Here is a 114,997-nt window from a genome sequence, read left to right as displayed (position 1 = left end):
CGTAGACAGCCGGAGCGCCGAGCGGTTCGGGCCGGTACACGGGCGCCTGCTGCTGTGGGAGGGCGGGGAGTTGGTTGTCGAACTGGTAGCGGCGCGGCGTGGACACGGCCGGGCCTCCTTTCAGCGGCGGTACCACGGCACGTGCTTTTCGGTCTCGATCACGGCCGCGTTCAGCTCGCGGTAGGTGTCGGTCTCCTCGCGGATGCCGGCCGCCCTCTCCGCGCGCTGGTTGTCGTGCAGGGCCTGCTTGGCGGCCTTGTGGGCGGTGACGGCGTCGTTGTTGCTGTTCTTGCGTCCGAACATCAAGTCCTCCATGGATGGGTGGGCCGGGACTGTCCCCGCTCGTTGCGAGGCGAGTCGTCAGGCGGCGCGTTGTTCGTCGTCGGGGTAGGCGCAGGGGATGCACATGCCGAGGGAGCGCGGGATGCAGTACCCGGCATCGGTGCGGCACTTGGGGCAGGTGCGGCGAGCGGCCATGGCCTTGTCGAGGGCGGCCCGGCGGCCGGGCGTCATCGGCCGGACCGGCTTTGCCTGGTCGATGCGGTAGAGGTAGGCGACCAGCGGTTCCCGGCGGCGGCGCGGCCGTTCGAGCTGAGCGGCCACGCCCTGACCACCGGGTCGTAAGCCGCGTGCCCGGAGCTGGCGGCGGGTGGCGTAGCCGTCCGGGGCGAGGCGCCACCGGTAGACCGGTAGCGCCGCCATCACGCGGCTTCAGCCGTGGCGGCGCGTTCGGCGAGGATCGTGTCCCGCAGCGACCGGGCGTTCGCCGGCGACGTGTGGATGGCGCGGCGGATGCCCTCGCCGGTTACCTTTGCGTCCGGCCAGTCGGCCGTCGCCTTGCGTGCTTCGGCGAGCAACTGTTCCGGCGTGCGCTTCGGTCGGGTCGACTTCGCCACCGCCGGGACGCGGCCGGTGGCGCGGCGCGGTCGGGTCGACTCTGCCGCGACTGCGCGCCGCTCGGTCGAGGCGACGGGAGCTGAGTCGACCGGGGGGAGTGGCTTGAGCGGCATCGACTTGCCCAGGTCGACCGCGACCGGATCGGGCAGAGTCAGCCGGGTCAGCGTCACCACCGGTTCCGGGGTCGATTCGGGCAGGTCAGCCGTAGACCGTTTCCTCTCGGTCTCGGTGGATTCCTCCGCATTTGCGGCCGGTGCGGGATCGAGGGCGGTCCCGCCGAACATGGCAGCGAGCGCGGCGTCCGCACCGGCGGTGACGCGGTCGCGCTGCACATCCAGCAGCCTCGATCCCAGCGCCACGTCCCCCACCCCGACCTTGCGGGCCAGTCGCCACGATGCCCGGTCCGAACGCTTCCGCACCCAACCGGTCGGGTGATGCGCGGCGCGGGCGCGGTGGTAGGCGAGTGCCTGCACCAGATCGGCGGTGTGACGCTCGTTCTCCGCGTCGCGGCCGTCGGTGTGCACCACGATCCGCCGGGCCAAAAACGCCATGCCCTCGGCCGAGACGGACATGCCCATCGGGGTCAGGGCGTAGATCACAGTGCGGCCCGGATCCGGGGCGGCCATCGCTCCCATAACGGCGGCAGCTGCCGGCAGCGCCCACAGCCCGAGCCGGACGATGCGCGGGGAGGACTGCCCCAGCATGGTCAGCCCCAGCAGGACCAGGGCAAGCACGGCGGTCGCGCCCTCGCCGGCGGCGAGGGCCCCGAGTGCGGTGCCCTTGCCGTAGGCGTGGCCGATGTTGCTGTAGGTGCCGATCCCGCCGAACACGCCCGTGGCCAGCATCGGCACGAACGCAGCAGTCAGAACGCCGATCTGTACCCGGGTCAGTTTGGCTCCGGTCATCGGGCACCCCCGGCGGCGGTCAGCGCGGTGTCCTGGAAGCTCACGACGGCACTGAAGCCGATCAGGCACACACGGACACCATCGACATCGACCGCCGCGCGCAGCACCCGCGTCCGCCCCGCCGTCTGCTCCCGGTACGTCACCGACTCGGGCCGGATCCCCAGCGCCTCACGCCACGCCTCGAACGCCCCGAAGTCGCCGTAGCTGGCCAACTCCAGCTCGTTCGGAAAGATCGGGGACACCTGCACGTCCATGGCGGGCAGACCAGGGAAATCCCAGGCCAGCAGCCGCAGCACATGCAACGGCATGGCAAGATCGCTCATGGTCACAGCGCTCACGCCCCCACCTCCGGCACGAACGCCGCGGCGGACAGGTTCGTCACCGCGCGACGCGCGGCGAGCACCTTGCCCAGCGCCCGACGGATGCGCCGGGCGTCCAGCTCGGAGACAGGCCGGTCGAGGATCATGATCTGCGCGTCGAGGAGTTCGACCTGCGCGGAGATGAGCGGCATCTCGGCGTCGATCGCGTCCAGCTCCGCGGCCGTCGGCTCACGGTCATACTCGGGGGCGGTAACACCGCCCTGAACAGGAACGATGATGTTCATGGGTCGTGTCCTTCCAAGGTGGACGGCCCAAGCGGCCCCGGGATTGCGCCCCGGGGCCGCACGCCGTTTGGATGAGGCCGCACACAATGTGTGCGGCGGGCCGCGTGGCGGCCGCTGCCCCGGGCCGGATTCGACCGGCGCCCTTCACGGCTGGATGCCGGGGCGGTGTGCGTCAGAAGGAACGGGAGATGGTGCCGTAGCTGTCGCCCTCAACGACCGTCATCCCGTCACCAGAGAAGGTCCGGTTGCCGGTGTCCTCGCCGTCGTGCACGTCGCCAACGTGGATGTCGCCGTTGAGGGCGACCGGACCGGAAGCGCCGGAGATGACCGTTCCGCCGATGTCGCCGTTGTGGTCGCCGGTGATGATGATCCTGGCCATGTCTGCTCCTTTGATGAGAGCGGCCGGGTGGCCGCAGTGCCCCGGGCCGGATTCGATCCGGCGTCGTCGCGGCTCCCGCGTGGCGGGCCGGGGCTGAAGAGCAGTGCGCGGCCTACAGCTCGCCGCGCCGCTCCAGCTCGCGGGCGATGTCGTTCTGGTCCGCTACGGGATTCGGGGAGGTCCCGCCGCCGGCCCGCTCCCGGTTGATCAGTGCGTACTCGCGCCGCAGGTCATCGCTGGAACGGTTCTGGTTGTCCTCGGACGCCGGGGAAGGGCTCTTTCGGAACATGGTCGTTTTCTCCGTTTTCCGTCAAGAGTGAGTGGGTCGTGCGTGCCCCGGCCGGGAGTCGAACTCGGCCTACGACCATCAGGGCGAACATGCAGGTGAGGGGCTTCAGCGCTGGACGACGGGGCGGTGCAGGTCCCGGTGCGTGACCGTGACCTGGTGGCCCGCCAGCCGCAGCAGGTCGGCCAGCACGAGAGCGAAGGTCGGGGCGCGGTGTCGCCCGCCGGCGCATCCGTCGGCGACGGTCACGACTCCGGCACTCGGGCCGGCGGCGAACGCGGCGACCGCCCTCGCGGTGGCCGCGGCCAGGTCCGTGATGCCGGCGGTGCCCAGTACTGCGGCGCGTACCGGCTCGTCCTCGGCGGTCATGTACCGCAGCTCCGGCGACACGTGCGGGTCTCGGAAGTGGTGCCGCAGGTCGATGGTCAGGTGGGCGGTGGGCGGCGCGTCGTGCAGGTAGCCGAACGACACGATCTCTACAGCAGCGCTCATGAGGACTCCTCGGAAGCGAAGGGGTGTTCCGGCTCCCCTCGGCCCCGCCCGTACGAGCAGCCCCTCGAAGAGGCGCCCGGACGGGCGGAGGAGGCAACCGGCCGCGGCTATCCCGCGGTAGCTCCGGATGAATCACGCGCGGGGCCCGAACTGCTTCGGGTCCGCCGCGGTTGGACGCGATAGGCGTTGCTGCCTGCACCGGTCCAGCACAGGCGGCACCTAGGTACTTCGACGCGTCATGGCGGGCCTCCTTCTGTTGCTTGGGCATGGGTTGTGCACTGCAAGGGGGACCGAGTCCCCACTCTCCGGCCGTTGCTCGCGGTCACCGGGCCACCTCGCCAGTACGGGCCGAAACCCTGTTCCACCTGGCCTTTAGCGGGATTGCAGCGTCCCCGCCCTGTGCATTCGTGCAGGTCAAGCACTTACAACTCGCCGTTGGTGAAGCCCCTCCGGGTTTCGCGTTCCGGCGTGATTTCAGATTGACCCATGTCAATCTGCCTGTCAAGAAGGTACGCCGAAGGACCTGAGATTGACCTAGGTCCGGTTACCCTCAGAGTCATGGATCTGAGCCCCGAAGCGCCCAAGCGAACAGCCAAGGAGATCGCTGCTGAGTACCGCGCGAAGATTGCGGACCCGGACAACGAGGACTACTCGCCGGGGAAGCGACTGCCGGCCGCTCGCCAGCTCGCCAAGAAGCTCGGCGTGCAGCTCATGACCGTGCAGAGCGCGTACGGCCAACTCCGTGATGAGGGCTTGGTTCTCACCCAGCAGGGGCGCGGGACGTTCGTGCGCGACCCATCGGCACCGCTCGGCACCGAGCCGGGCAGTAGCCCCGCCTACGCCGCCCTGGCGGGAGAGCTCAGCTCGATCCATGACGCTCTCCGGCTTCTCGGTGAGCGTCTGGATAGGCTTGAGGAGATCGTGAGTAGCGAGACGCCACGTTCGCGGTGAGTGCGTCGGCGCGCCTCAGCAGCCCTTCGGCCGTGGCGCGCGCCTCGTCCAAACTCGCTTTGATCAGCGCGAATTCAGCGGGAGTGAGGCCCGCTAGCTCATTCTTTCGCTCATTGATCCCTGGCATGTAGATGAGCATGGGTCCGCGGACGGCAGAGGACCCGGACAGACTGTCCGGGTCCTCTTTCCTTGCAGGTCAGGGGTATTGACGATTTGTCATCGGGTTACTTCATCCACGGCATCCAGTACCGCAGCCCATGGAAGCTCCCGTCCGGGCGGCGCGTCACGGGGCTCGTACAACGGCCATACGTCCGGCCCGTAGACCAGCCGGACACCGGCTTCCCGCAGCGCTTCGATGTGGCGCTGCCACGCCGGGTGACGAGCGTGCGCCGCGTTCACACGAGGGAAGACGACGACTGGCAAGCCGATAGTCCCGATGGCTTCGCCCACCTGCGTCAAAGCCTGGTTGTCCATGAGGCCGCTCGCGAGCTTTGCGACCATGTTGGCCGACGCTGGAGCCACGACGTAGCAGTCAACGGCTGGGTGCGGTCGGGCCTCGCCGGGGAGGCGCGGTGCGTCACGGACGGGTAGGCCGGTCAACTTCTCCAACCGTTCGGTCTCGCCGTTCATCCGAAGCCAGATTCCCGCCGTCGGCGTCAGCGTCACGGCCGTCTGCCACCCACGTTTCACCGCGGGCTCAACAAGGCCAGTACGGATCGACTCCACGCCGCCGGCCGCCGAACCGACGACTCCCAGTACCCCGCGCTTGCTCGAACTCACTGCACCGCCCTGCACCGTTGGGCCATCACGAACACCTCGGACGAGCGAGAGCCACCGCTCACGGGCGACTGTTTGATCAGGTCCCTCAGCGTCTCGCGCACTCTGGGATTGTTGCGCACGAGCTGCGGCGCCGTACGTTCGGCGGTACGCAGCTCGGTAAACGCCTCATCGCCGCGCCCAGCGAGGGAGAGCGCGCGGCTGTAGTCGATGCGGTGCGAGACACTGCGCTCCTGCGGCATGTGATCGACGTCGATCCGGCCGTTCTCGACCACGTACGACACGTTGTCCAGGTCAAGCTCGATAGACAGCCGGTGGAGGATCACGTTCGTGGGGCCGAAGCCGGTTTGCCAGTAGTTCTCGTCTGAACCGAGATCGTCAGCGAGTTCCTCGGCACGGTCCAACAGTCGGGTTGCAGTCAGGCGGTCCTGGTGCCGCGCCGCCGCGACAGCGGCCCTTAGGTGGATCATCCCGAGCAAGCTCAGCGCAGACGGATCGCTCTCCGCTACCTGGGAGGCCAACCACGTCGCCGTGGTGTTGCCCAGCTCCATCGCAGCTTCGTACCGACCGTTGGCGAGCAGCGCGTGCGTGCCAGACCGGGCGGCTGAGGCGAGGACCAGAGGATCGTCGGACTCGTCCGCCGCACGCATCGCCCGCTCAGCGGCCAACCACGAGACGTCGGACTCGCCGACCTTCGCAAGCGTCGTGGCCGCGAGGTGATGCGTGCGGGCAGAGACCGCCCAGCAGTCGCGGCGATCCTCGCCCCGGCGTCCCGCACGGTCCTCTAGCTCTTGCGCCGTCTGGAGAAGCGCCGGAAGGGCCGCGATCACGCTGCCGAATCGCCCGCCCTGGTAGTCGTTCCAAGCATGCTCCACACGCAACGCCACAGGGGCAGGAGTGGGGAGCTGAACGTCCACCTCCGGTCCGAAGAGCAGACGCGAGAGCCGCCGGGGGCTCATGAGCGCATCACGTACGGCCGGCACGTCGTCCTGGTGCTTCTCGTCCTCCACTAGAAGGGTCTGGCCGAGTAGGTCGCCAAGCGGCACGCGCAGGATGCGCGCCAGTTCCGCGAGCATGTCGATTCGCGGCGGCTTTCTGCGGCCGGTCTCTGCCTTCGCGAGCCAGTCGGTGCTGCGGCCGACCAGTCCGGCCAGCACCTCTTGCGTGTAGCCGCGACGCTTCCGGTAGAACGCGATGCGCTCGCCGATGCTGAGGTGATCTCCAAGACCACGCATAGGGTGCTGCCTCCTGCTGCTGGTAGGGGCGTATTTCACGGTACAGAGCCGGTCAGGCGGCGGGTAGACGCTCTCGGCGCCCCGCCGCCGCAATACGAGCTTGACGGGCCCAAGCGGCGAGACCCGGACGGATTGTCCGGGTCTCTTTTCGCAGGTCAGCGGCGGGAGTGCCGGGCCGTCTGTGGGCCGCCGGAGGAGGACCGGCAACGACCGACAACGACGACTCCGCCGCAGGTCAGAAGCCGTGGCTCGGGCATCACTTCAGGCCCCCATGCCCGTACGTGAGTTGAGTAGGAAGTGGCATTCCCCCCCATCTACGTCGACTGAGCAGGCTCCGCACGGGGACTGTCCGGGGCGGGGCCCTGGACGGCTGGAGGTTCGGGTGCGGTGCCTGCTCGGCCGATACCCTCTTGCATTGACGCCAGCATCCGCCGCGCTGACGGCCGCAGGTCTTTGCCACCCCACAGCATCGCCGGGCCGAAGAGGAAGACCAGCGCCCCGGGTACGGCCGCCGCGAGCGGGACGCCGAAAGCGGCGGCTGCGGCCAGGCCTCCCGCAGCCAGGACCGAACCCCCGAGGGCGACGAGCCGGTCCTGGCCGGTCTCCGCCGGCTCGGTCCGGGACTCGTCCCCTTCGGCCACCGGGTCGCCCGGCGCCTCGATGTCGAGCAGTGCCAGCCAGCGGCCCGCGGCCAGGCGGTCGAGCAGGGTGAGAAGGGTGCCGATCACGGCGGGAAGTGCGGCCTGCCCGTCGCGGAGCAATCCGTCGGCTTCGGCGATCAGAGCTCGGCGTACCTGAGCGGCGTGGGTGCGGACCGCGCTGCGCTGAGCCTCGGAGGGGAAGACAACGCTCTGCGCCGCGTACTCCTCCAACACCCGGCCGAGGCTTTCCATCCCGATGTTGACCGCCCGGATGGCGTCCGCCCGGCCCTGTGTGGCGAGCCTGGCGTCGTGCAGGACCACCAGGCACCAGTCCACGGCACGATGGTCACCGCCCAGCCGGGTCCACGACCGTCGCGCGGGCTGCCACGCGAGCAGCGCCCCCAGCGGACAGGTCAGACACATCACGAACGCGTAGATGAAGAAAATCGTGAACGGTGAGGCGCGGATCCAGTCGCTGCACAGATAGAGGGCCAGCGGCCCGGCGTACGGAACGCCCGCCAGCACCAGGCTGCCGACTCTACGGACCCGCCGCACCAGCTTCCGGGCCCGCGCCGCCTGAGCCAGCCGGAGCGCCACCTCCGTCACGCCCGATTCCATGGGCTTGCCGAGGTAACGGGCCAGGGCGACCAGGAACACCGCGCCGCGTCGGTACGCCGCCGGGTCGGCCCGCGAGGCGCCCCAATCCCAGTACAGACCGTGCCCCGCGGCTCGGCACAGCGCACGTGTCATGCTCCACGCGAGAGCCCCCGACCCCAGTGCCACACAGGACAGGGGTAAGGCCCCCCACAGCTCGATCTCCATCGTCCCCCCACCTTCGCGGGGCCTCGGCCCCGGACGAGTCGTCAGCCTAGCGACGCGCACGCCGGAGCCGGAGGAAGTCGGCGACAACGATCGTGGGCAACAGCACCGACAGATCACTCTCTGGACGAGATGTGGAGGGGGAAGCGTTGGATTCTCGGATGCAGATGCATCGTCGCAGGTCACCGACAATGAAGGGGTGCGAACCTGTGGGGACTGTAAAGCTGCTACCTATTGTCGTCCCCACACTTCTGGGGGTGAGCCATCGCCCCCAGAAGCGGGCGAGCAATCGCTCTCTAGCTCTTGTCTGCCAGACCTGCTGCCACCGCTTCTGGCGATCCGGCCCACCCCTCCTCTGTCGGCCAGACAGACGCGATGCCTTGATGACGGAGCAAGCGCACGTACACGTCTCCGATCGCTTCGGTGAATAGGGCCATGCGCAGCGGCTGTGTAGTCGCTGGGTAGAGCAGGAACGAGTACGTCGCGAGCTGGCCGATGGCTTCTCGTACCGCGTGGGTGACGTTGCCGCGTCGAACCACCTTTGCCTCGATGAGCCAGTCGTTCCCATCCCGCCTAGCGACGATGTCGCGCGGGTGGACGTTGGTCCCGGCAGCGAACCCGGCCTCCGCTAGGAACGCTCCATAGCGTCGCACCAAGGTCTCGTGCTTGCGACTCTTTTTGAGCACGCGAGAGGCGATCTTCTGGACGTACTCTGAGTCGCTCTTAGGTGCGAAATGAAGTAGGGGGTCCGGGGCAACCTCTTGCTTTTGCTTGATCGTTGTGATGACGCCCCGGGTGGTGCTGCGCAGCTCTTCCCGCAGGGCGAGTGCATCCTGGTAGAGCTTGATCATGCGTTGAAGATCCTGCTTCAGGATGTCTTCACTCGGGAGTGACTCAATCTCATAGATGCGAGCCAAGATGTTGCCTGCCTCGTAGGCGCGAGGCAGGCCCGGCCGGCCACCGAGGTCAATGGCCTCTTCGAGGCCAGTCGCGTCGCTATCGGGGATAGCACCACGGATAGCTGCTGCCTCCCCGCGCAGACGTTCCTCGGCCTTGGTTGTCCCAAATGCCTCCCGAAGCTCCGTGACGCCTTGGTTCAGACTGAGAGAGACCGTCTTCATGTCCTCCGCGAACAGGTAGACGAGGTACATCCCGCGTGTAGCTGTCGTGGTCTCATCGGGGTCGAAGAAGGCAACCCAGGGGCAGAACGCCCCAGCCCCGTTGCCTGCGCTTCCCTTGATGACGTAACCGCCTGGCACGTGCGGCTCGAAAAACGAGGGTGCCGACCTCAGCAGGCGCGCAGCCGGCGAGCTTGTGCCGGCGGCCCGTTCGTACGTCGATCCGACCTCAGACAAGAATCCTTGTAGCGTCATAGCCAGGATCGTAGGAGACACCACTGACAACGAGGTTCGCCCGGAAGTACAGGAGCACCCCCAGGGCTGACCGTTGGTGGGCCGCGGGTGTCTGGCGAGCCGCCCATCACTGCGAGAGCCCGCAATCGAGGTGGGGCAGAGGACAAGTCAGCTACTGATTAAGAGGGTTGGAGACAGCGATCAGTAGATATGACGCGCAACTACCGCGATCATGTGAGGCATGGATCAGGGGGTAGCGGCTGTCTTGGCGGCCGGCGTAGCTGCAACGGTGACCCTTGGGGGCGCCGTGATTGCGTATCAGGCTGGCCGGCGACAAGTCAGGGATCAAGGTTCCATCGAACACGCGCACTGGATGCGGGGTCAGCGTGAGCAGGCCTATCTGACCTTTCTGGCAAGTTGTGAGAGAGCCACTGCGGCCGGTCGCTTGCGCCGCGATCTATGGGAGCGAATCGAGGTCGAGCCCCCTGAAGGTGAGGCCTTGCAGGAGCTCCGCGACGAGGCTCAGAGAGTGGGCCGAGGCTTCTCTGAGGCTGTAGACCAGATCCTTGAGCCTCTGGAGCGGATCAGGATGCTCGGCCCCGATGTGGTCATCAATGAGGCTGAGTACACCTTGGAGTCGGTTCGACAGTTCGAGGACTCCATGGTCCCTATGCGCTCTGGCGGCGATCCCTTCAACGCGGAGGGGAATCTGCGAGTGCAGCGCGCAACGTTTGCCGCTGTTGCGCGTCAAGTGCTCACACATCCACAGGAAAACATCACTGTTGTCGTCGCTGAGGAGTGACGTTGGCTGGGGCGTCACCCCAGGTGCAGCGAGGCATTCGCACCGCGTCCGTGGTCTCAGATCTGGTCTCGTTTGCCGGTCGGTCCGAGTAAGTCCATCGACATCCAGTGGCGCATGCCTAGGGCCCTCACCAGCAGCTCAGCGCTGCTCCTGGACCTGAGCGGACGGCCTCGGAACAAGATCCGACAACTCGTAATGCGTAGGTCTCAGGTTCGAACACCCGGCCAGAGACAGGGGGCCGACTTGGGGTCACCGACATGACCACTGTGACTTAAGCTCTGAGATCGTCCTGACGGCAGACTCTGACGGCAACGTCTACAGGCCAAAGCGGCCTTGAGCACTTCTCGGAGCACTCGCCAGGCTCTGCGATGGGCTTGGCGCCCAAGCCGATCAATCGGTTGAACGACCTTGTAAGGCGGTGGTCGCCGCCCTCATCTCGCGTTATGGCCGGAACGAGCGCCTCCGGTGAATGCGCGGTGACGCGGTCGACTCGATCCCCCCGACCGTCGCTTAGCCGCAGGTCAGAGTGGGAACCATACGGAAACGAGTGAGCCCCTTCTAAGCACTTGGCCGCAGGTTCGAGTCCTGCCGGGGGCGCAACCGAGCATTGCGCGAAAACCTGACCCTCCTTCCGGGTTCCGCACGGGCTCATCCAGGTTCCGCGCGGGCTCGGGGAGCCGGAAGACCGACTTGATGCGTGTACGGCTTTCCACCGCCCGGGCTGCACCAGTGCAGCCCGGGCAGCTGGCGCCTGGCCGGAGCGCGGTCGCTTAGCAGCGGCTAGCGGGCTCGTTTGGGTTCGTAGGGACTCCAGCCCTCCAAGTAGGGACGGAGATCGCTGGGACTGATATCCGGGTCTTCTGGTATGCCGGGCCATCGAGGTACTGGATCGATGTGAGCGGCGTAGTCGCGTGCCCAGGAGAGCCAGTCTCGTACTGCCTCGGCTCTGGCCTCTCCGTCGGTCGGGGCCTGCTGGAGATGCTGTTCGAGAGCGTCGCAGTAGGCACGGATGCGTGAGGCCTCGTTCCACGCCTCGACCTGATCGTGCAAGGCTTTCTGCCGGTGCGCATGGATGAAGGCTGTTCGGGCTCGGTCCATCGCTTCGTGCCAGCGTCGCTCGGTTTCCTCGGCTTTGCGCTGTTGTGCGAGCTGTCGTTCCTCGTCAATCTGGGAGCGTCGGTCGACTTCGCGCAGGAGGTCGGGGAGCTTGTCCTCCAGCCGCCAGCGCCTCCGGTCCCCCCAACGGTAGCGGCGGCCTCGGTGCGCCCAGTCGTAGGCGAGACCGATCTCCAGTTCGTGGGAGGGGCGGATGGCGCGCGCGGTCACGCGTTGCCACGCGTACTGCACACCTTCTGGATCGTGGACCTCGATGCTCCCCTCCGTCAGGACGACAGGGAACGCGCTACTGCGGGCACCGATAGACAAGACGGCGCGGGATTCAGGTGCTGCGTTGCTGATCGCGAAGCCCTTTCGTTCCGCCGCCGAGCAGACCGCCTGCAGGATTCGTCGGGCACGTTCCCGGCAGTCCCCGCAGACGGGCACAGCGGCTTGGCGGACAACGGAGTGGAGCTGTTCCGGCAGCAGGGCTTTCTCGATGGTCACGGGCTCAGTTGGCGTCGGAGCGCGCCTGGGATGTTCGCCGGCGACCAGTCTGATGACGAGGTCGCCCTTGTCGCGCCCGCTGTATTCAAGATGGTGGCTACCTGGGATCTGGTATGTGGCCTTGGCAGCATGGAGGACGCGACGCATTCTGGCACGTTCTTCCGGCGCCGGATCACGGATACGAAGCGAGCCTCCCGAGCGCTCGATGTCGGCGATCAGCCGAGCTGCCGCCTCTGGCGTCACCTCCGGTGTCGGCGGTTCCGAAACGACACCGGCCGCCGTCTCTTCTGAGCTCGGATCCGACGCCGTCACCGTGCCGTCTGCCTCGGCCAGAGTCCGCCGGCCAGCCTCGGTGGGGGCTGCCGTCCATCGGCCGTCGGCCCAAGCAGTGGTGACAAGTCCCCGCCTCCGCAGCGCGTACACGGTGGCAGCCAGGGCCGACTCCGCCGAGGTGACTGGCGTGCTGTCTTCGCAGATGCGGCGAAGCACGGTGAGCTGGCGGTCATTGAGAGTGGCCCGACGCCCCATGGCTTCAGCTCCCCTCATGCGCGGTCAGCGGATGCCTACGAATGTGCATCGCCGCCGGGAACATGACGTAGCACTTCCAGCGGAACGCCGAGCTGCCGCTCGAACTTGTCCGCCACCCGTGGCTGGCCGGCCTCTCGCAACGAGCGGATCGCTTCTTCCATGAGCTTGCCAATACGCACCACTTCGGCACGCAGTGCTTTGAGCTCAGCAAGATTGTCGACTGCTTCGCTCCCGCACCACTGCCGGACCAGGTCCCTGCCGGGCTTGTGGATACGGTCTACCTCCGCGCAGATCTCCGGGCTGATGTGCGTGCCCGGGTTCTTTCCGCGCCCGCGGTAATACTCGCCGTAGACGGCTCGACGCCTTGTCCGTTCCTCCTCCTCGGCGAGGACGGCGGCCAGCGACTCGGCCCGGGACCTGGCGAGCAGACGAGCCACAGCAAGCGTAGTGGGCCACGGCGCTGTTGCGGCGCCTGCGTCGTCGACGATGGCACGCGGATCAGCGACGAAGAAGTCCTCTGGCACATCCAGCATGGCCGCCAAGGCGGGAACGTCGTCGACATAGAGGACTCCGCGCTCGCGATAGTTCCACCCCATCGAGACCACATCCTCCACCGAGCACTCGTCGAAGACCAGGCTCGCCGCAAGGAACTCGGCATCCTCATCGCCCGGTCCATCACGGGTCAGCTCGTCCCACCGAAGCTGTCTCTCCAGCCACTCATCTCTCTGCTGCCACGGCACCCTGAGCCGGACCGGAGGCACCCACTCCTCGCGGCCTTCCTCATCGTCCGCGACAAACCGCACCTTCACCCGGAGCGGGCGCTGCGTGCCGACTTTGAGCACCTCAACCTCGCTGACCGCGCCGTGGTAAGGCGCGGCGCGATACGCCCAACTCTCGCCCGGCTCCATGGTCCACTCCCTTCCCGCGCCACAGCCCCATCCCCATGCTGCGCAACCTGCTAACGCCACAGCCCGCGTTCATCGCAGGAAGGCCACGCCCGCCGCCTTCGCCGCCATATCGATCACCACCCCCGCGCACCTGATCTACCTCAGCGGGCAGCACGTCCACCGCCGTGGTCAGGAGTGGGCACAGGACAATCGTTCGCTCGCCAATGCTCGGGTGGCCGGAGTCCTGTCTTCCCGAGGGGACGCCTTGGCGGCATTGCGAAGCCTGGAGAACGCCGAGAAAGCGTACGAGCATGCGGACCCCCAGGACGGACGGCCAGCATGGGCGTCCTTCTATGACCGCGCCGAACTGGACGGTCTGTCCGCACTCGTCATGTCCGACCTGGGCCGGCACGATGAGGCTGAGGCCCACCTCCACCGCGCCCTGTCGCGGCTCAGGCCGGACTACCGGCGCAACCGGATCTACTACAGCGTCCACCTGGCACTTGCTCAGCTCGCTCAAGGAGAGGCGGAGCAGGCCGTCGCCACCGCACTTCCTCTTCTTCCGGGACCGGGCGAGGAACCCCTGGGAGGGCGTACCAGCGACCTTCTGCGACAGTTCGACCGCATGCTGAAACAGGTGGCTCCCGGAACCCGTTCCGCAGTCAAGTGGGCGGACTGCTACGCCGAACGAAAGAAGGAACTGTGACGGTTGACGTCAAGCACTACGTTGCCGCGGACCTCCCCGAGATCCGACAGCAGATCCTCGATATTCACGTCGAGGTCAGACATCGCGACTTCGGGCTCATGGGGCCGTTCTACGAAGTCGGGCGCTTCGACGAGCGGCTGTCCGCCTACTCTTCTCGGCCCGGCTGGACTGCGGTGGTCGGATTCGAGGAAGGACGGCCCGTCGGCTTCTGCTTCGGGACGAGCCTCGGGGCGAACACCCAGTGGTGGGACGACATGACGTCGCCACTTCCCAAGGAGATGACCACGGAGGACAGCACCCGCACGGTCACCTTGAACGAGATTGTGGTCCGAAAGCCCTGGCGCGGTCGGAGCATCGCGTGGCAGCTGCATGAGGCATGGCTGGCTCATCGGTCGGAGGAGCGGGTGACGCTGCTGGTGAATCCGGCCAACGGTGACGGCGTCGTACAGGCCGTGTACGAGGCATGGGGCTACCGGGGAGTCGGACAACAGAGGCCGTTCCCCGACTCCCCGGTATACGCCGTCATGCTGCGGGCCGTGAAGCAGGCGTAGAGCTAAGGACACGCGCATCAGGCTGCACCGCCCACAGGGCAGGGGCCCACCGCGGCGACGTGCGCACGCCCCTGATGCAACAAGCCCTCACCTCAACCTCAGTCGCCGCCCCGGCACCAGCAACCACGCCCCTGCCCGCCCACGTCGACATCTTGCGGGCCCAGCACCAACCTGATATGCACCGGCGCTCCGCACCCGCGTCACAGAAGCGCCTGGGCTCTGGTTCGGGATTCGAACCCGAGACCTACGCATTACGAGGGCCTGCAAGATCATCCCAGCAGGTCTCGGACGATGCCGCCAAATCCCATTTACCCTGATCAGAGGCGCCCGGCCATGATCGCCACAACGCCCGATCCGCCCTGGTGTCACCCAGTCCGCTCACGCAGCGCTCACGTAAGGTGAGGCGTCATGACCCGTGTCAGGCTCACCCCTTGGGCCGGACCAGCACGAGGGCTTCAGCCCGCTGGAAGCAGTTCACCACATGCTCTTTTCCGAACTGCGCGTCCAACAGCACTCGGCACGCATCGAAGAAGCTGTACGCCCGCCGTGCGGCCATGGCAGCTTCGTGCTTCGCATCCGGGCCATCCTCATGAGCCCCCGTCGGCCCGATGAGCCGACGGCAATGGCCGTCAGACCGATACCCCCGGCGACGCGCCAGCGGCCGGAGAGGGCGGGAATTCGGCGGCCCGCCACTTCGGCCCGGGACCAGCAGGCGTGCGGTGAAGCGGCCGTCGGGGAGGAGGGTGATGTCGGCTTCGTCGAAGTCCAGCCACTTTCGGGTCAGCGGGAACCACACCTTGTAGACCGACTCCTTGGCGCTGACCAGGAGCCGGTCCCAGTGGGTCGAGGGGTGGGTGCGCGCGAGGCGGGCGAGGCGTTCCCGTTCGGCGGGCAGCGCCACGTACTCCAGTACTCCCTGCCGCAGCGGCTTGTGCGGCTCGGCGTCGATGCCCAGCCCCATCAGGGCGGTGGCTGGTGCAGCCACCGCCCCGCGGTAGCCGGCGCAATGCGTCATGCTGCCGACGAGTCCGGCCGGCCACAGCGGCTCGCCCTTCGGCCCCGGAAGGACCGGTGTGGCAGGCCTGCCGAGTTTCACCATGGCCAACCGGGCGCAGTGCCGCACCGTGTGGAAGGAGTCGCGGCGCCCGGCCGCCGACCGGGCCACCACCGCCTCTTCCTCCGGATACGGAGTGACCGGCTCGAGGTCGTCGAACCGCTCGGCGCAGGCGACCGAGACCGGCAGGATCTCGGCGAGCATGTCTCCTCCTCGGGGGTCACTGACAGGAGGCCGCCTCCGGCCGGACGACCAGGCGGACCCGGGTGCGGACGTCCGGCGGCAGCTGCCCGCCGAGCTCCCGGCCGTACCGGGCGGCCAGGCGCTGGAAGAACTCTCCCTCGGCGTCCGGCACGACCCGGTCCACGCGGCCCCGGACCTCCAGGTAGCGGTACGGCTGTTCCGGGTCGTTGATCGACATGGAGACCCGGGCGTCCCGCTGGATGTTGGCGTACTTGACCCGGGCTGTGGACGTGGTGAACGACAGCTCGCCGTCCTCCCACAGCACCCACATGGGGTTGACCTGCGGGGAGCCGTCCGCCCTGAGGGTACCGACATGGCAGAAGAGCGGTCGGGTCAGCAGATCCTCATGGCTGCTCGGCACCATCTGCCGGGCCATCAGGCACCACTGCCGGCAAGAGCGGTAACGCCGTCCAGGTCGTCCGCCGCGCGCAGTGCCACGGCGCGCATCCACGGGCGGGCCCGCTCGACGAGCTTCGTCAGCGGGCCTGCGGGCGCCAGTTCGACGTGCAGCGTCTCCGTCGAGGAGCACTCGGCGATCGACTGCGCGCACAGGTCCCATCTGACCGCCGACGTGAGCTGCGTGACCAGCCGCTGCCGGAGGTCGTCCGGCCCGGCCACGAGCGCGCCGTCCCCGTTGCCCAGCATCGCCGAGTGCGGTGTCTGCCACGACACCTGAGCCACGGCCTGGGCGAACGACTCCTGGGCTGGGGCCATCGCCTCGGTGTGGAAGGCCCCGGCTACCTCCAGCCGGACCACGCGCATGCCACGGGGCGGGGTCGTGGCGAAGTCCTCGGCGGCGGCGAGGGGACCGGCCGCCACGAACTGGTGGCTGCCGTTCCAGTTGGCCACGGCCAGTCCCCCGGCGTGGATCGCGTCGATGATCGACTCGTCCGGTGCGCCTTCCCTCTTGGACGGCATACACGCCACCATGCCTGTCGGGGCCGTCGCACACGCCGCCGACATGGCCTTCCCCCGTGCCCGGGCCAGGACGATCGCCGCCGCCGGAGAGAGGTAGCCGGCACCGGCGGACGCGGCCAGCTCACCGACGGAGTGCCCGGCGTACAGCACCCGGCCGGGAGCCAGGTCCGTCCGGGCCCGCAACCGCTCCAGCGACAGCAGCGCCGCCGCGGTGATCAGCGGCTGCGCAACGGCCGTGTCGCTCATCGCGACAGCGTCCCGGCCGGCCGCGAGCAGGTCGAGCCCGGCGGCCTCGGACCACTCGGCGAGCAGATCCGGTGCGTGTGGTGCCTCCGTCAGCCAGGAATCGAGCATCCCCGGTCGGTGCGACCCCTGTCCCGGCACCGTGATCACGTAGTCGTACATGGTGTCTCGCTTTCGTTGAAAGGCAGGTCAGTCGTCGCTGTTCGCCGCGGCGAGGGACTCCGAGGGCCGGCTCAGAGTGATCGCGCGCTCCACAGTGAGCACGGTCTCTCCGTCGCCGGTTCGGGAAACACCGGAGAACACCGCGGTGTCCTCGTGGGTGTCGAGCAGTTCCACCGAGTGCACGAGGAGTTCGCCCGCCCGCACCGACCCTTCGAAGCGCAGGTTGCGCGCCGACCCGAATACGAGCAGCCGTCCGCTCCCCTCGTCCCCGGCGTCGAGCGCGCCCAGCAGCCCGCACGCCTGGAGGAAGGACTCGAGCACCAGGGTCGAGGGGAGACGGGCGGGCCGCGCCGATCCGAGGTGGCTGCCGAGTTCGTGCTGGGACACGGCCTTCACCGCGGTCAGCGTGCCGGGCCGATGGGCCAGGATCCGGTCGATGTGCAGCGCCGGATGACCGTACGGCAGCAGATCGGCCGGGTCCGGATACTCGGTCATGACGCGCACCTCCAGGTCGCGGCGATCCGGGCGCACCGCCGGCCGTCGACGGTGCAGGTCGTCGCGGTCGTCAGCAGGGGGCGCTCGCCGGTGACACGCGTGTCGAACAGCACCTCGTCCCCGGCCAGTACGGGCCGGCTGAACCGGGCCGACTCGATGGAGACCAGTTCGATCCCTCCGAGTACGCCGTCCAGATGGAGTTCGAGCATCTGCTGCACGCCCTCGATCAGGAACACCCCGGGGTAGACGGTCAGCGAGGGGAAGTGGCCGGACAGGTAGGGGTCTTCGGCGCTCACCTTCTTGCGCCCGACGAATCCGCCGTCCTTCGCCTCGATCCCGTCCACCGCGGTGAGGGGCAGCTGCCTGGCGGCGGTCATCGTCGGCTGTCCTGTCGGCGGAGCAGCACCAGCACGGTCACCACCGACACCGCGGCGAGCACCACCGAGATCCACATGACCTGGTGGAACGCCGAGGCGTGGGCTGACGCCAGGGTGTGGGCCTGGTCCGGGTACTGCGCGAAGAGCTGCTTGACGTCACCCGCGGCGAGTTCGTCGGCCGCGGTGGCGGCGTTCAGGCCCGCGGGCAGGGACGCCGCCGAGAGCTGCGTATGGACGAAGGACGCGACCAGGGCGACGACGACCACCGAGGCGAGGGATTCCGCGGCGAGGCGGATGGTGTTGAACATCCCCGCCGCCATCCCCGCCGAGGTGTTCGGCACGGAGCCGACAGCGGCGCCGTCCATCACTCCGTTGAGGACACCGACACCGGCTCCGGTGACGACCAGCGGTACGGCCAGCACCCACAGGGCGCTGTCACCCTCGGCGAAGGTCAGACCGAACGCGCCGACGCCGATCAGGGCGAGGCCGCCAGCCAGGATCAGCCGCAGCGGCACACCCGCGGCACTCAGCCTGCCGGACACCATCGGCACCAGGAAGATCGGCACGGTCAGCAGCAGGATCCGCAGGCCAGCCGCCCCGTTGCCCAGTCCGCCCACGCTGAACAGGAAGGCGGGGAGCAGCAGGAGCAGACCGATGAAGCCGAACGCGAACTCGATGTTGACGAGGTTCACCGTCAGGAACTGCCGGTCGGCGAAGAGGCTCAGTTCGAACATCGGATTGCTCGTACGCCGCTCGTGGACGACGAACAGGACGAAGGCCAACACCGCGCCCGCGAACAGGGCGATCGTGCGCACGTCCGCCCACCCGGACTGCGGGCCCTCGATCGTGCCGATCGTCAGCAGCAGCAGCGCGACGGTGAACAGGCCCGCCCCCAGGAAGTCGAACCGGCTGCCACCCCGGTTGCGGGACTCGGGCAGCAGGAGGGAGCCGAGCAGCCCCAACGCCACGATCACCGCGTGGAAGCCGAACACCGCACGCCAGTCCAGGAGTTGGGCAATCGCGCCGCTGATGGTGGGCCCGAGTGCGAGCCCGGCGCCGATCACCACACCGACGAGACCGAAGGCCTTGGCCCGGGCCGGGCCGTCGAACGCGTTGGCCACGATGGCCGTCATCGACGTCACGATGGCACCGGCACCGATGCCGGCGGCGGCCCTGGCCACGTCGATCACCAGGGTGTCCTGGGCCAGGATGGTGGCCAGCAGGGAGACCAGGTACAGCCCGGCACCGAGGCGGAAGACCCGGCGCCTGCCGTACTGGTCGGCGAGTACGCCGGTGGCGAGCATCGTGCTCGCCGCCGCCACGTTGTACGCGTTGACCACCCATTGGAGCGGGGCGAGGCCACCGCCGAGATCGGTGCCGATTCCGGGCAGCAGCAGCGGCGTGCCGCTGACGCCGAGGGGGACGATGACGACCGCCACCGAGGCCACCGCGAGCACCAGCCATGTCGGTCTGCGGTGCGCGGGGCTTTCGTCGGCGCCCGTGCGGTGGACGGACTCCGTGCTGGTCACTGTGGGACCCCTGTCTGTGAGTTTTGGCTTACGCGGCGAGCGAGCCCGCGAACGAGGCGAGGGCGCGGACGAGCGAGTTGGCGGGCAAGTCGGCGAAGAGGACGTCGTGGTGGCTCAGCGCCTTGTCCTCGACGAGGTCGAGGCGGCTGATGGCCGACAGCTGGGCGAGTTCCTTGGCGGCGTCGAGGGAGGAGCCGTTGGTGAACGCGGAGGCGTAGGCCAGTACCGGCACGTCGATCTCCGCGGCGTGCAGACCGCGCAGGCCGAGCAGCTCAGTGATCTCGTTCTGCCGCAGCGAGTCGACGGCGATGAGGTCGAGCAGGGTGCGGTTCAGGGTGCGCCACTGGAACGCACCGGCGCCGAGCGAGTGGGCGTGCGCGACGACACCGAGCCGGGTCGGCCCCTCCTGCACCCAGTTCCCGCCCTCGAAGCGGCCGGCCGTCACGCCGTAGCCCGGCTTGGCATTGCCCAGGTTGACCAGGGCGGCGAAGACCTCGTGGTTGGTGGCCGAGTCCGGCACGGGGTACCGCGCGGGCAGGTGGGCGGCCAGCGGCGAGACGGCGGTCGGCTGCTCCAGGAGCGCCCTGGCCGCGAGCTTGTAGATCAGCGCGGCGGTCTCCGGGGGCCCGTCGAAGCCGAGGGTGGCCGAGGTCGAGGTCTCCGTCTCAAAGACACCGCCCGCGCGGATGCCGCCCAGCCAGCCGCGTGCCGTGTCGAGGTCGATGCCGAACTCCATGCCCGCACCGCGGAAGGCGTTCAGCGCACCGCCGTCGACCAGGACCAGACCGTCGATGCTCCGGTGGCCGGCGACTCCGCCGAAGTCCCAGGACGCGTAGTGCACGACCTCGGCGGCGCCCACGGAGTGCCCGCCGAGCAGGACCTTGCGCCCGCCCTCGGCGGCCGCCGCAACCGCCACCCGGAGGTCGTCGACCAGGACCTGGAGGCCCCACTCGGCGTACTCGGCGAAGTTCTCCGGGTCGGGGCTCTGGTAGCGGCCTTCGAGGTAGTAGCCGAGGGCCTCGTCGAGCGGCGCGTCGGCCTGGGAGGTGTCGGTGAGGAACACCTCGCGCCGGTCCATCGCCCAGAACTGCACGCCGGGCGCGACCGCGGCGACGGTCCGGCCGAGGGCGGTGAAGCCGGCGGCCGCGCCCTCCTTGCCGCCGAGGAACAGCACGACGGTCTTGGCGTTCGGGTCGCCGATCTTCAGCAGACCGATCGACGCGTCCGTGCCGTTCCCACTCGGGACTGGCAGCGTCACGTACTCCTCACGCCAGGGATAGAACGAGGTCGTCCGGGCTGCGTTCATGGTGTGTCGTGCCTTTCGCTGAGTTCGGACTTCTGTGGTTACCGGGGGCGAGGCGGGCAGGCGGGTCACAGGCCCATCCCGATGCCGCCGCCGATTGGTATCGAGGCCCCGGTGATGAACGCGGCCTCGTCGGAGACCAGGAAGCCGACGAGAGCTGCCACCTCCTCGGGCGTACCGGTCCGGCGCAGCGGCGTCTGGGAGACGACCTGGTCGCGCCTGCGGTCCGAGAGGCCGGCGATCATCTCGGTCTCGATGAGGCCGGGCAGGACGGCGTTAGCGGTGACGCGCGCCCGGCCCAGTTCCCAGGCGAGCGAGCGGGTCAGGCCGGTCAGCCCGCTCTTGGACGCGGCGTAGCTGGTCTGCCCCGGCGAGCCCCACGCGCCCATCACCGAGGAGACGAACACGATCCGGCCCCACTTGTTCGCCACCATGTCGGTGACGGCCTCGCGCACCAGGTTGAAGGCGCCCGTGAGGTTGGTGTCCAGCACGCCGGCCACGTCGTCGGGGGCCTGGGACATCAGCAGCCCGTCCTGGGTGACGCCCGCGCTGCTGACGATGACGTCAATCTCGCCGAGCGTCTCCCGCGCCTCGCGCACGGCCGAGGCCACCGACTCGGGGTCGCGGACGTCGCAGTGGACGAACGAGACGCCGTCCACCTCGGGGCGGTTGCTGCGGTACGTGCCCACGACGCGGTATCCGCGCTTGGCCAGGTCCCTAGCGATGGCCTCACCGATACCGCGGTTGGCCCCGGTGACAAATGCCGATCGCGAGCTCATCGCGATACTCCTTCACTCATCGCCGCGTCGCCGCTCACCATCGAGTCGATGAGTGCGATCGCGGATTTCGTCGCGTCTCCGCCGGAGAGCACGCCGGCCCAACCGGCCTGGCGGGCGCCTGCGACGTTCTCGGGCAGGTCGTCGGCCAGGACGTGGAACCGGGGGGCCAGGCCCGAGCGGGCCTCGGCGAGACGGAATATCTCGGATTCGGGTTTGCGGGTTCCGACGTCGCACGACAGCAGCACGTCGTCGAAGGTGTCCGCGACGGCGGGGAAGGAGGCCAGGGGCGTCCTCCACTCGGCCGGCAGGTTGGACAGGAGTCCGACGAAGGCGCCCGCCGCCCGCCACTCCCTCAGGGCTGCCACCCAGGCGTCGTCGAGCCGCTGGTCGCTCCACCAGCGAGTGGCGAAGTCGGACAGGTCGGCGGTGATGCCGAAGCAGTCGAGCAGATCCCGCTCGATCTCCCCGGTCCAGCGGCGCTCGTCGAGGACGCCCGAGTCGAGCACCGCCATGCCGTCCGGGCAGCCGTGGCGCTCGGCGATCGACCGCAGCGACCGGCGGATCTGCGCGGGCGTGAAGTTCCTGCCCTCGCAGAACCGCCGCACCCCTTCTGCCAGGGGCGGGGTGAGGACGCCGCGGAAGTCGCTCCAGATCGCGAGTCTCGTCACGACTGGCCCACCACCGACGTCAGCTCGAACCGCATGTGGGTGACGTCGACGTCGTTCTGCCGGCAGACGACCTCGACATGGTTGCGGTCCTGACGGGCGATGACGACGGTCTGGGTGTCGAGCTCGGCAAATCCCGGGAACTCGGCATGGCAGCCGCTGATGATCCAGTCCACCGCGCGCTCCGTGCAGGCCAGGGCGAGCTGTCGGCCGGCCTCGATGAGCACCATCGCCGGGTAGTGGTCGTAGTCGTGGTCGAACAGGCTTGCGTTGGCCAGATCCGCGTCGAGGATCGCGGTGGCGCCGTCCTCGGTCCGCCGCAGTCCGGCGAGAACGACGTTGGCCGTCTGCGTCCGGCCGACCCGCTCGGGCTCGGCCATGTCCTGGTGGCGCCGGAAGGTGGCGCGCATCGACGCGGTGGTCGGTGCCGCGGAACCGTTGCGCTGGTAGGCGCGTAGGTCCGGATACCGCCCCTCGGCCACTCCCTGGACCGCCATCCGCGCGCTCAGCACCGGCTTGTCCGAGCCGATGACGACGGCCTCCTGCGAGTAGACGATCTGCTTCGGCGATCCGTCGCCGCGCAGCTTCATCTCCTCCATGGAGGTGGTGATCATCAGCTCGTTGCTGGAGTTCGCCAGCATGTCGACGTTGCTCAGCCGGACGTCGATGGAGTTGAAGAACGCCGCGACACCGAGCGGCAGACCTTCGTACCGGTGAGCCGCACTGATCGCGGCCTGCCGGCAGGCCTCGGTCATCAGCACGAGGTCGAGCCGGTGCCGGCCGTGGTGGTCCAGGTAGTAGGGGCTGATGTCGGTGGTGACCGTCGTGGCGTGGTACCGGTGTTCGGCGCCCCAGTTCGGCGGGGAGACCAGGATCTCCCTCGCGTTGGCGCGGTGAACCAACTTCTGCGATATGCGCTTCACTGCTGTGGTCATGGTGTGCCGTCCCCCTTGCCGGCAGCGGTGGCCGGAGCTATCTCGGCCACGATCCCGTCCGGACGCACCACGCAGGTGACGCGCCGGCTGATGCCCAGTGCGGACCGAAGGGCCGGACCGGAGAGCGATACGACGTCGAGCCCCGATCCCTGGGCAGCCGCACGCCGGACCTTCGTGTGGTGCCCCGGAGTGCCCGCGGGGTCGAACTCGAGGGCGATCGGCTCGGTCGGCGACAGGAAGTCGTGTAGGCGCGTCCCACCGGATGCACCGGGAATCTCGAGGTTCGGCAGCCGGGCATGGCTGCGCAGAACCCCGGCAGCCTTCGAACGCCCCTGCCCCGGGCCCGGGCTGTACCGCTGGACGATCTGGGTCTGGCGGGGAATGACAACGCGATCGAGCAGCCCGGTGCGCTCGGCCCCGTACAGCACCGCGTCCCGCAGGCGCCGGCGGAATCCGCGTACGCCCCACAGCCGGGTCTGGAGATCCGTGTCACGCAAGACGTTCGCGACGACCTGGTGGCGCTCGTCCGACCACTGCGTGAAGACCTGCTCGGAGTCCGCGGTGGGCACCGACCCCCGGCAGATCCCGCCGAGGCGCCACGCCAGACTGGTCGCGTCCTCCACGCCGGTGTTGATGCCCTGCGCGCCCGCCGGGCTGTGGGCGTGCGCGGCGTCCCCGACGAGGAAGACCCTGCCCTGCCATACGCGTTCCGCGGTCTTGCGGTGGATACGGAACCGGCCTGCCGCGTGACCGTCGAGAAACCGCACCGGAACCGGCGACCGCTGGCTCACCACGCGCGCCACCGTGTCGACGAGCGGTTCGCCCTCCGGGATCTCGCGGGGTGCGCTGATGAAGGCGCGCCACTGCTGGTCCGGGAGCGGCACCATGACGAGCACACCGGTGTCGGTCATGAAGTAGTGCGCGGAGTCGGTGGCGAGCCTGGTGTCGCAGGGGCCGTCCGACAGCAGGAAGGTCTGCTCGTACGTCTGGCCCTCGAAGCCGATACCGGTGGCGGAGCGGACGGAGCTGTGGACGCCGTCCGCCCCGATGACCCAGTCGTACGTCTCTTCCCTCGTGGTACCGGTGTCCAGGTCGGCCAGCGTCGTCGTCACCGTGTCCGCGCCCTGCCGCAGCGCGGTCAGTTCCGTGTGGGCGCGGATCGAACCGTCGAGCTCGGAGAGCTGCTCCCGCAGGACGCGCTCCGTGGTGTGCTGCGGGATGGCCAGCGCGTACCGGTACTTGGTGTGCCGGAGCCTGCGGAAGGTCAGGCTGGCGACGCGGGTCCCGTTGGAGTGGTAGTGCTGGCCGGTGAGGGGGTGGCCCGCGGCCTCCAGCCGGTCGGCGACACCGAGACGGTCGAAGATCTCCAGCGCGCGCGGCCACAGGACGACGGCCTTCGGGTGGGTGTGCGGGGTGACGGCCTTGTCGACCACCGTGACCGGCACTCCCTGGAGCCGTAAGGAGACGGCCGCGGCCAGGCCAACCGGGCCGGCGCCCACGATCAGGATGCGAGGGCTCATGTCCCCGCCCCGATCCGCAGGACGGCCGCACCGACGGCACCTGAGATGTCGATCCCCGTGATCAGCGCGGTGCTGCCGGGCCGTCCGACCGCCAGTGCCGCCGCGACCTGCAGGGCTCCCGTGGCGCTGCCGCACTCGCCGAGCGCCTTGCGCACGTCCACTCGCTCGGCGGTGAACCCGGCCAGCGCGGCCTGCTCGGCCTCTGCCAGCACGGTCCCCTCCGAACCGGGCAGTACGAGATCGACGGCGGTGGCGTCCACCTCGGCCTGCCGGAGCACTCCGACGACGACCCGGCGCAGGGCGTCCGCGAAGCCGGCGTTCGTACGCTCGGGAGCGAAGCCCACCGCGCAGGCCGGTACCGTCGCTAGCGCGGGCGCCTGGCTGAGCCCCTCGGGTTCGAGCGCGAACACGGCGGCGGCCTCGCTGACGGGCACGGTGTCGTGCACGATCTTCTTCGACCGGATGCCCCAGGCCGTGTGCGGGGACAGCTCCTCCACCCCGCCCACGCACATCCGTTGGCCATGGCCGCGGTGGATCAGCCGGGCCGCGTACTGCAGGGCCGAGACGGCGCTGAGGTTGCCGTTGGCGAGCGTCGAGTTCGGGCCGCGGAAGCAGTGCCAGATCGCGACCTGGCTGGCGCAGCAGTTCATCGTGGTGTTGGGGAACCGGGCCGGGTTGACCAGGTCGATACCGGCCCCCTCGATCACGCTGGAGTCCAGTTCGACGCTGCTGCGGAGGCTGCCGACCATGCTGCCCATCGCGACACCGGTGGACTGCCAGGAGTCGTCGGTGATGCCGGCGTGCTCGGTCAGCGTCTGCTTGAGCCGGGCGCTGGCCGCTAGCCCGAGCGCGGTGGTGCGGTCGATGTTCTTCGTGCCCTTCTTGGGCACGAAATCGGTGATGTCGAAGGAGGGTACGGCGGAGATCTCGCCGGGAATGCCGGCATAGTCCCCGGCATCGGCCTGCGGCGGCGGGTTCAGCGGAAGCTCTTCGGCGGCGGGCGCGTTCAGGCGCTCCCGCAAGGCCTCCATGCCGACGCCAGCGACGGACAGGACAGAAATATCAGTGATCCGAGGTGCACTGGCCTGGGACATCACACCGACTCCCCTGCTACGGCGGGCACGGGCTGATCCGCGACGGCGCCGAAGATCGTGATCGCGTTGTTCCCGCCGAACGCGAAGCCGTGGTTCTGGGCGACCTTCACCTGTGCGCTGCGCGCTTCCCCGGCGACGAAGTCGATGCCGGGCCCGAGCTCCGGATCGACCTCTTCGAGGTTGATCGTGGGCGGCAGGAAGGACTCTTCGATGGCCTTGCAGCAGGCGATCGCGCCGAATCCGCTGGCCGCTCCCATGGTGTGACCCAGCATCGATTTGATGGAGCTCATCGGCGGGTGCGCGTCACCGAACACGCTGCGGGTGGCGGTGACTTCGGTGACGTCGTTGGTCGGCGTGCCCGTGCCGTGGGCGGAGATGTAGTCGACGCTGCTGGTGTCGATCCCCGAATGGGCGTGGGCCCGCCGGATGCAGTTCGCGATGCTGTCCGCGTCCGGGTGCACGATGTGGTGCGCGTCGCAGGAAAGCCCGTAGCCGAGCAGTTCGGCGTAGATGTGGGCGCCGCGGCGGACGGCGTGCTCCAGTTCCTCCAGCATGAGCACCGCACCGCCCTCGGCCGTGACGATGCCCGTCCGGTTCCGGTCGAAGGGCCGTCCCACCCCGTCGGCGATGGCGCCGAGGCTGAGGAATCCGGCGTGGGTGAAGCGGTTCACGCTGTCGGATCCGCCGGCGAACATGACGTCCGCCTCGCCCGAAGCGATCTTGTCACCGGCGCTGCCGATGGCGTAGTTGGCGGCTGAACAGGCCGTCGGAATCGTCATCGTCTCGCCGTAGAGGCCGAGTTCGACCGATACGGCGGCAGCTATGTTGCCCGCGGGCAACAGGCTGACCAGGGCGGCGTCCATGAGGCCGGGACCGCGGTCCAGCCACTGGCCGGTCAGAGTGTCGACCGTGGGGGCCTCCCCGTTGGTCGTCCCGATGATGGCCCCGGTCGTCAGCCGGAGGTCTTCGGACAGGTCGATGTCGGAGTCCTGTAATGCCAGCCGGGCCGCTGCGGCCGCGATCTGCGCGGTCCGGCCCCAGTCGTCGGGGTCGATCGTGTGGACGATCGTCTCAGGCGCGAAGTCGTGCACTTCGCCACCCAGATGGCTGGTGAAGTCGCTGCTGTCGAACGAGCGGATCTCCGAGATGCCGCTCTGGCCGCGCTTGATGCCCTCGGTGAAATCCTCGACACCGGTTCCGATGCTGCTGACGCAGCCGATTCCGGTGACGACCACGCGGCGGGTACTAGCCAGCATTGACGGCCTCCTCGCCGGCGCGGAGCTCGATGATCCGCCGGACCATCTGGTCCACGGTGCGCAGGTCGCCGACCTCTTCACGCGGCAGGCGGATCGCCAGTTCCTTGTTCACCCTGGCAAGAATCTGGATCAGTCCGAGCGAGTCGGCCTCGTACTCGTCTATCAGGTTCGCGGTCAGGTCGACCTCGTCGGGCTCGACGTCGAGCTCCAGTTCGTCGACGACGATCTCCACGGTGACCTGCTTGATCGTTTCGTCGCTGAGCTTCGCTTCCATTTAATCCCCCATTGATGTTTTTAGGCAGCCGAAATCATCGGCCGTACCGCCCAAGGGTGCGATACGGCTTCAACTGACCTTGAAGACGGTTTTCACCCATCCATTCGGCCTGGGTTTCAGCGTCACCGTCGACGCAAAAGCAGATTTCTCCTGGACGAGGATTTCGGGAGTCAGAATGTCCCCGTCGTCGACCCGTCGGGCCAGCCACTCGACATCGTCGGCGAGTGTGCGCCGCGGGTCATCCTGCAGCAGGTACATCGTTTCGATGACACGGCCGTGCCGGCCGTCATCCCCCTCGAAGTCCCCCAACTGAAACTTCTCGCACTCGCGTGCAGTATGGCCGACCGCAATAAGTCGGCCGTTGGCGCTCAGTTGCCGAAACGCCTGAACGAGGACTTCGCCTCCGACGGTATCAATAACCGCTCCGACCGGCTCACGATTTTCGGCCGGCGTACTGATTACGTCTTCGGCACCCAATTCACAGTGCCGGGAATGCCGTTCCCTCTTGCGGTCCACCGCGACGACACACGCACCGGCCATGGCCAGCAGCTGGACGGCGAAGACACCCACGGCGGAGGCCGCGCCGGTGACCATGACCCGCACCCCCAGCGTCGACCCCAATCGGCGGATCGCCCGGATCGCGGTGCCGCCGGCGACTCCGATGACCGCCATCGACGTCGGCGAGCTGCCCGAGGGCAGACGGAAGGCGAGCCGCTCGTCCACCGCCCGGTACTCGGCCCAGCCGCCCATCTGTCCGAGCGTGCCGACCAGGTCACCGGGCTGGAACCGCGAGGTGGCCGGGCCGGCCTCCAGGACCGTGCCGACGGCTTCCCAGCCGGGGACGTACCCCCGCGGAGCGCCCGGCAGGACGTCGGTGATCTCGCCGAAGTTCGCCGAGGAGGCCTGTACGGAGACGAAGATCTGACCCGCCTCGATGCCGGGACGCTCGACTTCGGCAGGCGCGATGCCGCCCGCGCCATCGGCCACTAACGCCCACATGCGGTTGTCGCCCACCGCCGCTCAACTCCCTCTCCGAAGGATGAACTCGCTCCCACCTGGGAGCGTGTCCCACAAGGGTTATACACCCACTCAGGTCCCACTGCCTAGTGGGAGTCGATTCCAGTTACTTTCTGTTAACGTCGACCTCATGGCGAATACCCCCCCTCAGAAGCCCCCAGCAGAGAGCCTCCGTGACATCAAGAAAGCCGAGGTCAAGCAGCAGATAGTGCGCTCCGCCCGCGAACTCGGGGCGTTGTCCGGTTACGACGCGACCACCGTGGCTCAGATCTGCCGGCACGCCCGCGTGGGCACGAGCACGTTCTTCCGGTACTTCCCGGAGAAGCAGTCGGTGTTCCTCGCCCCCGAAGTCGAGCTGTGGCACCGCTACCTCGAGGAGCTGCCCCCCGAGGCGTCCACCATGGCGGACCTCAACGGCCCCTTGGACCATGTGCTGTCCACTGCTGGGGAGCAGTGGGCCGACGACTTCGCCGCGTCCCTCGACCTCGCGTCCGGCAGCATGACCCTGGCCAAGCACAGCTTCGACCACTGCGTCGAGATGGAGGGCACCATCCTTGGCAGGGTCATCGCGAACGGCACGCCTGACAGCCTGATCACCCATATGCGGGTGGGCGTCTTCCTGGCGTCGTGGCGCATCGCGCAGAGCCGTTGGCGCGAAACGAACGACCGCACCATCAGCTCACTCGTCGCGATCCGACGAGAGGCGTTCGGCCTTGTCAGCCACCTCGGGTCCGACCCGAACATGGCCTGATCCGACTCCGACGTCGCCGGTCCGGCTCTGACGGCGATCACGGGGGACACGGGGGACTTCGCCCGCCGCATCCCGGCCGGGTGACTCATGAAGCATGCTGAGCGCGAAGCGCACGAGGGCGCGAGCTTTATCTCGCGCCCCTGACGAGGATGTGACGCCGGGGGAGATCGAAGTTCACGCACTCGTACCCTGGCGTTTGAGGTATTGGCCCTGTTCACGTGGGCTTCGGCTGCCGCGGGAGCCGGGCAGGGTGGAGCAATGCTCCAGACTTGCGGATCGGCCTCGGGTGGGGGCCTCACGCAACGCGGAGGCGCGCACCGTCCCGAGTGCTTGACATCTGGTCACCGAGTAGGCCCGCGTCGGCACGCGGGCTGGGAAGGCATGCCCGCACTCAGCGCAGTCAACGCCGACGGAACCACCGAGACGCGCCGCGGAGTTCTTCGGCAGCGGCGGTCTTGAACCCGGTGAACCCGTCCAGGGACTCGAACCTATTGGGCCAACCAGCAGCACACGAGTGCCCGTGCCACCAAGGAGGGGCGCGGGCACTGGCAAGTCACCCACTACGCCGTGCTGGTCGGCCCTGTTTCCACCCGGTACCCATCCCGGCGCACCTTCGCGTGCGCCGGGAGCAGGCTCAGTGGTGCGGCCTCGATGAGCACCTCGGTTTTCGTATTGTGGCTGGTTGGGGGCGCCGGGACAGGCCCTCCCCTGGAAGGTCTGTTTGCTGGTCAGGGCAGGTCAGCCGCACGCAGAAAGGCGCTGGCCCCCCGGTGATGGCGGGGAGAGCCCGACGCTACCCGGCTGTCCCCGCGCCTCTGCGGGTATCTGCGGTGAATACGCAGAGAAGTTTTCCCGGCACCGTCAGGCGGTCCCAGCAGCGCGGGGACTGTTGTCCTCCCACTCGGCCGCCTGCGTCGGCGGGATGTCGTCATTGGGTGCGATGGCGTGCGGCCTACGCCGGATCCTCGACTACCGGACCAAGCAACCCTGTCGGCGGGCGCTCGCTTACCGTCTCAACCAGGGCTGATGCCAGCCACTGTGCCCGATCGGGCCGGGAGCAACAGGGTCGGGCCGCCTTCTCGGGCGGCAGACTCTCAGCCTTTGACGATGCCGGCGGTACGAGCGGCGGACAGCCATTGGGGAAACTCCTGCAGCAACTGGTCATAGAGCTCCGCGTCGGAGAGTTCCTTCGGTGACTGCCCGGCGGCGAAGAACCCGGCATTGTCGACCGCACGGCGGCCGGGCACCGGCAGGTCGTCCAGCTTGTGCAGGAAGCGGAACTCGTCGTCGCCGAATCCGATGAACTGCCAGAAGATCGGCAGCTTCGCGGCCGTACACAGCACATGTTCCGCAGCGGCCTTGGACGTGGGAGAGCCATCGGTCTGGAAGACGACAAGCGCCGGATCGTCCGCTCCGCTGGATTCGTAGTGGTCAATGACGGCCTGCATGGCGACGTGGTAATTGGTGCGCCCCATGTGTCCCATGGACTTGTGGAGAGGGTTGATGCGGTCCCGGTAGGCGTCGAGGCTGATCTCAGCCGTCCCGCCGATATCCGTCGAGAAGAAGACGACCGGCACCACTCCGTCGTCATCGAGGTTGGCTGCCAGAGCGAGAGTCTGCTCCGCCAAGTGCTGCACGGAACCGTCTCGGTAGTACGGGCGCATGCTCCCGGAACGGTCCAGCACCAGGTACACGGCAGCCCGCTGCCCACCGACATCGTGCTTGATCAACGAGACCGCGGCACTTTTGTAGAGGCTGACCAGCTCGGGAGCCAGGGCCGCGACCTTCTCCAGGTTGATGACCTCGGATGTGCTCAGCGGCTTGTCGTGACCGGTGTTGGGGCGCTTTCGATAGTCGATGGCCATGCGCCGTGATTATCCTCCAACCAACTGGCCTGCGTGAGCACTTGGCCTTATTGGACCAGTGCGGAACGAGTACGGGGCGGTCCCGGCCCCTGAAGGCGCGGTCCCGGAAACCGCTCACCGCTGGAGAGCCTGGGTCCCATCCGTCCCTTCAGTACGGCCGACAGCGATGGAGACGGGGGTGCAACGCCGCCGGGCAGGACTGAGGCTGTCGGCCCTGCCCGGCGCGGGTCAGCCGGCGGGCCGGGGCAGGACTTCGCCCAACTGGTCACACAGCCAGTCCAGTTGGGCAGGTTCTATGACCAGCGGTGGGGCGAGGCGGATGGTGGAGCCGTGGGTGTCCTTGGCGAGGATGCCGCGGTCGAGGAGGCGCATGCAGGCTCGGCGGCCGGTCATCAGGGTGGGGTCGAGGTCGATGCCGGCCCAGAGGCCTCGGGATCTGACGGCGATGGCGCCGTGGCCGACGAGGTCTTCGAGACGGGTGCGCAGGCGTTCGCCGAGTTCGGCCGCGCGTGCCTGGTATTCGCCGCTGCGCAGCAGCTCGACGACGGCGTGGCCGACGGCGGCGGCCAGGGGGTTGCCGCCGAAGGTGGAGCCGTGGTTGCCGGGGCGGATGACGTCGAGGATGTCGTGGCGGGAGACCACGGCGGAGACGGGGACGATGCCGCCGCCGAGGGCCTTGCCGAGGACGTAGATGTCCGGGGTGACCCCCTCGGCGTCGCAGGCGAAGGTGGTGCCGGTACGGCCGAGGCCGGACTGGATCTCGTCCGCGATGAACAGCACGTTTTCGCGGGTGCAGACGTCCCGTACGGCCTGGAGGTAGCCCGGCGGGGGGATGAGGACGCCGGCTTCGCCCTGGATGGGTTCGAGGAGCACGGCCACGGTGTTCTCGTCGACCGCGGCTTCCAGGGCGGCGCTGTCGCCGTAGGGGACGGTGCGGAAGCCAGGGGTGAAGGGGCCGAAGCCGTCGCGGGCGACCGGGTCGCTGGAGAAGCTGACGATCGTGGTGGTGCGCCCGTGGAAGTTGCCGTCGGCGACGATGACGGTGGCGCGGTCGGGGGCGACGCCCTTGCGCTCGTAGCCCCATTTGCGGGCGACCTTGATCGCGGCTTCGACGGCCTCGGCACCGGTGTTCATCGGCAGCACGAGGTCCATGCCGGCGAGTTCGGCGAGGTCGCGGCAGAAGGGGCCGAGGCGGTCGTTGTGGAACGCCCGGCTGGTGAGGGTGAGGCGGGCCAGTTGCTCCTGGGCCGCGGCGGTCAGCCGGGGGTGGCCGTGGCCGAAGTTGAGGGCCGAGTATCCGGCCAGGCAGTCGAGGTAGCGGTGGCCGTCGACGTCGGTGACCCAGGCGCCCTGGCCGGAGGCCAGCACCACGGGCAGCGGCTGGTAGTTGTGGGCGGTGGCCGTCTCGGCCAGGGACATGTGGAGCTGGGTCGCCGAGCCGGGGTGGGGCGCGCCGTGGGTGTCGGTGGTGGTCATGGTGCGGTCCTTGGGAGGGGAGGCGAAGGGCGCGGGGCGCCGGGGGTCAGGTGTGCAGTTCCGCGGCGCCGAGGTAGCCGGCGAGCAGGGCGTGGGCGACGTCCCGGATGCGGTCGTCGGGCGGCAGGAACGTGGGCGAGTGGAGCTGTTCGGTGCCCCCGTGGGTGCCCACGAACAGCATCAGTGACGGCAGTTGCGCGCAGAAGAAGGAGAAGTCGTCCGAGCCGGCGGACCGCAGGTCGTCACCGACGCGCAGGCCGAGCGGGCCGAGCAGCGGTCGTGTGGCGGCCGTCAGCGCCGGGTCGTTGTCGAGCACGGGCTCTCCGCGGGTGATGTCCACCTGCGCGGTGCAGCCGTGGGCCTGCGCCACCAGTCCGGCGACCTCGGCCAGCCGTGCGTGCAGGGTCTCGCGCTCGCGGTTGCCCAGCGCGCGCAGGGTGCCGCGGGCCTCGGCGGTGCCGGGTATGACGTTGGCCGCGGTGCCGGCCGCGAGGGTGCTGACGCTGAGGACGACGGGGGACATGGGGTCCGTACCGCGGCTGACCAGGCTCTGCAGGGCGACGACGATATGGGCGAGGGTGACGACGGGGTCGCGGGTGAGGTGCGGGTAGGCGGCGTGGCCGCTGCGGCCGTGCACGGTGACCGTGAATTCGTCGGAGGAGGCGTTGACGCCGCCGGGGGTGCAGGCGACGGTGCCGGCCGGCAGCAGGGGCTGCACATGCGCCCCGATCACCGCCCGGCACTGTTCGCGGTCGAGGATGCCGTCCTCGACGACGTCCTGGGCGCCGGAGGGGTAGGTCTCCTCTCGGGGCTGCAGGACGGCCAGCAGGGGGGCCGGGCCGCCCTTCCGGCCGATGGCACGGGCGAGGGCGGTGAGCGCGGCCAGGTGCACGTCATGGCCGCAGGCGTGCATGAGGCCGGGGTGTTCGGACGTCCATGGCGCGCTGGTCTGCTCCTGCACGGCGAGGGCGTCGAGTTCGGCGCGGACGGCGACGGCGGGGCCCGGGCCGCCGATCCGGACGACGGCGCCGGTGTCGGCGACCTTGGTGGTGGAGCCGGCGGGCAGTGCGGCGAGCACGAGGTCGCGGGCGGGGGCCTCGGCGCCGGACAGGCAGGGGCGGGCGTGGAGGCGGTGGCGCAGTGCCGCGGCGGCCGGGAGCTCCTCGTCGAGTGCGGCGGCCAGGGCGGAGAGGTGGCGGTCGGTCATGCCCGGTCCTCCAGCCGGTAGACGCGGCGGGCGTTGTCGTGGCCGGTCATGTGCACCACCTTGAGCGCTTCGTCGAGGTCCCACTCGCCGCTGTCGATCCAGGCGGCGAGGGTCCGGGCCATGCCGCGGCGCCACAACAGGGCGCCGAGATGGTGCAGTTCCGGCGGCCCCCAGGCGTCGGAGGAGAAGAGGATCTTGGCGAAGGGGGCGAGTTCCAGGGATTCGGCGATGACGGCGTCGGAGCGCATGCCGGTGTAGTTGATGCCGAGGCCGACATCGAAGTAGACGTGCGGGAACACCTGGGCGAGGTAGCCGGCGTTGCGCTGGAAGGGGTAGCAGTGCAACAGCAGCAGGTCGGTGCCGTACGGTTCCACGTTCTTGATGAAGCGGGTGAGCAACAGCGGGTCGCAGCGGTGGAGTTCGACGTCCGGGTCGCCGTATCCGGCGTGCAACTGGATCGGCAGACCGCGGTCGACGCCGCACCACAGGGCGAAGCGCAGCAGCACCGGGTGGCGGACGCGGACGGGGCCGGTGGTTTCGCACTCGGCGAGCCAGGCGCCGGCCGCGGCGATCACCTCGTGGTCCTCGGGGCGGCCGGGGTCGAAGTCGAAGCCGTGGCGGTAGGCGACGATGCTCTTGAGGCCGACCGCGGTGGCCGTGCGGGCGGCCAGGGTCTCCCGGAACCGGTCGGGGAGTTCGGCGGCGCTGACACCGGTGCGCGCCACGTCCTCCAGTACGGTCTCCAGGCGCACCACCTCGTCGACGGGGCGCCCGGAGGCGGCCGCCATGCCCTGGGGGTCGAGGATGTCCTCGCCCTTGTAGCCGGTCTCCAGCAGATAGTGGCCGATGCCGGAGGCGTCGAGCAGTCTGCGGTTGACCTCGTCGGTGCCGAGTTCGGTGCGCCGGGCGACGTACGTCTCGGGGTCGGCGTGCGGTTCGAGGCCGAGGACCGGGGCGCACCAGCGGCGGACGGCGAAGCCGATCTGCGAGTCGAACTGGGTCATCCACGGCGGGATCGGGCGGTCGGACTCGGTGAGCATCTGCTCCAGGGCGGAGCGGTCGGCGTCGTGGCGGAGGGCGCCGTGGACGTGGTGGTCCACCAAGGGGAGCCGGTCGATCTCCGCCAGGAGTCGTTCAGTAGACACGTCGGACCTTTCGAATGCGTGCGGCGTCGTCCAGGCCGTCGAGCTGGGCGAGTTCGGAGCGTTTGACCGAGAGCTGGGTGGCGAGAAGCTGTGGGTCGAACCAGGAGCGGACGGTGTCGTCCTTCTCCAGGGCTTCCAGGGCCTCGTCGAGCGTGGTGGGCAGGGGCGGCGCCATCGCGAGCACGGACTGGTCGGTGTCCTCGGGCCACACGGTGGGCTCGTCGTAGTCCCCGGTCAGGCCGGCCAGGCCGGCGCGGATCAGGACGCCCAGGGCGAGCCAGGGGTTGGCCGTGGCGTCGGCGGCGCGGTATTCGAGGTTGAACTGGGCGGCGGGGCCGGAGCCGCCGAGCTCGGTGGTGGGGCAGATGCGCAGCAGCGCCTCGCGGTTGCGCTCGGCCAGGAACGCCCCGCCGGCGCTCCACCGGTTCGGGGTCAGGCGCAGGAAGGACACCGGGCTCGGTGCGGTCAGCGCGGTGAGGGCCGGGGCATGGGCCAGGACGCCGGCGCTGAAGCGGGCGCCGAGGGCGGAGAGCCGGCCGGGGCGATGCGGGTCGTAGAGCACGGGGCGGCCGTCGGCGTCGCGCAGACTCAGGTGGAGGTGGACGCCGTTGCCCACGCCGTCGGTGTCCAGGAGGGGGGCGAAGGTGACGGGCAGACCACGGCGGCGGGCCAGGTCGCGGACGAGTTCCTTGAGGAGGACGGCCCGGTCGGCCGCGACCGCGGCGGGGGCCGGGCGCAGGGTGACCTCGAACTGGCCGTCGCCGTACTCGGGGATCCAGGTCTCCGGTTCGAGGCCGGCGTGTTCCAGCAGGCGCACCAGGTCGGTGCCGAACGGCTCGGCGTCCCGGAAGCGCCGCAGGGAGAACGGGGCGCTCTCGGGGAGGTTGTCGAGCACGAATTCGTGCTCGAAGGCGGCGACGGCCTCCAGTCCGGTCCGTTCGCGCAGCTCGGAGAGGGCGTCGCGCAGGAAGGTGCGGGGGCAGCAGGCCCAGGGCCGGCCGTCCGGCAGCCGTTGGTCGGCGAGGTAGAGCAGCATCCCCGGGGTGGTGCCGTCGGCCGGGATGCCGGCGGCGGTGCCGGGGTCGGGGAGCAGCCGCAGGTCACCGCGGGAACCGAAGACGTTGTCGGGAGCGATCGGTCCGAACGAGGAGATCGCGAGGTTCGCGGGAACCCAGCCGGTGCCGCTGCGCAGGACCCCCTCGTGTTCGGACGGCGGCACGGCCCGTCCCCGTACCTGGCCGGCCAGGTCGCAGGTGGCGACGAAGACGGTCGCGTAGTCGTCGGTGCGGGAAGTCATGGAGTCACCTTCATGCTGTCGGCGGCGGGCGGTTCGGGGCTCTGCTCCTGGCGGTCGCCCTGCCCCCCGTTCAGCTCACTGGTGAGGCGGGCGCCGATGCGCCTGGCCAGGGAGGGGGCAAGGAGGACGACGGCGAGACCGGTCGCGCACCAGGCGGCGGCGATCCAGGGGAAGTAGGTGTAGGGCGCGCTCTGACCGGTGGACTGCTGGTAGAAGACGAAGCAGAGGTAGCCCAGACCGGCCAGCGGGATGACGAGTTCGCGGCGGGGTATGTGGCCGCGGCGGGAGAGGGTGAAGACGATCACGCCGACCCCGGCCACGGCGTAGACGACCAGGACGCACAGCACGCCGATGGTCGCGTACCAGTAGTAGGCGTCGAAGGCGCTGGTGCCCACGCCGTACATGACGGCCGTGAACACGGCGGCCACGGCGCCGCACAGCCACAGGGCCCTGGTGGGAGAGCCGGTGGCGGGATCGGTGCGGGCGAGCGCGGCCGGTCCGAAGCCGTCGCGGGCCAGGGCGGAGACCATGCGGGCAGCGGCGGCGGACGAGGAGAGGGCGGCGGCGAAGGCGGAGGCGACCGCGGTGAAGGCGACGACGAGCGAGAACCAGGTGCCGAGGTAGCTGCCGGAGAGCGTCACCAGAGCCGATTCGGACCCGGCGAACTGCCGCACGCCCGCGCCGTCGGTGCCGAACCCGATGGTCTGGACGAACATCATCAGGACATAGAGAACACCGGTGAGCAGCACGCTGCCCGCCAGGGCGCGCGGGATGTTGCGCTTGGGGTCGTCGGTCTCCTCGCCCAGTGAGGCGCACGCCTCGAAGCCGGCCCAGGACAGGAAGGCGAAGACGGTCGCGGTCATGATCGCGCCCCAGGAGGCCGCACCGGGAGTGAAGACCGCCAGGTCGAGGGTCTGGTGGCGCGGTGCCGAGCCGGTGCCGGTGCGCCCGATGACGACGACGGCGAGGACCAGCATGGCCGCGATGCCGATGCCTTCGGCGACCAGCAGGGTGCGGGCGGTGAGCCGGGTGTCCCGCGAGTTGAGCAGGGTGACGCCCAGGGCGGCGACGACCGCGACGGCCACCCACGGGCCGGTGGAGTGCACGCCCAGCGCGTGCAGAAACGCATGGGCGAAGACCCCGGTCGCGGCCAGGGTGCACACGAGGAAGGCGAGGTAGGCGCCGAGCAGCGCGAAGCCGCCGAAGAAGCCGGCGCGGGGACCGATGGTGGCGCCGGCCAGGGCGTAGACGGAGCCGGCGTGGTGGAAGTGCTGGGTCAGCCGCCAGAAGCCGTAGCCCACGAGGCCGACGCCGAGCAGGCCGAGCAGGAAGACCAGCGGCACGGCCTGGCCCACGGTGGCCGCGACGCCGGCGCCGTTGAGTCCCATGGCCAGGGTCGGGCCCATGAGGCCGACGGAGAGGGCCAGGGCTTCCCACAGGCGCAGTTTGCGTGAGGTATGAGGATGATCGGGCACGACGACTCCCGAGCAGAAGGGGGCCGCACGGTGTGGCCCGGGACACCCTCATGAAACGTTCGTTGCAAGTCGCGCGTCAAGAGCCACGTTGAAATGAATTTTTCAGGAGCTGTCGGCCTCCCCGTGCCGCGCCTCCCCGCGCCACGCCTCCTCCGCGGCCCGCATCCGCTCCTCGGCCGGCGGGCCCAGCCGGGCGTGCACGGCCGCGACCAGGGTCTCCACGAGCGCCGTGGGCGCGACGATGCTGTCGAACGGGCTCGGCGCCTCCACCCGCGCGGGGAGCACCACGTCGGCGAACTCGGCCACGGGCGACAGCCACGGGTCGGTGACCAGCACGACCTTGGCGCCGCGTTCGTGCGCGTACCGGGCGAGCTGCACGGTGTCGTCCTGGTAGCGGCGGAAGTCGAAGACCACACACACGTCCCGCCGGCTCAGGTCGACACGGAAACCCGCATCGCGCCCCGGGGCCCCGGTGTGCACGAAGGTCCCCGGGCGCAGCAGCCGGAGGTGCAGGTCGAGATACTCGGCCAGCAGCTGGGAGAACCGGCCGCCGAAGCAGGCGATCCGCTTGGCCGGGTCACAGAGCAGGCCGACCGCCCGGTCGAACTCCTGCTCCGGGAGCGCGGCGAACGTCTGGTCCAGCGTCGCACCGCTCACCTGCTGCGCCGCCTCGACCAGTTCGGACGTGGGCGAGTCCTTGCCGATCACCGGAGCCAGGGTCAGCGGCGAGGCATGCCGCGCCTGCACCTCCTCACGCAGCGACTGCTGGAAGTGCCGGTAGCCGTCGAACCCGAGCCGGGCGACGAACCGCACCACGGTGGGCGCACTGACCCCGGCCTGGGAGGCGAGCCCCGAAGCGGACTCCAGCCCGGCCGCCGGGTAATTGGCCGTCAGCGCCCGTGCGATCCGCCGCTCGGCAGGAGACAGGCCCCCCTCGGCGCGCCGCACCCGCTCGGCCACGGTGGCCCCCAACCCGGGCTCCCGGCCTGCCTGCTCCGGGTCCGTGTCAGCCTTCGCTCGGTCGCTGTGATCTGTGGCCCGGCCAGCCATTCGCGTCCCTTCTCCGCACTGCGTGACGCAACGATCGTTACACACGGCCAGGTATCCCGTCGTAACGGGAGAGGGGGGCAGGCAGCACGTATCCGGGCGACGGAGATCCGTCGCCCGGATACCTGAGCGGGTGTGCCGATGCCCGCGTGGTGTGTCCGGCCGGAGGGCAGGGTCAGGCGGCGACGGGCGCGGCGATGCGGTCGTGGTAGGCGCGCAGGGTGCGCGCGCTGTTCCAGCCGAGAGCGCCGACGACGCGGTCGCCTGCGTAGTAGAGCGCGACGAACTTGCCGTCCTGTGGGTCACCGTCGACGTAGGCGACGCGCGCGTCCATGGGACACCAGCCGTGGAACTGGATCTTGGCGGTGTACTGGTCGGTCCATCCGAACGGGACCGGCGCGTACGGGATGGCTTCGGCGGGGCCGGCCAGGAGGTTTCTGGCGGCGGTGAGCGCTTGCTGGGTGGCGTTGGTGCGCTGTTCCAGCCGGGCCCGTTCACCGGTGAGGGGGTGCGGCCAGTTGGCGACGTCGCCTGCCGCATAGACCCCGGGGGCGACCTGGCAGGTGCTGTCGCACAGCACCCCGTCACCCAGGGGGAGCCCGGAGTCGGCCAGCCAGTCGACGGCCGGTTCCGAGCCGATGGCGACCACGACCAGATCGGCGAGGAGCGAGGTGCCGTCGTCGAGTTGCACCGCGGTGACCCGGCCCGCCGTACCGGTCAGGCCGGTGACCTTGCGGTTCATGTGCAGGCTGACCCCGTGTTCCTGGTGCATGTCGGCCACCAGCCCGCCTATCTGGGGGCCGAGTTGCCTGGCCAAGGGGGTGGCCTCGACATCCACGAGGGCGACGTCCAGGCCGAGGCCGCGGGTGGTGGCGGCGATTTCGGCGCCGAGGAATCCGGCGCCGATCACCACGACGCGAGGCGCGGACAGCAACTGTGCGCGCAGCGACAGCGCTTCGTCGAGGGTGCGCAGCACGTGCACACCCGCCAGGTCGTGGCCGAAGGGCAGCCGGCGGGGGCGCAGTCCGGTGGCGATGATCAGGCCGTCGTAGTGCAGCCGGTCCCCGTCGTCCAGGGTGACGGTACGCGCCGTCGGGTCCAGGTGGGTGGCGCGGCAGCCCAACTTCAGGTCCATCCGGAGCCGTTGCAGGTCGGCGTCCTGCCGCAGGGTGGTCTTGTGCGGTTCCAGCTTGCCGGACAGGACGTGCTTCGACAGCGGTGGGCGGTCGTACGGCGGGCGCAGCTCCTCACCGACCATGGTCAGGGTGCCGGTGAAGCCTTCGAGCCGCAGGGCGTCGGCCGCGGTCAGGGCCGCGGCCGACGCGCCCACCAGGACGATGTGGTCCATGGCGGGCACTACTTCACCACCTCGATGGCCAGCGCGGGACAGAGAAGGGCGGCGTTCTCGACCCGATCGCTCAGGTCGTCCGGCGGGGAAGGGTTGAGCAGGACGACGATGCCGTCCTCGTCGCGCTGGTCGAAGACCTCGTCGGCAGCCAGCACGCACTGCCCTGCGCCAACGCATTTGTCCTCGTCAATGATGATCTTCATCGGGCGTTCCGCTCCGTATCAGTGGGACTGCGATCTGATGGCAGCCGTGACCTTCCCTCAGGCACGGCTCCGTGGCTGCTGCCGGCTACCAGGTCACGGGGAGTTCGTGGACGCCGTAGACGATCGTGTCGTGGCGCATCGGTACGTCCTCCGGCGGCACCGCGAGCCGCAGCGTGGGGAACCGGTCGAACAGCGCACCCAGAGCCGCCTTCATCTCCACCCGGGCCAGCTGCTGCCCGAGGCACTGGTGGATGCCGTGACCGAAGGCGAGGTGGGATCCGAACCCCCTCGTCACATCCAACTGCTCGGGGTCACCGGGGATCACCGCCTCGTCGCGGTTCCCCGAGGTCAGCGAGGCAACCACCCCGCTGCCGGCCTTGATCAGGTGTCCGTGGAGTTCCACGTCCTCAAGAGCGGTACGGCGCGCGCCGTACTGAACGATGGTGAGATACCGCAGCAACTCCTCGACAGCGCCGTCCATCAGCGTGGGGTCGGCGCGGAGCGCCGCCAGCTGCTCGGGGTTCTGCAGCAGGCACATGGTGCTCAGCGCGATCATGTTCGCGGTCGTTTCATGGCCGGCGACCAGCAGCAACGTTCCCACGCCGGCCAGTTCCTCGTCGGTGAGCTCGCCGGACTCCACCAGCTCGCCGAGGATGTCGTCGGTGGGCTCGACGTGCTTGGCCCGCACCAGTCGGTGGATGTGCGACCGCACCGCCTCATGGGCCTCCTGCCGCTCTTCCTGGCTTACGGTGAGGTTGAGCATCCTGGCCGAGTTCCGCTGGAACTCCTCGCGGTCGGCGTAGGGCACTCCGAGCAGCTCGCAGATCACCAGGGAGGGAACCGGCAGGGCGAATTCCTGCACGAGGTCGACCGGGGACTCGGCCCGGGCCATCGCGTCCAGCCGCTCCGCGACGAACTGCTCCACTGCTGGGGTCAGTTGCCTCATCCGGCGCACGGTGAACTGCTTGGTGAGCAGCCGGCGGAACCGGGTGTGCTCCGGCGGTTCCATGTTGATGAAGAATCCCGGGGGCGTCGTATATGTGTCGCCGTCCCGGGTGTTCCCCAGCCGGGGGCCTCCGCTGCCGAACCGCGGGTCTGCGAGTACCGCCCGGACGTCCTCGTGGCGGGTGACGATCCAGCCCGGCTGACCGTCGAGGAGGGTCATTTGGGTGATCCCCTCCTGCTCGCGCAGTGTGCGGTACTCCTCCGGCGGGTCGAAGGGGCAGGTCCGCACCCTGGGCTGGGGCTTGATGGTGGGCTGTTCTGCGGTCATGACGGAGTCCTTTCCAAGGAGCGGGTGGTGTCGGTGCTCGGGGGGCTGTAGACGCAGCGGTGCGTACCGACGCAGCGTCGGTGGACGCGCCAGCCCAGCAGCGTGCTGAGCGCCATGACGACGGGGCCGAAGGTTTCGACCGCGCCGAGGGCGACGGCCTGGCCGGAGAGGAACAGCGAGAGCTGGATGGCGAGCATCGCGTAACTTCCGGCCATCACCACCAAGTTGCCCCTGATGAATCCCCGCCGGCGCACCCGGCAGCGGCGCCATCCGGTCTTCTCACCGGTGATCAGGCCCACCGCCAGACCCAGCGGCGGCCATCCGAGGAGCAGCAGCACCGGCGTCGCCACGGCCATCACGCAGTGCATCACCAGGCTCGGGGCGAAGAAGGCGGTGGCCTGTCCGGTGCCTGCGGCCAGCGCGCCGCCGATACCGACGACGCCGACGATGCCGAGCGTGCGCCACACGGATTCTCTGCGTACCAGCCGGAAGATGCAGCCCGCGGCCCCGAGCGTCAGCGCGACCGTCAACGCGACGGCCACCTGATGGGTCAGCGACAGGCTCAGGGTGAATCCGAGGATGGGCGCCACGTCGATGATCCCGCTGCGCAGCCGTCTGCGGATCATGTCCCGGGCAGCGTCGTCACTGCCGGTTTCAGGGGGTGCTGAGCGGTCCACGGCTGCTCCTGCCTTCTCGGCGACGGTGGTCGTCGGGCTGTCCTGCCTCAAGAGAACCCACCCCGGCTGACCCGCCCCGGACGCCCACCTGACCGTTTCCTGACAGCCGGCGAATCCCGTATGCCTCCGCAGATCACGGTCCCGCGTACACCGGGCGTCGGCCGGTCCGCGGCGCAGGGAACCCGTGGGCGCGGGCGCGCGTTGTCGTCGCAGACGCGGCACCTCTGACGGGTTGTCGCGGACGTGGCCTCCCCCGATTGGTACCTGTCATGCACTCCGCCTCACCTGCCACCGGGCTGTCATTGCCCCGGGGGACCGGCCAGCGGCTGCTGGTCGTGGACGACGACCCGAGGATGCTGGAGCTGCTGGAGACGACCCTGAGCCTGGCGGGGTACCAGGTGACGACCGCGGACCGCGGTGCTGCGGCCCTGCGCGCCTACGACGCCGATCCCCCGGATCTGGTGGTGCTGGACGTGATGTTGCCCGATATGGACGGGTTCGCGGTGTGCCGGCACCTCGTCAGGAACGGGGCGCGGCTGCCGGTGCTGTTCCTGACCGCGCGCGACGCGGTGGAGGACCGGGTGGCCGGATTCGCCATGGGCGCCGACGACTACCTCACCAAGCCGTTCAGCGTCCCCGAGCTGCTGGCCAGGGTGTACGCCTTGCTGCGCCGGGCCGGCACGACCGCCGACGAGCCCAGCCCGGTCCTGGGCTTCGCGGACCTGACCGTGGACGAACGCAGCCGGCGGGTCCGCCGCCGGGACTGCCTGATCCCGCTGTCGCCGACCGAGTACAAGCTCCTGCGGTACTTGCTGGTCAACGCCGAGTACGTGGTCTCCAAGGAGCAGATCATGGACCACGTCTGGCAGCACCACTTCAGCCACGGCGTCGTCGAGAAGCTGGTCTCCCGGCTCCGGGCGAAAATCGACGCCCACACACCGCCCTTGATCCAGACCGTCCGCGGATTCGGCTACAGTCTGCGCCTCCCCGGGGACGCCTGACATGGCCGGCGCACGCCTCGGCTCCCTGCGGGCCCGTCTCATGGCGGGAGTCGTCCTGCTGGCCGCCCTGGGCATGGTGGCGGTCAACGCGACCTCCCTCATCGCCCTGCGCTCCTACCTCATCAATGCCGCCGACGCCAAGCTCGCCAACGCCCGCGACGGCATCCGGCACCGCAAGCTGGACCGCCCCACCCGTACGATCAAGGCCGGCCTCCTTTCCCAGACCCCCGGCGGGTTCTACGCCGCGCTGCTCGACGAGCACGGACGAGTGGTCGCACAGACACCGGCAAAGAACCTCAACGGCACGCCCGCACCCGTGCCCGCCCTCCCGACGCCGGTCCCGGACGGATTCGCCGAGCACCCCGTCACCCTGCCGACCCGGGAAACACCCGTACCGCGATACCGCACCCTCGCCTTCCCCGTCGGCCCGCACGCCACGGTCCAGCCACGGCCCGGCGCCCCGGCGAAGCCGTTCCGCACAGTGGTGATCGCCGAGAGCCTCGGACCCACGGACGACGTGGTGTACTGGCTGATCGGCGCCGATGCCGTGGCCACCCTGACGGCGCTCGGCGCCATCGTCCTCCTCAGCCACGGTGTGCTGCGCTTGAGCCTGCGGCCGCTGCGCGACGTGGCCACGACGGCGACCGCGATCGCCGAGGGCGACGTGGACCAGCGCATCGAAGTCACCAGCCGCCACTCCGAGATCGGTGAGGTCGCCACCGCCCTCAACCGCGCGTTCGACGAGCGGCAGCACTCCGAGGAGCGGCTGCGCCAGTTCGTGGCCGACGCCTCGCACGAACTGCGCACTCCCCTGACCACGATCCGCGGCTGGGCCCAACTGCACCTGCACGGCCTGGCCCGGGACCCCGAACTCGTCGAGCGGGCGATGCTGCGCATCGAGGACGAGGCATCCCGCATGCACGGCATGGTCGAGGAGTTGCTGCTGCTCGCCCGGCTCGACCAGGGCCGCCCGCTCGCCGCCGCACCGGTCGACCTCGGCAAGCTCGCGCAGGACGCCGTCGCCGATGCCCGCGCCGTCGACCCCGGCAGGCCGATCACCATCGAGGAGCAGGGCGAGACCTTCGCGCACGGCGACGAGGACCGGCTGCTCCAGGTACTGCGCAATCTGCTGGACAACGCACTGCGCTACACCTCACCCGGCACGCCGATATCCGTCACGGTGCATGCGCCGGACGGCCCCCACGTCGAACTGCACGTCACCGACCAGGGACCCGGCATGGACCCCGACACCGCCGCCCGGATCTTCGAGCGCTTCTACCGCGGCGACGCCTCCCGCACCCCCGGCAGCGGCGGCACGGGCCTCGGCCTGAGCATCGTCAAGTCGATCGCCGAAGCACACGGCGGCACGGTGACCGTACGCACCACACCGGACGAGGGCAGTACCTTCACCGTCACCTTGCCCGCCTGCATACCGAGCGGCCCGGCGCCTGCGTGCCAGGCGACGGGCAGCAGGCGGGAGTTCGACGACAGGGCCTAGCCGTCAGCAGGGGCAGGAGGAATGGCGCCGAGGAGGTTCGGGATGCCGCAGGCCGAGGCGAGGAGGTCCGCATAGGCGCTGAGTACCTGTCGGGTGCCGTTCAGGGCGCTACGGAGGCGGTCCGCCTCGGGCCAGGCGCGTTCGTGGTCGCGGCGGGAGCGGTCGGCGGGCCGGCGGCTTTCCCAGTCCTCCAGCGCGGGGTGCCAGCTGGCCAGCAACGGCCGTAGTCCGTAGTTGAGCATCGCGACCGCCAGGTAGCCGAAGTTGTACTGGCCGTCCCGCTTGGGCTCGGCAATCTGGGGGCCGTGCCTGCGCAGGATTTCCCGGGTGCTGCCGAACAGCGAGTACAGGCTCGTCAGTGCCTCTCGCAGCAGGCCTTCGTCCGCCCGCATCGGCACCACGGAGACACGGGTGACGAGTTCTACGTACAGCTCCCAGGCCGCACGTCGTTCCGCATCGTTCGGCTCCCAACTACCGGCGATCTCCAGCATCGGCAGCTTCAGCCGTACGTCCACGGTCTTCGGAGCCCGCCCCATCACAATCCCCTCTTCGGTGTCCATCGGCGACCTGCACATTCTCCTGCGTCGCCCACGCTATACGCGGGATGATTGCCGCAACACGACACGACCAGCACATGGTGACTCGGGGGGCCGCAATGACCGACGCCACGCAGCAGTTCTTCATCAGCTACGCGGGGCCGGACCGCCCATGGGCCGAATGGGTGGGTTGGCATCTCGAACAGGCGGGCCACCAGGTGGTCCTCGACGTGTGGGACTGGCGCGCCGGGGACAATTTCGTGCACCACATGGACCAGGCCCTCGAACGGGCTGACGCGGTCGTGGCCCTTTTCTCCAAGTCCTACTTCGCCCCCGAGCGATGGACCGATGACGAGTGGACCGCAGCAGTGGCCCGAAGGGACCGCGTCATCCCGCTCGCGCTCGAACCCATCACCACCGCTGATGTGCCCCCTCTCCTGGCCGCGAAGCTCCGCAAGGACCTCCATGGCCTGGACGAGACCACGGCCCTTGCCACCTTGCGTGAGGCGGTCAACGGCGGAGCCCGCCCCACCAGCCCGCCGCCCTTTCCCGGCACCACTCCGGCCGACGACTCGGCCGCCGTCTCACACGGCACGAAGCCTCGGCTGCCCAGTACCACCGGTCAGCCCGATGTCTGGAACGTGCGCCGCCGCAACCCCGACTTCTCCGGTCGTGAGGCCGAGATCGCGCAGCTCCGCGACGGGCTGCTCAGCGGGCAGCAGGCTGTGGTGCGCGCGCTGCACGGGATGGGCGGTGTCGGCAAGACCCAGATCGTGCTGGAGTATGCACACCGGTTCGCCGGCCAGTACGACGTGGTGTGGTGGGTCGACGCCGAACAGGACGACCAACTCCCCGTCCACTACACCGAGCTGGCCGACCGACTCGGCATCGCCAAACCCGAGGCCGGGTCCGAGCACAACGCCCGTGCCCTCCTGCAGCACCTGCGCACGGAGCAGCGCTGGCTCCTCATCCTGGACAACGCCGAGAACCGTGAGCAGATCGACCCCTGGCTCCCCGAGGGCTCCGGCCATGTCGTGATCACCTCACGCAACCCGGACTGGCGGGGTATCGCTCACCAGACCGGCTTGGACGTCTTCAGCCGCGCCGACTCCGTCTCCTACCTCAGAACCCAGATTCCCAGCATCACCTCCGAAGAGGCGGACCTCCTCGCCAGGGATGTCGGCGACCTCCCCTTGGCCCTCGCACAGGCCGTGGGCGTCATCGGCAGCGGCATGACCATCGACCGCTACCTCCAGCTCCTCACCACCAACACGGCACGGATTCTGGAAGAGGGCGACGCCCCCGGCTACCCGGCGCCGCTGGCCGCCGCGGTGGGCATCGCCACCACAGGCCTGGAGAGCGACCACCCCGAGGCCGCGGCTCTGCTCCGTCTCGGTGCCTTCTTCGGGCCCGACCCCATCCCCACGAGGTGGCTGGAGAGCGCGCGTTCACGGCTCTCCACCATCCCCGGTGACCCGGGCGATCTCATGTGGCCGCACGCCGCCCTCCAGCCGCTCAGCCGTTACGGCCTGGCCCGCCTCGACCACGAGACCTTCCAGATCCATCGCCTCACCCAGGCGGTTCTCCGCGACCACACCGGTCCCGAAGAGGCGGGAAAGATCCGGCGCGATGTCGCTACCGTCCTCAGCAGCATCGACCCGGGCAACCTGGAAGTACCGGATGCCTGGCCCGCCTGGGCCGCTCTGGCCTCTCACCTCATCGCCCATCACGCCGTCCTCGCCGATCGGCCCGAGCTACGGCCCCTTCTGCTCAAGACGGCCTTGTTCCTCATCCGGAGCGGGCAGCCACGCAGCGCACTGAGCCTCACCACGCCCCTACGCAAGGTGTGGGCAGGCGAATTGGGGGAGGATCACCCCGACACTCTCAACTGCACGCAGTACCTCGGTCACGCAACGGCCGATGTGGGAGATGTCGTCGGCGCTCTGACGTTCGTCGAGGACACCCTCGCGCGCCGCCGACGCCTTCTCGGTGACGACCATCCCGACACCCTGCAGTCCGCGAACGACCTGGCCGCCACTACATCGAGGTTGGGGAAGCACGCAGAGGCCCGCCCGATGTACGAGGACACCCTCCGACGACGACAGCACACCCTCGGCGACAACCACCCCGACACCCTGCAATCCGCCCACAACCTCGCCAGCGCCCTGCACGAGGCCGGGGACCATGTCGAAGCCCACCGCATGCACGAGGACACCCTCCGACGACGACAGCACACCCTCGGCGACGACCACCCCGACACCCTGCAATCCGCCCACAGCCGCGCCATGGCCCTGCACAAACTCGGCGAAACCGAGGAGGCCCACCGCATGCACGCGGACACCCTCCGACGACGACAGCACACCCTCGGCGACGACCACCCCGACACCCTCGAATCCGCCCACAACCTCGCCGCCACCCTGCACAAACTCGGCGAAACCGACAAGGCCCGCACGATGTCCGAGGACACCCTCCGACGACGACGGCACACCCTCGGCGACAACCACCCCGACACCCTGCAATCCGCCCACAACCTCGCCGTCGCCCTGCACGACCTCGGTGAATCCGACGAGGCCCGCACGATGTTCGAGGACGCCCTCCGACGACGACGGCACACCCTCGGCGACGACCACCCCGACACCCTGCACTCCGCCCACAACCTCGCCACCACCCTGCACAACCTCGGCGAAACCGAGAGGGCCCGCCGCATGGACGAGGACACCCTCGCGCGTCGACGCCACACCCTCGGCGACAACCACCCCGACACCCTGCAATCCGCCCACAGCCTCGCCGTCACCCTGCACAAACTCCGCCGGTATGCAGAGGCGGCCCAGCTACTTGAAGAGACGCGCGACCGCCTACGCCGCACGGTGGGCGATGACCACACCCGTACCGTGGCGGTCACCGAAAGTCTGGCCCACACCTGGACCGCCATGGGAAAGCGATTTGCCGCCCAGCGTCTCCTGACGGGTCAGCGAAAGCAGGCCAAGCGCCGACTCGACCGGAAGAAGAAGCGCCGGTAGCCCACAGGGGAAACGGCGTCCAAGACGGTTGTCTGGGCGGTGAGTTCGACGCCGTCACAGCAGCATTCCGGGGCTGTTTCCCTCATCGGAGTGGTTTCGACCCGGTCGCGGCACGGCCGCCGGTGTGCGTCGCGTTCACTCTCTGCAGGTCGCGCAGTGTGCGGGCCAGCAGGCATACGCCGAGACACGCAGGGGTGCACCATGACAGACGGGACAGTTCTGTTCGCGGTACCGGAGCTCCCGGAGAGCGGAGGTACCGGGGCCGAGCAACTGCGCAGAATCGGCAAGGAGTTGGAGGCCCGCCGTTTCGAGGTGCGCTGGGCGTCCACGGCCGAGGACGCGCAGGCGGTGCTGCGCACCGAGGCGGGCCTCGCCGCCGCCGTGGTGGACTGGGGGCTCCCGGAGGGCAGCAAGGCCACCGACGAGCCGGGCGGCGCCGACGTGCTGCGCCAGATCGGCCAGCGCTTCCAGAATCTCCCGGTCTTCCTCGTCACGGCCGGCGAGGACCTCGAACATCTGCCGCTGTGGGTGGCGGAGACCGTGATCGGCTACATCTGGCCGCTGGAGGACACCGCACGCTTCATCGCCGGACGGGTCGCCGGCGCCGCCCGCGGCTACCAGGAAGAGCTGCTGCCGCCGTTCTTCAAAGCCCTGCGCCGCTTCGACAACGCACACGAGTACTCCTGGCACACCCCCGCCCACTCCGGCGGCGTCGCCTTCCTCAAGTCCCCGGTCGGCCGGGCCTTCCACGACTACTTCGGGGAGCGGCTGCTGCGCAGCGACCTCTCCATCTCGGTCGAGGAGCTGGGCTCGCTGTTCGAGCACACCGGCCCGGTCGGCGCGGCGGAGCGCAACGCCGCCCGGGTCTTCGGCGCCGACCGCACCTACTTCGTCCTCCACGGTGACTCGACCTGCGACCGCATGGTCGGTCACTTCAGCGTCACCCGCGACGAGATCGCGCTGGTGGACCGCAACTGCCACAAGTCGGTGCTGCACGGCCTCGTCCTCTCCGGAGCCCGGCCGGTCTATCTGGTCCCCACCCGCAACGGATACGGGCTGGCGGGCCCGCTGCCGCCCGCCGAGATCGAGGCGCGGTCGATCGCGTCCCGGATCGCCCGCAACCCGCTCGCCCAGGGCGCGGTGTCCACTGAGGCCCCGTACGCCGTGCTGACCAACTCCACCTACGACGGCCTGTGTTACGACGCCCTCCAGGTCACCCGGGCCCTCGCGCCCAGCACACCGCGGCTCCACTTCGACGAAGCCTGGTTCGCCTACGCCCGGTTCCACCCCCTCTACGCCGGGCGCTACGGCATGGCGGTGGGCCCCGACACCTTCCCCGGCCCCGACCGGCCGACCGTCTTCTCCACCCAGTCGACCCACAAGCTGCTGGCCGCGCTGTCGCAGAGCGCCATGGTGCACGTCAAGCCCGCGCCCCGGGCGCCGGTGGAGCACGACCGGTTCAACGAGGCGTTCATGATGCACGGCACCACCTCGCCGCTGTATCCGATGATCGCCTCCCTGGACGTGGCCGCCGCGATGATGGACGGGCCCCAGGGCCGCTGGCTGATCGACGAGGCGGTGACCGAGGCCATCCGCTTCCGCCAGAGCGTGGTCCGCATCGGCCGGCGCATCGCGGCCGCCGATGACCGGCCGGACTGGTTCTTCGGCGTCTGGCAGCCCGAGTCCGTGGTCGACCCCGCCTCCGGGGAGCGGCTGCCGTTCGCCGACGCCCCGGCGGAGCTGCTGCGCACCGAACCCTCCTGCTGGCAGCTGGAGCCCGGTGCCGAGTGGCACGGCTTCGCCGGCCTGACCGAGGGCTACTGCCTGCTCGACCCCGTCAAGGTCACCCTCACCTGCCCCGGTATCGACGCCGGCGGGCGGATGGCCGACCTGGGCATCCCCGCGCGCGTCCTGACCGCCTATCTGGCCACCAGGAACATCGTGGTGGAGAAGACCGACAGCTACACCACGCTCATCCTGTTCTCCATGGGGATCACGAAGGGCAAGTGGGGCACCCTGATGGACGCCTTGATGGACTTCAAGACGCTCTACGACGAGGACACCCCGCTGGAGCGCCTGCTGCCCGAGCTGGTCGCCGCGCACCCTCAGCGCTACACCGGCCAGACGCTGCGCGCGCTGTGCCAGGAGATGCACGACCATCTGCGCGAGGCCCGGCTGGTCGAGCTGCTCGACACCGCCTTCCAGGAACTGCCCGAGCCCGTCACCCCGCCCCAGCACTGTTACCAGCAGCTCATCCGCGGCGGCACCGAACGGGTCCGGCTGGCCGACGCGGCCGACCGGATCGCCGCCGCCATGGTCACCGTCACCCCGCCCGGCATCCCCGTCCTGATGCCCGGCGAGAACACCGGCACCCCCGACGGGCCGCTGCTGCGCTATCTGACCGCCCTGGAATCCTTCGACCGGCGCTTCCCCGGCTTCCACAGCGAGACCCACGGCGTCACCCTCGACCCGGACACCGGCGACTACCTCATCGAATGCGTCCGCCGGATCCCGGCGCAGCAGGCCGGACGCGCCGCCGAGACCCAGGCCGTGCCGGCGTCGGCCCCGGCCGGCTCCCTCCGGTCCGCGGACTGACACCGGGGAGCGCATCAGGACCTGTGTCAGGCCGCCCGGGCGATACGCCCACGGTCTCGGTCGGCCGCCGCGTCGTACGACCGCAGGGTGAGCGAGGATCCGTCGGCCGGGCGACGTCCGGCCGACGGATCCGTACCTACAGTCGTGGGGATCGACCGGAGGGCCCGGGCTCGGGCGGCCGGACAGCGCACGCAGAGCACGGAGAGCCGAGGCTCATGACAGACCGGAACCCCCCGTCCCGCTCCTCCCGGGGCACCCTCTTCCTCATCCTGCTCGGCTTCCTCGTGGCGGCCCTGGTGGTCGGCGGAGTGCTGTGGGCGAGAAGCAACATCACGTGGATCAAGGAGCAGCGGGGCGGGAACGGCTGGTACCTCACCTATGAGGGCAGGTCCGTCCGCGGCGAGGACCGGGCCGCCACCGTGCGCTACCGGTACAGCCCCGATCAGTTCAAGACGAAGCACCGCGACGAACAGCTCGGCTCCACCAAGCTTCCGTGGAGCACCAAGGTCGTCGTCAACACCGGCGCCGAGGCCCGCGTGGAGGTGACTCCCGCCGGGGACGGGATCGCGTCCTGCCGCATCCTGCTCGACGGCGTCCGGGTGGTCGCCAAGGGGACGTCTCCAGGCCCCGGAATGCCCGCGGTCTGCGATGTGATCACCAGTAGTACGCCGGAGAAGTGGCCGCGCTGAGGCCACCGCGCCGACCGGCTCGCCCCCACGGTCGCTCCCCTCCCGACCGTGGCCGAAATCTGCACGCGTGGCGGGGAGCGCGGGGGTGGCGCTCGGGGGTGGGTGGTTGTGCGCGGTGGGGGGTGGCGTGCGGCGAGGGTTCGGCAGGAGCGCGTCGGGACGGGCCGGCGTGAGGGGCACATGACTGAAGCCCCTTCATGCCCCTTTGCTACTGCGGGCAACGCCCAGGTTGGGACTTGACTTTGGTCATCGCGATTCAGTCCTGGTTGTTGGGTAAAGACTGACCCATCCCGTTCTCTGGATATGCCAACGTGAAGCGTTGGCGGCATGTGCTTGGAGGCGAACCATGGCCGCCCGACCACTCGTCGCGCGTCAGACCAACCAACGACTGCGGTCGCTCATCCAGGAAGCCTCACTGTCCAACTCCGCGCTGGCGCGCCAGGTGAACGTCTTGGGAGAGGCCCAGGGTCTGGATCTGCGGTACGACAAGACCTCCGTGAGCCGGTGGCTCAGTGGTCAGCGGCCACGGGGCCGGGTGCCGGCCATCATCGCCGAGGCGCTGAGCGGCAAGCTCGGCCGTACGGTCTCGACGGAAGAGATCGGCATGGCCAACGGCAACAGCGTGACCTGCGGGGTCGGTCTCCACTTCGCCGCCACGGTGGACGACGCACTGGAGCAGGTGCGTGAACTATGGCATATGGACGCGGAATCCCGGGGGCTTTTGTCACGTTCGGCCATGACGGCGTCGGCCTTGGTCGAACCCAGCCGGGACTGGCTGATCAGCTCCCCGGACCCGCAGGTGGCGCGCCACCGGCAGCTGGGGCCGCGGGTGGGGATGACCGATGTGGAGCTGGTCCGGGCGACCACCCAGGCGCTGGCCGAGCTCGATCACCGGGTGGGCAGCGGCTATGTCCGGCCCGTGGTGGTGTCCTGCCTCAGCAGCGTGCTGTCCGGGCTGATGGCCGGGAGCTACGGGGAGACGACGGGACGGCAGCTGTTCGCCGCGGCCGCCCGGCTGACGGAGCTGGCCGGGTACACCGCCCTGGACATCGGGCAACCGGGCCTGGCCCAGCGGTATTACATCCAGGCACTGCGGCTCGCGCAGGCCGCGGACGACCGGTGCTACGGCGGCTATGTGCTGGCCGCCGGGCTGAGCCATCTCGCCGTCGGCGCGGGCTGCTCCCGGGAGGCGGTGCAGCTCGCCCGGGCCGCGCAGGAGGGCACCCGGGGCCGGGCGCCGCTGTCGGCCCAGGCGATGTTCTACGCGACCGAGGCCCGCGGCTACGCCATGCTCGGGGACGCCAGGATGTGCAAAATACTGGCGGACAAGGCCATGGAGGCGATGACGCAGGTCGTCCCCGGTGACGGTCCCGAGTGGATCGCGCATTTCGACCGGGCCTATCTGGCCGACGAACTGGCGCACTGCTACCGGGATCTCAAGCAGCCGCGGCCGGCCGCCCGCCGGGCCGAGGAGGCGCTCGCCCGGCACCCGCGGACCCGGGTGCGCCGCCGGGCCATCGACCTGCTGCTGCTCGCCACGGTCTTAGTGCAGGCCGGTGACGTCGAGGAGGCCTGCCGGGCGGCGATGGAGGGGGTGGCGCTGCTCGGCAGGCTGAAGTCGGCGCTCGGGGAGCGGTATCTGCAGAACTTCCAGGACGAGCTGCGGCCGTTCGGCGACACCGAGCCGGTGCGCGCCTTCGACACCCTCGTCCTGGAGAGCGGGATGCGGGTGTCGCGGTGAGGGCGGTGCGGAGGGGCCGGTCGTCCGGGTACCGACGGCCGGAGGGCTCGTCCCGGCTCGCGGGGAGGCGGTGGGGAGCCGGTGCCGGTCCGGCCGTCGGCGGGGGGAGCCCCCGAAGGGGTGCAGCGGCGGTGTACCGGTCGCCGGCTGGCGATCCGCGCGGCCGCTTGGGGTGTTCGGTCGTGGGCTGCTCACCGGCTTCCCCCTTGCGGAAGCGGGCGTGGCAGCGTGGCGGCCGCGGAAAGCGGCCTCAAGGGCGTTACGGCGCCATGCGCGGGTACACACCGGCCGCCAGCGGCACCGCCGCCCAGACGGTGCAGCTGCTGTCGGCCTCGATCCTGCGGCCCCAGCGCGAGGAGAACGTGGCGACCAGCTCCAGACCGCGGCCGTGCTCCTGTTCCCCGCCCGGGTGACGCACCCGGGGCACCGACGCCGAACCCCCGCGGTCGTGCACCTCGATGTGCAGCAGTTCCTCCGACCTCCATATCCGGCAGGTGACACGGGTGCCGGCGGAATACTGGATCGCATTGGTGCACAGTTCCGACAGGACGAGCAGCATGAGGAAACGGGTGTCGTCGTCATGGATCCGTTGTCCGTCGAGCCAGGCGCGGGCCAGGCTCCGGCACACCGGCACCGCCCGTTTCAGGGCCGGCAGCCTTAGCTCCAGACGCGGCGTGGAACTCCAGCAGTCGGCGGGAACGACCTCTTCCCTTTCCCTGGGCCAGCTCGCTATGTGCCGGACGGTCACCATGACTTCGGCCGAATGCATTGTGGTGGGTAACATGACTACCCCTTTCCTGTGTACCTCATGGACTTCGATGTCGCTTTCGCCTCATGAAGCACTGCCAGCGGCATCGTTCGGGCGATCCGAGCGGCCTTCGAAGTGCGCCGCACCGCCGGTGCGTACCGGCCCGCTTTCGGCTTTGCTTTCCCCTGTTGATTCAAGCAGTGCGGCTGTCCGCCCGGAAGGCGCACAGTGCAGCAGAGGAAGCAGCCGGGGACGGCGCGAGGTGAAATACTATGACCATAAAAAAACGGATGCGCCTTTCCGGCCAATACAATTGACGGAAAGACGCAAGGGCCGCAGCAAGGCGGCGGCGAGAATGTATCAGGAATCCCGCCGGTTTTGAATGGGCAGCGCCGAAGTTCTTCGGCGGCGGGCTGGGAGGCGGCAGGGCCGGGGCTCAACGCAGCGTCCGGCGGGCGGAGTTCGGGGCACCCCGCGGCGCCGGTGACCGTGCCGGCCACGGGCATGGCGAACGCCCGGCGGGTGGGCGTTCGCCCGCCGGGCGTGCTGCGGAACGCTGCGGCTAGGCCGCCGAGAGATCCAGGCCCAGTTGTTCCGCGATACCGGCCGCGAGGGCGGCCAGCGTCGGGTGTTCCCAGACGAAGTTTCTCGGCAGGGTGAGGGTGAAGGAACGGTCGAGGCGTACCCGCAATTCCATGGCCAACAGCGAGTCGAATCCCAGCGACTTCAGCGGCGTCTGCGGATCGAGCGAGCTTTTGCCCAGTCGGAGAACATCACGGACATGACCCGCCAGATGGTCTTCCAGAGCGGATCTGCGCGCCAGGCCGGTGGGCAGGGCGGCGAGTTGGGCGCGAATGTCGTCGGTGTTCTCGGCAGCCGTGTTCCGGTCCGCCGGCGGGGCATCGCCGGACACCGCGCTGAAGAACGGGAGATGCCGGCCCGCGGGCGGCACCCAGGTTTCCGGCGGGCCGGGAATGACTCCGGTCTGCACCCGCCGGTGGGACAGCAGCGTCTGCAGGGCCGCCAGCCCCTGCTCGGTGGGGATGGTGCGGTAGCCGCGGCGGCTGAAGTCGGTGGCGACACCGATCTCGCCCCACGGGCCCCAGTTGACCGCCACCGTGGGCATCCCCTGGGCGGAGCGCCAGGCGGCGAACCCGTCGAGCCAGGAGTTCGCCGCGGCATAGGCACCCTGGCCGGGGTTGCCCAGCAGCGAGGCCATGGAGGAGAACGCCGCGAACCAGTCGAGCGGGTGGTCCTCGGTGGCGTGGTGCAGATGCCAGGCGCCGTCCACCTTCGGCAGCCACACCCGCGCCAGCTGGTCGTCGGAGACGTTGGTGAGCACGGCGTCGTCCAGCACCATGGCGCAGTGCACCACACCGTGCAGCCGGAAGCCGTCACTCACCGCGGTGGACACCAGCCGCTGAGCGGTGGCCGGATCGGCGATGTCGCCGAGGACCACCGACACCTTGGCGGATCGGCCGACCGTGGTGGCCAGCGTCTGTGCGACGTCGGGGGCCGGGGCGGAGCGGCCGTTGAGCACGACATGGCCGGCGCCGTGGGCCGCGAGCCACTTCGCCGTGGCCAGGCCCAGGCCGCGCAGTCCGCCGGTGACGATGTACGCCCCGCCCTCCTGCACCGGCATGTCCAGATCGGGCAGCACCGCCGCGGCCTCCCCGGTGTCGGGCACCGTCAGCACCAGCTTGCCGACGTGGTCGGCGGCCGCCATGGTGCGGAAGGCCGTGGTGGCCTCGGACAGCGGATACTCCGTGCAGTGCAGGGGCTTGAGCCGGCTCTCCTCGAACGCGCCGAGCACCTCGCGCCACACCGACGCGAAGGTCTCGGGCCGGTTGCGCTGCAACTCGATCAGGTCGACGGTGCTCAGGGTGACGTTGTGCCGCAGCGGCAGCATGCCCAGCGGGGCGTCCGCCATGATGTCGCGCACCCCCAGCTCCACGAAGCGGCCGAAGGGGCGCAGCGTCTCCAGGCCCGTCCGGATGGCCGCCCCCGACAGCGAGTTGAGGACGACGTCGACGCCCTCCCCGTTGGTCGCCTCCCGGGTGCGTTCGCCGAACTCCAGGGTCCGGGAGTCCATGACGTGGCGGATGCCCATGCCCCGCAGATAGCGGCGCTTGTCCTCGCTGCCGGCCGTGGCCAGCACCTCGGCGCCCAGCAGCCGGGCCACCGCGATCGCCGCCAGACCGGTGCCGCCGGTGGCGGAGTGGATCAGCACCCGCTCCCCCGCGGTCAGCCGGGCGACCGACCGCAGGGAGTACCAGGCGGTCAGGAAGGCGATCGGCAGGCCGGCCGCGGCCACCGGTTCGATGCCGAACGGGAGGGGGGCCACCGTCTCCGCGGGCAGGGTCACGAACGAGCCGAAGGCCCCGCCGCGCAGATCGACCGCGAGCACCTCGTCGCCGACCTGCACCCGCTCCACCCCGTCGCCGACCGCGCTGACCACACCGGAGCACTCGAAGCCGATCCGGTAGCGGACGTCCAGGTCACCGGGGAGCAGGCCCATGGCGGTGAGCACATCGCGGAAGTTGAGGCCGGCGGCGGTGACCTTCACCTCGACCTCGCCGGGCCGTGGCGCGCGCCGCCCGGTGGCCGCGTACTCCAGGCTCGACAGGTCACCGAGCCGGGACGCGCGCAGCCGGAACCCGTCCACCCCGTACCGCACGGTGCACGGGGTGGCGGCACGGTCCTGTGCGCCCTCCGTCGGGGCATGCCCCAGGCGGGCCACGTACCGGCTGCCGGCCCGCAGGGCGACCTCGTCGTCGGCCGCGTCCGCGAGCAGCTCCAGGGCCACCTCCTGCGGCCCGGGGTCCTGGGCGTCGGTGTCCACCGATACCGGCCGGACCTCGGGGTGTTCCAGCGCGCCGACCCGCAGCAGACCGCGCAGCGCGCTCTGGCCGAGGTCGACCTCGTCCCCCGGCACGACGCCACGCGCCCCGCGGGTGACGACGTACAGGCGTGGCGCCCCGGTGGTGGTGGCGGCGATCGACTGCAGCGTGCCGAGCAGCCTGCGGGTGCGCCGCAGGGACTGCACCGTCGGGTCCTCGTCGTCCGGGGGCCCGCACACCAGCACCACACCGCGCGGGGCTTCCAGGGTGGCGGCCAGGCGGCCGGTGAGGGCGTCGCGGAACGAGGTGAGTGAGCTGCCGTCAAGGGCGCGGTCCCAGACCACCGTTCGGGCGGTGTGCTTGCGCAGTGCGGCGGCCAGTGCCTGGGCCGAGCCGTCCGCCTCGCCCACGATGACCCAGCTGCCCGGTGCCTGTCCGCCGTCCGGTGTCACTCGGGGGGCCTGCTGCCAGCCGATGTCCAGGAGCCAGTCGTCGACCGCCGCGGCACCGCGCGCGGCCCGCCGGGCGAACCGCAGACCGTTGACGACGAGGACCACGGCGCCGCTGTCGTCCAGGAGGCGGACGTTGGCCACTATGGCTTCCGGGGTGATCTCGCTGACGTGTGCGTGGCAGTACACGGCGCTGTCGGGGTCGCCGAGGATGCGCAGTGCCTGCATCCGCACCGGCAGCACCAGCGCCGAGTCCTCCTCGTTGATCAGCGGCGCCACGGCGAGCTGGGCGCAGAGGTCGAGCAGGACGGGGTGCAGCGGCAGCCCGGACGGCGGGGTCTGTGCCTGGGCCGGTACCCCGACCCTGGCCCAGAAGCTGTCGTTGTGGCGGCCGGTGTGCAGTTCCAGGACGCCGTTGAAGGCCGGGCCATGGTCCAGTCCGCGCCGCCGCAGGCTGTCGTAGAGCGCCGAGGGCTGAACCGGCATCGGATGGCGCACGCTCATCGCCTCGACGGACCGCGGGCGCAGCTCGGGGCGCACGGTCAGCCGGTGCAGCACCGCCTCGGCCTGCCGCTCCCAGCCGCCGGTCTCGTTGCGGGCGAGGATCTCGCACCTCGCCCGGTCCGGTGCGGTCAGGGTGACGGCGGTGGAGACCTCGGTCTGCGGGGCCAGCCGCAGCAGCTGCTCGAAGTGGACGTCGGTGACCTCCACCTCGTCGGGTGCCGCGCCGAAGACCTCGCAGGCGGCGGCGAGCGCCAGGCCGCAGTGCGCCGCTCCGGGGAAGACCGGGTTGTCGTGCACCTTGTGGTCGGCGAGCCAGGGCAGCGCGTCGGTACCGGCGTCGGCGCGCCAGCTGTGCCGCACGGGCTCGCCGGGGAACTCGGAGTGCCGGCCGGGCAGCGGGGCCCGGGGCGCCTCGGTGGCCTGCGCGGGAGCCGTCGCGGCGTCGGCCCAGTGGTGGCGGCGGTCGAATGTGACGGTGGGGGCGTCCACCAGGTTGCCGTCGTCGTACAGGTACCGCCAGTTCACCGGCACACCGGCGCAGTGCGCGGCGGCGAGCTGGGTGCGCAGCGTGGTCTGCTCGTCCTCCTCACGGCGCAGCGTGGGCAGGACGACGGGGTCGGTGACGAGTGCGGCCAGGCTCCGTTCGACGGAGTGCGTGACGACGGGGTGCGGGGAGATCTCGGTGTAGACCACGTGCCGGTCGGCCGCGGCGGCGGCCACCGCCTCGGCGAACCGCACCGGGCGGCGCAGGTTGTCGCACCAGTAGTCGGCGTCGAAGGCGGGGGTGACCCCGGCATCGACGACCGTCGAGTAGAACGGCACCTTCGGCGACCGGGGTGCCAGCCCGGCCAGGGCCGTACGCAGCGCCGGCAGGACCGGGTCGACCAGCGGGCAGTGCGAGGCGACGTCCACGGCGATCGGGAACACCGGGATCTTGCGGGCCTCCCAGGCGGCGGCCAGCCGGCTCACCTCCGTGGTCCGCCCGGCCACGACGGTCGAGTCGGGCGCGGACAGCACCGCCACCGACACCGTCTCGGCCGCGCTGTCGGCGAGTTCCTCGCGCACCGTGGCGGCATCGAGTCCGACGCTCAGCATGCTGCCGCTGCCGGCGATGTCGCTCAGCAGCCCCGAGCGCCGGCAGATCACCCGGACGCCGTCGGCCAGGGACAGCGCACCGGCCACCACCGCCGCCGCGACCTCGCCCATGGAGTGGCCGATCACCGCGGCGGGTTCGACGCCGTGCGCGCGCCAGGTCGCGGCGAGGGCGACCTGGAGGGCGAAGAGGACCGGCTGCACCGTGCCGCAGCCCTGGACGGGTCTGCCGTGCCGGATCACGTCGAGGACGGAGACCTCGCTCTGCGCCGTGATGAGCTCATGGACCTCGGTCAGCGCGTCCAGGAAGGCCGGTTCGGCCTTCAGCAGTCCGCGCCCCATACCGGGCCACTGGGAGCCCTGGCCGGAGAACACCCACACCGGCTGCCGCTCGACCGAGGCGCCCACGGCGCCGGTGACCACCGCCGGGTGCCGCTCACCCGCCGCGAACGCCCGCAGCGAGCCGATGAGTTCGCGGCGGGCGGAGGTCACCACGCCCATCCGGCCGCGGCCCGCGCAGCGCCGCAGCGCCAGGGTGTGCGCGAGGTCGTGCAGCGGGAGGTTCGCGCCGTCGCCCTCCATCCAGTCCGCGAGCCGGGTGGCCGCGGCCGGCAGCACGTCCGGGGAGCCCGCCGACACCAGGAAGACCTCGGAGGACGGCTGCGCGGGCCGTCCGGAGCTCTGGCGCCGGACGGACGGGGACTGCGGGGCCTGCTCCAGCAGGACATGGGCGTTGGTGCCCGAGAAGCCGAAGGAGGACACCGCGGCCAGCCGGGTGGGCGTCCGCAGTGGCCAGGCGCTCAGCTCGGTGGGGACGAACAGCCGGGTGCCGACGGCCGAGATGGCCGGATTCCAGCGGCGGAAGTGCAGGTTCGCGGGAATGGTGCCGCGTTGCAGACACAGCACGCTCTTGATCAGTCCGGTGACGCCGGCGGCCGGTTCCAGATGCCCCACGTTGGTCTTCACCGAGGTCAGGGCGCAGCGGCCGGGACCGTTGCCGTAGACGTCGGAGAGGCTGGCGAACTCGATGGGGTCGCCCACCGGGGTGCCGGTGCCGTGGGTCTCCACCATTCCCACGTCCCGCGGATCGACCCCGGCCTGTGCCAGGGCGTCCAGATACAGGGCCCGTTGGGCGGTCACCGATGGTGCCGCCAGCCCTTCGGAGGAGCCGTCCTGGTTCGTGGCCGAGCCGCGCAGCACCGCGAGTACCCGGTCCCCGTCCCGTACCGCGTCCGTGAGGCGCTTGAGCACCACCACACCACAGCCCTCACCCCTCACGAACCCGTCGGCGTCGGCGTCGAACGTCCGGCAGCGCCCGCCGGACGAGAGCATGCCCATCCTGGCGAACGACCGGGTGATGCGCGGCTGGAAGGTCAGCGTGACGCCGCCGGCGAGCGCCAGGTCGCACTCGCCGGCGGACAGCGCCTGGCGTGCCATGTGCACGGCCACCAGGGAGGACGAACACGCGGTGTCCAGCGCCACGCACGGACCTTGCAGCCCGAGCAGATAGGAGATCCGCCCGGCGGCCACACAGTGCCCGTTGGTCAGGATCGACCCCTCCAGTTCCTGGGGGTGTCCGGCGAGGTGATCCATGTAGTCGGTGTAACTGATGCCGGCGAAGACACCCGTGGGGGTGCCGTTCATCCGGTCCGGCGGGAGGCCGGCGTGCTCCAGGGCCTCCCAGGTGACCTCCAGCAGCAGGCGGTGCTGGGGGTCGAGGACATCGGCCTCACGGCCCGAGACACCGAAGAAGGCGGCGTCGAAGCCCGTCACATCGCGCAGGAAGCCACCCTGCCGGGGGGTCGGTTCCCCCTCCACCGGCCCCGGGAGACCCCCGGGGACCAGGCGTCGTCTTTCCTCGGGCAGGTCGCCCACCGCGTCCCGCTCCTCGACCAGCAGCCGCCACAGGGCCGCGGGCGAATCGGTGTCGCCGGGGAGCCGGCATCCCATGCCGATCACGGCGATGTTCTCTGTTGCGAGTCCGGTTTGCGTCTCGGCTGTCGAGCCGTGCGTGTCGTTGCTCATCGGGGTCTCCGTACGTGGGAGGTGATCTGCCCTTCGTCACACGGCTTCCGGGCTGCCGAGAAGGATGGCGTTCTTCACGCCGCCGACCTGGTAGTTGAAGGACAGCGCGTAGTCGAAATCGAGCGCGCGGGGGCGGATGCCGGGGACGGGGTCGAAGGGCAGCCCCTCGACGGGCTGTTCGCAGTTGGCCGTCGGGCACACCTGTCCCCGTTCGAGCATCATCAGCGTCATGGCGACCCCCAGGCAGCCGGCCGGTGCGCCGTTGTGGCCGAAGCAGCCTTCCTGGGACGTCATCAGCACCGTGCTGTCGGGCCCGTACAGCTCCTTGACGGCGTTCGACTCGAAGGTGGTGACGACGACATTGCCGTCGCTGCCGCCGTGGACGTACGGGACGTCGTCGATGTGCCACCGGTCGCCGAGGCAGCGGCGGACCGCGGTGACGAGTTCCGATCCGGTCTCTTCGCACGCCAGGGGGTTGGCCAGGCCGTCGCGGGTCAGGGCGGTGGACAGCACCTGCCCGTAGACGTGCGCACCGCGCCGGGCGGCGTGCTCCCGGCTCTCCAGGATCACGGTGGCGGAGCCCTCGCCGTGGTTGATGCAGTCCGCCCGGCGGTCGTAGGGCCGCATCAGGGAGGTGAAGGACGGCAGCAGTTCCGGCATGTCGGTGGTGCGCAGCGCGTCATAGGTCTGCTGCGCCCCGCCCAGCAGCCGCTGGATGTTCTGGATGAGGTGGACGTTGAACACGTCGACCCCGGTCACGACCGCGACCTCGACCTCGCCCTGGGCGATCATCCGCCGGGCGTTGCCGATCTGTACGGCCGACGAGGCGCAGCCGCACGAGACGGTGTAGCAGGGGCCGTTGGTGCGGGTCAGCGCCCCTTGGACCAGTGCGACGTCCGACGGCGTGATGGCTTGTTGAGCGGCCACGAACAGCTCCATGGCTTCCGGTGCGGTGGTCTTTCCGGGATCCGCTCTCAGCACCGAGAGATAGCTTTCGATGTTCGCGTCCACACCGCCGCGCCCGACCAGTATTGCGGCTTCGCTCAGCGCCCCGCCGTGAAATGTCAGCCCGGCATCCGCGGTGGCTTCCGCCATCGACACCAGACCGAAACGGTGGGCCGACGTGTAATGCCGGGAAAAGAACGGGGGGACATCCGGGAGGCGTTCGTCGAACATCTCCTGGGTGAGATCTACCGAGCCGTAGTAGACCTCGTCACGCTTGAGGCAGGTTTGGCCGTTGGAGACGACGGCCCACATGTCGTCGGCCGTGAAGACCGGCTCCGTCCGGCCGGGCAGACAGAATCCGACACCGGTGACGACCACATTCCGGCCGTCATTTCGGCTTTCGGAGTTCCCTGACGCTCGTGTCATGACCGGACTCCTTCACTCCTGAGATTCCGCATGTTCCTTCTCCTCTTCGCTTTGCTTTCTTCTGCGGACCGCACGGCGCCTACTCGGCGATTCTTGTGCGGTAGCACCAGCGGTAGACGGGGACCGGCTCTCCGCCGACGTCCACGTATTCGCCGTAGAATTCGAAACGCTCGTATCCGTTGCCGCGCAGGACCCTTATCGGGTCGTTCACGGCATCGCGTGCGTGCTGCGGCAGGGAATTTCCCTCCGGCCCGTCGACGAGGACCAGCATTGTTCTTTTCGCCATGGTGTTCTCCGGTGTTCTGTCGCAGTGGGTTTGTGGGGCGGGCGGGGGAGTTGCCGTGGGGGGGGAACCCGGGTGCAGTCACTGCGGGCTGCGGCCGAGGAGGACGGTGCGCCACCGGACCGGCCGTGTCCGGTGGAGCGACGGGGCGAGGGGCGGTTCGCCGAGGCGGTGGGGGGCGGGGCGGCCGGTCACGGCGGCGTCCCTGGGGGGCGGGACGCCGTTGCGGGTGTCCGGATCCGCGGCTGAGCGGACGGCCCGGTGGCGGCGGGGTGCAGGTCGGCGGCGCTGTGCGGCGGCCGGACACGGCGCCGGGGAGCCGCGAGCGGACCCGCGCCGGGCGCACGCCGGCCTCAGCGGACCGGCCGTGCCATGGAGGTGAAGGCGCCCTCGGCGGCGCGGTCGGAGCTCCCGTCGGCGGGGAGCACGGCGCCCACCGGGCCGGCCGTGGGGGACGGCGGCGCGGTGGGCGCGGAGGCGTCGGAGGGGGTGGACGCGGGGCCGGCGGCGGCCGGCGGGGGCCCACATGGCGCCGCGGTGGCGTCGGCGGGGCCGCTACGGGTGGGGGGAGGGGGGACCGGGGCTCCGCCACCGGTGGCCCCCTGGTGCGGGGAGAGAGGCATCGCTGTTCCTTGGCGTCGAGGTTGTGGGACCTACCTGGAGGTGCCGTGGGGGCCGGCCGGAACCGGTCGTGGCGGGGGCGGCGGAAGCCGGTCCGACGGAAGGCACCGGCGGGGACGCCGGGCGGGGGGACAGCCGTCAGTCGGTGCAGCCGGGGACAGGGCCCTGCGGGGCGCGGGTATCCGGGACGGTGTCCCGGTCCTCATGGGCCGGCAGGGCGGCCGGAGCGTGGCGGGGGCGGCGGGAGCGGCGAGGGGCGGCGGCAGGGCCGGGGCCGGCGGCGGCCTTCGGTACGAGGGGCCCGGCCGGTACGAGGCGTCCGCCGGCGCCGGGGACGGGCACCGGTCCGCCCTCCGCGCGGAAGCGGAACCGCCCGCGGGGATTCAGGCGGGCGAGGGGGCGGCGCCGTACCGCCGGGCACGCCGGGCCGGTGCGCCGGAGCCCCGCGGCACCCGAACTGCCGGTGTCGCGGGGAGCATTGAGGAGAGAGGTGCCGTAAGGCGCCGGTGTCCGGCGGCCGTTGCCGGCCGCGGGTGCCGGGCCGGCCGGGGTGGCGGACGCCGTCTTCCCGTATGGCGCCGGGGTCGTGACACTCGTGTCGTCGCCGGCGGAGCCGGGTGCCGGTGCCGCCGCGGTGAGGCTCAGGATCCCGGTGCGGACACCGTCGATCCAGCGAATGAAGGAAAGAGTTCGCATTGAAGCCCCCTGACCGAATGTGGGGGGCCGATCAGCCGGTGCCGAGGAATCGGCACCGGCTGACGGATCCAAAACCCTCTACCGGGGACGCCCATACGACATCTCGGTCTGACCGCAACCAGGCGCTGGGGCCGGGCCAACGGGTAGGCCAAGTGCCGCTCCCCGGAGAGGATGGGCGGCCCACCGGTTGGATGGAACTAGTTATCCATGCGGCTCGTCGCGCTACAACAGTCAATCGATAAGGCCACCCGTTCGGAGCAGCGCGAAAAGTGGAAACTCGTACCAACTTGCGCAATGGCCTTAGTAGATGCCTTTATTCCACACATGGCTGATGAAGCGTTTGATTGCCGACCGCGTCCGCCCGGTCACCAGCTGGAACCGCCTGGCCAGGCAAGGCGGGCGCTTGTCATTCTTGTGCGTGGAACGCATCCGGACCGACCGTCCGGCATTACGCGGCGACGTCGCACCATCACGACCATGACAACGGAAGTCATTACACCATCCCGCGTTCCCGCTCCGCAGCCACATCTCCCTTTGCACTTAGCCTAGTTGGCGCTGCGTCCACAATTCTCCCGTACCTGTGACTGATCCGCGGGAGGCCGCCGGCGCGGACCGTCCGCGCTGTAGAGCTCGGACATTTGCCGGCCTTGGGGCCGGCCCTCGTCCCCCTCCGTGGCGGACAGCACGCCAAAGTGCTCTCCGCCGGAGCTCACAGTTCACTGCACCTCCCCGGGCAAGGGGTGACCGGATTCCTCGATTCCGATTTCGCGCTCCCGAGTGAATCGCGCCATCGGTGCCGGCCGGCCGAATAACTCCCCGATCAGACAAGGGTGATTCGATAATGAACAATGACGCCGGGTATCCGTTTCCCCCCGGGGACGAGATCCATGCGATGTCACTCGCCGCCTACGGGGAACGGCGGTGGCCGGCCGCGATGTACGGCCTGGAGACGCTGACCATGTCCCCGTACCAGGCCGGGTGGCGGCTGCGGGTCGTACCCAGCATCGGCCACGTCCCCGTCCGCAAGGTCACCCGCCGGGTCGTCAATCGCGCCCTGCACTGCTGGATCGCCGACGAATGCGGCCTGTCGACGGTGAAGAACAGCCTTGCCGTGCTCGTCCGCGTCCTGGAGCAGGCCGTACGCGACGGGGTGCTCGACGCCAATCCGGCCCGGGTGGCCGGCTGGCAGCAGGAGTACCAGCGGGCGCAGAGCGAGCGCACCACGCCCAGGGCGCTGGCCCTGCCGGACGTGCAGACACTGGAGCGGCTGGCGGCCTCGCTCGTGCAGCGGTCCTCCGACGGCCACGAGGGATGGGGGGACGTCGTCCGGTTCGCCGCCTGGACCGGTACCCGCTTCAGCGAGGTGTCCGCCCTGCAGGCCCAGGACGTCGATGTGAGCACCTGGACCTGGCACGTCCAGCGCTTCACCGTCTCCGAACCGGACGGCCTCGGCGACCGGGCCTGCCGAGGTCGGCACCAGCGGGTGGTGCCACTGCGTCCCGCCGCCCGCGAACTGGCGGCCGCGCGGCTGGAATCGGCGCGCCACCTCCCGCACGCCCGGCTGTTCACCGGCCCGGACGGGAGCCGCTTCACCGCGGCCGTCCTGCGGGACACCACCCGCTGGGACGATGTGGTGGCCGAGCTCGGTCACGAGTACCTCCGGCGCCAGGACCTCCGGCACACCGGACTGACATGGATGGCGGACGCCGGGCTGCCGCTGCCCTTGCTGTGCGGCGCCGCCGGGCGCCCCCTGGAGGACGCCCGGCGGTATCTGCCCCCCGACCGGCATCCCCTCCCCGCGCAGAACCATGGGGAACCACCGGCAAGTCCGGCCCCCGCCCGTACACCGGGCGGGGGCCGAACCCTTTTCCTGCAACGGCCTCAGAGGTGACCGCACCGGGGCGCTCCGGCCAGGTCCGGTCGGGCCCGCACGCACCCGTGGACCTCAGGCCGCGGCCCGGGCTGCCGCCCCCGGGGCGAGGGCCCTCACACGTAGGTGAACGTCCCCGCGTTGGCGCTGCCGGCCGCGGTCTGCACGGTCACCTGCACCGTCGAACCGACGGTTCCGGGCGGAACGACCCCGGTCAGGGTGGTGCCGGCGACCACCACGCTCGTGGCGGGCGTGGCCCCGAACAGCACCGTCGCACCGGCCAGGTTGGTCCCGACGATGGTGAACGTCGCTCCCGCAGAGGCGGTAGCCGGCGTCACCGTACCGGTGATCGTCGGAACCGGCGCCAGGTAGGTGAACCCGCCGGGAACACTCGCGGTACCCCCCGGAGTCGTCACCACGACCGGGACATTGCCTCCGGCGGCAGGCCCGGCAGGAGTGACACCGAGCAGCGCCGTGCCGGTCGGGTCCGTGCCCACCACGGTCGCCGCATTGCCACCGATGGTGACGGTGGCATTCTGCAGATGCGACCCGGCGATGATGAACGAGGTACCGCCTGCGATCGGTCCCACGTTGGGGGTGATGGTCGCGGCGATCGGCGGGACCGGCGCGACGTAGGTGTAGCTCACCGGATTGCTGGTGCCGCTGCCGGTGGTGACGGTGACCTGTACGGTGCCCGCGGCGTGCGCCGGGGCCACGACCGTGACGGTCAGGCCCAGCGGGTCCTGCCCGACGATGGTCGCCGTCGCCCCGCCGAACAGGACGCTGGTGGCTCCCGCCAGGCCGAGCCCGATCAGCGTCACGGTGTTGTTGCCCCCGGTCGGCCCCGAGTTCGGCAGGGCGGCGAGCAACGTGGGCCCGAAGGGAGGCAGAGCCGACTGCGGTGTGGGTGTGGACATCTGGATCCTCCTGCTGTGTGAGCGCGTAGCCCGGCCCGCTCGTGACAGAGGTGAAGCACACGCCGGAACCGGGCACTGACAGCAGCCGGGCCGCACAGGAGGACGACGCAGGCGGCGCGCCACGGCCGGCTCACATCTGGCCGGTGCAAAAGGGCCGTCGCGTCACTGGCCGCCCTTCGAGCCCTGCAGCGAAGAGGGCTGGTGGGTGGGCCGACTACCGAAGCCCGAGGGGGATGGACGGCCCGCCGACCAGGCACCACCAGTAATCCAGAAGAGTGCACACCGGGCAATCACGTTGACCCCAGAGCACCCTTTCGGCTCAGCGCGCATTCCAGACGTCGCACAACACTTCCGCTACGGGGGGGCCGGGGGCGGGCTTACGCCGCGCCGACCAGCTGACGGGTCCGTGCCGGCCAGCTGACGGGGCCGTGCTGCCCAACTGCCGGGTCCGCGCTGCCCTGCCCTTCGCGCCCCTCCCTTCCCCCTCCCCCTCCTCCCCCTCCCGCCTCTCACGCCTCTCACGCCGTCCGTATCCCCCTCCCACCCAGGGACCCGGTAGGGGCGGCCGCCGCCGTTTCCACCAGTGACGGGTAGTCCGCCAACTCGATCGCTGCGGAGAGGTCTTGCCCCTCTCCCAGCATGGCGGCGAGGGCGGACGGGTCGTTCAGGAGGGCATTGCGGGCGTCCATGGCCTCCTGGGTGGGCGGGGCCAGGAATTCGCCTGCGCCGCGGCCGCCCTCCTGGCATCGGGTCACATAGGGGCGCAGCTTCTGTTCGTAGCGGGCGAAGGCCGTGGCGTGGTCGCCGTCGGCGAGGGCCAGTTCACCGGCGAGGACATAGGCGCCGACGACCGCCGAGCCGGTACCCATCCCCCCGACCGTGGCACCGTGGGCGGCGTCGCCCAGGAGGGCTATGCGGCCCGTGGACCACGTCGGCACGTCGACGCGGCTGATGGAGTCGAAGTAGAGGTCCCGGGCGCCCCGGAGGCTCCCTATCACCTCCGGCGTCCGCCAGCCGGCTCCCTCGAAGGCCGCGGTCACCGCCGCCTTCTGGGACCGGAGGTCGCGTCGGTCGTAGGAGAGTTCCTCCGCGGCGAAGACGCAGAAGGATTCGCCTGTGTAGCCCGGTTCCTGGGCGCGGCGGGGCACCCGGCCGACGGTGGCCAGCCGGCCCGGTTCGCCGTAGCCGACCTGGCGGGCGCCGAGGTCCCCCGCGTCCTCGGGCAGGTCCCAGGCGGCGACGTAGTAGCCGAGGTGGCTGACGAACTCCTCCTCGGGGCCGAAGGCGAGCCGACGCACGGTGGAGTGCTGGCCATCGGCGCCTATCACGAGGTCGAAGGTGCGCGGCGCGCCCCGTTCGAACGTCACCTGCACGCCGTCGGCGGTCTGGGTCAGGCCGGCGAGGGAGTCGCCGAAGACGTACTCGGGCGCACCGCCGGAGGCGGCACCGGGCGGCGCGGCCAGGCTGTGCTCGTAGAGGATGCGGGACAGATCCGACCGGAGTATTTCGACCTCGCCGCCGGCGACCTCGGCGGGCATGGAGGCGAGTTGGCGGCCCTGTCCGTCGATGAAGCTCAGCGGGGCGCCGCCGCCGGTGCTGTGACTCTTGATGTCCTCCAGGACGCCCATCCGCTCCAGGGCCTGGAGGTGGACCGCGCCCCGGAAGTCGACCGCGAAGCCGCCGCCCCGCAGGGCGGTGGCCACCTCGACCACCGTGACGCGGAAGCCGTAGCGGCCGAGCCAGTAGGCCAGGGCCGGGCCGGCGACGCTGGCTCCCGAGATCAGCACGGTGCGCCGCCGCGAGGGCACCGACCCCCGCTCCCCGGCCCGTTCGGACCGCTCCGTACCGCCGTGTCCCGCTGCTGCTTCGTACGCCATCGCACGCTCCCCCGTCGATCGGTCGGACTGACACAAGAAACTGTATCCGATGGACGCAGTTTTGTGTACCCCGGACGCAGTTTTAGGATGCGGGGGTGGCAGGAGATGACGAGAAGCGCAGCGTGTTCGGGGATCAGGCGGGCAGCGTCGAGTTGCTGTGGGGTGGGCGCGAGCGGCCCGGCCGGGGCCCCAAACCGGCACTGAGCCTGGAGCGGATCACGCGGACGGCGTTGGCCCTGGCCGATGCCGGCGGGCTCGGGGCGGTCTCCATGCAGCGGATCGCGGCCGAACTGGACTTCTCCAAGATGTCCTTGTACCGCTATGTGCCAGGAAAGACCGAACTGGTCGCGCTGATGATCGACATGGCGATGGGGGAACCGCCGCCGGACGCCCCGGGCCCGGCCGGCGCCGGGCAGTGGCGCGTGGTGCTGCGGGCCTGGGCACAGGCGCTGGCGGAGGTCTACGAACGGCATCCCTGGCTGCTGGGCGCGGCCGTCGGCCCCCGCGTCATGGGCCCCAACGAACTCGGCTGGACCGAACGCGCCGTCGCCGCGCTCGCGGACACCGGCCTGAGCGGCGGCGAGCAGTTCGACGCCGTGGTCGTGGTGAGCGGCCATGTCCGGGCCCTCGCCCAGGTGTCGGCCTCGATGGGGCTGGGCAGCGCGCGGGCCAAGGAGCCCGAACAGGTCATGAGCGCGGCGCTGAACGAGCTGCTCGCCGGCCGCGCCGACCGCTTTCCCGCGATCGCCGCGGCCGTCGCCGCCACCGAGACCGACGTCACCGCACGTGACCAGGCAGCGGAGTTCGGCCTGGAGCGGATTCTGGACGGCCTGGAGGCCTATATGGGCAGGGCTTAGTCCGAGGTGCCGACGGGGGCCGCGGGCAGCATGTGCAGCCAGTCGGTCAGCAGCCGGTTGACCTCCGCGGGGCGTTCCTGCTGGACCCAGTGGCCGCAGCCGTCGAGGAGGTGAGAGGCGGACAGGCCCGGGAGGGTACGGGGGAAGGCCTTGATGGCGTCGGACATCCAGCGGGTGGGGGCGTCGTTTTCCCCGCCGATGAAGAGTGCCGGCTGGGTGAGCGGGGCGCCGTTCCAGGCGGCGAGGTCCTCCCAGTCCCGGTCGACGTTGCGGTAGCGGTTGAGTCCGCCGGTCAGGCCGGTCCGCTCGAACTCCCCGGCGTAGAAGTCCAGGTCGGCTCCGGTGAGCCAGGGCAGGGGCAGCCGGATGTCCTCGGGGAAGCGGTCGGAGAGCTTCCCGCCCGGTGGGACGGAGTAGCGGGTGACGTCCCCGGGGTCCTCGGACGGCGGCACGGCATCGCCCGCGAGCGCGGCGTAGAAGCCCGCGAGCCAGCCGCGGACATCGGGCTCGATCTCCGCCTCCGCCCGCCCGGGCTCCTGGAAGTAGCTGATGTAGAACTCCCCGTCGCCGCCGAGCCGGGCGAAGGCCTCGGTGGGCCGGGTCTCGCCCCGGGGCGCGTAGGGAACGCTCAGCAGCGCCACGGCGGTGAAGACGTCGGGCCGCAGGAGTGCGCTGTGGGCGGCGATCGGTGAGCCCCAGTCATGGCCCGCGATCACCGCGGTCTCCTCGCCGAGGGCGCGCACCACCGCGACGTTGTCGGCGACATGGGCCAGCATCCGGTAGGCCGACACCTCGCGGGGCTTCGAGGAACGCCCGTAGCCGCGGACGTCGATGGCGACCGCACGGTAGCCCGCCGCGGCGAGCGCGGGGAGTTGGTGACGCCAGGAATACCAGGACTCGGGAAATCCGTGGACCATCAGGACGAGCGGGCCGGTGCCCTGCTCGACCAGGTGGATGCGGCCGCCGGGGACCTCCACCGTACGGTGCGTCGCCTCCGGTAGCGGGGCGGCAAACCGGTGTGGTCCCGGTGCCCCGCCGGCGGTGGACGTGGACGGGGCGGCCGGTGTCTTGGCGGACTGCGACATGCATCCCTCCCAGGGGAGTTCGGCGGTGGTGGTGACGTCCGGCCGGTGACGGATGGCGGACGACGGATGGGGCGAGGGATCGCGGCCTTCGTGGTCGCGTGAGGCACTTCCGTTGGGACGCCCCGACTTGACTGCCCCTCCGCCACGATCATGACACTCCCCGGGCGGAGGGGGCGGACGGGCAGTCGGCGGGGGCGACGCGATTCGGACAGGGCCGGGACGGCGTGGCGTCGTCGAGCCGGGCAGCGACCTCGGACGCCGTGTTCCCACAGCCAGCCCACCCCGAAGACTCATGACCGGGTCGGTGACGCCCCCTCTCCTTATATATCGGGAGCCAGGATATAGTTCCTGCATGACTCCCAGAGGTATGACGCAAGCTGCGTTCTTCGTCCTCACCGCACTGGTCGACCAGCCGCGGCACGGCTACGGGATCGTGCAGGTGGTCGACGAGCTGTCCGAAGGCCATGTGCAGCTGCGGATCGGCACGTTGTACGGCGTGCTGGACCGGTTGGCCGCCGACGGGCTCATCGTGCTGGACCGCGAGGAGGTGCAGCAGGGCCGGCTGCGCAGGTACTACCGGCTCACCGACGCCGGTGGGGCGGCCCTGTCCGCCGAGGCACGGCGGATGGCGGCCGGGGCCCGGGCGGCGACGGAGCGGATGGCCGCCCACCGTCCCCCGGCCGCCGGGCCGGCCCCCGCCGGCCGCTCGGTGCGCCGCCCGGGCCTCGCGGGAGGCACCGCATGACGACCATGCTCGAACAGCGCTACCGCACCGTGCTGCGCCTGCTGCCCTCCTACTATCGCGCCGCGCGGGAGGAGGAGATGGTGGAGGCCTACCTGCACGGGTTCGACGAGCGGCAGCGGGACGAACTGCGCCCGGCGTGGGGCGAGGTGGCCAGCATCGCCGCCCTCGCCGTCCGCACCCGGATGGGCGCCGCCGGCGCCCCGGCCCGCTACGCCACACTCGGCGCGGTGGTACGCCTGTTCGCGCTCCTGAGCGTGTTGCTGCAGGCGGCTTCCGGGGTGACCGGGCAGGCCCTCCTCCTGGCCTGGGTTCACGGTGCCGCTCCCCGGGACCGGGACATGGTCCTGGAGGGCTTCACCGGCCACGGTGCTGCGGCCGGGCTGTATGAGGTCGTGCGCTGGCTGATACCGCCGGCGTGGACGGTGGCGTACCTGGCGCTGCTGCGTGACCACCGGCGCACCGCCCTCGCCTTCGCGGCCCTCGCGGCCCTTCCCGGCCTGGCTTTTGTGACGCAGCATCTGGACAGCGGGCAGGACGCCCTGGCGGTCTCCTTCTCGCTCACGGCTACGGTGTTCTCCTGGCTGACGGTCGTCGCCCTGTGCTGCGCCTTCCACCGCGACGCCCCGCCCGCCCGGCTCCCGCTGGCGTCTCCCGGGCTGGCCCTCATGGGCACCTGCGTGCTCATGGGCGCGTCGACCGTGGTGTGGCAGGGGGGCGCGGACCCGGGATGGGCCGGCGGTGTGGCGTTCGTCGCCGCGGCCGCGGTGTGGCTGGTCGCCCGGTGCCGGTCGCCGCAGCCCGCGGGAGACCCCGCGCTGCCCGTCGCACTGGCCGCGCTCGGCCTCGCCATGCTCGTGGAGCGGACGCTCAGCCTCGCGTTCCTGGCCGACGCCCACGCCCCCGGCTTCCTCCTCACCGTCACCGCTGTGCAGGCAGGCGTCATCGCCGCCCTGGCGGCAGCCCTGACGGCGATCGGCTCCCGCGGCCTGACCGCGGCTCGGTGCGGTACCGGCTGAACCCTCCCGGCCCTCGACGGACGGGAGCGGCCCCCCGTGCCGCACTCGAAGCCGAGTGCGCTCCGGATGCCGTCCGGTGCAGGCCGCCCGAGGGAGAATCACGGCATGCCGACCACTGATCCCACGCCAGTTGAAGGGGCACCGCTCCACGTCGAAGTCGTCCGCGACGGTGTCCCGACCCCCCTCGATGCCGACGAGATCCGGGTAACCCTGCCGAACGGCATCGTCGTCCACTTGTCCCAGGGGCAGGACCCCGCCGGCTCCGTCGTGGCAGAGATTCCGTTCGAGGGACCGGACGCCGACGCGTTCTCCCACTTCCTGGTGCGGCCGGGTGCCGCCAACGTGCTCTTCCTCAACGCGGAACGGCATGCGCGCCGCACCGCGGAGGGGGGTGGCTGACCAGGGGTGTCACCCCACCGGTTCCGGGAGGGCGCGGCGCACCCCCGGCGACGGGCCGCCCTCCGAGCGGCCCCCGCCTCGGGTGCCCGGCCGGCCCGCCCCTACAACCGCACCGTCTTCCTGGGCTGTTGCTTGGCGCCGGTCAGCAGGCCGTGCAGGCTGGCGAATTCGTCGACGCACTTGGCGGTGCCGTTGACCACGCAGTCCAGGGGCTCGTCGGCGACCGACACGGGGACGCCCATCTCCTGGCGCAGCCGCTGGTCCAGGCCGCGGAGCAGGGCGCCGCCGCCGGTGAGGGCGATCCCGCGCTCGACGATGTCGCCGGAGAGCTCCGGGGGGCATTCGTCGAGGGTGCGGTGGACGGCCTGGACGATCGCGTCGACCGGTTCGGCCAGCGCCTCGCGGATCTCCTCCTCGGTGATCTCCTGGATCCGGGGCAGGCCGTTGACGTGGTCGCGGCCGCGGACCGTGTAGGAAGTGGGGCGGTCCGCGGTGCCGTCCTCGTCGGTCTCGACCGGGGTCCAGGCCGCCGAGCCGATCGCGATCTTGATGTCCTCGGCGGTGCGCTCGCCGATGGCCAGGGAGTGCTTCTTCTTGACGTAGGAGGTGACGGCGGCATCCAGGGCGTCCCCGGCGACCCGTACGGACTGGGCGGTGACCAGACCGCCCAGGGAGACGACGGCGACCTCGGTGGTGCCGCCGCCGATGTCCACCACCATGCAGCCCACCGGCTCGTCCACCGGGAGGCCGGCGCCGATCGCGGCGGCCATCGGCTCCTCGATGAGATGCACCTCACGGGCGCCGGCCGCCTTGGCGGAGTCGACGACCGCGCGCCGCTCCACGCCCGTGATGCCCGACGGGACGCAGATGACCACCCGCGGCCGGGAGAAGCGGCGGCTGGGCAGGGCCTTCTTCATCAGGGCGCGCAGCATCTGCTCGGCGGCGTCGAAGTCGGCGATCACGCCCTCCCTGAGGGGGCGCATCGCGGTGATCCCGGACGGCGTACGGCCGATGGTCCGCTTGGCCTCCTCCCCCACCGCGATCACCTCGCCGGCGGCATTGACCGCGACGACGGACGGCTCGTTCAGCACCACGCCCTTGCCGCGGGCGTACACCAGGGTGTTGGCGGTGCCGAGGTCGATGCCTATGTCGTACGTACCGGACGAAGTGCTGGACGCCATGGGGAGTTCGTGTGCTCTCTGGAGAGGGGACGGGAATCCTGGGGCATTGCACCGCAGACAACCCCATGGGCTACCAATGGCGTTCAATGCGGGCAATTAATAAGACTACCGGGGGCCCGGATTGGTTCCCGCCACGGCCGTCCGCCGTCTCACCCGCCGCCGTTCCCTTCTGTGTCCCGTGGCGTGTCCCCTCCCGTGTCCTCTGCCGCGCTCTCCGCTTCCCCCGGCTCCCGGGACAGCGCCTCGGCCAGGTCGTCGAGGGCGTCGACGAGCAGCTCGGCGGCGCGCAGGGCGACACCGCGGCTCTCGTCCTCCGCGTCCCATCTCTCCCATACGGCGCGCAGCGCGCTCCAGTTCACTTCGCCCCGCTCCCGGACCGCTTCGGTGGCCTCCTCCAGGGAGGTGCGCAGTTCGAAGGCGAAGGCGGTGGCGCCGGGCGAGGCGTCCGCGTCGCGTTCGGGGAGATGGACCTCCAGGATCATGGTGACCCGGCCCATGGTGGCCAGCGCGGCGCCGGCCGCCTTCGCCGAGGCCGGGGAGAGTCCGCGGTGGCGTACGGGTTCCTTCTCGGCGCGGGCCTCGGTCTCCTCCCAGGCCGCGCGGGCCGCACGGGCGTCCAGCAGGGCGTCGCGGATCTGCCGGGGGCGCCGTTCGGCGGGCGTGGCGTAGAGGTCATATACGGCCAGCGCGTAATGGCCGTTGGCGGCCAGCCATTCGGCGAGGCGGTCGCGGAGCCGGGGCGTCTCCCAGGCCGGGAACAGCGCGTACGACAGCATCGCGAGCAGCCCGCCGAGGAGGGTCAGCACGACGCGTTCCTGGACGGTCTGCTGCCAGCCCGCGCCCGCGATGCCGAGCAGGAAGACCACATAGGCGGTCACACACGCCGAGGTCACCGAGAAGCCGGTGCGCATCAGCAGATACATCAGCCCGACGCAGACCACGGCCAGCCCGGCGCTGACGTACAGGCCGGGGTGGGCCAGCGCCATCAGCCCGCCCGCGACGGCGACGCCGACCAGGGTGCCGCTGAAACGGGCGACGCCGCGGGAGTAGGTCTGGGCGAAGTCCGGGCGCATCACCATGACGGAGGCGAGCGGCGCCCAGTAGCCGTGGCCGAACGGGAGCGCGGTGCCCAGCAGATAGCCGGCGGCGGCGACCGCGGCGACCCGCAGGGCGTGCCGGAAGACATGGGAGGTCCAGCGGGTCTCGCGGTGCAGCGAGCGCAGCGCGACCGGGACCAGCTTGGGGACGCTGGGGCGCAGCAGATGGCCGCGCTCGGCCTCGGTGGTGGGGCGGGTGGCCTCGACCGGCTCATCGGTGAGTTCGACGGCGTCCGCGAGCAGCGAGATCAGGCGGTAGGCGGAGCGGCGGGCGGCGCCGTGCAGCATCGGGCCGGTGGCGGGGACTTCGAGGACGGCCATCGCCTCGGGGGGCAGCCGCACCGGTTTGGCGTGCCGTACCGCGAAGGCGACGGCATCCAGGACGGTGGCCGCGGCGCCCAGCAGATCGCGGGCGCGGTCGCGCTCGGGCCCCTCCAGCGGGGCGCCGACGACCGGGTCGGCGAGGGAGGCGAGGACCGGGCGGACGCGTTCGGCGAGGCCGCGGGGGCCGTGCAGCTGTACGGGGCGCCGCCTGGCCTGACGCGGGGTCACGGCGGAGGCGATCCGGGCGTCCATCAGGGGCGCCGGGTCGAACGGGGCGACCGGGTCCTGCCGCAGCCGCCGCGCGTAGTCCGCCTCGGCGGCCAGCGCGTCGGCGAGCGCATCGCGCTGCACGCCCCAGGGGCGGACCGGGAAGAGCACGATGAGGGCGGCCTGGACGACGCCGCCGAAGAAGATCAGGGCGGCGTGCTGCAGCGCGCCGAGGACGGACGTCGGCAGGGTGACGGTGACCAGCATGATCGCCACGGTCTGGGTACCGGCCAGCCCGGCGACCGGGCCGATCGCCCACGCCATCCCGGCCAGGAAGGTCCAGCCGGCGAGGAGCAGCACGAAGGCGAGGAGATGGGCGGCGGCCAGATAGCCGAGGAAGGTGGAGACCGCCAGGGCGCCGGCGACGGCGAGGGCGAGCACCGGGCGCGGCCGCATGCTGCGCTGGAAGGTGACGATGCCGGAGGAGAACGCGCCGAAGGCGGAGGAGACCGCGAGGGCCGGGTCACCGCGCCACAGACACAGGCCGATGACCAGGGCGACGCCGACCGAGCCGCGGAGAGCGATCAAGGGGGTGAGCTTGGTCCGCTCGATGGTCAGCCCCGAGCGGGCGGCGTCCTTGAGCGCACGCGACCAGGTCATGGCGACGAGGATACGGGCCAGGGGCGGGGGTTCCCGGAGGGCACAGGCGGGGGTTCCCGGAGGCCACGGGTAAGGTTCCCGGGGAGCGCCGGCGGGGGTTCCCGGGGGCGCAGGCAGGGGCTCCCCGAGCGCGCCGGCGGGCCGTGCGGGCGCCCACCCCGCCCCTCCGACCCGGAAAATCCCGGTAAAACACCCTCCCGTTGCGCGTAAAACATCGCAGGTCAGAAAGGGGATGCCCGGATTCCGCGCGGGCGGTGCGACCAATCCGACACCCCGGAACGGAAACCAGGCGCCGCGCCGGCCCCCTCTTGCTGTTCAGCCCGGACCATCCCCGGGTGTTCGGCAAGGAGAAGGCCCCGTGCACAAAGCCCTGTTCCGTCCGGTGATCGCGTTGATCGCCCTGACCGTTCTCGCCGCCACGGCAGGCTGCGGCACCAGCGCCTCCCAGGCGTCCCCCGTCCGCTTCGGCGGCCCCAAGACGGGCGCCTCGCTGCACCACACACCCCCGGGGAAGCACTCGCTGGTGCAGTGGCCCACCCGGCCGATCAGCTTCACCGAGGAGAGCCGGGTCGGCGGGGCCGGCCAGAACACCCCGATCGGCGTGACCACCCTGCACGGCCCCAAGTCGGGCTTCACCGGAAAGGTGTGGGTGTGGGCGCCGCCGGAGTACTACGAGAAGCGGAACGCCAACAAGGGCTTCCCGGTGATGGAGGCGCTGCCCGGCTCCTACGGCTACCCCGTCAACTACTGGATCGGCTCCGACCTCAAGCTGGAGGAGAACCTCGCCCAGTGGTCCAAGAACGGCACCAGCCTGCCGTTCATCGTCGTCATGCCGGTGCTGAACCCCAATGACAAGCAGTACTACGACGGCAGCGACATACCGGGCCAGCCGAAGATCGGCACCTGGCTCAGCAAGGACGTGCCCGACCTCGTACGGCAGAACTTCCGCACCCTCAAGACCCGCGACGCCTGGGCGATCATGGGCTCCTCGTCGGGCGGGTTCGCGGCGCTGAAGAACGTGCTGCAGAACCCGGAGACGTTCAAGGTGGCGATACCCAACGGGCCGGACATCGTGCCCGACTCGCCCCTGTGGGACGGCCACGCCAAGGAGGAGCGGGAGAACAACCCGGAGGTCCTGGCCCGCCGGCTGATCGCGCGCGGCGGACCGCCGGTCTACCTCGCCTTCCAGGACGGCTCCCGGGAGTACACGGTGCTGCCGAAGGTGCGGAAGTTCATCCGCCAGTACGGGCACGGCCCCGTGCACACCCGGCTGCAGATCGTGCCGGACGGCACCCACAGCGCGGGCACCTATGTGCAGGGCCTGGGCGAGGGCACGATGCAGTGGGTCAGCGCGCGGATGACGGGGCCGACGGCCTGACCGGCCGTGAGCGGGGCCGGCCGGCTGCCCCAGACCGGGGCCGGGGGCCGGCCGCCTGACCACCAGTGACCGGGGCCGGCCGGCTCACCGGCCCCGGGGCCGTACGGCGACCGCGCACGGCCCCCGCCGCCCCCACCCGGCACCCCGTCAGGACACCACGTCCTTACGGCCGAAGCCGCGGAACGCCAGGGCGCACAGCACCAGCGCGGCGGACACCGAGACCGCCGAGCCCTGGATCATCCCGGACCACTCCAGCCGGGGCTGCAGGGCGTCCACCCAGGAGTACTGCCAGTGGGCGGGCAGCGCGTCGCGCCAGCTGCCGAGCGCGGTGACCTGGTCGAGGACGTTGCCGACGATGGTCAGCCCGACGGCGCCGCCGACCGCGCCCAGCGGCGCGTCGGTCACCGTCGACAGCCAGAACGCCAGCGCCGCGGTGACCAGCTGGCTGACGAAGACATAGCCGGCGACCACCGCCAGCCGGCCCACCGCCTCGCCCGCGGGCAGCGCGCCGCCGGTGGGCAGTTGCAGCGGCCCCCAGCCGTACGCGGCGGTGCCGACGCCCAGCGCGACCAGCGGCAGCAGCAGCATCGCGGCGGCGCTGAACAGCAGCCCCACGGTCAGCTTGCTCAGCAGCAGCCGCGCCCGCGGGACCGGCGCGGCGAGCAGATAGCGCAGCGAGGCCCAGCTCGCCTCCGAGGCGACCGTGTCACCGCAGAACAGCGCCACCGGGACCACCAGCAGGAAGCCCGCCGAGACGAACAGGGCGGTGGCCGCGAAGTTGGCCCCGGAGGCGGTGGCGCCGTCCATCAGGGTGATCCGGCCGTTGTTGCGGCCGCTCGGGTCGCCGCCCACTGCGAACGCCACCACCAGCACGAACGGCAGCAGCGTCAGGATCGCGGCGACCACCAGGGTGCGCCGGCGGCGCAGCTGGCGGCGGGCCTCGACGCGCAGCGGGAGGGTGCGGCGCGGGCGGTAGCCGGGCGCCCGCGCCACCGGGGTCGCGGTCATCGGTCCCCTCCGATCAGGGTGAGGAAGGCGTCCTCCAGGCGGCGGTGCGGGCCGAGGCGGTCCACCGCGATCTCCAACCGGAGGAGTTCGGTGAGCAGTTGGGTGGCGCTGGCGCCGTCCAGCCGGACCAGCAGTCCGCCGTCGGCGCGCACGGCCGAGGCGACACCGGGCAGCGCGTCCACCTTCTCCAGCACGGCGTCGGAGACCTCTTCCGCGACGCCGACCAGCAGGGTGTTGCCGGAGCCGGTGATCTCGGCGACCGGCCCGGCCTGCACCAGCCGCCCGCCGTCCATGACGACCAGATGCGTACAGCTCTGCTCCACCTCGGACAGCAGATGGCTGGAGACGATGACGGTGCGTCCGGCGGCCGCGTAGCGGATCATGACGTCCCGCATCGCCCGGATCTGCGGCGGGTCCAGCCCGTTGGTCGGCTCGTCGAGGATCAGCAGCTCCGGCAGGCCCAGCATGGCCTGGGCCAGCGCGAGCCGCTGCCGCATGCCCTGGGAGTAGGTGCGCACCGCGCGGTCCAGCGCGTCGCCGAGACCGGCGATCTCCAGGGCCTCGTCGAAGTGCGCGTCGGCGGTGGGCCGGCCGGTGGCCTGCCAGTACAGATCGAGGTTGGCGCGGCCGGACAGATGCGGCAGGAAGCCCGCGCCCTCGACGAACGCCCCGACCCGCGACAGCACCGGGGCGCCCGGCCGCACGGCCTGCCCGAAGATCCTGATCTCGCCCTCGTCGGGCGTGATCAGCCCCATCAGCATCCGCAACGTGGTGGTCTTGCCGGCCCCGTTGGGCCCCAGCAGTCCGAGCACCTGCCCCTGCTCCACCCGGAAGGAGACGTCCCGTACGGCATAGCCCGCGGCCGACTTCGCATACCGCTTGCTCAACCCGCTGATCTGCAACGGGACCTCGGCGAGTGCCGGGTCGGGGGCCGGGGCCGCGATCCGGCGGCGGCCGGTGAGCAGCAGCAGCGCGGCGGCCCCGGCGGCCGCGGCGGGCAGCGCCCAGGTCCAGGCGGGCAGCGCGGCGGGCGCGGTACGCACCTCGGGCACGGTGGGCACCTCGATGCCGCCGCCCCGCAGCGAGACGGTGTAGGAGGCGGGTTCGGCCGGTGAGGCATAGGCGAGGTCGGTGGCCGACAGCACCAGCCGCAGCCGGTGGCCGGCCGCGAACTCATGGTCGACGGCCGGCAGCCGCAGCCGCACCGTCCGGCCCTCGCGGGCGCCCTCGATGCGGTACGGCGCCACGAGCTGGGACGGCAGCACCTGGCGGCGGCCGTCCGGCGCGACGTCGTAGACCTTCGCGAACAGCACCGCGTCCGGGGTGTCGGACCGTACGTGCACGGTGGCGGTGGGGCTGCCGGTCAGCCGGACGGGGGTGCGCAGCGGCGCCGAGACGAAACCGGCGTACTGGCCGGCGAAGTCCAGGGACAGACCGCCGGCACCGAGCGAGGAGAGGTTGCCGAGCGCGCCCACGCCGGGCACCGCGGAGACGGCGGGCGGCCCGGCGCCGGGCGGGTTGGCGAAGGTCTGCGGGCGGCCGGCGAGGCGGAGGTGCCGCGGAGCGTGGTCCAGACCCGGGTAGCGGTCCGCGCCCGCACCGCGCATCTGCACCGTGCCGTTGGTGGAGTCCACTCCCCCGGTGCGGCTGATCCGGAACGCGGGCCCGGTGTCCGCGTGCCGGTCGCCCTTCAGGTAGCGGTCGAACCAGGCCCTGGTCCGGCCCTCCAGCCGGGCCGTCTCCCGGCCCCCGCCGTCGTGCCCGCCGGCGATCCAGTCGACATCGACGGGCGCACCGTTGTGGCGGACCGCCCGCCGGATGGCATCGGCCTGGTCGAGCGGGAACAGCGAGTCGGTCTGGCCCTGCATCAGCAGCGTCGGCACCTTGATGCGGTCGCCGACGGCGACCGGGCTGCGGCTCTCCAGGAGCCTGCGGGCCGCGGCGTCCGGCCGGCCGCGGACCGCCACCCGCTGATACATCCGGCACAGCTCGGGCTCGAACTTCCCGCAGCCGCCGGACGTGGCGGGCGGGCGGAGCGCGGAGCCGGTGGGGGCGCCCGCCGAACCGGTGGTGAAGAAGATCCCGGCCCACAGCTTCTTGAACACCCCGTGGGGGAACAGCGCATCGGCCAGGTTCCAGTACGTGATCTGCGGGGCGATGGCGTCCACGCGCCGGTCGTAGCCGGCCGCCAGCAGCGAGATCGCCCCGCCGTAGGAGCCGCCGGCGACCCCCACCCTGGGGTCGCCGGCCTTGTCGAGCCGGACCTCCGGGCGCTCGGCCAGCCAGTCGATCAGCCGGCGCACATCGGCGACCTCGCCCCGCGGATCGTTCAGCCCGATCTTCCCGGTGGACTTCCCGAAGCCGCGCGCCGACCAGGTCAGGACGGCATATCCGTCCCGGGCCAGCTTCTCGGCCTGGGGGCGGAGGTTGGCCTTGGTGGCGCCGAAGCCGTGCGCGAGCAGCACCGCGGGGCGGCGCCCGGCGGAGTGCCCCGGCGCGGTGAAGAAGGAGGTGTCGATCCGTACGTGCCGCGCGCTGCCCGGCTTCTCCGGCATCGAAAGGACCCGGTCCTCGCGGTGTACGGCGGGCGCGGCGTCCGAGGAGGCGGCCGCCGCCCAGGTGCCGCCTCCTATGAGGACGGCCAGTGCGCCCACGCCGGCGTACAGGCGCCGTCCACGCAGTCTGAGGCCTCGGAGTTCCATGGCCTGAATCCTAGGTACGGACCCCGCCCGGCACCCGGCCCCCCGGGCGGAACCCGGTGGCCTCCCCGGGGAGTAGGGTTCGCCGGCCCCGTACAGCGGATGCGGTACGGGACCGGCCAGCCCCTTACGCCGGCGCGGGCGCCGTCAGGTGGAAGTGCACGTGCGTGTCATCGCTGCTCCAGCGCTCCAGCCCGGCCTTCTCCAGGACGCGGCCGGACGCCGGGTTCGACCGCTCGATCTTCGCGCGCACCGTGTGCACGCCCGGCGCGGTGAAGGCGAACGCCACCAGGGCGCGGGCGGCCTCGGAGGCGTAGCCGCGGCCCCGCCGGGACGGCACGATGCCGTAGCCGAACTCGACCGAGCCGTCGGCCGGCGGCCAGAACAGTCCGATGGCGCCGACCACCAGACCGCTCTCCCGCTCCAGGATCTGCCGCTGGCCGTAGGCACCGCGCGCAGCGGGCTGGCCGGCGGTGTAACCGGCGATGACCCGGTCGCCGTCCGCGGGGAAGTCCGCGGCCCAGTGCGGCTGCCGCGTCCCGTCGAGGACGGCGGCGAGGTCACCGTCGGACCAGGGCCGCAGCAGCAGCCGCTCCGTACGTAGATCCGGCGCGGCAGCGCAGTAGGGGGAGGTGCCGGAACCCTGCGGGGCCCGGGAATGCGGGGAAAGGGAAGAAGACATGCGTGACTCCTGGTCGTGGTCGACGACCGGGCCGCGCACCGGCACTCGGACTCCGGCTCAGGCAGCGGCCCGGACAAAGGCAGGCTGAAGAGGCGTCTGGCGGGCCATATTCCTCAGCTCCTTCGTCCGGCAGTGGTCGCACCCGGGGCGCGGGTGCCGCCGCACGGTATCAACCTGCTTGTGTCCAGGGACAGTTATTTTCTCCCGGCTCCGGCCCCGGTCCTCCCGGCACCCATCGCCCCGCACCCGTCCCCCGGACGGAACGGACCCCCGGCCGGCGGGAAGCCGACCGGGGGTCCATCAGGGAACCCGTCAGGGCAAACGTCGGGGAACCCCTCCGGGATCCCTCAGTGGTTGCTGGGGAAGCCCAGGTTAATGCCGCCGTCCGACGGGTCGGGCCAGCGGGTGGTGACGACCTTGCCGCGGGTGTAGAAGTGCACGCCGTCGTTGCCGTAGATGTGGTGGTCGCCGAAGAGCGAGTCCTTCCAGCCGCCGAAGGAGTGGTAGCCGACCGGCACCGGGATCGGCACGTTCACGCCGACCATCCCGGCCTCGACCTCCAGCTGGAAGCGGCGGGCCGCACCGCCGTCGCGGGTGAAGATCGCGGTGCCGTTGCCCCACGGCGAGCCGTTCATCAGGGCGATGGCCTCGTCATAGGTCGCCACCCGCACCACGGACAGCACCGGGCCGAAGATCTCGTCGCGGTAGGCGTCCATCTCCGGCGTGACGTGGTCGAGGAGCGAGATCCCCAGCCAGTGGCCGTCCTCGTAGCCCTCGACGGTGTAGCCGGTGCCGTCGATGACGACATCGGCACCCTGGGCCGCGGCGCCGGTCACGTACGAGGCGACCTTGTCGCGGTGGACCTTGGTGATCAGCGGGCCCATCTCGGAGGCCGGGTCGTCGCCGGGGCCGATGCGCAGCTTGTCGGCACGCTCCTTGATCTTGCCGATCAGCGGGTCGGCGGTCTCCCCGACGGCCACGACGACGGAGATCGCCATGCAGCGCTCGCCGGCCGAGCCGTAGGCGGCGTTGATCGCGGAGTCCGCGGCCAGGTCGAGGTCGGCGTCCGGCAGGACCAGCATGTGGTTCTTGGCGCCGCCCAGCGCCTGGACGCGCTTGCCGTTGGCGGTGCCGGTGGTGTGGATGTAGCGGGCGATGGGCGTGGAGCCGACGAAGGAGACCGCGGCGATGTCCGGGTGCTCCAGGATCGCGTCGACCGCCACCTTGTCACCGTTGACGATGTTCAGCACACCGTCCGGCAGCCCCGCCTCGGCGGCCAGCTCCGCCAGCTTGAACGCGGCGCTGGGCACCTTCTCGCTCGGCTTGAGCACGAAGGTGTTGCCGCAGGCGATGGCGAGCGGGAACATCCACATCGGCACCATCGCCGGGAAGTTGAACGGCGTGATGCCGGCCACCACACCGAGCGACTGGCGGATCGCCGCCACATCGACGCGGGTGGAGACCTGGGTGGACAGCTCGCCCTTGAGCTTCTCGGGGATACCGCAGGCCAGCTCGATGATCTCCAGGCCGCGGGCCACCTCGCCCAGCGCGTCGGAGTGCACCTTGCCGTGCTCGGCGGTGATCAGCCGGGCGATCTCCTCACGGTGCGCGTCGACCAGCTCGCGGTACTTGAACAGCACCGAGGTGCGCTTCGCCAGCGAACTGGTGCCCCAGGAAGCGAAAGCCTCCTTGGCGGCGCGGACGGCCGCATCGACCTCGTCGGCCGACGCGAAGGCGACCTGCTTCTCCTGCGCACCGGTGGCCGGGTTGTAGACCGGACCGAAGTTGCCGGAGACGCCCTCGACGGGCTTGCCGCCGATCCAGTGGTTGATGGTCTTCATGCGGGGACCTTTCCGGGGTGACGACGTCGAGCTGTGGTCAGAGGTGACGGCGGCGACCGGCGGCCTGCCGGTCGTACGCCTGGCGGGCGGCGAGGGCCGCCGGCCGTGTCGCGGTCTCGGCAACAGGTACATCCCACCAGGCCTGTGCCTCCGGCGCGCCCGGCACTGTGTCGGCCGTTTCGGTCTCGACATAGACACATGTGGGCCTCTTTGCGCCACGCGCCTCGGCGAGCGCGGCACGCAGCTCACCGACGGTGGCCGCCCGGATCACGTGCATGCCGAGCGAGGCGGCGTTGGCGGCCAGATCGACCGGCAGCGGCGCGCCCGTATACGTGCCGTCCCCGGCCCGGAAGCGGTACGCCGTCCCGAAGCGCTCACCGCCGGTCTGCTCGGAGAGGCCGCCGATGGAGGCGTAGCCGTGGTTCTGGAGGAGGACGAGGGTGAAGGCGAGACCTTCCTGGACCGCGGTGACGATCTCGGTGGGGTTCATCAGATACGTACCGTCGCCGACCAGCGCCCACACCGGCCGGTCCGGGGCGGCCAGCCGGACCCCGATCGCCGCGGGGATCTCATAGCCCATGCAGGAGTAGCCGTATTCGAGGTGGTACTGCCTGCGGGACCGGGCGCGCCAGAGTTTGTGCAGGTCACCGGGGAGGGACCCGGCGGCGTTGATCAGCACGTCGGTGTCGTCGACCAGCGCGTCCAGCAGGCCCAGGACCTGGGTCTGGGACGGCCGCGCGGAGTCGTCCCGGGCGTCGTACGCGGCATCCACCCGGCGCTCCCACTCCGCCTTCGCCGCCGCGTAGCCGGCCTCGTACTCCTTCGCGACGCGATGTCCGGCCAGCTCCTTGCCGAGCGCGTCGAGTCCGGCGCGGGCATCGGCGACCAGCGCGGTGGCACCGAGCTTGTGGGAGTCGAAGGGGGCGATGTTGAGGTTGAGGAAGCGGACGCCGGGCGCGGCGAACAGCGTCGACGAGGCGGTGGTGAAGTCGGTGTAGCGGGTGCCGACGCCGATGACCAGGTCCGCCTCACGCCCCAGCGCGTCGGCGGTGGCGGTGCCGGTGTGGCCGATTCCGCCGACGTCGGCGGGGTGGTCGTGGCGCAGCGAGCCCTTGCCGGCCTGGGTGGACGCGACCGGGATGCCGGTGGCGTCGGCGAAGGCGCGCAGCGCGTCCTCGGCCTCGGAGTGGTGGACACCGCCGCCGGCGATCAACAGCGGCCGGCGGGCAGCGCGGATGAGGCGGACCGCCTCGGCGAGGGCGTCGGCGTCGGGCGCGGGCCGGGCGACGCGCCAGACCCGGTCGGCGAAGAACTCCTCGGGCCAGTCGTACGCCTCGGCCTGCACGTCCTGCGGCAGCGCGAGCGTGACGGCACCGGTGTCGACCGGGTCGGCGAGCACCCGCATGGCCTGCAGCGCGGCCGGGATCAGCGCCTCGGGACGGGTGACCCGGTCGAAGTACCGCGAGACCGGCCGCAGCGCGTCATTGACCGACACATCGCCCGCATGCGGCACCTCCAGCTGCTGGAGCACGGGGTCGGCCGGCCGGGTCGCGAAGATGTCGCCGGGCAGCAGCAGCACCGGCAGGCGGTTGACGGTGGCGAGCGCGGCGCCGGTGACGAGGTTGGTGGCGCCCGGGCCGATGGAGGTGGTGACGGCCTGCGCGGAGAGCCGGTCGCACTGCCGGGCGTAGCCGACCGCGGCATGCACCATGGCCTGTTCGTTGCGGCCCTGGAGGTAGGGCAGCGCCTCGCCGGATTCCAGCAGGGCCTGGCCGAGACCGGCGACATTGCCGTGGCCGAAGATGCCCCAGCAGGCGTTGATCAGCCGGTGCCGGCGGCCGTCCCGCTCGGTGTACTGGTGGGCGAGGAACTCGACCAGGGCCTGCGCGACCGTCAGGCGGCGTGTCGTCGGGGCGTTCATCGGGCGTCTCCTGCGGGCGCTGCGTAGAGGGGAAGGCGGGGGTCGACGGGCTGATCGGGCCAGGTGGCGCGGATCCAGCCGTGGGCGGGGTGATCGCAGATCAGCCACTCGCGGGTCTCCCCCGGGCCGGCCATCACATTGAGGTAGTACATGGCGTGGCCGGGGGCGGCGATGGACGGGCCGTGCCAGCCGTCGGGGATCAGGACGGCGTCACCGCTGCGGACCTCGGCCAGCACATCGGTGCCGCGGCCGTGCCCCGAGGGGCTCACGCGCTGGTAGCCGACACCGTCCGTGCCGTGTGCGGACTCGATCTCGAAGTAGTAGATCTCCTCCAGCTCCGACTCCTCCCCCGGGCGGCACTCGTCGTGCTTGTGCGGCGGGTAGGAGGACCAGTTGCCGCCGGGGGTGAGCACCTCCACCGCGATCAGCCGGTCGCACTCGAAGGTGCCGGCCGCGCCGAAGTTGTTGACCTGGCGGGAGCAGGTGCCGGTGCCGCGCAGCTCCACCGGCACGCCGGAAGCCGGACCGTACCGGGCGGGCAGCCGCCGCTCGCAGCGGGCCCCGGTGAGCGCGAACCGGCCGCCGAGGCCGGTGGCGATCTGCACATGCGCGTCACGCGGCACGTACGCGAAGTCCGTGACACCGCTGAACACGCTCTCCCGCCCGTCGAGTTCGAGGACGTCGCCGTCATCGGTCAGCACCGTGCAGCCGCCGGACAGCGGCAGCACGATCCACTCGCTGTCGCCGGTGGCGAAGGAGTGGTGGCCACCGGGCGGCAGGTCGAGGATGCGCAGCGAGGAGTAGCCCCAGCCGGCCCGCCCGGGGTCGATGTCCAGCGCGTACGGCCCCTCGGCGGCGGTGGAGGCCTTCAGGTGGAATTCAGTACCCATATGTCGAGTCTCCTGCGGAATGCGCGGCGTTCACAGCAGGCCTACGGCGGTGTCCACCGCGGCGGCGACGTCCCCGTCGGCGGGGTAGAGCAGGGAACGGCCCACGACCAGCCCCTGCACCGTCGGCAGCCGCAGCGCCTTGCGCCACTTCTCGTAGGCGGCTTCCTGGTCGCGGACGGTGCTGCCGACGTCGCCGCCGAGCAGCACGGTCGGCAGCGTCGTGGTCTCGCAGACCCGGGCCATCGCCTCGGGATCGTCGGTGACCGGCAGCTTGAGCCAGGTGTAGGCCGAGGTGCCGCCGAGGCCGGAGGCGATGGCCGCGGAGCGGAGGACGGCCTCGGGGCTGAGGTCGTTGCGGACCTTTCCTTCTATCCGGGAGGACAGGAACGGCTCGACGAAGACGGGCAGTTCGCGCTCGGCCATCTCATCGATGGCACGGGCGGTGGCCTCCATCGTGGTCAGCGAGCCGGGGTCCTCGTAGTCGATGCGCAGCAGCAACTTGCCGGCATCGAACCGGAGCCGGGCCAGGTCCTGCGGCCGGTGCCCGGTGAACCGGTCGTCCATCTCGAAGGAGGCGCCCGCGAGACCGCCGCGGTTCATCGACCCCATGACGACCTTGCCGTCGAGGGCGCCGAGCAGCAGCAGGTCCTCCAGGATGTCGGCGGTCGCGAGCACCCCGTCCACGCCGGGCCGCGACAGCGCAAGCACCAGACGCTCCAGCAGGTCGAGGCGGTTGGCCATGGCGAACTGCCGGTCACCCACGGCGAGCGCGCCGCGCGCCGGATGGTCGGCAGCGACGATCATCAGCCGACCGCTGTCGCCGAGGAGCGGGCGACGGGTGCGGGCGGCGGCGGCCTCCGCGACGGCTTCGGGGTGCCGGGCCCGCAGCGTCGCGAGGTCACTGATCCGAGGAGTCAAGGCTCAACTCACCTTCTTGAGTGCACAGGTGGGGCGGGCGGACCGCACGACGCGCGGCCACGGGGGTCACCGGCTCGCGAGGAACGCGTCGACCTCGTCGGCCGTCGGCATCGCGGAGGAGCAGGCCAGCCGGCCGGCGACGAGGGCTCCGGCGGCGTTGGCGTAGCGCATCATCGGCTCCAGCTCCCAGCCGGCCAGCAGGCCGTGGCAGAGCGCGCCGCCGAACGCGTCACCGGCGCCGAGGCCGTTGACGACCTCGACCGGGGTGGGCGGGACCTCGGCGGTGCGCCCGTCGCGATGGACCGCGAGCACGCCCTTGGGCCCCTGCTTGATGACGGCGAGTTCGACGCCCTGGTCCAGCAGCGCCTGGGCACAGGCCTTGGGCTCGCGCAGTCCGGTGGCGACCTCGGCCTCGTCGACATTGCCGACCGCCACGGTGGCGTGCCGCAGCGCGGCCTCGTAATACGGGCGGGCGGCCGCCATCGCCGCGGCACCCTTCGCCCCGCCGTCCCCGGAGGCGCCGCCCTCGCCACCCCAGAACATCGGCCGCCAGTCGAGGTCGAAGACGGTGGTGCCCACCTTGGCGCGGGCCTCCAGCGCGGCGAGCGTGGCGCTGCGGCTGGGCTCCTCGCACAGCCCGGTACCGGTGATCCAGAAGATCCGGGCCGCCGCGATGGCCTCCTGATCCAGCTCCTCGGGGCGGATGACCAGGTCGGGGGCCTTGGGGCGGCGGTAGAAGTACAGCGGGAAGTCGTCCGGCGGGAAGATCTCGCAGAAGGTGACCGGCGTCGGGTAGGCGTCCACGGCGGTCACCCAGCGGTCGTCCACCCCGAAGTCACGCAACGCCTGGTGGATGTAGTCGCCGAACGGGTCGCGCCCGGTGCGGCTGATGACCGCGCCGCGGCGGCCGAGCCGGGCCGCGGCGACCGCGACATTGGTGGCGGACCCGCCGAGGAACTTCCCGAAGGTCTCGACCTGCGCCAGCGGCACACCGGTCTGCAGCGGATAGAGGTCCACTCCGATGCGGCCCATGGTGATCAGGTCGTACGGCTCGGTCATGTGCGCCCCTTCGGGTCAGCCGGCGCGGCGGGTTCGGCGAGTTCGGCTCTGAGGAAAGGTCTAACGGGGAGAGTCAGACCCTGTCAATACTTTGTCCTTACATACTGATGTCAAGGAGAGCGGTGGATGTGTGGCGAGAGGGCGCCGAGGGGAGGCGGGGGCCGGGGCCGGCGCGGTGGGGGGCGGGGTCGGCGCGGTGGGGGGCGGGGTCGGCGCGGTGGGGGGCGGGGCAGTGGGGGGCGGGGCAGTGGGGGGCGGGGCGCCGGCGCAGTGGGGGCGGGGGCAGGGGCGGCCGCTCGCGACCACGGACCTGGGGGCACCCGCGCCCGGGGGTCCGAGGCCGCCCGCACCCAGGGGCTTGGGCCGCCCGCGACCAGGACCCTGCGGCCTCCCGCATCCAGAGGTTCACCTGGGACCGCCCGCACCCGGGGGCCCGAGGCCACCCGCGCCCGACCAGCCCCCACCCCGCCCCCGAGCCCGACCACCACCCACCCCGCACACACCCCGGAACACGGCCCACCCGGCGCCCACTCCGGCACGCCCCAGGCGACAAAGTCCTTAAGTCCTTATGTCAGGACGAAGTCTTGACACTCCCCGGGGCGGCAGAGAGGCTGTGCCCCACAACCCCACCCCAGCGCCTCCCGGTCACCGCCGACCGGCGAGAGGAGAGCCGCAGCATGTCCGCTTCCCATGCCGCCCCGCCCGTCCTGGACCGCCTCCGCATCGGCTCCGCACCCGACTCGTGGGGAGTCTGGTTCCCCGACGACGAGCAGCAGGTCCCCTGGCAGCGCTTTCTGGACGAGGTCGCCGAGGCCGGCTACGAGTGGATCGAGCTGGGCCCGTACGGCTACCTGCCCACCGACCCCGCCGTCCTCCGCGACGAGATCGCCCGCCGCAGCCTGAAGGTCTCGGCCGGCACGATCTTCACCTCCATGCACCACGGCCCGGCCGCATGGGACAAGACCTGGGCGCACGTCTCCGAGGTCGCCACCCTCACCCAGGCAATGGGCGCCGGACACCTCGTCGTCATCCCCTCCTTCTGGCGGGACGACAAGACGGCCGAGGAGATCGAGCCGCGCGAGCTGACCGCCGAACAGTGGACGCATCTGACGACCGGCACGGAGCGGCTGGCCCAGCGCGTACGGGACGAGTTCGGGCTGGACATCGTGGTGCACCCGCATGCCGACACCCACATCGACACCGAGGAACACGTCGAGCGCTTCCTGCACGCCACCGACTCCGACCTGGTCAACCTCTGCCTGGACACCGGCCATTACGCCTACTGCGGCGGCGACAGCGTCAAGCTGATCCGCACCTACGGCGAGCGGATCGGCTACCTCCACCTCAAGCAGGTCGACCCGGACATCCTCGGCGACGTCGTCGCCAAGGGCACGCCTTTCGGGCCCGCCGTCAAGCAGGGCGTGATGTGCGAACCGCCGCTGGGCGTGCCCGCGCTGCCGCCCGTCCTGGAGGCCGCCCAGGAGCTGAACGTCGACCTCTTCGCCATCGTCGAGCAGGACATGTACCCCTGCCCGCCCGACCAGCCGTTCCCGATCGCCGAGCGGACCCGGCGCTTTCTGCGGTCCTGCGGCGCCTGAGCCCCTGAAGCCCCTGAGCCGCCCTTGGACCACCCAGGGACCACCCTGGATCGCCCAGGAGGGCCTCCCCGGCCCCCAATAGGCCTCTTGCGCCTGCCTCGTGACGCCTCCTCATACCCCGGCAACGATTACGGAGAGTAATTAGTTTCCAGGGTACATCACACTCTGTAGCACGTAAGGACGTGAGGACGACATGACTTCGCTCGGAACCCTCGGTGTGGCGGTCATCGGCACCGGCCGCATGGGCGCCGACCACGTACGCCGGATCGACGAGGTGATCAGCGGCGCCCGGGTGGCGGCCGTGGTCGACATCGACGCGGCCCGCGTCAAGCATCTCGCCGACCGCATCGAAGGGTGTACCGCCTACACCGACCCGGCCGCCGCCATGGACGACCCCGGGGTGGACGCCGTACTGATCGCCTCGCCCGGTCCCGCGCACGAGACGACGCTGCTCGACGCCTTCGCGCGCGATCTGCCGGTGCTGTGCGAGAAGCCGCTGACGCCGGATGCGGCCTCCGCGCTGCGCGTGCTGGAGGCCGAGCGGGCGCTGGGGCACCGCCGGGTCCAGGTGGGCTTCATGCGCCGCTACGACGCCGGCTACCGCAGCCTCAAAATCCTGCTGGACCAGGGCACTTACGGCCGTCCGCTGATGCTGCACAACAAGCACCGCAATGCCGACACCCCGCCCGGCTTCACCAACGCGATGATGATCAACGACTCGGTGGTGCACGAGATCGATGTGACCCGCTGGCTGCTGGACGACGAGATCACGGCCGTACGGGTGCTGCGCCCGTCGCCCACCGGGAACGCCCCCGAGGGCCTCAGCGACCCGCAGCTGATCCTCTTCGAGACCGCGGGCGGCCGGGTCGTGGACACCGAGCTCTTCGTCAACTGCGGCTTCGGCTACCAGGTCAGCTGTGAGGCGGTCTGCGAAGGCGGCACGGCCAGGATCGGTGACGACCACGGGGTGTTCAGCAACACCGCGGGCCACTGGGGCGGCGCCATTCCCCCCGGCTTCGTGGAGCGCTTCGAGGAGGCCTACGACCGGCAGGTGCAGCGCTGGGTGCGCGCCACCCTGCGCGGCGAGGTCGAGGGCCCCAGCTGCTGGGACGGCTATGCCGCGGCCGCGGTGTGCGAGGCGGGCGTGCTTGCGCAGGCCAGCGGCGAGCGGGTGGCCGTCGAACTGGTCGAGCGGCCGGCGCTGTATCGCTGAGGCAGGCCCCGCCGTCGAGGCGTGCCGCACCGCTGAGGCGTGCCCCACCACTGAGACACGCCGCCGGTGCCCCACCACTGAGGCACGCCGCCGAGGCACGCCCACCATCGGCCGACGCCGTCCCGCCGAGCCGCGCCACCGCCGCGACGCCGGGCCGTACCGGCGGGCCGAGCCGGCCCCCGAGCCATGCCGCCCCGCCGGCCGCCGCCGCCCCGTCAACCGCCGCCCACCAACGCCACACAGCCGGGAACGCGCCGCCACCCGCGTCCCCCGCCGCCCCACCGAAAGGCCCCCGCACCATGCACCTCCCACCTGACGCCGCCCGACGGCGCTCCATACCACTGCCCGCACCCTCCGCCCCGGTCGCCGATTCGCCCGCCCCGGTCGCCGGTTCATCCGCCCCGGTCGCCGATTCGCCCGCCCCGGCGAGCAGGAGTTGACGATGGCCGTTCCGACCAGCCAGGTGGCGCCCGCCGGGCCGTCCGCGGCCGTGCGGGCCCGCAGCGCCCGGCGGTTCCTCGTCGGCATCGCCGCCATCGCCGCCCTGGGCGGCGCCCTCTTCGGCTACGACACCGGGGTGATCTCCGGCGCGCTCCCCTTCATGGAGGACCACTTCGGCCTCACCTCCCTGGGGGAGGGCGTCATCACCAGCGCGCTGCTGATCGGCGCGGCCTTCGGTTCGCTGATCGGCGGCCGGATGTCCGACGCGCTGGGGCGGCGCAACTCCCTGCTGTGGGCGGGCGCCGTGTTCCTCGGCGGCGCCCTGGCCGTCGCGCTCTCGCCGAGCGTGGCGGCCATGACCGTGGCGCGGTTCGTGCTCGGTCTCGCGGTCGGCAGCGCCTCCGTGATCACCCCGCTCTATCTCTCCGAGATCGCGCCGCCGCACATCCGCGGCCGGCTGGTCTCCTTCAACTCACTGATGATCGTCAGTGGTCAGCTGCTCGCCTACCTGCTCAATGCCGTACTGGCGCACTGGGCGGCCTGGCGCTGGATGCTGGGCCTTGCCGCGCTGCCGGCGGTTGCGCTGTCCGTCGGGCTCCTCTTCCTGCCGGACACCCCGCGCTGGTACATCAGCAAGGGCCGCCGGGACGAGGCGGCCCGGGTGCTGGGCCGTACGCTGCCGGCCGAGGACGTCCCCGCCGAGCTGGCCCGTATCGATCACGCCCGCGCCCTGGAGGACGATGCCCGGCGCGGCGCCTGGCAGCAGCTGCGCACCCCCTGGGTGCGGCGGTTGCTGCTGGTCGGTATCGGGCTGGCGGCCGTGCAGCAGATCACCGGTGTCAACGCGGTGGTGTATTTCGCGCCCAAGATCCTGGCGTCGACGGGGCTGGGCACGGGTGCCTCGATCACGGCCACCATCGCGGTCGGCGTCATCTCGGTCGTCGCCACCGCGGTCGGGATGTCGCTGATCGACCGGGTCGGCCGCCGGCCCATGCTGCTGACCGGTCTGGCCGGGATGACCGTCTCGCTCGCCCTGCTCGGCGCCTCGTTCCACCTTCCGCACTCCCCCGCGGTCAGCGCCCTGGTGCTCGGTCTGATGGTGCTCTACATGGCCTTCATGCAGGCCACCTTGAACACCGGGGTCTGGCTGCTGCTCGCGGAGATGTTCCCGCTCCAGGTCCGCGGACTGGCCATGGGGGCCGCGGTGTTCGTGATGTGGCTGGTCAACTTCGGGGTGGCGATGGCCTTTCCGCTGCTGCTCGATGCGGTCGGCGCCGGCACCACCTTCTGGTTCTTCGGCGCGATGTGTGTGCTGTCCTGGGTGTTCTGCTGGCGGTACGCGCCGGAGACGAAGGGCCTGGCGCTGGAGGACCTGGAGCGCGAACTGCGCAAGGCAGCGGCTGTGCAAGGGAATTGACGGAACATCACCACATCGCCGGGAACCGCGGCGCGCCGCCCTGGCGTCATCCCGGGTGGAATCACATCCAACGGGGGAAACGGTGGAAAACGTGAATACCAACGCACCCAGTCGCGCCCTCACCCGTACTGCCGTCCTGGCCGCGTCGGCGGGCCTGCTCACCGCGGGGCTGCTGACCGGTCCGGCGTCCGCCACCGGCTCAGCCGGCGGACGGGTCGGCACGCTGGCGGCCTGCGCCTACTACAACGGACGCGCCCTCACCGTCTACGGTCAGCGCGGCGACCGCGTCTCGCAGGTGCAGTGCCTGCTGGCGAACCGCCGCTATCTCCACTGGGGAGACGTGACCGGGTACTTCGGTCCCAAGACCCTGGCCGCGGTGAAGAAGTTCCAGTCCCGGCACCATCTGACCGCCAACGGCAAGGTCGACAAGAAGACCTGGCACGCGCTCTACTACGCCTGACCGGCGCCCGCCAGGTCTGCAGCTCACCTGTGGCGGGCCGGTTCCCCTCCCGGGAACCGGCCCGCCACAGGGCCGTTCGCGCCCGCCACACGACCGCCGTTTCGCACCCAACTCCCGGCGTCCGCGGCGCTCCGGCACTCCGACCGCCGGGCCGGGCACCCTCCCATCGCCCCCCGTCGCGTCCCGCCCCCGTCACAGCCGTCCGCCCCGCGTCACGGCTGTCACCGTCCCGCGGGGCTTCCGTCACAGCCGTTCAACAGCCCCTCCCCGGCGGTTACTCCGTGTCGTTGTCCAGGCACAGGGTGAGTGATCACCAGGCCGTACGCGGCCCCTGCCGGCTCCCCCGGGCCGCGCCTGCGTACGGCGCTCAGGAGGTGGCAGAGATGACCGACTGCAGGCTCTGGTCGTACAAGGAGATCGCCGCGCACATCCAGGTGCAGCCGGACACGGTGCGCTCGTACCGCAAGCACGGGCTGCTGCCCGAACCGGATCTGGTGGAGAGCGGAAAACCGTACTGGTTCGCCGATACCGTCAGAGCGTGGGTGGCCCGGCGGCCCGGCCAACGAGGCCGGCGCTGAGAGCCACCGGACCGGCGCCCCGGAACGAGGGCGCGGAGGGTCAGGCGGGCCGCGGCGGTGCCGTCGACCCTCTGATCTCCAGTTCCGGGGCCACGAGTTGTTGTCCTGCGGGGGCGTGCGGGCGGTCCATCCGGTCCAGGAGGCAGCGTGCCGCGCGGCGGCCGACCTCATGGCTGGCGTTGTTCACGGAGTTCAGCCAGAGGTGGCGGATACGGGCGAGGTAGGTGTTGTCGTAGCCGACGAGGGAGAGGTCGGCGGGCACCTCCAGGCCCAGTTCCTGGGCGGCGGACAGCGCGCCGACGCAGGAGATGTCGTTGAACGCGAAGACGGCGGTGGGGCGTTCGGTGCCGGTGTTGCGGGCGGTGTGCGTGGGGCCGAGCAGGCGGACGGCGGCGCGGTAGCCGCCTTCCTCGGTTCCGTCGCCGCTCTCCACTACGGCATCCGCCGCCAGGCCGTGGGCGCGGACGGCGGCCTCGAAGCCGCGCCGGCGCAGTGCGCCGACCGGCCCCTGCCCGGCGATGTGGGCGATCCGCCGGTGGCCGAGGCCGATGAGGTGTTCGGTGGCGAGCCGGGCGCCGCGTTCGTCGTCGTTGGCGACGAGGTCGGTGTGCGGCAGCCGGGGTTCGTGGTTGCCCGCGATGACGGTCGGCAGCCGCTCGGCGACCTCGGCCAGGCCCGCGGTGTCCGGGAGGGTGCCGACGACGACGAGGCCGTCGACCCGTAGTTCCTGGAAGGTGCGGGCGAAGCCGTGGCCGGCCCGCCGGTCCAGCCGTCCGTCGGCCATCAGCATCCGCAGACCGTGCGCCTGCAGCAGGGAGTTGAGGCCGTCGAGCACCTCGACGAACCAGGGGTTGCGCATATCGTTCAGCAGCACGCCGACGGTGTGGGTACGGCGTGCGACGAGGCTGCGGGCCGCGGCGTTGGGCCGGTAGCCCAGTTCGTCGATGGCCGCCAATACGGCCTGCCGCTTGGCGTCGCTGACCCGCGGTGAGCCCTGGAGCACGAGCGAGACCAGCGATTTGGAGACGCCGGCGCGCTCGGCTACACCGCGGATCGTCGGGGCCCGGTCCGCTCCCGGCCGGGCTCCGGACCGTTCACCGGGCGACACGTCGGCGCGCTTGTTGGACCGTTCCATGAACGGAAATCCTTCCACCGGGCCGGGACAGCGTCAATGCTCCGGCGCATGGCCCCTGCAGAACGGTTGACATGCGGACATCAGGACATGCAGGGTGCCGGTGAGGCGATGGTTGGACCGTTCCAACACGTACGTCGACCGGCCCGGCCACGGGGAATCCCGTCATGCCTTCCGGCAGCCCTCGGCGGCGCTCCCCCTGCATCTCTCACCGCCGCCACCACTCCTCCCCACTCCTCCCCCTCCCGTCCCCTCTCCCTCCCCGGAAAGGATCCGAGGCATGAAGATCGGCCTGATCGGCACCGGGCGCATCGGCGCCTTCCACGCGCAGACCCTCCGCGGCGTCCCGGGCGTCACCGGCCTCGTGGTCGCGGACGTGGACACCGCACGCGCCGCCGCGCTGGCGGACACTCTCGGCGTACGCGCGGCGCCGGGCATCGCGGAGATGTACGCGGACGGCCTGGACGGCGTGGTGATCACCGCGGCGACCAGCGCCCACGCCACCCTGATCCATCAGGCCCTGGACGCCGGGGTGCCGGTGTTCTGCGAGAAGCCGGTGGCGCCGGACGTGGCGGGCACCCTCGGCGTGGTGGAACGGGCGCGGGCCTGCGGGGTGCCGGTGCAGATCGGCTTCCAGCGCCGCTTCGACGCGGGCTATCGCGCCGCCCGCGAGGCGCTGCACTCCGGCGAGCTGGGCTGGCTGCACACCCTGCGCGCGTGCACAAGCGACCGGACGCCGCCGCCGGCCGGCTATATCCCCACCTCCGGGGGGCTGTTCCGGGACTGCAGCATCCACGATTTCGACATCCTGCGCTGGCTCACCGGCCGCGAGGTGGTCTCGGTCTACGCCCAGGGCGCCAATCGCGGTGCGTCCTTCTTCGCCGACGGCGACGATGTCGACACCTGCGCGGCGCTGTTGCGCTTCGACGACGACACGTTGGCCACGGTCACGGCGACCCGCTACAACGGCGCGGGCCACGATGTCCGGCTGGAGGTGTGCGGTTCCGAGGGTGCCCGCGTCGTCGGCCTCGACGACCGGGCGCCGCTGCCGTCCACCGAGGCGCGGCTGTCCTGGCGCCGGGCGGCCGCTCCGTACGCCACGTTCATGGAGCGCTTCCATGACGCCTACGTCACCGAGCTGGGGGTCTTCACCGAGGTCGCCGCGGGCCGGGTGCCGAGTCCCTGTTCGCCGGCGGAGGCGCTGGAGGCGCTGTATGTCGCCGAGGCGTGTGAGCGCTCGCGTCGTACGGGCGCGCCGGTCGCCGTCGCGGAGGTCCGGGCCGGGGCGGGCGGGGCGGTTCAGGGCGGCTGAGCGGGCCGTCAGAGCGCGGCTGCGGAGGACGGCCGTCCGCCGCCGTGTTCCGGTCCGTCGCTCTTGTGGGGCCCGCCGCCTTCGTTTTCGCCGCTCTCCTCCGACGAGGCGCGCAGGGTGCGGCGGCGGGCGGCCCACTGGATCGCGGCGCCCACGGCGGCGACCACGCAGGAGACGCCGAAGCCGATGCCGGCGGCGTAGAGGGGGCGGCCGGCGGCGGCGCTGCCGAGATAGCCGAGGCCGACCGAGTAGGTCGCCCAGCTGGCCTCGGCGATGCCGGCGCCGAGCGCGTACTTGCGCAGCGGGTAGCGCAGCACGCCGGAGGCCAGCGCGCCGGCGATGCGCCCGCTGGGCAGGAACCGTACGGCGATCACGAAGGGCAGGCCGTAGCGCTGGATCCGGCCGGAGGTCCACTCCAGGAGTGCCCGGCGGCGGGGGTTGCGGCGCATCCAGGCGCGTACGGGCCCGCCGAATCGGCGGGCTGCCAGGTACATCAGCAGGTCCCCGAGCAGGGCGCTGCCCGCGACGATGACGAGGATCAGCGGCAGGAACGCCTGGCCCCGGGAGGCGAGTACGCCGGCGGAGACGAGCAGGGCGGAGTTGGGGACGAGTGGCGGCAGCGTGGTGAGCACCAGCAGGCCGTAGAGGGCGAGTACGTCCATCCGGCCGCCTCCTCGGATCCGCCCCGAGTCCGTACCCCCAAGGCTGACGCGTGGTGGGGCGCGCGGCAACGCGATGCCCGCGACGACGGCTGGAATTGATACCCCCTAGGGGTATAGGGTGCTTAAGGTCGGAGAGGACCGGCAGTCGCTTGAGTCGCCCCTGGGTCATTCCGGCACTCCGGCACCTGGCACCACATGGCACGCATCGGCACCACAAGGAGAGTCCCCCATGGCTGAGAACAGCTCCTGCTGCACCCCCGAAGGCGCCGGCCGCACCGGCGGCACCGACGGCCGGTCCGGCGAGGTGACCGCCACCTACAAGGTCACCGGTATGACCTGCGGCCACTGTGAGGGGGCGGTCTCGTCCGAGCTCGGCGAGCTCGCCGGGGTCAGCTCGGTGCAGGCGGTCGCCGCCACGGGCCTGGTGACCGTCACCTCGAAGGCCCCGCTGGACGAGGAAGCCGTGCGCGCGGCCGTCGACGAGGCCGGGTACGAGCTGGTGGGTCAGGCGGCCTGATTCGAGCGCCTCTCCGCATCGCACAGGCGCAGGTCGCGCTCGCCCCGGCGGGACGGCCTGCGCCGTGTGCACCGCGCGATCTTGTCGTGTCGAGCGGAGACGACCTTGTCGCGTCGAGAAGAGGCGACCTGACGATCACGGGTGTCGCCATGCCCCTCTCGTCGGCCTTCGTGGTCACCAAAGACCTGCGGCCAGGAAAATTCACCTAGCCCTTACAACTGACACAACACCCATACCCCACGGCCCCGATCTCCAAATGGAGGTCCTTGACCATATTCGCCCCTATATGGCAAGAGACCCAGATCACACTCATGGGAACGTAACCATTGAGGGGGGTCGTGAGTCTAACCGGGCAGTGCAGGCACCCCGGCGGGGCTTGCACTGCACCAGCCGTGCCGATCTTGGGGGATCGCGCCCGGCTACGCGTGGCCGGGGCGACGCGCCCGGGGAGCTTTGAGCGGCCCTCCCGAATGTGCGCGTCCCGGCAGATCGCGGTGCTACCCGAACGCCCGGACGGATCCCGTGGGGGGAATCCAACCGGGACACGGGAAGCGCCCCGCACTCCTGACCCGTGGGGGGATCCGGAGGCGGGGCGCTTCTTTCTTTCTCAGCCCTCGGTGGCCTGCCGGCACAGGGCGGCCGTCAGCGCTCCTCGACCGGCACGAAGTCGCGCTCGACGACGCCGGTGTAGATCTGCCGCGGGCGGCCGATGCGGGAACCGGGCTCCTTGATCATCTCGTGCCACTGGGCGATCCAGCCGGGGAGCCGGCCGAGCGCGAAGAGCACGGTGAACATCTCGGTCGGGAAGCCCATGGCCCGGTAGATCAGGCCGGTGTAGAAGTCGACGTTCGGGTAGAGCTTGCGCGAGACGAAGTAGTCGTCGGAGAGCGCGTGCTCCTCCAGCTTGAGGGCGATGTCCAGCAGCTCGTCGGACTTGCCGAGCGCGGAAAGAACGTCGTGCGCCGCCGCCTTGATGATCTTCGCGCGAGGGTCGAAGTTCTTGTAGACGCGGTGCCCGAAGCCCATGAGCTTCACGCCGTCTTCCTTGTTCTTCACCTTGCGGATGAAGGAGTCGACGTCGCCGCCGTCGCGCTGGATGCCTTCCAGCATCTCCAGCACGGACTGGTTGGCACCGCCGTGCAGGGGGCCCCACAGGGCGTTGATACCGGCCGAGATCGAGGCGAAGAGGTTCGCCTGCGAGGAGCCGACCAGACGCACGGTGGAGGTGGAGCAGTTCTGCTCGTGGTCGGCGTGCAGGATCAGCAGCTTGTCGAGGGCGCTGACCACGACGGGGTCGAGGTCGTAGTCCGCGGCGGGCACCGAGAAGGTCATACGGAGGAAGTTCTCGACGTACCCGAGGTCGTTGCTCGGGTAGACGACCGGGTGGCCGACCGACTTCTTGAACGCGTAGGCCGCGATCGTCGGGAGCTTGGCCAGCAGCCGGATCGTGGAGATGTGGCGCTGCTGCTCGTCGAACGGGTTGTGGCTGTCCTGGTAGAACGTCGACAGCGCGCTGACCACCGAGGACAGCATCGCCATCGGGTGGGCGTCCCGGGGGAAACCGTCGTAGAAGCGCTTGACGTCCTCGTGCAGCAGGGTGTGGTAGGTAATGTCCTGCTTGAAGTTCGCCAGCTCATCGACGGTGGGCAGCTCGCCGTTGATGAGGAGGTACGCGGTCTCGACGAACGTGCTGCGCTCTGCGAGCTGCTCGATCGGGTAGCCGCGGTAACGGAGAATGCCGTTTTCACCGTCGAGATAGGTGATCGAGGATTTATACGCCGCGGTGTTGCCGTAACCGGAATCCAGGGTCACCAGACCGGTCTGGGCGCGCAGCTTCGAGATATCGAAGCCCTTGTCGCCAACGGTGCTGTCGACGACCGGGTAGCTGTATTCGCCGTCCCCGTAACGCAGTACTACAGAGTTGTCGCTCACGTCATCCCTCACCGACGTTGTGCCTCTTCTTCGAGGTGCCCTGACTGCCTATACCTTCCCCCATTTGAGACGTGGATGTGCACTCGGGGTCGGCCATAGGGCCTCTCAGCGGCACTCAGTGCCGCCCGGGTGCCCATCCTGCCCCTCTTCGCCCTGAATGGGAAAGAGGGGTGGCCTCACATCGCGCCGGCGAGCCGGTGATCGAGTGCCGTGCACCGCCGACCGGCGGATACGGTCCGGACGGCCTGTCCGAGGGCCTTCCGGGAGCCGACCAGCACCACCAAACGCTTTGCCCGGGTCACGGCGGTATACAGCAGATTGCGCTGCAGCATCATCCAGGCACTGGTGGTGACCGGAATCACCACTGCTGGATATTCACTACCCTGCGAGCGGTGGATCGTCACGGCATAGGCGTGGGCGAGTTCGTCGAGTTCATCGAAGTCGTAGGGCACCTCCTCGTCCTCGTCGGTGCGGACGGTCAGGCGCTGCTCGTCGGAGTCCAGGGCGGTGACCACGCCGACCGTGCCGTTGAAGACACCATTGCGGCCCTTCTCATAATTGTTCCTGATCTGAGTGACCTTGTCGCCGACACGGAAGACCCGGCCGCCGAAGCGGCGCTCGGGCAGATCGGGGCGGGCGGGGGTCACGGCCTGCTGGAGCAGGCCGTTCAGGGCGCCCGCCCCGGCCGGACCGCGGTGCATCGGGGTGAGCACCTGGACGTCCCGGCGCGGGTCGAGGCCGAATTTCGCCGGGATCCGGCGGGCCGCGACATCCACCGTCAGCCGTCCGGCCTCTTCGGAGTCCTCCTCGGCGAACAGGAAGAAGTCGGCCAGGCCGGTCGTCAGGGGCGGCACGCCGGAGTTGATGCGGTGGGCGTTGGTGACCACCCCGGACTGCTGGGCCTGGCGGAAGATCCTGGTCAGCCGGACCGCAGGCACGGGGCCGGACTCGTCGAGGAGATCGCGCAGCACCTCGCCCGCGCCCACCGACGGCAGTTGGTCGACGTCCCCGACCAGCAGCAGATGGGCGCCGGGCGGCACCGCCTTGACGAGCTTGTTGGCGAGCAGCAGATCCAGCATCGAGGCCTCGTCGACGACCACCAGATCGGCGTCCAGCGGCCGGTCCGCGTCATAGGCGGCGTCCCCGCCGGGCTTCAGCTCCAGGAGGCGGTGGACCGTGGAGGCCTCCGCCCCGGTCAGCTCCGAGAGCCGCTTGGCGGCGCGGCCCGTGGGCGCCGCCAGCACCACCTTGGCCTTCTTGGCGCGGGCCAGCTCGACGACGGAACGGACCGTGAAGGATTTGCCGCAGCCGGGGCCGCCGGTGAGCACCGCGACCTTCTGCGTCAGCGCCAGCCGCACCGCCTGCTGCTGCTCGGGCGCCAGCTCGGCGCCCGTCCGCCGCGCCAGCCAGGCCAGCGCCTTGTCCCAGTCCACGTCCTGGAACGCCGGCATCCGGTCCTGGTCCGTGCGCAGCAGCCGGGTCAGCCGGCCGGCCAGGGAGATCTCGGCGCGGTGGAACGGCACCAGATAGACGGCGGTGACCGGCGCGCCCTCCTCGGCGCCCGGCACCTTCTCGCGGACCACGCCCTCCGGGTCCGCGGCCAGTTCGCCCAGGCAGTCGATGACCAGGCCGGTGTCCACGCCGAGCAACTTCACCGCATCGGCGATCAGTTGCTCCTCGGGGAGGAAGCAGTGGCCCTGGTCCGTGGACTGCGACAGCGCGTACTGCAGGCCCGCCTTGACCCGTTCCGGGCTGTCGTGCGGAATGCCCACGGACTGCGCGATGCGGTCGGCGGTCAGGAAGCCGATGCCCCAGACGTCGGCGGCCAGGCGGTAGGGCTCGTTGCGGACGACGGAGATCGAGGCGTCGCCGTACTTCTTGTAGATCCGCACGGCGATGGAGGTTGAGACGCCGACGCCCTGGAGGAAGACCATGACTTCCTTGATGGCCTTCTGCTCCTCCCACGCCGCGCCGATCAGCTTCGTCCGCTTGGGGCCGAGGCCGGGCACCTCGACCAGGCGCGCGGGTTCGGTCTCGATGACGTCGAGGGTGTCCGTGCCGAAGTGTTCGACGATGCGGTCCGCGATCCGCGGGCCGATGCCCTTGATCAGGCCGGAGCCCAGATAGCGGCGGATGCCCTGGATCGTGGCGGGCAGGACGGTGGTGTAGTTCTCGACGGTGAACTGCTTGCCGTACTGGGGGTGGGAGCCCCAGCGTCCCTCCATGCGCAGCGACTCGCCGGGCTGTGCTCCCAGCAAGGCGCCGACGACGGTCAGCAGGTCGCCCGCGCCGCGCCCGGTGTCGACCCGCGCGACCGTGTATCCGCTCTCTTCGTTGGCGTAGGTGATCCGCTCCAGGACCCCTTCGACGACGGCTGCGTTGACCATGACCCGACGGTACCGCCGGGGTCTGACAGGCCGCCGCGGGCCGGGGTGTCCGGGCCCCATCGAGGGGCCCGTCCGATGGCCGGGCCCCTCGATTCCCCCCTCCGTGCCGGCCCCGGATCCCCCCGGATCCCCCCTTGTCGGGACCAGCGTCAGCTATGACCTCTGTGAACGGTCAACGGTTGTGCTCCTTCGCGGGGATATTTCCCGCTCATCCGAGGTACGCGGGAACGCCCGGCTCATCCGACGTGGGTGCGGAAGCGGTCCACGATCTCCGCCAGCACCTCCGCGCCGTCCCGCGCCCACAGCGCCGGGTTGAAGATTTCCACCTCGATGGGCCCCCGGTAACAGCCGGCCGCCTCGACCCGTTCGCGGAACCACCGCAGATCCACCGATCCGTCACCGAGCTGCCCGCGCCCCAGCAGGACCCCCTCGGGCAGCGGGGTGACCCAGTCGGCGAGCTGGAACGCGGCGATCCGCGACGGCCCGTCGCCGGCGGCGCCCGCGCGGGCGATCTGCGCGCCGACCGCGTCGTCCCACCACAGGTGGTACGTATCGACGACCACCCCCACCTGCGCGGCGGGGAACCGCTCGGCGAGGTCCAGGGCCTGGGCGAGCGTCGAGACCACGCACCGGTCCGCCGCGTACATCGGGTGCAGCGGTTCGAGCGCCAGCCTGACCCCCCGTTCCGCCGCGTACGGCCCCAACTCGCCCAGTGCGTCCGCGATCCGCTCCCGGGCACCGACCAGGTCCCGGCTGCCGGCCGGCAGTCCGCCGGAGACCAGCACCAGAGTGTCCGTCCCGAGGGCGGCCGCCTCGTCGACGGCCGCCCGGTTGTCGTCCAGGGCGGCCGCCCGCTCGCCCGGGTCCGTCGCCGTGAAGAACCCGCCCCGGCACAGGCTGGTGACCCGCAGCCCGGCGTCCCGTACGAGCCGGGCGGCCGCCCGCACCCCGTACTCCTGCACGGGGGCGCGCCACAGGCCCACGCCCCGTACACCGGCCCGGGCGCATCCGTCGGCCAGTTCGGGCAGTGACCACTGCCGGACGGTCTCCTGGTTGAGGCTGAGGCGGGCGAGGAGGGCGGACAGGTCGTCGCTCATGCGTCCTCCGCGCCGTGGGCGGCGAGCAGGGTGCGCATCCGCCGGGCGGCGCGTTCCGGGTCCGGGAACAGGCCCAGTGCGTCGGCCAGTTCGTAGGCGCGCCGCAGGTGTCCCGGCGAGCGGGCCGACTGCAGCCCGCCCACCATGGTGAAGTGCGGCTGGTGGCCGGCCAGCCAGGCGAGCAGGACGATGCCGGTCTTGTAGTAGCGGGTGGGTGCCTGGAAGAGGTGGCGGGCCAGCGCGACGGTCGGGTCCAAGGCGGCCCGGAACGCGGCCACGCCTCCGGGGCCCGCGGCGTCGAGATGGCGTACGGCCTCGGCGGCGCGCTGGGCGAGCGGGTCGAAGATGCCCAGCAGCGCATGGCTGAAGCCGTGTTCGTCGCCCGCGATCAGCTCCGGGTAGTGGAAGTCGTCGCCGGTGTAGCAGCGGACGCCCGGCGGCAGCCGGCGGCGCAGCCGTACTTCCCGGCCGGCGTCCAGCAGCGAGATCTTCACGCCGTCCACCGTGTCCGGGTGGGCGGCGACGATCTGGAGCAGCGTCTCCGTGGCGGCGTCGTATGCGTCGCTGCCCCAGTAGCCCGCCAGCGCCGGGTCGAACATCGGGCCGAGCCAGTGCAGGATGACCGGCCGGGTGCTCTGGCGCAGGAGCTGGCCGTACAGCTCCTGGTAGTCGTCCGGGCCGGTGGCGGCCGCGGCGAGCTGGCGGGACGCCATCAGGACGGGCCGGCCGCCGGCGTCCTCGACGACGGCGAGCTGTTCCTCGTAGGCGGCCCGCACCTCGGCCAACGTCGCCCCGTGGGCGGGCAGTTGATCGGTTCCGACGCCGCAGGCGAGGAGTCCGCCGACCGCCCTGGCCTCGGCGGCGGAGCGGCGGATCAGCTCGGCGGCGGCCGCCCAGTCCAGGCCCATCCCGCGCTGAGCGGTGTCCATCGCCTCGGCCACGCCCAGGCCGTGCGCCCACAGATGGTGGCGGAAGGCGAGGGTGGCGTCCCAGTCGAGGGCGGCCGGGCCGCCCGGTGTGGTGGCGGACGGATCGGCCACCACATGGGCGGCGGCGAAGACCGTACGGGAGCGCAGCGGGGGACGCGCGGAAGGGCAGGAGGAGCAGGAGTCCGGCAGGGGCGGCGGATCCGGGAGCGGCGCGGCGGGGGAAGCGGCGCCCGGCCCGGGCGGGGAGGGGTGCGCCGGGGCGTTCACCGGCTCAGCTCCGGTACCGGCAGGCGGCGTCCCTCCGCCGAGGACTGCAGCGCGAGTTCGGCGAGCTGGACGCCCCGGGCGCCCGCCGCCAGGTCCCAGCGCCAGGGCTCGTCCCGTACGACATGCCGCAGGAACAGCTCCCATTGCGCCTTGAACCCGTTGTCGAAACCGTCGTTGTCGGGGACCTCCTGCCACTGGTCGCGGAACGGCTCACAGGCCGGGACGTCGGGGTCCCAGACCGGCCTCGGCGTGCCGGCGCGGTGCTGCACCCGGCAGTGGCGCAGCCCGGCGACGGCCGACCCCTCGGTGCCGTCCACCTGGAACTCCACGAGTTCGTCGCGGTGCACCCGGACCGCCCAGGAGGAGTTGATCTGCGCGACGATGCCACCGGCCAGCTCGAAGATGCCGTAGGCGGCGTCGTCGGCGGTGGCGGCGTACGGGGTACCCGACTCGTCCCAGCGGCGCGGGATGTGCGTGGCGACGTGCGCCTGGACGCTGCGGACCGGCCCGAACAGTTCGTGCAGGACGTACTCCCAGTGCGGGAACATGTCGGCCGCGATGCCGCCGCCGTCCTCGGCGCGGTAGTTCCAGGAGGGCCGCTGCGCCGGCTGCCAGTCCCCTTCGAAGACCCAGTAGCCGAACTCGCCCCGTACGGACAGGATGCGGCCGAAGAAGCCGCCCTCGACGAGGCGGCGGAGCTTGCGCAGGCCGGGCAGGAAGAGCTTGTCCTGGACGACGCCGTTCTTGACGCCCGCCTCCCGGGCCAGCCGGGCCAGTTCCAGCGCGCCCGCGAGGCCGATGGCGGTGGGCTTTTCGACGTACAGGTGCTTCCCGGCGGCGATCGCCTTCTTCACTGCTTCTTCGCGGGCGGCGGTGACCTGCGCGTCGAAGTAGATGCCGATGCCGTCGTCGCCCAGTACGGCGTCGAGGTCGCAGCTCCAGTGCTTCACGTCGTGGCGTGCGGCCAGGGCCCGCAGCTTGGGCGCGGAGCGGCCGACGAGCACCGGCTCCGGCCGGATCACCGTCCCGTCGGCGAGTGCGAGGCCGCCCTGGTCGCGCAGGGCCAGGAGGGAGCACACCAGATGCTGGCGGTATCCCATGCGCCCGGTCACACCGTTCATGGCGATGCGTACGGTCGTGCGTGTCACGGTCCGGCCCCTCTCGCTCACCGCAGGTAGGCATCCGGACCCAGTAAGCGCTTTCTCCGGCCGGGGCGCCAGCATGCGTGGCGGGGCGGCGAGGGCCGGCTGGGGGCGGCGGGGGCGCGGGAGAAGGCGGTGCAATCGGGGCAGAACGGGGGGCTTGCAGATCGGCCCAGGAGATTTATCCTTGACCCAGTCAAACGATGACTCAGTCAACGATGGGCTGGCCGATGACCACACCACCCGATACGGATACGACGGCCGACACCCCGCGCGACCCCTCAGCCGACCTCCATGAGCTGCGCAGATTCAACCGCTTCTGGGTCAACCTGGTCTGCTCGCTCGACTACGGCCGACATCTCCCTACACCGTTCACCGACACCGAGGCCCGGGTCATGTACGAGCTCGCCCGCCGCCAGCGGGTGGACTCCGCGGACCTCCGGGTGACTCTCTCGCTGGATGCCGGCTATCTCAGCAGGCTGCTCAGGGGGTTCGAGGACCGCCTGCTGATCACCCGCGTTCGATCCGAAGAGGATCGCCGCCGGCAGCGCATCATGCTGACCCCGCTCGGCTGGGAGGCGGCCGGGCTGCTGGAGCAGGGGTCCCAGGAAGCCGCGAGCACCCTGCTGACGGATCTCTCCGCGGCGGACCGGGCCCGCCTGTTGCACTCGATGCGGGCCATCCGCGTCCTGCTCGGCGAGGACGCGGAGGACCTGGCCGACGCCCGGGCACCCCGGATCACGCTGCGCACCGCCCGCCCCGGTGACCTGGGCTGGATGGTGGAGCGCAACGCCGCCCTCTATGCCGACGAGTACGGCTTCGATCTGAGCTATGAGGCGCTGGTGGCCCGGATCGTGGCGGAGTACGCCGAGGCCTTCGACCCGCAGTGGGACCGCACCTGGATCGCGGAGCTGGACGGGGAGCGGGCGGGCGCCGTGATGTGTGTACGGGACGGCAGGCCGGGGGTCGCCCGGCTGCGGCTGCTGCTGGTGGAGCCGAGCGCCCGCGGTCATGGCGTGGGACGTCAACTCATCGATTCCTGCGTGGAGTTCGCCCGCGAGGCCGGGTACGACGAGATGGTGCTGTGGACCAACTCCATACTCGACGCGGCCCGCGGCATCTACCAGCGGGCCGGATTCGAGCTGGTCGCCGAGTCGGCACACCACAGCTTCGGTCAGGACCTGGTCGGACAGGACTGGCGGCTGACGCTCTGACCGGGGCGGAGGCGGCCCCCGGTATCTCCGGCGGTGCCGGCCCGCGGGCCCGTCGTGCCACGCCGGGCGGCTCACCCGGCGCAATGAGGGCAGGGACATCGGGGCAGGGGGGAAGGACGGGGAGAGAACGGGAGAACATCAGCGACCAGGAGGAGCGCAGGCATGGTCAACACGGGCGACACGGACGGCTCCACCCCGGCGATGCGATTCGCCTTCTCGACCCTCGGTGTGCCGGGGATGCCGGTGGCGGAGGTGCTGCGGCTGGCGGCCGACACCGGGTATCAGGGGGTGGAACTGCGGGCCCATCCGGAGGAGCCGGTGCATCCGCTGCTCGGGACGCGGGAACGCGCCGCGGTGCGCGGCCAGTTCGCCGACGCCGGGGTCGAGATCCTGGCGGTGGCCGGATACGCCAGGGTCGCGGCCGCCCGGGATGCGGCGGGCGAGGAGGAGCTGGCGCACGAGCTGAGCGAGCTGGTACTGCTCGCGGCGGATCTGGGGGCGCCGTACGTCCGGGTCTTCCCCGGCGGCGGTGACCGCCCGGCGGCCGAGGCGGATGCGGACGCCGCCCGCCGGCTCGCCGCGGTGGCCCCGCTCGCCGCCGAACGGGGCGTCCGGGTCCTGCTGGAGACCCATGACTCCCACCGCACGGGCGCGGACGCAGCCCGCATTCTGGGCCCCGTGGGGCATCGTCAGATCGGGGCGCTCTGGGACGTGCTGCACAGTTGGCTCGGCGGCGAGGAGCCCGTCGACACCCATGCCGCACTCGCCCCGCATCTGGGCTATGTGCAGGTCAAGGATGTCGCCTCGGCCGACGAGCGCGCCCCGCTCCCGCTCGGTGCCGGCGCCCTGCCGCTGGCGGCCGTCCTGGGCACCCTCATCCGGGACCCCGAGGACGCCCACGGCCCCGTGCCGGCTCCCGAGGGCAGCTACGACCAGGGGGCGGGCGGCTGGCTCTGCTGGGAGTACGAGAAGCGCTGGTACCCCCAGGCGGCCGACCTCCCCGACCTGCTGGCCCCGGGCCGCGCACACCTTCAGCGGCTCCTGTCCGGGTCCGCCGCCCGGTCCTGACCCCCGCCCGGCCGCAGGGGGAGCGACGCTCCTCTCCAGGAGCCCGACGCCGGCTCCTAGCCCTGCCCGGCCGCAGAGGGACCGCCACCCCTCCCGCGCCCCGCGCCCCGCGCCCCGCCACAGGCGAAGCGCACCCTCCCCCGCCCCGCCGCAGGGAGCGCGCCCGCCCTCCCCCCCTGACGCCCCATCACACATCCCCGCCCGCCCCGCAATCCCTGGGCGCCACCACGGAAGGAGTCATTGACCGACAATAGTTTTCCGGCTATCCGTGTCTCCTTGGAAGTTTCCTTCACAGAGCCGAGGAAGCCCTCCGGAAGGAGCGCAGATGCACTCCAGACGTACCGTCCTGACCACCGCGGCCGCCGCAGCCGCCGCCGCTGCCGCGGGCGCCGCCCCCGCGCACGCCGCGGCGTCCCCCCATGGGCACCGGCCCCCCTCCCCCGCCACCCGGGCCCGGCTGCGCCGCCTGATCTCCCGTATGACTCCGGAGGAAAAGGTCGGCCAGCTCTTCGTCATGCGGATCTACGGGCATTCCGCCACCGACCCCGACCCGGCCGATGTCGCCGCGAACCAGAAGGAGATCGGGGTCGCCAACGCCGCGGAGCTGATCGCCAAGTACCACGTCGGCGGCATCATCTACTTCGGCTGGGCGCACAACACCCGTGAGCCGCATCAGATCGCCGACCTCTCCAACGGCATCCAGAAGGCCGCCGCCGCCCAGCGCGTGCCCGTGCCGCTGCTGATCTCCACCGACCAGGAACACGGCATAGTGGCCCGGGTCGGGGCGCCCGCCACGCTGTTCCCCGGGGCGATGGCGCTGGGCGCGGGCCGCTCCCGCGACGACGCCCGTACGGCGGGCCGGATCGCCGGCGAGGAGCTGTTCGCGATGGGCATCCGGCAGGACTACGCGCCGGATGCCGATGTGAATGTCAACCCCGCCAACCCTGTCATCGGCGTCCGCTCCTTCGGGGCGGACCCGCAGGCCGTGGCCCGTATGGTCGCCGCCGAGGTGACCGGCTATCAGGGCGCCGGGGTCGCCGCCTGCGCCAAGCACTTCCCCGGCCACGGCGACACCGACACCGACAGCCATGTCGGGCTGCCGTACATCCACCACACGGCCGAGGAGTGGGAGCGGCTGGACGCGCCGCCGTTCAAGGCCGCGATCGCCGCCGGCATCGATTCGATCATGACGGCGCACATCGTCGTGCCCGCCTTCGACCCGCGCGAGGACCCGGCCACCCTCTCCCGGCCGATCCTCACCGGCATTCTGCGCGAACGCCTCGGCTACGACGGTGTGGTCGTGACCGACTCCCTCGGCATGCAGGGCGTACGGGTGAAATACGGCGACGCCCGGGTGCCAGTGCTCGCCCTCAAGGCCGGTGTCGACCAGTTGCTGAACCCTCCGGACCTGGCCGTCGCGCACGCCGCCGTCCTCAAGGCGCTCGCGGACGGTGAGCTGGCCGAGCGGGACCTCGACGCGAAGCTGATGCGCATCCTGCTGCTCAAGGACCGGCGCGGGCTCTTCGCGAACCCCTACACCACCCACCGGGCGGTGGACCGGGCCGTCGGTATCCGCAGCCATCTCGCCACCGCGGACCGGATCGCGGACCGCACCACCACCCTGCTGCGCAACGACGCCGGGATCCTGCCGCTGTCCCGGCGCCGGGAGCGCAGGGTGCTGGTGGTGGGCTTCGACGCGGCCGCGCCGTCCGGCACCGGCGGCCCGCCCACCACGGTCCTGGCGAAGGCCTTCACCGAGCTCGGCTTCACCGCCACCGCGCTGTCCACGGGCCTGTCGCCGGGCCGGCAGCAGATCGACGAGGCGGTGGCGGCGCTCGCCGCGCGGGACGCGGTGGTGGTGGCCACCTACAACGTGACCGCGGACTCGCCCCAGCGGAAGCTGGTCGCCGCGCTGCTGGCCACGGGTAAGCCGGTGGTGCAGCTGGCGGTCCGTAATCCCTACGACATCGCCCAGTTGGCCGGGGTGCGGGCGGCGCTGGCGAGCTACTCCTGGACGGATGTGGAGCTGCGGGCGGCGGCCCGGGTGATCGCCGGCCGGCGGAACCCGGCGGGCAGACTGCCCGTCCCGATAATGCGTGCCGACACCCCGACCACGGCGCTCTACCGGATCGGCCACGGCCTGTCGTACTGAGCGAGGCCGGGACACGAGCACGGACACGGCGCGCCCTCCCCACCCGGGGAAGAGCGCGCCGTGTCAGCGATCTCGGCGGCCCTGCGGTCCAGCGGGCCGAGGCCTACGGCCCCGCTGCCCTACGGCCCCGCTGCCCTACGGCCCTACGGCCCTACGGCCGCAGCAGCGGCATCCGCCGGATCTCCTGCCTGTCCAGCTGCTTGTTGAACGGCGCCAGCGGCTTGGCCTCGCCGCCCGGGGCCGGGACGCCGGCCCAGTCGAGAAGCTCGGCGGTGGCCTTGGTGCGGTCGGCTTCCTTCAGCTTGGCGATGTTCGAGCCGTGGTTGCCGCCGGGCACGGTGAAGACGTACGAGTTCCGGGCGCCCCGGCCGAGCTCGAAGTGCTCCGAACTCCACGGGTCGTACTGCCCGTTGACGAACATCATCCGGTTCGCGTGGTGGCGCACCCAGTGATCGACGTCGGGCATCGCGCGCGTGTCGAAGCGCATCGGGATGTCCTTGGGCACGAACGACCGCGAGTTGTTGATCCCGGGGTACTTCAGCAGGCCGGCCAGGTTCGGGTAGGCGTAGCCGGGCTCCCCCAGCTGGGTGCCGGCCTGGTAGTAGTACGGCGTGTACGGCTCCATGCCCTGGTCGGTGTAGCTGTCGAAGCCGCCGACCTTGTCCATCCACGCCCACAGCCCGTCCGTGGAGACAGTCGGCTTGGGGACCTCGGCACAGGCGGTCTCGGCCGGCTGGTACTGCCAGAAGCCGAACACCAGGTCCGTGACCATGACTTCGTAGGCCCGGTCGGCGCTGCCGACGGTCTTGAAGGTCTGCTTCTTCTCGTCGGCCCAGTCCTGGAAGCGGCCGACCATCTCCTTGCGGCGCAGCAGGGCCTCGCGCTCGATGGCGGCGAGGTCGGCGCGGCACTGCGCGGTCCCGACGTGCTTGAAGAACCGGTCGTACGCGGAGTCCTCGTCGTTGCGTACGTCGTTGGGCGCGACGTAGGCGACGGTGCCGTTCATGTCGTGCGGGAAGAAGCGGCGGTAGTAGGTGGCCGTCATGCCGCCCTTGCTGCCACCGGTGTCGATCCAGTTCTTCGCGTAGATACGGTGCAGCGCCTGGAAGATGCGGTGCTGGTCGTCGGCGGCCTGCCGGATGTTCAGCTTCTTCCAGTCCGTGGGAGTGGGCCGCGACGGGGTGAAGTAACGGTACTCCAGAGAGACTTGGTTGCCGTCGATGATCTTGGTGGGCTCGCTGCGGGACGGCGTGGTGCTGACGTTGTAGCCGGAGGTGAAGAACACCGTCGGGCGGTCGACCGACTTGTGCAGCAGGGTCAGCCGCTGCTGGAACGTCCCCTTCGACGGATGCCGGTGGTCAATCGGCTGGGTGTAGTTCAGGACGAAGTAGCGGTAGCCGTCTACCGGCTTCTCTTCGATGAGGCTCATGCCCGGGATCGCCAGGATCCGGTCCTTGATGTCCTCGGTCTTCGGCTCGGCGGCGGTGGCCGCTCCTGCCGACACGCTGCCGCCGCCCACCGTGCCTATGAGCACGGCGAGTGACAGCAGCCATCTGGTGGCCTTGCGCATGCACCCTCCCCTTGGGATAGCAAAGGTCGGGCTGAACCTATCGGCGCATGTCGGGCGCCACCAGCCCTCGGAGCCATCCGGCGGATCCTCCGGACGGCCGCGGCCGGGGCGGGCAGCGGACGGACCTCGGCGCAGGAAGCCGGGCAGGCAGCGGACGGGACCGGGCGCAGGGAGCCGCCCGCCCCCGCGCAACGGCGGGCCCGGTCACGCGGCCTCAGGCCGCGAGCTCCTCCTCCTCGCCGGTGAACGTGCGCCACAGCTCCGCATAACGCCCGTCGTGGGCCAGGAGCTGGGCATGGGTGCCGTCCTCGGCTATTCGGCCGCGGTCGAGCACCACCACGCGGTCCGCGCGGGCCGCGGTGGTCAGGCGGTGGGCGACGATGAGGGTGGTGCGGCTGCGGGCGGACGGGCCGTCACCCGAGCGGGCGGAGTCGAGGGCGCGCAGCCGGTCGGTGGCCTGATTGACGACCGCTTCGGTGGCGAGGTCCAGCGCCGCAGTGGCCTCGTCGAGCAGCAGCACGTCCGGGTCGACGAGTTCGGCGCGGGCCAGCGCCAGCAGCTGGCGCTGGCCGGCGGAGAGGTTGCGGCCGCGCTCGGCGACCTCGTGGAGGTAGCCGCCGTCGAGGGTGGCGATCATGGCGTGCGCGCCGACGGCCCGGGCGGCGGCCTCCACCTCGGCGTCGGTGGCGTCCGGGCGGCCGTAGGCGATGGCGTCGCGGACCGTGCCGGCGAAGAGGTAGGACTCCTGGGGGACCACGCCCAGGCGGCGGCGATAGTCCGTCAGATCCAGCTCGCGCAGGTCCGTGCCGTCGATCCGGACGGCTCCCGCGGACGGGTCGTAGAACCGCGCGACCAGCTTGACCAGGGTGGACTTGCCGGCGCCGGTCTCGCCGACGAAGGCCACGGTCTGGCCGGCCGGGATGGTCAGGTCGACGCCGGCCAGCGCCGGCGCCTCCCCGCCGCCGTAGTGGAAGTGGACGTCGTCGAAGGTGATGTGGCCGCGCAGCGCGGGCACCTCGCGGGGCCGCTCGGCGGCGGGCGTGGTCGTCGGCTCGCGCAGCAGCTGCTGGATGCGGCCGAGCGAGACGGACGCCTGCTGGTAGCCGTCGAAGACCTGGGAGAGCTGCTGGACGGGGGCGAAGAACAGGTCGATGTAGAGGAGGTAGGCGACCAGCGCACCGGCCGTCAGGGTGTGGTTGCCGACCCGGTCGGCGCCGACGATCAGCACCAGCGCGGCCGCCACGGACGACAGCAGCTGGACGAACGGGAAGTAGACCGAGATCAGGAACTGGCCGCGGACCCGGGCCCGGCGGTAGGCGTCGCTGCGGGCCGTGAACCGCTCCTCGCCGCTGTGCTCGCGCCGGAACGCCTGGACGATCCGCAGTCCGGCCACGCTCTCCTGGAGGTCGCCGTTGACGACGCTGATCCGCTCGCGGGCCAGTTCGTACGCCTTGACGCTCTGCTTGCGGAAGAAGTACGTGCCGATGATGAGCGGCGGGAGGGTGGCGAAGACGACCAGGGCCAGCTGGACGTCGATGGCCAGCAGCGCGACGAGTATGCCGAAGAAGGTGAGTACCGAGACCAGGGCGGTGACCAGGCCGGTCTGCAGGAATGTCGACAACGCATCGACGTCGGTGGTCATCCTGGTCATGATCTTGCCGGTCAGTTCGCGCTCGTAGTAGTCGAGTCCGAGGCGCTGGAGCTGGGCGAAGATCTTGAGGCGGAGGGAGTAGAGGACCCGTTCGCCGGTGCGGCCGGTCATGCGGTTGCCACCGATCTGCGCGGCCCACTGGGCGAGGACCACGAACAGGGCGAGCGCGGCGGCCGTCCAGACCCCGATCAGCGCACCGCGCCGGACGCCCTCGTCGATGCCCTGCCGGATCATGACCGGCAGCAGCAGTCCGGCGACGGCGTCCACGGCGACCAGCGCCAGCGCGAACCCCAGCGGCCGGCCGAAGCCGTGCAGCAGCCGGCGCAGGCCGTAGGAGCGCTCGGGGCGCAGGGCCCGGTCCTCGTCGATGTCGGGGGTGTCGGTGGCCGGCGGCAGGGCGGCGACCTGGGCGAGCAGTTCGGGCGAGGAGGAGAGCCCGGCCATTGCCGCGCCGAGGCCGGGCCCGGCGCCGGCCGCCGAGCGGGCAGCCGTCCCGGCCGCGCCCGCCTCGGCCTCCTGCTCACGGCGGACCCACAGCTCGGGGGTGATCGTGCCGGACCTGCCGTCCGCTCCGCCGTCGGCCTCGGCGGCGTCCGTCCCCCACTCCGGCACGCAGTCCGTGGCGAATTCGGCGTCGAAGGCGCCCACCAGTTCGCCCGCCAGTTCGCCCGCGGGGTCGTGCTCGACGCCGCCCAGCTCCTCCGGGTCGGTCAGCAGTCTGCGGTAGAGCGCACAGCGGCTCTCCAGCTCCTCCTGGGTACCGATGTCGACCAGCCGTCCCCCGTCGAGGACGGCGACCCGGTCGGCGAGCGCCAGGGTGGAGGCGCGGTGGGCGATCAGCAGGGTCGTACGGTCCGCCATGACGCCGCGCAGCGCCTCGTGGATCTCGTGCTCGACCCGGGCGTCCACCGCCGAGGTGGCGTCGTCCAGGACCAGCAGCCGGGGGTCGGTCAGGAGGGCGCGGGCCAGGGCGACGCGCTGCCGCTGACCGCCGGACAGGGTCAGGCCCTGCTCGCCGACCTTGGTGTCATAGCCCTCGGGGAGCGCGGAGATGAAGCCGTCGGCCTGGGCGGCGCGGGCCGCGGCACGCACCTGCGCGTCGGTGGCCTCCGGATGGCCGTAGGCGATGTTGTCGCGTACGGAGTCGGAGAACAGGAAGCTGCTCTCCGGGACCAGCCCGATGGCGCCGCGCAACGACTCCAGGGTCAGCTCGCGTACGTCGTGGCCGCCGATCAGGACGCGGCCCGCGGTGACGTCGTAGAAGCGGGGCAGCAACAACGAGACGGTGGACTTGCCGCTGCCGGACGTGCCGACCACGGCGACGGTCTCGCCGGCCTCTATACGCAGCGAGAACTCGTCAAGAACGGGGCGGAGCGGGCCTGCCGCCGCGGGCTCCCCGTCGTCACCGCGGTGCGGCGGTGCGTAGGCGAAGGTCACCCGGTCGAATTCGACGGTGGCGGGGGCGTCGGCGGGCAGCGGGTGGGCGTCCGCCCGTTCCTGGAGGGCCGGTTCGGTGTCGATCAGCTCGTAGACCCGCTCCACGCCGGCCCGGGCCTGCTGGCCGACGGTCAGCATCATCGCCAGCATCCGGACGGGTCCGACCAGCTGCGCGAGGTAGGTGGAGAAGGCGACGAAGGTGCCGAGGGTGACGTGGCCCTGGGTGGCCATCCAGCCGCCGAGGGCCAGCATCGCGACCTGGCCGAGCGCGGGGACGGCCTGCAGCGCGGGGGTGTAGCGGGCGTTGAGCCGGACCGTGCGCAGCCGGCCGGCGAACAGCCGGCGGCTGACCTCGCGCAGCTTGCCGGTCTCCTGCTCCTCCTGCCCGAAGCCCTTGACGACCCGGACGCCGGAGACCGCACCGTCCACGACACCGGCC

At 71.1% G+C, this 114,997-nt stretch carries 97 protein-coding genes (2 of these 97 running past the window's edge); 27 read left to right on the top strand and 70 right to left on the bottom strand.

Annotated features, from left to right (window positions below; genetic code table 11):
- The 9 genes from CPH93_RS22870 to CPH93_RS22835 all read right to left on the bottom strand — a co-directional run.
- On the bottom strand, positions 1-106 hold the beginning of the coding sequence (locus CPH93_RS22870; RefSeq protein ID WP_096213938.1) for a DUF6251 family protein. Its footprint begins 275 nt before the window's first position; 106 of the gene's 381 nt are visible here — the first part of the coding sequence; its start codon is at positions 104-106; the stop codon falls past the left edge of the window.
- Positions 107-120: 14 nt separating this feature from the next.
- Complete coding sequence (locus tag CPH93_RS22865; protein ID WP_159395043.1) at positions 121-303, bottom strand: hypothetical protein; 183 nt, start codon at positions 301-303, stop codon at positions 121-123.
- A 57-nt stretch (positions 304-360) separates the two neighbouring features.
- The gene (locus CPH93_RS22860) at positions 361-702 is read right to left on the bottom strand and encodes an RRQRL motif-containing zinc-binding protein (RefSeq protein ID WP_096213936.1); all 342 of its coding nucleotides are present in this window, start codon (positions 700-702) and stop codon (positions 361-363) included.
- Positions 702-1,802 (bottom strand): conjugal transfer protein, encoded by a 1,101-nt coding sequence (locus tag CPH93_RS22855; RefSeq protein WP_096213935.1) that lies wholly within the window; start codon positions 1,800-1,802, stop codon positions 702-704. The genes CPH93_RS22860 and CPH93_RS22855 overlap by 1 nt, the downstream gene beginning before the upstream one ends.
- Positions 1,799-2,140 (bottom strand): hypothetical protein, encoded by a 342-nt coding sequence (locus tag CPH93_RS22850; protein ID WP_231976929.1) that lies wholly within the window; start codon positions 2,138-2,140, stop codon positions 1,799-1,801. Before CPH93_RS22850 ends, CPH93_RS22855 begins: the two co-directional genes overlap by 4 nt.
- Positions 2,137-2,406, bottom strand: coding sequence for a DUF6284 family protein (locus CPH93_RS22845; RefSeq protein WP_096213934.1), 270 nt, complete (start codon positions 2,404-2,406; stop codon positions 2,137-2,139). The genes CPH93_RS22850 and CPH93_RS22845 overlap by 4 nt, the downstream gene beginning before the upstream one ends.
- Before the next feature lie 172 nt (positions 2,407-2,578).
- Positions 2,579-2,785: a hypothetical protein gene (locus tag CPH93_RS22840; RefSeq protein WP_096213933.1), complete on the bottom strand. Its 207-nt coding sequence runs from the start codon at positions 2,783-2,785 to the stop codon at positions 2,579-2,581.
- A gap of 112 nt (positions 2,786-2,897) precedes the next feature.
- Positions 2,898-3,074 carry a hypothetical protein gene (locus CPH93_RS35865; RefSeq protein WP_159395042.1) on the bottom strand — a complete coding sequence of 59 codons (177 nt, stop codon included), beginning with the start codon at positions 3,072-3,074 and terminating at the stop codon, positions 2,898-2,900.
- Positions 3,075-3,179: 105 nt separating this feature from the next.
- The gene (locus CPH93_RS22835) at positions 3,180-3,563 is read right to left on the bottom strand and encodes a RapZ C-terminal domain-containing protein (RefSeq protein ID WP_096213932.1); all 384 of its coding nucleotides are present in this window, start codon (positions 3,561-3,563) and stop codon (positions 3,180-3,182) included.
- 558 nt (positions 3,564-4,121) lie between these two features.
- Here CPH93_RS22835 and CPH93_RS22830 point away from each other — a divergent pair.
- Entirely contained in the window at positions 4,122-4,514 is a 393-nt protein-coding gene (locus CPH93_RS22830) for a GntR family transcriptional regulator (protein WP_096213931.1), read from the top strand.
- A 216-nt stretch (positions 4,515-4,730) separates the two neighbouring features.
- Here the strand turns inward: CPH93_RS22830 and CPH93_RS22825 are convergent, their stop codons facing one another.
- From CPH93_RS22825 to CPH93_RS22810, 4 genes are all read right to left on the bottom strand, one after another.
- On the bottom strand, positions 4,731-5,294 hold the full coding sequence (locus tag CPH93_RS22825; protein ID WP_197708711.1) for a flavoprotein: 564 nt from the start codon (positions 5,292-5,294) through the stop codon (positions 4,731-4,733).
- Entirely contained in the window at positions 5,291-6,526 is a 1,236-nt protein-coding gene (locus CPH93_RS22820; protein ID WP_096213929.1) for a helix-turn-helix domain-containing protein, read from the bottom strand. Before CPH93_RS22820 ends, CPH93_RS22825 begins: the two co-directional genes overlap by 4 nt.
- Before the next feature lie 314 nt (positions 6,527-6,840).
- Positions 6,841-7,917, bottom strand: a complete 1,077-nt coding sequence (locus CPH93_RS22815) for a hypothetical protein (RefSeq protein ID WP_096213928.1) — start codon at positions 7,915-7,917, stop codon at positions 6,841-6,843.
- A 365-nt stretch (positions 7,918-8,282) separates the two neighbouring features.
- Positions 8,283-9,359, bottom strand: a complete 1,077-nt coding sequence (locus CPH93_RS22810; protein ID WP_096213927.1) for an MrcB family domain-containing protein — start codon at positions 9,357-9,359, stop codon at positions 8,283-8,285.
- 220 nt (positions 9,360-9,579) lie between these two features.
- Between CPH93_RS22810 and CPH93_RS22805 the strand changes: the two genes are divergently transcribed.
- Complete coding sequence (locus CPH93_RS22805; protein ID WP_096213926.1) at positions 9,580-10,140, top strand: hypothetical protein; 561 nt, start codon at positions 9,580-9,582, stop codon at positions 10,138-10,140.
- 780 nt (positions 10,141-10,920) lie between these two features.
- Here CPH93_RS22805 and CPH93_RS35860 read toward each other — a convergent pair.
- Together CPH93_RS35860 and CPH93_RS22795 are read right to left on the bottom strand one after the other, a co-directional pair.
- Positions 10,921-12,270 (bottom strand): hypothetical protein, encoded by a 1,350-nt coding sequence (locus CPH93_RS35860; RefSeq protein WP_159395041.1) that lies wholly within the window; start codon positions 12,268-12,270, stop codon positions 10,921-10,923.
- 35 nt (positions 12,271-12,305) lie between these two features.
- Positions 12,306-13,178, bottom strand: a complete 873-nt coding sequence (locus tag CPH93_RS22795; RefSeq protein ID WP_096213924.1) for a hypothetical protein — start codon at positions 13,176-13,178, stop codon at positions 12,306-12,308.
- A gap of 244 nt (positions 13,179-13,422) precedes the next feature.
- Here CPH93_RS22795 and CPH93_RS22790 point away from each other — a divergent pair, with 244 nt between their 5' ends.
- Positions 13,423-13,863: a tetratricopeptide repeat protein gene (locus tag CPH93_RS22790; RefSeq protein ID WP_159395040.1), complete on the top strand. Its 441-nt coding sequence runs from the start codon at positions 13,423-13,425 to the stop codon at positions 13,861-13,863.
- Entirely contained in the window at positions 13,860-14,414 is a 555-nt protein-coding gene (locus tag CPH93_RS22785; RefSeq protein ID WP_096213922.1) for a GNAT family N-acetyltransferase, read from the top strand. Before CPH93_RS22790 ends, CPH93_RS22785 begins: the two co-directional genes overlap by 4 nt.
- 424 nt (positions 14,415-14,838) lie before the next feature.
- Here CPH93_RS22785 and CPH93_RS22780 read toward each other — a convergent pair whose 3' ends face one another.
- The 15 genes from CPH93_RS22780 to CPH93_RS22710 form a co-directional block, all read right to left on the bottom strand.
- Positions 14,839-15,672 (bottom strand): 4'-phosphopantetheinyl transferase family protein, encoded by an 834-nt coding sequence (locus tag CPH93_RS22780; protein WP_331716950.1) that lies wholly within the window; start codon positions 15,670-15,672, stop codon positions 14,839-14,841.
- A 16-nt stretch (positions 15,673-15,688) separates the two neighbouring features.
- Positions 15,689-16,087, bottom strand: coding sequence for a PPOX class F420-dependent oxidoreductase (locus tag CPH93_RS22775; RefSeq protein WP_197708710.1), 399 nt, complete (start codon positions 16,085-16,087; stop codon positions 15,689-15,691).
- Positions 16,087-17,034: an ACP S-malonyltransferase gene (locus CPH93_RS22770; protein ID WP_096213921.1), complete on the bottom strand. Its 948-nt coding sequence runs from the start codon at positions 17,032-17,034 to the stop codon at positions 16,087-16,089. Before CPH93_RS22770 ends, CPH93_RS22775 begins: the two co-directional genes overlap by 1 nt.
- A 27-nt stretch (positions 17,035-17,061) precedes the next feature.
- On the bottom strand, positions 17,062-17,529 hold the full coding sequence (locus tag CPH93_RS22765; RefSeq protein ID WP_096213920.1) for a 3-hydroxyacyl-ACP dehydratase FabZ family protein: 468 nt from the start codon (positions 17,527-17,529) through the stop codon (positions 17,062-17,064).
- Positions 17,526-17,906, bottom strand: coding sequence for a hypothetical protein (locus CPH93_RS22760; protein WP_096213919.1), 381 nt, complete (start codon positions 17,904-17,906; stop codon positions 17,526-17,528). The genes CPH93_RS22765 and CPH93_RS22760 overlap by 4 nt, the downstream gene beginning before the upstream one ends.
- Positions 17,903-19,435 carry an MFS transporter gene (locus tag CPH93_RS22755; protein ID WP_096213918.1) on the bottom strand — a complete coding sequence of 511 codons (1,533 nt, stop codon included), beginning with the start codon at positions 19,433-19,435 and terminating at the stop codon, positions 17,903-17,905. The genes CPH93_RS22760 and CPH93_RS22755 overlap by 4 nt, the downstream gene beginning before the upstream one ends.
- Positions 19,436-19,463: 28 nt before the next feature.
- Complete coding sequence (locus CPH93_RS22750; protein WP_096213917.1) at positions 19,464-20,741, bottom strand: hypothetical protein; 1,278 nt, start codon at positions 20,739-20,741, stop codon at positions 19,464-19,466.
- A 65-nt stretch (positions 20,742-20,806) separates the two neighbouring features.
- On the bottom strand, positions 20,807-21,517 hold the full coding sequence (gene fabG, locus CPH93_RS22745) for a 3-oxoacyl-ACP reductase FabG (protein ID WP_096213916.1): 711 nt from the start codon (positions 21,515-21,517) through the stop codon (positions 20,807-20,809).
- Positions 21,514-22,185 carry an HAD-IA family hydrolase gene (locus CPH93_RS22740; RefSeq protein WP_096213915.1) on the bottom strand — a complete coding sequence of 224 codons (672 nt, stop codon included), beginning with the start codon at positions 22,183-22,185 and terminating at the stop codon, positions 21,514-21,516. The genes fabG and CPH93_RS22740 overlap by 4 nt, the downstream gene beginning before the upstream one ends.
- On the bottom strand, positions 22,182-23,117 hold the full coding sequence (locus tag CPH93_RS22735; RefSeq protein ID WP_096213914.1) for an AfsA-related hotdog domain-containing protein: 936 nt from the start codon (positions 23,115-23,117) through the stop codon (positions 22,182-22,184). Before CPH93_RS22735 ends, CPH93_RS22740 begins: the two co-directional genes overlap by 4 nt.
- Complete coding sequence (locus CPH93_RS22730; RefSeq protein ID WP_096213913.1) at positions 23,114-24,637, bottom strand: FAD-dependent oxidoreductase; 1,524 nt, start codon at positions 24,635-24,637, stop codon at positions 23,114-23,116. Before CPH93_RS22730 ends, CPH93_RS22735 begins: the two co-directional genes overlap by 4 nt.
- Positions 24,634-25,659 (bottom strand): beta-ketoacyl synthase N-terminal-like domain-containing protein, encoded by a 1,026-nt coding sequence (locus tag CPH93_RS22725; RefSeq protein ID WP_159395039.1) that lies wholly within the window; start codon positions 25,657-25,659, stop codon positions 24,634-24,636. The genes CPH93_RS22730 and CPH93_RS22725 overlap by 4 nt, the downstream gene beginning before the upstream one ends.
- Positions 25,660-25,730: 71 nt before the next feature.
- Positions 25,731-26,987, bottom strand: coding sequence for a beta-ketoacyl-[acyl-carrier-protein] synthase family protein (locus CPH93_RS22720; protein ID WP_096213911.1), 1,257 nt, complete (start codon positions 26,985-26,987; stop codon positions 25,731-25,733).
- Positions 26,977-27,261 (bottom strand): acyl carrier protein, encoded by a 285-nt coding sequence (locus tag CPH93_RS22715; RefSeq protein WP_096213910.1) that lies wholly within the window; start codon positions 27,259-27,261, stop codon positions 26,977-26,979. Before CPH93_RS22715 ends, CPH93_RS22720 begins: the two co-directional genes overlap by 11 nt.
- Positions 27,262-27,330: 69 nt before the next feature.
- Positions 27,331-28,275, bottom strand: a complete 945-nt coding sequence (locus tag CPH93_RS22710; RefSeq protein WP_096213909.1) for a zinc-binding dehydrogenase — start codon at positions 28,273-28,275, stop codon at positions 27,331-27,333.
- 133 nt (positions 28,276-28,408) lie between these two features.
- On the opposite strand from CPH93_RS22710, the gene CPH93_RS22705 reads away from it, so the two are divergent.
- Positions 28,409-29,029 (top strand): TetR/AcrR family transcriptional regulator, encoded by a 621-nt coding sequence (locus tag CPH93_RS22705; protein ID WP_159395038.1) that lies wholly within the window; start codon positions 28,409-28,411, stop codon positions 29,027-29,029.
- 1,094 nt (positions 29,030-30,123) lie between these two features.
- Here CPH93_RS22705 and CPH93_RS22700 read toward each other — a convergent pair.
- From CPH93_RS22700 to CPH93_RS22650, 11 genes are all read right to left on the bottom strand, one after another.
- Entirely contained in the window at positions 30,124-30,894 is a 771-nt protein-coding gene (locus CPH93_RS22700; protein ID WP_173909868.1) for a vWA domain-containing protein, read from the bottom strand.
- Between the two features lie 228 nt (positions 30,895-31,122).
- On the bottom strand, positions 31,123-32,370 hold the full coding sequence (gene rocD / locus CPH93_RS22695) for an ornithine--oxo-acid transaminase (protein ID WP_096213908.1): 1,248 nt from the start codon (positions 32,368-32,370) through the stop codon (positions 31,123-31,125).
- 46 nt (positions 32,371-32,416) lie between these two features.
- A complete protein-coding gene (locus tag CPH93_RS22690) occupies positions 32,417-33,577 on the bottom strand; it encodes a M20 metallopeptidase family protein (RefSeq protein WP_096213907.1) in 1,161 nt (386 codons plus the stop codon).
- Positions 33,574-34,722 (bottom strand): amidohydrolase family protein, encoded by a 1,149-nt coding sequence (locus CPH93_RS22685; RefSeq protein ID WP_173909867.1) that lies wholly within the window; start codon positions 34,720-34,722, stop codon positions 33,574-33,576. The genes CPH93_RS22690 and CPH93_RS22685 overlap by 4 nt, the downstream gene beginning before the upstream one ends.
- Positions 34,712-36,019, bottom strand: a complete 1,308-nt coding sequence (locus CPH93_RS22680; RefSeq protein WP_096213905.1) for a glutamine synthetase family protein — start codon at positions 36,017-36,019, stop codon at positions 34,712-34,714. Before CPH93_RS22680 ends, CPH93_RS22685 begins: the two co-directional genes overlap by 11 nt.
- Positions 36,016-37,494, bottom strand: coding sequence for an APC family permease (locus CPH93_RS22675; protein WP_231976928.1), 1,479 nt, complete (start codon positions 37,492-37,494; stop codon positions 36,016-36,018). Before CPH93_RS22675 ends, CPH93_RS22680 begins: the two co-directional genes overlap by 4 nt.
- Before the next feature lie 102 nt (positions 37,495-37,596).
- On the bottom strand, positions 37,597-38,466 hold the full coding sequence (locus tag CPH93_RS22670; RefSeq protein WP_096213904.1) for a MurR/RpiR family transcriptional regulator: 870 nt from the start codon (positions 38,464-38,466) through the stop codon (positions 37,597-37,599).
- A 250-nt stretch (positions 38,467-38,716) separates the two neighbouring features.
- Positions 38,717-39,889, bottom strand: a complete 1,173-nt coding sequence (locus CPH93_RS22665; protein ID WP_096215546.1) for an NAD(P)/FAD-dependent oxidoreductase — start codon at positions 39,887-39,889, stop codon at positions 38,717-38,719.
- An 8-nt stretch (positions 39,890-39,897) separates the two neighbouring features.
- Positions 39,898-40,092 carry a ferredoxin gene (locus tag CPH93_RS22660; protein ID WP_093483287.1) on the bottom strand — a complete coding sequence of 65 codons (195 nt, stop codon included), beginning with the start codon at positions 40,090-40,092 and terminating at the stop codon, positions 39,898-39,900.
- Positions 40,093-40,177: 85 nt separating this feature from the next.
- Positions 40,178-41,365, bottom strand: coding sequence for a cytochrome P450 (locus tag CPH93_RS22655; protein WP_096213903.1), 1,188 nt, complete (start codon positions 41,363-41,365; stop codon positions 40,178-40,180).
- Positions 41,362-42,093, bottom strand: coding sequence for a DUF3159 domain-containing protein (locus tag CPH93_RS22650; RefSeq protein WP_231976927.1), 732 nt, complete (start codon positions 42,091-42,093; stop codon positions 41,362-41,364). Before CPH93_RS22650 ends, CPH93_RS22655 begins: the two co-directional genes overlap by 4 nt.
- A 218-nt stretch (positions 42,094-42,311) precedes the next feature.
- On the opposite strand from CPH93_RS22650, the gene CPH93_RS22645 reads away from it, so the two are divergent.
- Together CPH93_RS22645 and CPH93_RS22640 are read left to right on the top strand one after the other, a co-directional pair.
- The gene (locus CPH93_RS22645) at positions 42,312-43,043 is read left to right on the top strand and encodes a response regulator transcription factor (RefSeq protein WP_173909866.1); all 732 of its coding nucleotides are present in this window, start codon (positions 42,312-42,314) and stop codon (positions 43,041-43,043) included.
- Between the two features lies 1 nt (position 43,044).
- On the top strand, positions 43,045-44,541 hold the full coding sequence (locus CPH93_RS22640; protein ID WP_093483291.1) for a sensor histidine kinase: 1,497 nt from the start codon (positions 43,045-43,047) through the stop codon (positions 44,539-44,541).
- Here the strand turns inward: CPH93_RS22640 and CPH93_RS22635 are convergent.
- Positions 44,538-45,101: a hypothetical protein gene (locus CPH93_RS22635; RefSeq protein ID WP_096213901.1), complete on the bottom strand. Its 564-nt coding sequence runs from the start codon at positions 45,099-45,101 to the stop codon at positions 44,538-44,540. The two genes, CPH93_RS22640 and CPH93_RS22635, sit on opposite strands and share 4 nt — an antisense overlap.
- 95 nt (positions 45,102-45,196) lie before the next feature.
- Between CPH93_RS22635 and fxsT the strand changes: the two genes are divergently transcribed.
- The 4 genes from fxsT (at position 45,197) to CPH93_RS22615 (ending at position 53,122) form a co-directional block, all read left to right on the top strand.
- A complete protein-coding gene (fxsT, locus tag CPH93_RS22630) occupies positions 45,197-48,097 on the top strand; it encodes an FxSxx-COOH system tetratricopeptide repeat protein (RefSeq protein WP_096213900.1) in 2,901 nt (966 codons plus the stop codon).
- 201 nt (positions 48,098-48,298) lie between these two features.
- Positions 48,299-50,692: an Orn/Lys/Arg decarboxylase N-terminal domain-containing protein gene (locus CPH93_RS22625; protein ID WP_096213899.1), complete on the top strand. Its 2,394-nt coding sequence runs from the start codon at positions 48,299-48,301 to the stop codon at positions 50,690-50,692.
- Positions 50,693-50,907: 215 nt separating this feature from the next.
- Positions 50,908-51,381 carry a hypothetical protein gene (locus CPH93_RS22620; RefSeq protein ID WP_096213898.1) on the top strand — a complete coding sequence of 158 codons (474 nt, stop codon included), beginning with the start codon at positions 50,908-50,910 and terminating at the stop codon, positions 51,379-51,381.
- A 346-nt stretch (positions 51,382-51,727) separates the two neighbouring features.
- Positions 51,728-53,122 carry a transcriptional regulator gene (locus CPH93_RS22615; RefSeq protein WP_093483296.1) on the top strand — a complete coding sequence of 465 codons (1,395 nt, stop codon included), beginning with the start codon at positions 51,728-51,730 and terminating at the stop codon, positions 53,120-53,122.
- A 259-nt stretch (positions 53,123-53,381) separates the two neighbouring features.
- On the opposite strand, the gene CPH93_RS22610 is transcribed toward CPH93_RS22615, so the two are convergent.
- The 6 genes from CPH93_RS22610 to CPH93_RS22585 form a co-directional block, all read right to left on the bottom strand.
- Positions 53,382-53,906: an ATP-binding protein gene (locus CPH93_RS22610; RefSeq protein WP_231976926.1), complete on the bottom strand. Its 525-nt coding sequence runs from the start codon at positions 53,904-53,906 to the stop codon at positions 53,382-53,384.
- Between the two features lie 526 nt (positions 53,907-54,432).
- Entirely contained in the window at positions 54,433-60,780 is a 6,348-nt protein-coding gene (locus CPH93_RS22605; protein ID WP_096213897.1) for a type I polyketide synthase, read from the bottom strand.
- A gap of 36 nt (positions 60,781-60,816) precedes the next feature.
- A complete protein-coding gene (locus tag CPH93_RS22600; protein WP_093483298.1) occupies positions 60,817-62,151 on the bottom strand; it encodes a beta-ketoacyl synthase N-terminal-like domain-containing protein in 1,335 nt (444 codons plus the stop codon).
- Between the two features lie 79 nt (positions 62,152-62,230).
- On the bottom strand, positions 62,231-62,437 hold the full coding sequence (locus CPH93_RS22595) for a DUF5988 family protein (RefSeq protein ID WP_231976925.1): 207 nt from the start codon (positions 62,435-62,437) through the stop codon (positions 62,231-62,233).
- 350 nt (positions 62,438-62,787) lie between these two features.
- The gene (locus tag CPH93_RS22590) at positions 62,788-63,057 is read right to left on the bottom strand and encodes a hypothetical protein (protein WP_006605516.1); all 270 of its coding nucleotides are present in this window, start codon (positions 63,055-63,057) and stop codon (positions 62,788-62,790) included.
- A 136-nt stretch (positions 63,058-63,193) separates the two neighbouring features.
- On the bottom strand, positions 63,194-63,751 hold the full coding sequence (locus CPH93_RS22585; RefSeq protein WP_096213896.1) for a hypothetical protein: 558 nt from the start codon (positions 63,749-63,751) through the stop codon (positions 63,194-63,196).
- Positions 63,752-64,592: 841 nt separating this feature from the next.
- Between CPH93_RS22585 and CPH93_RS22580 the strand changes: the two genes are divergently transcribed.
- Positions 64,593-65,642: a tyrosine-type recombinase/integrase gene (locus tag CPH93_RS22580; RefSeq protein ID WP_096213895.1), complete on the top strand. Its 1,050-nt coding sequence runs from the start codon at positions 64,593-64,595 to the stop codon at positions 65,640-65,642.
- A gap of 95 nt (positions 65,643-65,737) precedes the next feature.
- Here CPH93_RS22580 and CPH93_RS22575 read toward each other — a convergent pair whose 3' ends face one another.
- Both CPH93_RS22575 and CPH93_RS22570 read right to left on the bottom strand, forming a co-directional pair.
- Positions 65,738-66,538, bottom strand: a complete 801-nt coding sequence (locus CPH93_RS22575) for an IPT/TIG domain-containing protein (protein WP_093483302.1) — start codon at positions 66,536-66,538, stop codon at positions 65,738-65,740.
- Between the two features lie 518 nt (positions 66,539-67,056).
- A complete protein-coding gene (locus tag CPH93_RS22570) occupies positions 67,057-68,325 on the bottom strand; it encodes an FAD-dependent monooxygenase (protein ID WP_096215545.1) in 1,269 nt (422 codons plus the stop codon).
- 185 nt (positions 68,326-68,510) lie between these two features.
- Between CPH93_RS22570 and CPH93_RS22565 the strand changes: the two genes are divergently transcribed.
- The gene (locus CPH93_RS22565) at positions 68,511-69,272 is read left to right on the top strand and encodes a TetR/AcrR family transcriptional regulator (protein WP_231976924.1); all 762 of its coding nucleotides are present in this window, start codon (positions 68,511-68,513) and stop codon (positions 69,270-69,272) included.
- Here CPH93_RS22565 and CPH93_RS22560 read toward each other — a convergent pair.
- Positions 69,269-70,357: an alpha/beta fold hydrolase gene (locus CPH93_RS22560; protein ID WP_096213893.1), complete on the bottom strand. Its 1,089-nt coding sequence runs from the start codon at positions 70,355-70,357 to the stop codon at positions 69,269-69,271. The two genes, CPH93_RS22565 and CPH93_RS22560, sit on opposite strands and share 4 nt — an antisense overlap.
- Before the next feature lie 367 nt (positions 70,358-70,724).
- Here CPH93_RS22560 and CPH93_RS22555 point away from each other — a divergent pair, with 367 nt between their 5' ends.
- The 3 genes from CPH93_RS22555 (at position 70,725) to CPH93_RS22545 (ending at position 72,517) form a co-directional block, all read left to right on the top strand.
- Positions 70,725-71,102, top strand: a complete 378-nt coding sequence (locus tag CPH93_RS22555; RefSeq protein WP_093483305.1) for a PadR family transcriptional regulator — start codon at positions 70,725-70,727, stop codon at positions 71,100-71,102.
- A complete protein-coding gene (locus CPH93_RS22550) occupies positions 71,099-72,118 on the top strand; it encodes a hypothetical protein (protein ID WP_096213892.1) in 1,020 nt (339 codons plus the stop codon). The genes CPH93_RS22555 and CPH93_RS22550 overlap by 4 nt, the downstream gene beginning before the upstream one ends.
- A 105-nt stretch (positions 72,119-72,223) precedes the next feature.
- Positions 72,224-72,517 (top strand): hypothetical protein, encoded by a 294-nt coding sequence (locus CPH93_RS22545; RefSeq protein WP_096213891.1) that lies wholly within the window; start codon positions 72,224-72,226, stop codon positions 72,515-72,517.
- A 101-nt stretch (positions 72,518-72,618) separates the two neighbouring features.
- On the opposite strand, the gene CPH93_RS22540 is transcribed toward CPH93_RS22545, so the two are convergent.
- Both CPH93_RS22540 and CPH93_RS22535 read right to left on the bottom strand, forming a co-directional pair.
- Positions 72,619-73,698, bottom strand: coding sequence for a rod shape-determining protein (locus CPH93_RS22540; protein WP_096213890.1), 1,080 nt, complete (start codon positions 73,696-73,698; stop codon positions 72,619-72,621).
- Positions 73,699-73,847: 149 nt separating this feature from the next.
- Entirely contained in the window at positions 73,848-75,986 is a 2,139-nt protein-coding gene (locus tag CPH93_RS22535; protein WP_096213889.1) for an FUSC family protein, read from the bottom strand.
- Positions 75,987-76,344: 358 nt separating this feature from the next.
- Between CPH93_RS22535 and CPH93_RS22530 the strand changes: the two genes are divergently transcribed.
- Positions 76,345-77,364: an alpha/beta hydrolase gene (locus tag CPH93_RS22530; RefSeq protein WP_096213888.1), complete on the top strand. Its 1,020-nt coding sequence runs from the start codon at positions 76,345-76,347 to the stop codon at positions 77,362-77,364.
- A gap of 147 nt (positions 77,365-77,511) precedes the next feature.
- Here the strand turns inward: CPH93_RS22530 and CPH93_RS22525 are convergent, their stop codons facing one another.
- The 8 genes from CPH93_RS22525 to iolC form a co-directional block, all read right to left on the bottom strand.
- On the bottom strand, positions 77,512-78,372 hold the full coding sequence (locus CPH93_RS22525; RefSeq protein WP_096213887.1) for an ABC transporter permease: 861 nt from the start codon (positions 78,370-78,372) through the stop codon (positions 77,512-77,514).
- Positions 78,369-81,074, bottom strand: coding sequence for an alpha/beta fold hydrolase (locus CPH93_RS22520; protein ID WP_096213886.1), 2,706 nt, complete (start codon positions 81,072-81,074; stop codon positions 78,369-78,371). Before CPH93_RS22520 ends, CPH93_RS22525 begins: the two co-directional genes overlap by 4 nt.
- A gap of 124 nt (positions 81,075-81,198) precedes the next feature.
- Complete coding sequence (locus CPH93_RS22515; RefSeq protein ID WP_231976923.1) at positions 81,199-81,753, bottom strand: GNAT family N-acetyltransferase; 555 nt, start codon at positions 81,751-81,753, stop codon at positions 81,199-81,201.
- Between the two features lie 347 nt (positions 81,754-82,100).
- Positions 82,101-83,594, bottom strand: a complete 1,494-nt coding sequence (locus CPH93_RS22510) for a CoA-acylating methylmalonate-semialdehyde dehydrogenase (RefSeq protein ID WP_096213885.1) — start codon at positions 83,592-83,594, stop codon at positions 82,101-82,103.
- Between the two features lie 37 nt (positions 83,595-83,631).
- Positions 83,632-85,515, bottom strand: coding sequence for a 3D-(3,5/4)-trihydroxycyclohexane-1,2-dione acylhydrolase (decyclizing) (gene iolD, locus CPH93_RS22505; protein WP_096213884.1), 1,884 nt, complete (start codon positions 85,513-85,515; stop codon positions 83,632-83,634).
- Positions 85,512-86,405 (bottom strand): 5-deoxy-glucuronate isomerase, encoded by an 894-nt coding sequence (gene iolB, locus CPH93_RS22500; protein WP_096213883.1) that lies wholly within the window; start codon positions 86,403-86,405, stop codon positions 85,512-85,514. The genes iolD and iolB overlap by 4 nt, the downstream gene beginning before the upstream one ends.
- Positions 86,406-86,435: 30 nt before the next feature.
- Positions 86,436-87,323, bottom strand: coding sequence for a Cgl0159 family (beta/alpha)8-fold protein (locus CPH93_RS22495; protein WP_093483316.1), 888 nt, complete (start codon positions 87,321-87,323; stop codon positions 86,436-86,438).
- A 66-nt stretch (positions 87,324-87,389) separates the two neighbouring features.
- The gene (gene iolC, locus CPH93_RS22490) at positions 87,390-88,382 is read right to left on the bottom strand and encodes a 5-dehydro-2-deoxygluconokinase (protein ID WP_096213882.1); all 993 of its coding nucleotides are present in this window, start codon (positions 88,380-88,382) and stop codon (positions 87,390-87,392) included.
- Between the two features lie 677 nt (positions 88,383-89,059).
- Between iolC and CPH93_RS22480 the strand changes: the two genes are divergently transcribed.
- The 5 genes from CPH93_RS22480 (at position 89,060) to CPH93_RS22460 (ending at position 94,089) form a co-directional block, all read left to right on the top strand.
- The gene (locus tag CPH93_RS22480) at positions 89,060-89,980 is read left to right on the top strand and encodes a sugar phosphate isomerase/epimerase family protein (protein WP_096213880.1); all 921 of its coding nucleotides are present in this window, start codon (positions 89,060-89,062) and stop codon (positions 89,978-89,980) included.
- Positions 89,981-90,173: 193 nt separating this feature from the next.
- Positions 90,174-91,193 carry a Gfo/Idh/MocA family protein gene (locus CPH93_RS22475; RefSeq protein ID WP_096213879.1) on the top strand — a complete coding sequence of 340 codons (1,020 nt, stop codon included), beginning with the start codon at positions 90,174-90,176 and terminating at the stop codon, positions 91,191-91,193.
- A 442-nt stretch (positions 91,194-91,635) separates the two neighbouring features.
- Positions 91,636-93,051 (top strand): sugar porter family MFS transporter, encoded by a 1,416-nt coding sequence (locus CPH93_RS22470; protein WP_096213878.1) that lies wholly within the window; start codon positions 91,636-91,638, stop codon positions 93,049-93,051.
- A 91-nt stretch (positions 93,052-93,142) separates the two neighbouring features.
- Positions 93,143-93,511: a peptidoglycan-binding domain-containing protein gene (locus CPH93_RS22465; RefSeq protein WP_231976922.1), complete on the top strand. Its 369-nt coding sequence runs from the start codon at positions 93,143-93,145 to the stop codon at positions 93,509-93,511.
- 383 nt (positions 93,512-93,894) lie between these two features.
- On the top strand, positions 93,895-94,089 hold the full coding sequence (locus CPH93_RS22460) for a helix-turn-helix transcriptional regulator (protein ID WP_093483322.1): 195 nt from the start codon (positions 93,895-93,897) through the stop codon (positions 94,087-94,089).
- Between the two features lie 40 nt (positions 94,090-94,129).
- Here CPH93_RS22460 and CPH93_RS22455 read toward each other — a convergent pair whose 3' ends face one another.
- Positions 94,130-95,224 (bottom strand): LacI family DNA-binding transcriptional regulator, encoded by a 1,095-nt coding sequence (locus CPH93_RS22455; RefSeq protein ID WP_096213876.1) that lies wholly within the window; start codon positions 95,222-95,224, stop codon positions 94,130-94,132.
- A 277-nt stretch (positions 95,225-95,501) separates the two neighbouring features.
- On the opposite strand from CPH93_RS22455, the gene CPH93_RS22450 reads away from it, so the two are divergent.
- Positions 95,502-96,533: a Gfo/Idh/MocA family protein gene (locus tag CPH93_RS22450; RefSeq protein WP_096213875.1), complete on the top strand. Its 1,032-nt coding sequence runs from the start codon at positions 95,502-95,504 to the stop codon at positions 96,531-96,533.
- 8 nt (positions 96,534-96,541) lie between these two features.
- Here CPH93_RS22450 and CPH93_RS22445 read toward each other — a convergent pair whose 3' ends face one another.
- A complete protein-coding gene (locus CPH93_RS22445; protein ID WP_093483325.1) occupies positions 96,542-97,195 on the bottom strand; it encodes a DedA family protein in 654 nt (217 codons plus the stop codon).
- Positions 97,196-97,424: 229 nt separating this feature from the next.
- On the opposite strand from CPH93_RS22445, the gene CPH93_RS22440 reads away from it, so the two are divergent.
- Entirely contained in the window at positions 97,425-97,712 is a 288-nt protein-coding gene (locus CPH93_RS22440) for a heavy-metal-associated domain-containing protein (protein ID WP_096213874.1), read from the top strand.
- Between the two features lie 642 nt (positions 97,713-98,354).
- Here the strand turns inward: CPH93_RS22440 and CPH93_RS22435 are convergent.
- The 5 genes from CPH93_RS22435 to CPH93_RS22415 form a co-directional block, all read right to left on the bottom strand.
- Positions 98,355-99,644 (bottom strand): citrate synthase, encoded by a 1,290-nt coding sequence (locus CPH93_RS22435; RefSeq protein WP_096213873.1) that lies wholly within the window; start codon positions 99,642-99,644, stop codon positions 98,355-98,357.
- A 176-nt stretch (positions 99,645-99,820) separates the two neighbouring features.
- Positions 99,821-102,031, bottom strand: a complete 2,211-nt coding sequence (gene recD2 / locus CPH93_RS22430) for an SF1B family DNA helicase RecD2 (protein ID WP_096213872.1) — start codon at positions 102,029-102,031, stop codon at positions 99,821-99,823.
- Positions 102,032-102,267: 236 nt separating this feature from the next.
- Positions 102,268-103,128 carry a sugar phosphate isomerase/epimerase family protein gene (locus CPH93_RS22425; protein WP_096213871.1) on the bottom strand — a complete coding sequence of 287 codons (861 nt, stop codon included), beginning with the start codon at positions 103,126-103,128 and terminating at the stop codon, positions 102,268-102,270.
- Positions 103,125-104,246, bottom strand: a complete 1,122-nt coding sequence (locus CPH93_RS22420) for a dihydrodipicolinate synthase family protein (RefSeq protein ID WP_231977465.1) — start codon at positions 104,244-104,246, stop codon at positions 103,125-103,127. The genes CPH93_RS22425 and CPH93_RS22420 overlap by 4 nt, the downstream gene beginning before the upstream one ends.
- Positions 104,247-104,320: 74 nt before the next feature.
- Positions 104,321-105,472, bottom strand: coding sequence for a Gfo/Idh/MocA family protein (locus tag CPH93_RS22415; RefSeq protein ID WP_096215542.1), 1,152 nt, complete (start codon positions 105,470-105,472; stop codon positions 104,321-104,323).
- A gap of 224 nt (positions 105,473-105,696) precedes the next feature.
- On the opposite strand from CPH93_RS22415, the gene CPH93_RS22410 reads away from it, so the two are divergent.
- The 3 genes from CPH93_RS22410 (at position 105,697) to CPH93_RS22400 (ending at position 109,900) form a co-directional block, all read left to right on the top strand.
- Positions 105,697-106,680: a bifunctional helix-turn-helix transcriptional regulator/GNAT family N-acetyltransferase gene (locus CPH93_RS22410; protein WP_096215541.1), complete on the top strand. Its 984-nt coding sequence runs from the start codon at positions 105,697-105,699 to the stop codon at positions 106,678-106,680.
- A gap of 201 nt (positions 106,681-106,881) precedes the next feature.
- Positions 106,882-107,748: a sugar phosphate isomerase/epimerase family protein gene (locus tag CPH93_RS22405; protein WP_162501026.1), complete on the top strand. Its 867-nt coding sequence runs from the start codon at positions 106,882-106,884 to the stop codon at positions 107,746-107,748.
- Between the two features lie 325 nt (positions 107,749-108,073).
- Positions 108,074-109,900 (top strand): glycoside hydrolase family 3 protein, encoded by a 1,827-nt coding sequence (locus CPH93_RS22400; protein ID WP_096213869.1) that lies wholly within the window; start codon positions 108,074-108,076, stop codon positions 109,898-109,900.
- 151 nt (positions 109,901-110,051) lie between these two features.
- Here CPH93_RS22400 and CPH93_RS22395 read toward each other — a convergent pair whose 3' ends face one another.
- Positions 110,052-111,470 (bottom strand): S28 family serine protease, encoded by a 1,419-nt coding sequence (locus CPH93_RS22395; protein ID WP_093483332.1) that lies wholly within the window; start codon positions 111,468-111,470, stop codon positions 110,052-110,054.
- Between the two features lie 214 nt (positions 111,471-111,684).
- A protein-coding gene (locus CPH93_RS22390) for an ABC transporter ATP-binding protein (protein WP_096213868.1) crosses the window boundary here: on the bottom strand, positions 111,685-114,997 show its 3' portion. It continues 599 nt past the right edge of the window; 3,313 of the gene's 3,912 nt are visible here — the last part of the coding sequence; its start codon lies off the right edge, out of view — the gene reads right to left on this strand; its stop codon occupies positions 111,685-111,687.

Source organism: Streptomyces sp. 2323.1 (assembly GCF_900221035.1).
Taxonomy (GTDB): domain Bacteria; phylum Actinomycetota; class Actinomycetes; order Streptomycetales; family Streptomycetaceae; genus Streptomyces; species Streptomyces sioyaensis.
This window is presented reverse-complemented; position numbering and strand designations above follow the sequence as displayed.

Bases quoted from the DNA above. Each gene is read 5' to 3' on its own strand.
- CPH93_RS22865 (WP_159395043.1), bottom strand. From the start codon at position 303: ATGTTCGGACGCAAGAACAGCAACAACGACGCCGTCACCGCCCACAAG.
- CPH93_RS22860 (WP_096213936.1), bottom strand. From the start codon at position 702: ATGGCGGCGCTACCGGTCTACCGGTGGCGCCTCGCCCCGGACGGCTAC.
- CPH93_RS22855 (WP_096213935.1), bottom strand. From the start codon at position 1,802: ATGACCGGAGCCAAACTGACCCGGGTACAGATCGGCGTTCTGACTGCT.
- CPH93_RS22845 (WP_096213934.1), bottom strand. From the start codon at position 2,406: ATGAACATCATCGTTCCTGTTCAGGGCGGTGTTACCGCCCCCGAGTAT.
- CPH93_RS22840 (WP_096213933.1), bottom strand. From the start codon at position 2,785: ATGGCCAGGATCATCATCACCGGCGACCACAACGGCGACATCGGCGGA.
- CPH93_RS35865 (WP_159395042.1), bottom strand. From the start codon at position 3,074: ATGTTCCGAAAGAGCCCTTCCCCGGCGTCCGAGGACAACCAGAACCGT.
- CPH93_RS22835 (WP_096213932.1), bottom strand. From the start codon at position 3,563: ATGAGCGCTGCTGTAGAGATCGTGTCGTTCGGCTACCTGCACGACGCG.
- CPH93_RS22830 (WP_096213931.1), top strand. From the start codon at position 4,122: ATGGATCTGAGCCCCGAAGCGCCCAAGCGAACAGCCAAGGAGATCGCT.
- CPH93_RS22820 (WP_096213929.1), bottom strand. From the start codon at position 6,526: ATGCGTGGTCTTGGAGATCACCTCAGCATCGGCGAGCGCATCGCGTTC.
- CPH93_RS22815 (WP_096213928.1), bottom strand. From the start codon at position 7,917: ATGACACGTGCGCTGTGCCGAGCCGCGGGGCACGGTCTGTACTGGGAT.
- CPH93_RS22810 (WP_096213927.1), bottom strand. From the start codon at position 9,359: ATGACGCTACAAGGATTCTTGTCTGAGGTCGGATCGACGTACGAACGG.
- CPH93_RS22805 (WP_096213926.1), top strand. From the start codon at position 9,580: ATGGATCAGGGGGTAGCGGCTGTCTTGGCGGCCGGCGTAGCTGCAACG.
- CPH93_RS35860 (WP_159395041.1), bottom strand. From the start codon at position 12,270: ATGGGGCGTCGGGCCACTCTCAATGACCGCCAGCTCACCGTGCTTCGC.
- CPH93_RS22795 (WP_096213924.1), bottom strand. From the start codon at position 13,178: ATGGAGCCGGGCGAGAGTTGGGCGTATCGCGCCGCGCCTTACCACGGC.
- CPH93_RS22780 (WP_331716950.1), bottom strand. From the start codon at position 15,672: ATGCTCGCCGAGATCCTGCCGGTCTCGGTCGCCTGCGCCGAGCGGTTC.
- CPH93_RS22775 (WP_197708710.1), bottom strand. From the start codon at position 16,087: ATGGCCCGGCAGATGGTGCCGAGCAGCCATGAGGATCTGCTGACCCGA.
- CPH93_RS22770 (WP_096213921.1), bottom strand. From the start codon at position 17,034: ATGTACGACTACGTGATCACGGTGCCGGGACAGGGGTCGCACCGACCG.
- CPH93_RS22765 (WP_096213920.1), bottom strand. From the start codon at position 17,529: ATGACCGAGTATCCGGACCCGGCCGATCTGCTGCCGTACGGTCATCCG.
- CPH93_RS22760 (WP_096213919.1), bottom strand. From the start codon at position 17,906: ATGACCGCCGCCAGGCAGCTGCCCCTCACCGCGGTGGACGGGATCGAG.
- CPH93_RS22750 (WP_096213917.1), bottom strand. From the start codon at position 20,741: ATGAACGCAGCCCGGACGACCTCGTTCTATCCCTGGCGTGAGGAGTAC.
- fabG (WP_096213916.1), bottom strand. From the start codon at position 21,517: ATGAGCTCGCGATCGGCATTTGTCACCGGGGCCAACCGCGGTATCGGT.
- CPH93_RS22735 (WP_096213914.1), bottom strand. From the start codon at position 23,117: ATGACCACAGCAGTGAAGCGCATATCGCAGAAGTTGGTTCACCGCGCC.
- CPH93_RS22730 (WP_096213913.1), bottom strand. From the start codon at position 24,637: ATGAGCCCTCGCATCCTGATCGTGGGCGCCGGCCCGGTTGGCCTGGCC.
- CPH93_RS22720 (WP_096213911.1), bottom strand. From the start codon at position 26,987: ATGCTGGCTAGTACCCGCCGCGTGGTCGTCACCGGAATCGGCTGCGTC.
- CPH93_RS22715 (WP_096213910.1), bottom strand. From the start codon at position 27,261: ATGGAAGCGAAGCTCAGCGACGAAACGATCAAGCAGGTCACCGTGGAG.
- CPH93_RS22705 (WP_159395038.1), top strand. From the start codon at position 28,409: ATGGCGAATACCCCCCCTCAGAAGCCCCCAGCAGAGAGCCTCCGTGAC.
- CPH93_RS22700 (WP_173909868.1), bottom strand. From the start codon at position 30,894: ATGGCCATCGACTATCGAAAGCGCCCCAACACCGGTCACGACAAGCCG.
- rocD (WP_096213908.1), bottom strand. From the start codon at position 32,370: ATGACCACCACCGACACCCACGGCGCGCCCCACCCCGGCTCGGCGACC.
- CPH93_RS22690 (WP_096213907.1), bottom strand. From the start codon at position 33,577: ATGACCGACCGCCACCTCTCCGCCCTGGCCGCCGCACTCGACGAGGAG.
- CPH93_RS22680 (WP_096213905.1), bottom strand. From the start codon at position 36,019: ATGACTTCCCGCACCGACGACTACGCGACCGTCTTCGTCGCCACCTGC.
- CPH93_RS22665 (WP_096215546.1), bottom strand. From the start codon at position 39,889: ATGGACCACATCGTCCTGGTGGGCGCGTCGGCCGCGGCCCTGACCGCG.
- CPH93_RS22660 (WP_093483287.1), bottom strand. From the start codon at position 40,092: ATGAAGATCATCATTGACGAGGACAAATGCGTTGGCGCAGGGCAGTGC.
- CPH93_RS22655 (WP_096213903.1), bottom strand. From the start codon at position 41,365: ATGACCGCAGAACAGCCCACCATCAAGCCCCAGCCCAGGGTGCGGACC.
- CPH93_RS22645 (WP_173909866.1), top strand. From the start codon at position 42,312: ATGCACTCCGCCTCACCTGCCACCGGGCTGTCATTGCCCCGGGGGACC.
- CPH93_RS22640 (WP_093483291.1), top strand. From the start codon at position 43,045: ATGGCCGGCGCACGCCTCGGCTCCCTGCGGGCCCGTCTCATGGCGGGA.
- CPH93_RS22635 (WP_096213901.1), bottom strand. From the start codon at position 45,101: ATGGACACCGAAGAGGGGATTGTGATGGGGCGGGCTCCGAAGACCGTG.
- fxsT (WP_096213900.1), top strand. From the start codon at position 45,197: ATGACCGACGCCACGCAGCAGTTCTTCATCAGCTACGCGGGGCCGGAC.
- CPH93_RS22625 (WP_096213899.1), top strand. From the start codon at position 48,299: ATGACAGACGGGACAGTTCTGTTCGCGGTACCGGAGCTCCCGGAGAGC.
- CPH93_RS22620 (WP_096213898.1), top strand. From the start codon at position 50,908: ATGACAGACCGGAACCCCCCGTCCCGCTCCTCCCGGGGCACCCTCTTC.
- CPH93_RS22615 (WP_093483296.1), top strand. From the start codon at position 51,728: ATGGCCGCCCGACCACTCGTCGCGCGTCAGACCAACCAACGACTGCGG.
- CPH93_RS22610 (WP_231976926.1), bottom strand. From the start codon at position 53,906: ATGTTACCCACCACAATGCATTCGGCCGAAGTCATGGTGACCGTCCGG.
- CPH93_RS22605 (WP_096213897.1), bottom strand. From the start codon at position 60,780: ATGAGCAACGACACGCACGGCTCGACAGCCGAGACGCAAACCGGACTC.
- CPH93_RS22600 (WP_093483298.1), bottom strand. From the start codon at position 62,151: ATGACACGAGCGTCAGGGAACTCCGAAAGCCGAAATGACGGCCGGAAT.
- CPH93_RS22595 (WP_231976925.1), bottom strand. From the start codon at position 62,437: ATGGCGAAAAGAACAATGCTGGTCCTCGTCGACGGGCCGGAGGGAAAT.
- CPH93_RS22590 (WP_006605516.1), bottom strand. From the start codon at position 63,057: ATGCCTCTCTCCCCGCACCAGGGGGCCACCGGTGGCGGAGCCCCGGTC.
- CPH93_RS22585 (WP_096213896.1), bottom strand. From the start codon at position 63,751: ATGCGAACTCTTTCCTTCATTCGCTGGATCGACGGTGTCCGCACCGGG.
- CPH93_RS22580 (WP_096213895.1), top strand. From the start codon at position 64,593: ATGAACAATGACGCCGGGTATCCGTTTCCCCCCGGGGACGAGATCCAT.
- CPH93_RS22575 (WP_093483302.1), bottom strand. From the start codon at position 66,538: ATGTCCACACCCACACCGCAGTCGGCTCTGCCTCCCTTCGGGCCCACG.
- CPH93_RS22560 (WP_096213893.1), bottom strand. From the start codon at position 70,357: ATGTCGCAGTCCGCCAAGACACCGGCCGCCCCGTCCACGTCCACCGCC.
- CPH93_RS22555 (WP_093483305.1), top strand. From the start codon at position 70,725: ATGACGCAAGCTGCGTTCTTCGTCCTCACCGCACTGGTCGACCAGCCG.
- CPH93_RS22550 (WP_096213892.1), top strand. From the start codon at position 71,099: ATGACGACCATGCTCGAACAGCGCTACCGCACCGTGCTGCGCCTGCTG.
- CPH93_RS22545 (WP_096213891.1), top strand. From the start codon at position 72,224: ATGCCGACCACTGATCCCACGCCAGTTGAAGGGGCACCGCTCCACGTC.
- CPH93_RS22540 (WP_096213890.1), bottom strand. From the start codon at position 73,698: ATGGCGTCCAGCACTTCGTCCGGTACGTACGACATAGGCATCGACCTC.
- CPH93_RS22535 (WP_096213889.1), bottom strand. From the start codon at position 75,986: ATGACCTGGTCGCGTGCGCTCAAGGACGCCGCCCGCTCGGGGCTGACC.
- CPH93_RS22525 (WP_096213887.1), bottom strand. From the start codon at position 78,372: ATGACCGCGACCCCGGTGGCGCGGGCGCCCGGCTACCGCCCGCGCCGC.
- CPH93_RS22520 (WP_096213886.1), bottom strand. From the start codon at position 81,074: ATGGAACTCCGAGGCCTCAGACTGCGTGGACGGCGCCTGTACGCCGGC.
- CPH93_RS22515 (WP_231976923.1), bottom strand. From the start codon at position 81,753: ATGTCTTCTTCCCTTTCCCCGCATTCCCGGGCCCCGCAGGGTTCCGGC.
- CPH93_RS22510 (WP_096213885.1), bottom strand. From the start codon at position 83,594: ATGAAGACCATCAACCACTGGATCGGCGGCAAGCCCGTCGAGGGCGTC.
- iolD (WP_096213884.1), bottom strand. From the start codon at position 85,515: ATGAACGCCCCGACGACACGCCGCCTGACGGTCGCGCAGGCCCTGGTC.
- iolB (WP_096213883.1), bottom strand. From the start codon at position 86,405: ATGGGTACTGAATTCCACCTGAAGGCCTCCACCGCCGCCGAGGGGCCG.
- iolC (WP_096213882.1), bottom strand. From the start codon at position 88,382: ATGACCGAGCCGTACGACCTGATCACCATGGGCCGCATCGGAGTGGAC.
- CPH93_RS22480 (WP_096213880.1), top strand. From the start codon at position 89,060: ATGTCCGCTTCCCATGCCGCCCCGCCCGTCCTGGACCGCCTCCGCATC.
- CPH93_RS22475 (WP_096213879.1), top strand. From the start codon at position 90,174: ATGACTTCGCTCGGAACCCTCGGTGTGGCGGTCATCGGCACCGGCCGC.
- CPH93_RS22470 (WP_096213878.1), top strand. From the start codon at position 91,636: ATGGCCGTTCCGACCAGCCAGGTGGCGCCCGCCGGGCCGTCCGCGGCC.
- CPH93_RS22460 (WP_093483322.1), top strand. From the start codon at position 93,895: ATGACCGACTGCAGGCTCTGGTCGTACAAGGAGATCGCCGCGCACATC.
- CPH93_RS22455 (WP_096213876.1), bottom strand. From the start codon at position 95,224: ATGGAACGGTCCAACAAGCGCGCCGACGTGTCGCCCGGTGAACGGTCC.
- CPH93_RS22450 (WP_096213875.1), top strand. From the start codon at position 95,502: ATGAAGATCGGCCTGATCGGCACCGGGCGCATCGGCGCCTTCCACGCG.
- CPH93_RS22445 (WP_093483325.1), bottom strand. From the start codon at position 97,195: ATGGACGTACTCGCCCTCTACGGCCTGCTGGTGCTCACCACGCTGCCG.
- CPH93_RS22440 (WP_096213874.1), top strand. From the start codon at position 97,425: ATGGCTGAGAACAGCTCCTGCTGCACCCCCGAAGGCGCCGGCCGCACC.
- recD2 (WP_096213872.1), bottom strand. From the start codon at position 102,031: ATGGTCAACGCAGCCGTCGTCGAAGGGGTCCTGGAGCGGATCACCTAC.
- CPH93_RS22425 (WP_096213871.1), bottom strand. From the start codon at position 103,128: ATGAGCGACGACCTGTCCGCCCTCCTCGCCCGCCTCAGCCTCAACCAG.
- CPH93_RS22410 (WP_096215541.1), top strand. From the start codon at position 105,697: ATGACCACACCACCCGATACGGATACGACGGCCGACACCCCGCGCGAC.
- CPH93_RS22405 (WP_162501026.1), top strand. From the start codon at position 106,882: ATGCGATTCGCCTTCTCGACCCTCGGTGTGCCGGGGATGCCGGTGGCG.
- CPH93_RS22400 (WP_096213869.1), top strand. From the start codon at position 108,074: ATGCACTCCAGACGTACCGTCCTGACCACCGCGGCCGCCGCAGCCGCC.
- CPH93_RS22395 (WP_093483332.1), bottom strand. From the start codon at position 111,470: ATGCGCAAGGCCACCAGATGGCTGCTGTCACTCGCCGTGCTCATAGGC.